This is a genomic window from Bradyrhizobium sp. BR14999, from assembly GCF_056106085.1.
In genome coordinates, this window is the sequence record NZ_CM148536.1 from 3,201,447 (window position 1) to 3,315,404 (window position 113,958).

Here is a 113,958-nt window from a genome sequence, read left to right on the forward strand (position 1 = left end):
CGCCGGCCTCGGCATAGACCTTCGCGCGCTTGGCCGCTTCATTCAGGCATTCATCCGGCGATCCTGATTTCAGCAGGAACGGGTCGGTTCTCGCGTTGATGAAGAGATGAATTCCCAATTCTTGCGCCACATCCCGCACCGCCTTGATCTTCGCTGCATGCCGTTCGGGACTGACGAGTTGCCGCTTTCCGCCCGATAGTCCGTCTTCGATGTTGATGCCGACGGCGCCGGCTTTCACCACCTCGCTCGCCGACTTCGCGGCGGCCTCCGGGCTGTCGCCATATCCTGCCTCCAGATCGATCGAGACCGGGACCGACACGGACGCGGTGATCCGCGACACCAGACCGGTGACCACATCGAGCGGGACATTTTCTCCGTCCGCATACCCGAGCGCAGACGCGACCGCCCCGCTGCTGGTCGCTATGGCCGGAGAGGTCTTTGCGATCGCTTTGGCGGTGGCGGCATCCCAGGCGTTGAACAGGACGAGCGGATCGCCCTTCCTGTGAAGCTCGCGAAACGTCTCGGCGTATTGCTGCTGTGTCTTGGCGTCCATCGTGCTCACTCCAATGAAAATGTGCATTCAGTCGGGTGCGTGCGTCCTGAACCAGTCCATGATCAGGCCGGTGACTTCGGCCTCTCGCTCGAGGTGTGGGAAGTGGCCAACATCGGGCAGGACAATCCGCTGGTGCGGCCCCTTGAAGAGCGGCTCCTCCTTCAGCGAGTACCTCGCTGTCGGATCGTTGCTGCCATAGATCGTCAGCGTCGGCGTATGCATCTCGTTGATCGGCAGCCGGCCGGCACGTCCTGCATCGGTCAGGCCCCCGTAATATTTGAGCGCCGCCGCCATGGTGCCGGGAGAGCTGAGCGTCTGCTTGATCGAACGGAGATGCTCGACATCATTGAATGTCGGTGACCACAGCTTCCAGAGGTAATCGACGAAGGGGAGTCCCTCGATGTTCACCGCCGACTCGGCGCCGGGCATCTGGAAGAAATAGACATGAAAGACGGATCGGACGAGGTCCGGATCCCTCCTGATGCTTGAAAATGTGATCGGGTGTGCGGTGTTCATGACCACGGCGGCTTTGATCGCCGACGGCGCCGTGGCCAGTGCCTGAAAGGTCGAAGTGCCGCCCCAATCCATGCCGACGACCCGTGCTTGTCCGTCGTCGCTCAGCGCCGCGATGAGCGCTTCGAGATCCTGACCGAGCGCGATGGGATCGAACACTCCGTCGGCGGGGATCTCGGTCGGCGCATAGCCCCGCAAGAACGGCGAGACGGCCCGATAGCCCGCATCCGCGAAGACCTGCAATTGCTTCCGATAGGACCAGGCGTTGTCGGGAAAGCCATGCATGAACATGACGAGCGGTCCGCTCCCCTGTTCGAGATAGGCGAACCGCAGGCCATTGGCGTGCACGTGTTTCAGGACGGGGTCACTGCCGGTGTTCGGCTTTGCAGCTTCGGTGGCTCGGGCATTCATCGCCATCCTCCATGTCATCGTCTGCGCTTGACCAAATATGTGCGTAGCGCACATGTTTGGTCAAGTTGTTTTTTGTGCGCAGCGCACATATTGTTCGGTTCATGGAAACCGGAATCGCGAATTTACTGGGAGCGCTTTCGCTCGCCGTCATGGATCGTATCGAGCAGGGCGCGCGCGAGGTCATAGGCCGCGGCGGCGAGACGCCCGCGGCACTCGTCGTCATCGGCTACGGCCAGGGCATGACCAACGACAAGCTCCGGCGGATCCTTGGCCTGTCGCATTCCGGAACCGTACGCTTGGTGGACCGTCTGGTTTCGGATCGGCTGGTCGAACGCAGGCCGGGAAAGGACGGCCGCGAGATCGCCCTGTACCTGACGGCCACGGGCGCGGCGGCCCGGAATGATCTGATGGCGTCCCGGATTTCGGCCGTTGCGTCACTCCTAGATGTGTTGTCGCCGGCTGAAACCAAACGGCTGGGAACGCTGATCCATGACCTGCTGGCAAGGCAGGACACCTCCGAGCTGGACCGCTTTACGATCTGCCGCAGGTGCGACGACAGGGTGTGCACCAATTGCCCGTTGCCGACGAACAAGAGCAAGCGCGACCGCTAGCGCAAGGCGCTGCACCTGGCGGCCGCGAGCTGAAGCCTACTTCGCGGGCACCTCGCTGGTGGCAACGATCGTAAATAGTATGATGTATGCAAGATGCTATTTCGCGGCGAGGAATGCAGTCAGCTCTCCGCAATTATCCGCGCTTGATCTCGCCTGATGGCTCTGTTTGGATGAGTTTGGTCGGGGCAGTCGCATTTCGGATAATCATGGTGGATGAAATCAACGGATACCGTCGGTCATTGAATGCTCGTTCGCGGGAAAGCATCGCGACCGTCCACCGCACTGGCACCGGGAATCGGCTGCTGGCGGCGTTGCCGCCTGCGGATCTCGCTCTGCTGACGCCCTACTTCCAGAAGGTCTCGTTCGAAGCCGATGCCGTCCTGGTGCGGTCGGGCGATGAACTCGACCCGGTTTATTTTCCCCATAGCGGCGCAATCGCCTTCATGCTCGACATGCCGGACGGGCAATCGGTCGCAACCACCTTGATGGGACGGGAAGGGGCTTTGGCCTCGTTTTCCGTGCTCGGCCCGGCGCTTTCATCCGTGACCGCGATTGCTCGCATGGCCGGCACGGCGTCGCTGATCTCCGCCGCCAAATTCAGGGCTGCCTATGCACAAAGCGCGGCCATCAGGAATGTCGTGCAGGTCCACGCCCGCGCGCTGTTATTGCAGCTCCAGCACGTCGCCGCTTGCAACGCGCTGCACCGGGTGGATGGCCGCTTGGCACGGTGGCTCCTGCAACTTCACGACCGCGTTCCCGACGACCCTCTTCCGGTGACCCAGGAGGCGCTCGCGCAATTGCTCGGGGTGCGGCGCACGACCGTGACTCTGACGATGAACAAGCTACGCGAGGCCGGCGCCGTCCCATCCGACCGGCGCGGGCTGATCAAAATCGATCGTGCTCGGCTCGAGAAGGTCGCATGCGATTGTTATGCGCTCATGCAGCACAACATCGATCGAATGTATTGCCAGGAATTGTCGGTGCCGCAGCCTGCCCATCCGCCGTTCCGGCAAAGCGCCTTCGTCGCCTCCGACGGAGCGGGTGGTGAATCCAGAGCCGTTTCGCGGGCGGGAAAATAGAGAGCAGGGCCTGGAATCGCGCTTGGCAGTGCTCGACTGCACGCCAGCGACGAATTGGCATTGCAACTCTCCAGCCGCTTTCAGCCCGCCGCCAACCCCGTTCTCCGTCGCAAATCCGTGATCGCGCGCAGAAAGCTGTCGGCCGGCGTCGTCTCGGGATCGATCAGCCGGTGCAGGCGAAAACCGTCTTCGAGCGCGAGCACGACGGAGGCCATCCAGGGCGGGTTCAGACTGTCATTCCGCCCGTTGCTCTTCAACGTCGCCTCGACGATGTCGGCGATCAGCTTGCGCCGCGCGCGGAGGCGTTTTGCAAGTTCCGGGCGGCGCTTCTCGGCGCGGGCGACGAACAGGATCATCTCCATGTGCAGCAGCGGCGAGCGGCCGAGCGGATCCTGTCTGCTGCGGTCCATCGTCTTCAGTGCCGCGATGAAATCGTCGAGATTGTCGTGCTGCGCGAGGATGTCGAGGTTGCGGCGGATCGACTGCTCGACATGGTCCTCGAGCATGGCGATGATCAATTCGTCCTTGCTCCTGAAGTTGGAATAGAACGCGCCGCGGGTGAAGCCCGCCGCGGCCGCGATCGCCTCGATGCTGGCGCCGCCGATGCCGTCTTCCTCGAACACGCGCGCGGCCGCCTCGAACAGCCTGTCGCGCGTATCGTCCCTGGTCGGCCTGGTTCTCACCCTTGACATCCCGGCAGCTTAGGGCAGAATGCAACTCGATACAACAATGTATCGAGTTGAAAATTCCAAGGGATGGTTACGCCGGGCTGTCGGGCAGCCTTGCGTATTCGTGTCATGCGGCAACCGATTGAGGTCACCATGAACGAGCAAGTGCAAGGCGCGAACGGCGATCCGTTGTTCAACCCGCTGTCGCCGGACTTCATCCGCGATCCCTATCCGCATTACGACCGGCTGCGCACGATGGATCCGATCCATGTGACGCCGTTCGGCCAGTTCGTCACCAGCCGCCACGCCGATGTCAGCCTCGTGCTGCGCGACAGGCGTTTCGGCAAGGATTTCGTCGAGCGCTCCAAGCGCCGCTATAGCGAAAAGATCATGGACGAGCCGGTGTTCCGCAGCATGAGCCACTGGATGCTGCAGGCCGATCCGCCCGACCACACCCGCCTGCGCGGCCTGGTCGTGAAAGCCTTCACCGCCCGCCGCGTCGAGGACATGCGGCCGCGCATCCAGGAGATCGTCGACCAGACCATCGACGCCGTGATCGATCGCGGCCACATGGACCTGATCGAGGATTTCGCCTTCCGCCTGCCCGTCACCATCATCTGCGACATGCTCGGCATCCCCGAGGAGCACCGCGAGACCTTCTACAAGAGCTCGCGCGACGGCGGGCGGCTGCTCGACCCGGTGCCGCTCTCGCCCGAGGAGATCAGCCAGGGCAACGCCGGCAACCTGATGGCGCAGATGTATTTCCAGCAGCTGTTCGAGCTGCGCCGCCGCAGTCCCGGCGACGATCTCATCACCCAGCTCGTGCAGGCCGAGGAGGACGGCAACAAGCTCACCAATGAGGAGCTGACCGCCAACATCATCCTCTTGTTCGGCGCCGGCCACGAGACCACCGTCAATCTGATCGGCAACGGCCTCCTGGCGCTCCACCGCAATCCGGACCAGCTTGCGCTGCTGAAGGCGCGGCCCGAGCTGATGGTGGGCGCGATCGAGGAATTTTTGCGCTACGATTCCTCGGTGCAGATGACCGGGCGCGTCGCGCTGGAGGACATCGACGATCTCGGCGGCTTGAAGATCCCCAAGGGCGAGACCGTGCTCTGCCTGCTCGGCTCGGCCAACCGCGATCCGGCGGTCTATCCTGACCGGCCCGACCGGCTGGATGTCACCCGCCAGAATGTGAAGCCGCTGTCGTTCGGCGGCGGCATCCATTTCTGCCTGGGGGCCCAATTGGCGCGCATCGAGGCCGAGATCGCCATCGCGACGCTGCTCCGCCGGCTGCCGGATTTGCGCATCGACGACGTCGTAAACCCGCAGTGGCGGCCGACCTTCGTGCTGCGCGGCCTGACGCGGCTGCCGGCGAGCTGGTGAGGGCGCTCAGCGTTAACCTCCGTGCGCAACAGTCGCTGTGACTTCGCCACACTTCCCCCTATATAAGGGGCTGTTCCGGCCCGCCTGAAGCCTTCCCAGGGCAAGGTCTGGTCCGGGCGCCGTTTTGGCCGAGGGGAGACCCGTGCAGACGACGCTGCTCGGATTGGCGATTGCCTTCATCATTGCGCTTTTGGCCGCGCTGATCGGGCCTTACTTCATCGACTGGAACCAGTTCAGGCCCCAGTTCGAGGCGGAGGCCAGCCGGATCATCGGCGTGCCGGTGCGGGTGGCGGGCGCGCTCGACGCGCGGCTGTTGCCGGCGCCGACGCTGCGGCTGCGTTCGGTCACCTTCGGTGGCAACAACGATCTCGGCCGGCTGCGCGCCGACAAGCTCGACGTCGAGTTCAGCCTGGGCCCCCTCATGCGCGGTGAATGGCGTGCCACCGAGCTTTCGGTCGGCGGCATGGCGGTCGATCTCGGCCTGGACGCGCGCGGGCGGGTCGATTTGCCGTCCACTGCGAGCGGCGCCTTCAATCTCGCATCGCTCGCCATCGAGCGGCTCAATCTCACCGGCCGCATCGCCCTGCACGATGCCGCCAGCCGCTCGACGCTGGAGCTGAGCGACATCGCCTTTTCCGGCGACGTGCGCTCGCTCGCGGGCTCGGTGCGCGGCGACGGCCGTTTCACCGCAAATGGGGTGCGCTACCCATTCCGCATCTCCTCCGGCCCGACCGCCGACGGCAACGCCACGCGTCTCCACCTCAACGTCGATCCCGGCGAGCGTGCCATCCTCGCGGATCTCGAAGGCGTGCTCGCCTTCGACAACCGCTTGCCGAAATTCGACGGCGCGCTGACGTTCGCGGTGCCCGCGACAAAGAAAGCGGGCGAGGCGGGGCCGATGCCCTGGAAGCTCACGACCAAGCTCAAGGCAGATCCGGCCGGCGCCAAATTCGACCAGATCGAGGCCAGCTACGGCACGGACGACGCCGCGCTGAAGCTCGGCGGCGTCGGCGACCTCAAGTTCGGTGCCTCGCCGCTGCTGCGCGCGGTGCTCTCGGCGCGGCAGGTCGATGCCGACAAGCTGACGGCCAAGGATGCTGCCAAGGATGCTGCCAAGGACGATGCCGATCCGCAGCGCGTCCTGCCGGCGCTGCGCGCAGGGCTGGCCGCGATCCCGCAGGCGCCGATCCCGGCGCAGATCGAATTCAACTCCGACCAGATCATGCTCGGCGGCCGTCCGCTCCAGAACATCAGCGCCGAGCTTCAGACCGACGGACGGTCCTGGACCTTCCAGCGGCTCGAGCTGCGTGCGCCGGGCATGACGCAGCTCTCGCTCAACGGCGCAGCTCCCGGCGCCGACAGCTTTAGCGGCCGCCTCAGTGTCGAGTCGTCCGATCCTGACACGCTGGTGGCCTGGCTTCAGGGCCGCAGCGAGGTCAACCGCCGCAGCACGCGGCCGCTGCGCCTTGCGGGCGACGTGACGATTGCCGCCAACCATCTCGCCATCGACAGGCTGAAGGCCGAGATCGAGGGCGGCGCGGTGGAGGGCCGCATTGCCTTCGTCCAGACCGGCGCCAGCAAGGGCTCGCGGATCGACGCCGAGCTCAAGGCCGACCGTCTCGACCTCGACGCCGCCGCAAGTTTTGTGCGCGCGCTTGCCGGGCCGCAGGGCGAATGGCCGGAGGAGGCGAAGCTCTCGCTCGATATCGGCCGCGCCACCTCCGCCGGCCAGGAGCTGCGGCCGTTCGCGGCAAAGCTCGGCTACGGCCCGGCGTCGCTGTCGCTGGAGCAGTTGCGGTTCGGCCAGGCCAGCGGCGTGACCACGGAGGCGAACGGCAGTTTTGATCGCAAGAATGCCACCGGCAAGCTCGCCCTGAAGTCATCAGCGAATTCGCTGCGCGAGCTGACCGCGCTGATCGAGCCATTTGCGCCCGCGGTGCGTGCGCGCTTCGATGCCATCCCGGCATTGCCCGGCGCGACGCGCCTGAAGCTCGACCTCAGCCTCGACAAGAACGCCGAGCATGCCGATCGCAGCAATGCCCGCGTTGTGTTCGATCTCGATGCGCCGCAGCTCAAGGCGACCGCGACGCTGGCCGCGCAGACGCCGGTGGCCGCCGTCAGCGGCATCGACATCGACCGCCTGCGCAACAGCGACTTCACGCTCGATTCGAAAGTATCGACGCCGCAGGCCGGCGCGCTGTTGGCCCTGCTCGGTCTCGATCGCATCGTGGCCGCAGGTGAGGGCGCTTCGCAGTTCGAAGGCAAGCTGACTGGCACCTGGCAGAAGCCGCTGCAATTGAGTGCAAAGCTCAGCGGCGGCGGGCTGGACGCGGATGCGCAAGGCAATTTTGACTGGTCGGCATCCAAGGGCAGTGCGAACCTGCGCGTGCGCAATGCCAATCTGGCGCCGCTGTTCGGAACCAGCTCCGCCGGCAAATCAGCGCAGAGCGTCAGCCTGTCCGCGCGCGTCGGCCTGTCCGGCAATCGGCTGATCTTCGACGATCTCGACAGCACCGTTTCAGGCTCGCATCTGCGCGGTCATCTTGCGGTGACGCTGGATCAGGAAAGGAGTGTCGATGGCGAGGTGGGCCTCGATTCGCTCGATCTTGCGCCGACGCTCGCGATGGCGATCGGAGCGGCCGGACATGATGCCGGCGAGCCGCTGAATGCGGGGCTCATCGGTGGCTGGCGCGGCCGCATCGCCTTCCAGGCGCTGCGCGGAACGCTGCCTGGCGGCATCGAGCTGCGCCCCTTCGCGGGCACGATCCGCGGCGACGGCCAGTCGCTCGCGCTCGATGCGCTCAAGGGCGGCATCGGCGGCGGCGAGATGTCGGCAAGTCTCGATGCGCGCGATGGCGCCAATGGCCTGGCGTTGAATGCGCGCATCGATCTCAGCAATGTCGATGCGGCGACGCTGCGCTACCGCGACCTCGCGCTGCCCAAGGGACGCGCCTCGGTGCAGATGGCGCTGACCAGCCAGGGCCGCAGCGTCTCGGCGCTGACCGGCGCGCTCGCCGGCAACGGCACCGTGACGCTCGACTCCGCCGAGATTGCCGGTCTCAATCCCCGCGCGTTCGAGATCGCCATCCGCGCCAGCGACGGCGGCCAGGTTAGCGACGACAACAGGCTACGGCAGCTGGTCGAGCCCGCGCTGTCGGCAGGCCCGATCGCGGTGGCCTCGGCGCAGATCCCGTTCACGATCCGCGATGGGCGCCTGCGCGTCGGCGCGACGCCGCTGGAAGCGAAGAACGCCCGCGCCATCGTCTCCGGCGGCTACGACATTCCCGCCGACCAGGCCGACATTCGCGCCAGCCTGACGCCGATCATGAACGGGCTCTCCGGTGCCCCGCCTGAGATCCAGCTGTTCGCGGCAGGCCCGCCCGACAAGCTGAGCCGCACCGTCGATCTCGCGCCGCTGTCCTCGTGGCTCGCGGTGCGCACGATCGACCGCGAGACCCGCCGGCTCGACGCGATCGAGCGTGGAGAGCCGCCGCCCGCCACCGCCGCACTGCCGACGCTGGTCTCTCCCGATGCCGCGCCGGAGCAGGCGCCGGCCAATGTGCCGCTGCCGGGGCCGGATCCGCGCCGCGCGCCGGCAAGGTCAAAGGGACCACCGATGCCGAAAGCCCCGCACGCCGCCCCCGCCGCGCCGAGCCCGCCGCTCGCAAGCCAGCAGCTTGCCCCGTTGCCGCCGCCGATCGACGTGAAGCCCGCCCCGGGCCCGCCGCCCGCCAAGCCCAAGCCGAAACCGCCGCTGGTGCTGACGCCGCAGAATCCGTGAGACGATGCTCGCCGCAGGCTCGGTCTTCACCTCTCCCCAGCGGGGAGAGGTCGGATTGCGCCTGGCGATGCGAAGCATCGTCCAGTGCAATCCGGGTGAGGGGCCGCAGCATTCGGTGAGACTATAACCCCTCACCCGGATCGCATCTTTCGATGCGATCCGACCTCTCCCTCCGGGAGAGGTGAAGCGAGACCTTCCGCGCCGGTAAACCGATTCCCGCGCATTTGAATGAATTTTGGTCGGCAAAACTGATTTGCCGATTTTACTGAATTCTCGCGTTTGATCTCTAGCGTCGGTCCTGAGGAATTCGCCGTCCTGCCAGCACTGACAGGACGGATCCGCCAAGAACTGGGGTTATCGAGATGAACGGGGCGAAGACGCTTCTACAGGATCTGGACGACGCGATCGCGCGCGGCACCGACGAAAGCCGGGCGAAGGCATTGTGGCATGCGACCGACATCCTGATCACCGGCCGCTACAGCGATGACGAGATCAGCACGTTCGGCGAGGTCATCGGGCGGCTCGCCGACGAAATCGAGGTCGCCGCGCGGGTGCAGCTCTCGGAGGTGATGTCGGCGTGCGACCACGCCCCGTTCAACGTCATCGCAAAGCTCGCGCTCGACGACGAGATCGAGGTCGCCGGTCCCATTCTGCGCGATTCCACGCGTATCGACGAGAAGATGCTGGTCGAGAGCGCCATGACCAAGGGCCAGGCGCATCTGCTCGCGATCGCCCAGCGCCAGTCGATCGGCGAGGCCGTGACCGACGTGCTGGTCAAGCGCGGCAACCAGGAGGTCGTGACCTCAGTTGCGAAAAACGAGGGCGCGCGCTTCTCCGGCTCAGGCCTGTTGCACATGGTGCGCCGCGCCGAGGGCGACTCGATCCTCGCCGAGCAGCTCGGCCTGCGCAAGGACGTGCCGCGCCACATCTTCCAGCAGCTGATCGCGAAGGCCTCGGAGGACGTTCGCCGCCGCCTCGAGACCGAGCGGCCCGAGATGATGGCGCAGATCCAGAGCTCGGTGACCGAGGTCACCGGCGACCTTCAGTCCAAGTTCGGTCCGTCCTCGCGCAGCTATTTCGTCGCCAAGCGCGTGGTGACGACGCAGTACCGCCAGGGCAACCTCAACCAGGATTCGATCTCGAACTATGCGCGCCAGCACCGCTTCGACGAGGTGCAGATCGGCCTGTCGCTGCTGTCGGCGCTGCCGGTCGACGTGATCGAGCGCGCGCTAATGGACCGCAACCGCGAGATGATCCTGGTGCTGTGCAAGGCGCTCGATTTCTCCTGGGACACGACCATGTCGCTGCTGTTCCTCGGCGCCAAGGATCATCTGATCACGGCGCGCGAGCTCCAGGACAATGAGCGCGAGTACGGCCGCCTCAAGATCGAGACCTCGCGCAGCATCTTGAAGTTCTACCAGTCGCGCAAGAACAGCGCGGGTGCCGATGCGGGCCGTCAGCCCGAGCTCCAAGTTCACTGACAGGTACACTGAGGACAAGGGAGTATCTGCAATGTTGCCTCAATTCGGCACCGCGGTCCGCAAGAAGATCAACAAGGCGCCGGCCGCCGATCTTGGCGGCGGTGCGCCGGACAAGGCGTCGGTCGACGTCGCCTGGCTCGTGCTGGAAGCCGCCAACGACCTCGGCGACCACGCCGCGATCGAAGCCTGCCGCCGCGTCATCGACGCCGAGCTGAACGGCACGGTGGCCGGCAGCGCGGATGTCGATCTCGTGCTGGGCTATTTCAGGTAAGGCTCGACCGTCGCGTCCGTAGCGGCTGCTTCCACGCCGTCATTGCGAGCGCAGCGAAGCAATCCAGAATCTTCCCGCAGCGGCAGTCTGGATTGCTTCGCGGAGCCCGTCATCGGGCCGCGCTGCGCGCGGACCCGTTGGCTCGCAATGCTTGATCCTGGACATGGTCGATCATAGCGGAGCGTAGCAGCCGCTGGATTGCGCCGGGGCCGTCGACCCAATCAAACGCGGCGTTCTGTCGAGTGAGGTGACGGCATCATGTATGTTTCCCGATAGGGAAACGAGACCGGAGGCCGCTTCGTGCCGCCTCCCTTTGATTGTCCTGGCAATCTCTCGACGATGCCATCATGCCGGTGTTTTGCCCCGACGGGTCAACCGGCTCGCAGCCGGTCGCGCGTTAGTCGCCAGGGGGCGACGACGGCGTCCTACACTCCGTTGCCAGGCTGTTTCCGCGGAGATGGTCTTCATTGCTTCGTTGCAAGGACTCCTCGCAATGATGGGTGGAAGCGGCCGTAGCCTAGACCGGGCCGTGCGAGCCGGGTGGGACCATGTAGAGCGTCATCGCGAAGATCGCGTAGATGCAGAGCAGGAGCGCACCGACGAACCAGGCCGATTGTCCGCCGTTGGTGATGAAGCTCGTCACCACGGCGGCGATCATGACCATGGTCACGGCTCCCGGCCAGAATTGAAGGTCCATGGGCTGCGGGCCGACGAAATAGCTCAGCAGCACGAGAACGGGTGCGACGAACAAGGCGATCTGGGATGCGCTTCCGAGCGCGATGCTCACGCTCATGTCGAGCCGGTTCCGGCGTGCCGCGGAAAACGCCACGGCCATTTCGGCCGCAGCGCCGACCAGGGCAACCACGATGAATCCGACGAATGCGGGGGTCATGCCGAGCGTTTCCGCAGCCTTCTGCACCGACTCGACGAAAATCTCGCTCACGAGCGCAACCAGCACCGTGACAATCCCCAGTGTCGGAACGGCGACCGCAACCGGTAGCGCCGGGCCGCCGCTCTCGCCATGGTCGCTGCTCGCAAACAGCTCCTTGTGCGTCTTCAGCGAGAACAGCAGGCTGAGACCGTAGGCCGCAATCAGCAGGACCGCCAAGGCGACGCTCAAGCGCCGCACCGTCGCCTCGTGTCCGGGAAAGTTGAGGTCGGCGACGGCCGAAGGGGATAGCAGGGCGATCGTGGCCATCAGCAGCAGCGCGGAATGAAGCCTGCCGCCCGCCCGGTTGTACTCCTGCACGCGATGCCTCAGTCCGCCCAGAAACAGCGATGCGCCCAGCATGAAGAGCGAGTTGGTCACGATCGCACCCGCGATCGAGGCTTTGACCAGCATGTATTGCCCGGCCTGCAACGCCGTGACGGCGATGATGAGCTCCGTGAGATTGCCAAGCGTGGCATTCAACAACCCGCCGACTGCATCACCGGTCTTCTCGGCCACGGCCTCCGTTGCGTGGCTGAGCAGGCTCGCGAGCGGCACGATGGCAATCACGGCCAGCACGAACAGCAGCGTATGCGCGTCCGGCATGACGTGCTCGAGCGCGATCACCACCGGCACGACGACCAGCATCCACAGAAGCGGGCTGTGCCGGATTTCCTTGAGCAGCGAATGCATGGTCCGTCCTTCGCGGTCAGGCCTCGACGCTGCCGCCGCAGATGGGTCCGGTATTGATCTGGCTCAACGACCTGCGGGCCCTCGAACCAGCGCGAGGTTCGTCGATCCGACGAGCCTCGCACGCGTCTCAATAGCAGGGCGGATAGGGGTAATATCCACAAGCCCGGCGATAGCCATAGGCACCATAGGCTGCAGCTCCGGCCGCTGCTGCACCATAGTAGGCGCGCCGATGGACCCTGCGATTGACGCCAGCAACGCTTCCGGGCGTGAGCGGGCGTCCGACGCGGGCCTCGGCGGTGTCAACGGACACGGCGAGCGCATCCACCGGCGAGGTGCGGAACGACAGAGGCGCTGCCGTGAACAGCGCGGCGGTGACGAACAGTCCGATCAGCTTGGCATGTCCAGTCATGTGCTCTCTCCCTTTGCAGGACGAGGAGAAAGCGTGACAGGCCGATGAGGTGGACCATTGACCGAGATCAATGCGGTCGTAGTTCCGAGGGGATCGCAAGCATCGCGCCGAGGCCGCATCTTGCCTTTCTTTCCACGATGCCATCATGCCGGTGTTTTGCCCGACGGGTCAATCGGCCCGCGCTCGCAGCTGGGATGGAGCGCAAGCGTAATCCGGGAATCCATCCGCGTTGAAGATCCCGGATTGCGCCATTGGGGGCGGCGCGTCGCACCGACCCGTTGGCGCCATTCGGGCTACAATGTCAGAACATCGTCGCCTGCACGTAAGGCGAGGGAACGTCACGCGCGGCGTTCTGCATGACGAACGAGGTGGTCAACAGGACACGGCCCACCACGGCGGGCACTGCACCGCTCGGCTTTCGGGCTCCGACATAAGCGAGGCCGGCCAGCAGCAGGTGATAGAAGATGCCGGCATAGGCGAGATCGCTGAGTGCGACGCTCACGCGCAGCAGGATCGCAGCCGGAGCCAACACTTTCACGACGATCATGAATGGCACGAGATAGGCCGGATAGCCGAGCTCCCCGAGGACCTGCCGGACCCGGACTCCTTTGGTGAGGTACGTGTAGGCAGAAATCAGATACAGCACGCACAGTAGCGCCGTGCTGATCCAGTAGGTGTAAATTGCAGCCATAAGGTCTCGTTGATCGCCGTTGCCGCGGCAATCTCTCCATCGTCTCGTTGGTTTCGCGTGGATGCGCAACCTTCATCGGCGCGCCTGCATCACGTATCGAAAATGCTGAGCAAGACTGAATTTCGCAAGTAGGATGAATAATCCGCAGCAAGTATGGAAAACCAGACCATGGCCGATGAAGCGCTCAACATGCACGAGGAGATGCGGCGCGCATTCGCATTGCTCTCGGGCAAGTGGAAGCTGGAAATCATGTGGCTGCTCAACCGGCGGATTTATCGCTTTGGGGAGCTGCGCAAGGCGATCCCCGGCATCACGCAGCACATGCTGACGGCGCAGCTCCGCGAGCTCGAAGCGGACGGCCTGGTGTCGCGCACCGTGTTCGCGGAAGTGCCGCTCCGGGTCGAATACGAGATCACCGAAAAGGCGCGCGGGCTCGGTCCGACGATGGAGGCGCTGACGGCGTGGTGGACCAAGTATGGAAAGAGCGTGCCGGCAAAGCCGGGCGGGCGCGGGCGCAAAGCCAGGCGCGGTTGAACTGTGCGCGGAGGCGCCGACGCGGGCCGACGATGCCATCATGCCGGTGTTTTGCCCGACGGGTCAACTGATTTTCCGAATTTCGACCAGTTGCCCCATCTACGGTCGGATGATTTTTGCCCGCGCGTAAGCCATTGATTTCACGACCCCCTCTACTGTGCATGGGGTTGTTTTCGCAGTTTTTGTTTTGGGAGGGGCTTTAGCCCGCCCCTAGCGCGACCGAGACATTGTAGGTCACGAGGCTCGCCGCATAGGCCAGCACCAGCATGTAGGTGAAGGTCACGGCCATCCAGGCCCAGCTTCCGGTCTCGCGCCGGATCACCGCCAGCGTCGAGGCGCATTGCGGGGCGAAGATGTACCAGGCCAGCATCGACAGGGCGGTCGCGAGCGACCATTTCGTCGCCAGCACCTGGCCGATCTGCTCGGCCGCCTCCTTGCCGCCCTCGATCGCATAGACGGTGCCGAGCGCTGCGACCGCGACCTCGCGCGCCGCCATGCCGGGGATCAGCGCGACCGCGATCTGCCAGTTGAAGCCGACGGGCGCGAGCAGCGGCGCGAGCGCCTTGCCGATCATCGCCGCCAGGCTGAAGTCGATCGCGGGCTCGGTGGCGCCCACCGGCGGCTGCGGAAACGAGGCCAGGAACCAGATCAGCACCATCATCGAGAAGATCGTGGTGCCGGCGCGCTGCAAGAACATCTTGGCGCGGGTGTAGATGCCGATCGCGATCGATTTCAGCCGCGGCATCTTGTAGTCCGGCAGCTCCAGCATGAACGGCGCCGGCGCATAGTCGCGCAGCATGAAGAATTTGATCAGGAACGAGACCACAAGCGCGCTGGTGATGCCGGCCGCATAGAGGCCGAACATCACGAGGCCTTGCAGGTTGATGAAGCCCCAGACGTCCCTGGCCGGAATGAAGGCGGAGATGATCAGCGTGTAGACCGGAATACGCGCCGAGCAGGTCATCAGCGGCGCGATCAGGATCGTGGTCAGTCGGTCGCGCTTGTTGTCGATGACGCGCGTTGCCATGATGCCGGGAATGGCGCAGGCAAAGCTCGACAACAGCGGAATGAAGGCGCGGCCGTGCAGGCCGGCGCCGCCCATGATGCGGTCCATCAGGAACGCGGCGCGCGCCATGTAACCGAAATCTTCCAAGAGCAGGATGAACAGGAAGATGATGATGATCTGCGGCAGGAACACGATGACGCTGCCGACGCCCGAGATGACGCCGTTCTGAAGGAAGCTCTGGAGCAGGCCGGCGGGGAGGGTGTTGTGCACGAGCTCGCCCAGCGCGTCGAAGCCGGAGTTGAGCAGCTCCATCAGCGGCTGCGCCCAGGCGAACACCGCCTGGAACATCACGAACAGGATCAGCGCGAGCACGATGAGGCCGCCGACGGGATGCAGCACGATCGCGTCGATCCGGGCGGTCCAGGTGTCGGGGCTAGCAGGCAGGCTGACGCAATCGGTAATGATGCGGTCGGCCTCGCGCTGGGTGGCGCGCAACTCGGAGACGCTGAGCGCGCGCCAGTTGTTCTCCTGCGGTTCGGCGGCGAGTTTTGCCGCAATCTCGTCGGTCAGAGCCAGCAGATCGGCCGTGCCGCCCTTGCGCACCGCGATCGAGGTGACCACGGGCACGCCGAGCTCCTTGGCGAGCCGCTCCACGTCCACATCGATGCCGCGACGCGTCGCGATGTCGAACATGTTGAGCACGAGGATCATCGGCCGTCCCGTGCGCTTGAGTTCGAGCAGCAGGCGGATGGTCAGGCGCAGATTGGTCGAGTCGGCCACGCACAGCACGAGATCGGGCACCGTCTCGCCGGAGGCCTTGCCGAGCACGAAGTCGCGGGTGATCTCCTCGTCCGGGCTGCGGCCGCGCAGCGAATAGGTGCCGGGAAGGTCGACCACGGAGACCTGGCGGCCGAGCGGGGTGACGAAGAAGCCTTCCTTGCGCTCGACGGTGACGCCCGGATAGTTCGCGACCTTCTGCCGGCTGCCGGTCAGGGCATTGAACAGCGAGGTCTTGCCGCTGTTTGGCGTGCCCACCAAGGCGAGATGCAGCAGGGGCAATTCCATGGGAGAAAATATCCGGCCGCTATCTAAGCGACGATGATGGCCATGGCTTCGCGACGACGGACCGCGATGGTGATGTTGTCGACCCGCACGGCGATCGGGTCGCGTCCGACAAGCCCCTCATGCAGGACCTCCACCTGGGCGCCCTCGACGAAGCCGAGCTCGATCAGCCGGCTCTCGAGCTCGATGTCCGAGAGCGCCGAGCCGGCCTCGCGGGCGGACAGATGCTGGATGACGCCGGTATAGCCACGCTGGGCCAGACCCAGCGGCATGTGCGGGCGCATGTCATTGGTGTCGGTCATGCCCTGTATTTTCAATGCAGGGCATTGAGGTCAAGCGCGCTCGCCCGCCGAAGCTGCACCTTAGAGTGATTTTAAAGTGCAGATCGCGGGGCGCTCCGGGAAAGCGCTCCGGCGGCTACTGGGCCGGGACCTTTTCCGGCTGGACGGCCATGGCGCGGCTCTTGAAGTAGTCCAGGACGAACAGGCGGATCGCCGAGGACAAATTGCCCTGCTGGCGGGCGCCGTCGATCTCGCCGACGAGCTCGGACAGCGTCATGTTGCGCAGGCCCGAGATCTCCTTCATGCCGTTCCAGAACGCCTCTTCCAGGCTGACGCTGGTCTTGTGGCCGGCGACGACGATCGATCGTTTCACGACGGGCGACTTCATGGCTGCTCCTCGCGATCGATCCGGTGCTGGTCCAGATGCTCCTTCGCCTGGTCCGCCCGCTTCTCCGCCGCCGACCGCTCCGCCTTCGTGCGACCGAACTTCGCCCGGTTGGCGTCCGCCTGCTTCGCCGAGGCTTCCCGCTCGGCGCGCTTCCTGAAACGATTCAGGTTGATGACGTTCCCCATGCCGTGTCTCCATCACCCGATCCTCTCTGCGCCGGATGAAACATTCAGAAACAGGGCGCCGCATTGCGCCCCAAAAGACTTGATCGCCATTAGCTCGTCCTCGTCAATCGGCCCCTCGGGCCATCAAACGATGAATTAGCCCCATCAAGGGCAGAGGGGCTCCGTAACACGCCGCCCCGCCGCAACATTGACGGTAATCAAATCCCGCCCTCAAAGCCCTATATTTCTGCGGTTCGGGCGTCCGTATCACTACGGATGGCTATCGGAATTCGGAATTTTATCCCGGGCTGGTCATCTTCTCGGGGCGTACCAGGCGGTCGAATTCATCCGCCGAGACGAAGCCGAGTCGCAGCGCCTCTTCCTTCAGCGTGGTTCCGTTGGCATGCGCCGTCTTGGCCACCTTGGCCGCATTGTCGTAGCCGATTTTGGGCGCCAGCGCCGTCACCAGCATCAGCGAGCGCTGCATCAGCTCCTTGATGCGCTTCTCGTCGGCGCGGATGCCGCTGACGCAATGTTCGGTGAAGGAGCGCGCAGCGTCCGCCATCAGGCGGATCGAGTGCAGCATGTTGTAGGCCAGCACGGGCTTGAAGACGTTGAGCTCGAAATGGCCCTGGCTGCCGGCGACGGTGATCGCGGTGTGATTGCCGAACACCTGGCAGCAGACCATGGTCATCGCCTCGCACTGGGTCGGATTGACCTTGCCCGGCATGATCGAGGAGCCCGGCTCGTTCTCCGGCAGGATCAGTTCGCCTAGCCCTGAGCGCGGGCCGGATCCGAGCAGGCGGATGTCGTTGGCGATCTTGAACAGGCCCGTCGCCACCGAATTGATGGCGCCATGCGCCAGCACATAGGCATCGTTAGAGGCCAGCGCCTCGAATTTGTTGGCGGCGCTGGTGAAGGGAAGCTTCGTGATCCCGGCAACGTGCTTAGCGAACAGTTTTGCAAAGCGCGGCTTCGAGTTGAGGCCGGTGCCGACGGCGGTGCCGCCCTGCGCCAGCGGATAAAGCTCCTTCACCGCGCCCTTGAGGCGGGTGATGCCGCTCTCGACCTGCGCGGCATAGCCGGAAAACTCCTGGCCGAGCGTCAGCGGCGTCGCGTCCTGGGTGTGGGTGCGGCCGATCTTCACGATTTTGGCGAACTCCTTCTCTTTCTTGCGCAGCGCGCGGAGCAGCTCACCGAGCGCAGGGACGAGATCGGCAGTGATGCGGCTCGCCGCCGCGATGTGCATCGCCGTGGGAAAAGAGTCGTTCGACGACTGGCTCATGTTGACGTGATCGTTGGGATGCACCGGCTTCTTGGTGCCGAGCTCGCCGCCGAGCAGCTCGTTGGCACGGTTGGCGATGACCTCGTTGAGGTTCATGTTGGTCTGGGTGCCCGAGCCGGTCTGCCACACCACCAGCGGGAAATGATCGTCGAGGTTGCCCTCGATCACCTCGCGCGCGGCACGGATGATGGCGTTGGCGCGGCGCTGGTCGAGCAGGCCGAGCTCGCGGTTGGACTGTGCCGCGGCGAGCTTGACGATGCCGAGGGCATGCACGAGCGAGATCGGCATGCGATCCGTCCCGATGCGGAAATTCTGCCGCGAGCGCTCGGTCTGCGCCCCCCAATAGCGGTCGGCGGCGACCTCGATCGGACCAAAACTGTCGGTCTCGGTGCGGGTGGCGGGGCGAGCAGTCTTCGAGCGGGCAGTTTTGGCCATGAGCACATCCATTCCGCCGCGCGAAATGCCGCGCGGGCCTCTTGATATGCTCTTCTATATAGGGAGTCCGGCCGTGTGCGACGGGGGCGGGCCCAACCTAGATCATTTCTTGCGGAAACGATCGAGCCGCACGACTTCGGCGCCGCCCTGGTTCGGGGCCGCCGGCTCCTCCGCGCTTTCCGCCGGCTCAGCGGCAGACGCGGGGACCGCGACGGCCGACGGTGCGGGTGCCGCCGGCAAACTCTCGGGCGCCACCTCGGCGACGTCGGAGGTGTCGAACTGGAGACCGAATTTCACGGACGGATCGAGGAAGCTCTTGATGGCGCTGAAGGGCACCACCAGCCGCTCCGGAATGCCGCCGAAGGACAGGCCGACCTCGAAACGATCCTCGAGCACGGTCAGGTCCCAGAACTGGTGCTGGAGGATGATCGTCATCTCTTCCGGATATTGCGCGAGCAACCGCGACGATAGCTTCACGCCCTCGGCCTTCGACACGAAGGTGATGAAGAAATGGTGCTCACCCGGCAGGCCATGGGCTGCGGCATCGGTCAGCACCTTGCGCAGCACGCCGCGCAGCGCGTCGCGGGCCAGCACATCGTATCGGATATGATCGGTCGCCATGGTGGTCCTGTTGCATCCCCGAAGCCGGACCCTGCCGGTCCGACTCGCCAAGCCGCAATAGTACCGCGCCTGACAGGTCAGCAGGAGTCCCCGCCGTGGAAGAAATCAAAAAGCAAAGTGGAGGCTTCTGTTGCCAGGTGCCTCCGAACCCCGCCTAGCGGAGCTTAACCCGCTAGGACTTTAGAGTGGTCTTTCAAACTGCGTTACGCAGCCTGAGCAACCGGAGCAAAGTTGTCGTTGGCAACTATTGCAGTAGCCCGATAACGGCGGAACAATACCGGGAAAAAGTACGCCCTTTACGCCCTCGTCGATCCTATTTCGCCCCCGCCAAAGCCCGCTCCTAGGGCCAGCCCGTGGGTGGGCTTTGGTGGAGGCGCCGGGTACCGCCCCCGGGTCCGAATGGTTTATTGCGACGACCGTTTATTTCCATAGCCGGCGAACCGGCATCCCCAATATAGGGCGCAAAGCTTTCGAAAAACAGGGGTTTCGAGCGGATTGACTGCGGTTCCCTTTGGATAGGTTCCGGCCCGTCTTGGCCGTGCCGCGACCCTCGTTCCAAGCGCCTGACATGTCCCCGGATTCAGCACCCGAGCCGCGGCGCCGCGGCGGCGGTGCCTAAGATGCACCGCATGGCGGTCGAGTTGCATCACTGGATGAGCGACAAGCCGTTCACTGACGCCTATGCGATCGCGCAGCTCTCGCCCGCTCCGAACGTGCTTATCGTGACGTTAATCGGCTACGGCGGCGAGTGCCCTGCGACCGATGGCACAATTGCTGCACTGCTCCTGACTGTGATGGTTACGGTGATCGCATCGGTTTCGCGCATAATCCACTCTGGTTCCTGCAGGCTGGGGGTTTGTTGGGTTTTGCTGGCATTGTGTGATGAAAATCGCTAGGCAGTGATCCGGGCGGGGGATCCAGTTCCAGCCGATTTAGAACAACAGTGCTCGTGACTTACGGGTCGCGGAGGAGACAGGCATGGCCGACACGATGGGCCACTCAGCGACAGCCACGCGAAACACAAAGCTGGCGCTCGGTTTTTGTCTGCTGGCGATTGCGCCGCAGATTTTCGAATTGATCTGGTCGATCGGGACGATCTTCGGCTGGGGCACCGGCCGCGGCCCGGCAACGGTCGTCACCAGCCACGCGACGGCGCTGCTCGCCGGAGCGCCCAGCGCGATCTTCGGGTCGCTCGGTGGCGGTGCCAAGAAGGTGTCGTCCGAGGTGCTGCTGGCACTGATCTATTCCTATCCGCTGTTTGTGGTGGCGCTCCTCACGCTGTTCATGACGATCCGGTCGGCGCAGGACTATGTCGGCGGCATCGTCCTGATGGCGGTCGCCCTGTTCGCGCTGTGGGCGTCGAGTGATTTGCAGGGCATGCGGGGCTTCTCCTTCGGCGCGGGGACCGCGCCGCGCATGTTCGGCGGCCTGCTGGTCGCCTTGTCCGCCGGCATCGCCCTGACGGGCCTCCTGACGGAGGGAGCCCCGCTTTCCCATTACTCCTGGCGGGGACCGCTGTTTGTGGTGGCGGCGATCCTCTTCTTTGCGCTGGCGATCCGGCCCCTCGGCCTCGTGGTCACAGCCTTCCTAAGCTTCATGATCGCGGCGACCGGATCGAACGAGACGCGCTGGCTTGAAGCGGCGATCGTCGGCGCCTGCCTGACGGTTGGTTGCGCGATCCTGTTTCCATACGTGCTCGGGCTACCGATGCCGATGTTTCCGCGTTTCCTGATTCAGTGAGGGCGTGATGGATATCTTTGCCAACCTCGCTCACGGCTTCGCCGTCGCGTTCTCTCCGATCAACCTCCTGATGTGCCTGATCGGCGCCCTGGTCGGGACGCTGGTCGGCGTGCTCCCGGGCATCGGCACCATCGCAACGGTCGCGATGCTGCTGCCGATCACCTTTGGATTGCCGCCAGTCGGCGCGCTGATCATGCTCGCCGGCATCTATTACGGCGCCCAGTACGGCGGCTCGACCACGTCGATCCTGGTCAACATCCCCGGTGAGGCGACATCGGTCGTCACCGCCATCGACGGCCACCAGATGGCCAGGCAAGGCCGCGCCGGCCCGGCGCTGGCGATCGCCGCGATCGGCTCGTTCTTCGCCGGCTGCGTCGCGACCGTCTTGATCGCCGTCCTCGGCGCGCCGCTCACGAAACTCGCGCTGGCGTTCGGCCCGGCCGAATATTTCTCGCTGATGGTACTCGGCCTGATCTTCGCGGTGGTGCTGGCCAAGGGCTCGGTGCTGAAGGCGATCGCAATGATCGTATTCGGTCTGTTGCTCTCGATGGTCGGCTCGGACATCGAGACCGGCGCCTCGCGCATGGCCTTCAACATTCCGGAACTCGCCGACGGCCTCGGCTTTGCGACGGTGGCGATGGGCGTATTCGGTTTTGCCGAGATCATCCGCAATCTCGATGCCGGCGCCGAGATGAGCCGCGATCTCGTCCAGCAGAAGATCACCGGTCTGATGCCGACCAGGAAGGATCTGGTCGACTCGACGCCCGCGATCCTGCGCGGCACCGTGCTCGGCTCGATCCTCGGCATCCTGCCCGGCGGTGGTGCGACAATCGCATCATTCGGGGCCTATACGCTCGAGAAGAAGCTCGCCAAGAATCCGTCGCGGTTCGGTCGCGGCGCGATCGAAGGCGTGGCCGGGCCGGAGAGCGCCAACAATGCCGCCGCGCAGACCTCCTTCATCCCGCTGCTCACCCTCGGCATCCCGCCGAACGCGGTGATGGCGCTGATGGTGGGCGCGATGACCATTCACGGCATCGTGCCGGGTCCGCAGGTGATGCAGAAGCAGCCGGATCTCGTCTGGGGCATGATCGCCTCGATGTGGATCGGCAATCTGATGCTGATCATCATCAACCTGCCGCTGGTCGGAATCTGGGTGCGGCTGCTGCGCGTGCCGTACCGGCTGATGTTCCCCTCGATCGTGATCTTCTGCGCGATCGGCATCTATTCGGTGAACAACGCGCCGGTCGACGTCATCCTCGCAGGTGTGTTCGGCCTCGTCGGTTACTGGCTGATCAAGCACGATTTCGAGCCGGCGCCGCTGCTGCTCGGCATGGTGCTGGGACCGCTGATGGAAGAGAACCTGCGCCGTGCGCTGCTGATCTCACGCGGCGACTGGAGCGTGTTCCTGACGCGTCCGTTGTCGGCAGCGCTGCTCGCGGTCGCGGCGACCCTTCTTGTCCTTACGGTGCTGCCGGTCTTGCGCGCCAAGCGCGATGAGGTGTTCACCGAGTCCGAGAACTGAGGCGTTGCGCCCTGCGTCGGCGCCGCGCCTGCGTCGGCGCGCCGCATTCGGAAGTCGAATCGACTTGTGTGACGGCTTCGTGAAATGAAAATGCCGGCCTTGTGGCCGGCATTTTTGTTTGTTTCCCGGAGATCGAGATGACTGTCATTCGCGCGCTTGCGGGCGCATGTGCCGCGGCGTTCGCATCGTTGTGCGTCCTTGCCGCACCGACTGAGGCGCAGACCTATCCGACGCGCAGCATCACCATGATCGTGCCGTTTGCGGCCGGCGGACCGACCGACGTCGTCGCGCGCATCGTCACCGCACACATGGCGCAGACGCTGGGGCAGAGCATCATCATCGAGAACGTGGTCGGCGCCGGCGGCACCACCGCCACAACGCGCGCCGCGCGTGCGGCCAATGACGGCTATACGCTCATCACCGGACATATGGGCACGCATGCCGCCTCCGTGCCGCTCTATCCGAAACTCGCCTATCATCCCGAGAAGGACTTCGAGCCGGTCGCGCTGCTCGCGGGCACGCCGATCCTGATCCTGGCGCGCAAGGATTTTCCGCCGAAGGACCTCAAGGAGTTCGTCACCTATGTGAAGGCGAATGTGGAGAAGGTGAATGCCGCGCATGCCGGCGTCGGCTCGGTCTCGCACGCCTCATGCGAGCTTCTGCACTCCATCCTCGACATCAAGCCGGTCGGTGTGCCCTTCAATGGCACGGGTCCCGCGATGAACGCGCTGGTGGCAGGACAGGTCGACTACATGTGCGACCAGATCGTCAACGCCGTGCCGCAGATCAATGCCGGCACCATCAAGGCCTATGCGATCGCAACGGCGGAGCGCAATCCGTCGCTGCCGAACGTGCCGACGACGGCGGAAGCCGGCCTGCCGGCATTCCAGGCCCAGGCCTGGAATGCGATGTTCGCACCGAAGGGAACCTCGCCGGCGATCGTGGCGAGCCTGAACGCCGCCGCCATCAAGGCGCTCGACGACGAGACCGTGCGCAAGCGCCTGCTCGAGCTCGGCAGCGTCATTCCGGGCCCTAAGGACCGTACGCCGGAGGCGCTGGCGGCCCTCGTCAAGAACGAGATCGCGAAGTGGAGCCCGGTGCTCAAGCCGGCAACTTAGCCAGCAGGATCAAGCTGATAGGTGAGGGGCGGAATGCCGAGTTCCGCCCCTTGTCGTTTGCGCCGGGAACGCTCATTTTTCCGGGTATAATCGGTGCGGGCAGCGAATCGCCGCTGTCGCAGCGCAGAGGCGGCCGTTAAGTTTCCCGCTTCCCCAAAGGCTCACGACACATGCACCAGTATCAGGACCTGCTCGAGCGGATTCTTTCAGACGGCGCCGAGAAGACCGATCGGACCGGCACCGGCACGCTGTCGGTGTTCGGCCACCAGATGCGCTTCAATCTGTCCGCCGGCTTTCCGATGCTGACCACCAAGCGGCTGCCGCTGAAGGCGATCGTGCATGAGCTGCTCTGGTTCCTGAAGGGCGACACCAATATCAAATATCTGCGCGACAACGGCGTCACCATCTGGGACGAATGGGCCGATGCCAGTGGCGATCTCGGCCCGGTCTACGGCCATCAGTGGCGCTCCTGGCCCGCGCCTGATGGCCGCAGCATCGACCAGATCGCGAACGTCGTCGACATGATCAAGCGCAATCCGGACTCGCGCCGCCTGATCGTCTCGGCCTGGAATCCGGCCGAGGTCGACAAGATGGCGCTGCCGCCGTGCCACTGCCTGTTCCAGTTCTACGTCGCCAATGGCAGGCTGTCGTGCCAGCTCTATCAGCGCTCGGCCGACGTGTTCCTCGGCGTGCCCTTCAATATCGCCTCCTATTCACTGCTGACCATGATGGTCGCGCAAGTCACTGGGCTGAAGCCGGGCGACTTCGTGCATTCGTTCGGCGATACCCATCTCTATTCCAACCATCTGGAGCAAGCCAAGCTCCAGCTCACCCGCGCGCCGCGCGCGCTGCCGGTGGTGCGGATCAATCCCGAGGTGAAGGACATCTTCTCCTTCCGCTTCGAGGATTTCGAGCTCGTCGGCTATGATCCGCATCCGCACATCAAGGCGGAAGTTGCGGTCTAGCGTCCTATGTCGCTCAACATCCGCCGCGTGCGACCGGGAGAAGCCGGGCTCGTTCTTTCCTTCATCCGCGAGCTCGCCGAATACGAGAAGCTTTCGCACGAGGTCGAGGCGACCGAGGCTGACATCGCGGACGCGCTGTTCGGCGACAGGCCGCAACTCTATTGCGCGATCGCCGAGTGGAACGGCGAGTCGGTCGGTTTTGCGGTGTGGTTTGCGAACTTCTCCACTTTCAGCGGCCGGCACGGCATCTATCTCGAAGACCTCTATGTGCGACCGTCGCATCGGGGCAGGGGCCTCGGCAAGGCGCTGCTGGTCTATCTCGCGAAGGAATGCGTCGATAACGGCTGGTCGCGCCTGCAATGGGCGGTGCTCGACTGGAACGCGCCGTCGATCGCGTTCTACAAATCGCTCGGTGCCGTCATGATGGACGACTGGACGCTGTGTCGCGTCACCGGGCCGGCGCTGACACGGCTTGCCGGGAGCGCGTCCTGATGGAGATCGTCTTCGTTGTCGCGATCGCCGAGAACGGAATCATCGGCGCAGGCAACGCGATCCCGTGGCGCTTGAAATCTGACATGGCGCGCTTCAAGGCGCTCACGATCGGCAAGCCTGTGATCATGGGTCGCAAGACCTTCGAATCCCTGCGCCGTCCGCTGCCGGGCCGCACCAACATCGTGATCACGCGCGATGCGGGTTATCGCGCTATCGGGGCCATCGTCACGACATCGGCGGCGGATGCAAACGAGGTTGCGCGGGGCGACGCCCTGCGGCGTTCGGTCGCCGAGATCGCGGTGATCGGCGGCGCCGAGATCTATCGGCAGTTGCTCGATCGCGCCGATCGGCTCGAAATCACTGAAGTGCATGCGCGGCCTGAAGGCGACACGCATTTCGACATCGACAAGGCGGAGTGGGATGAGGTGGCACGCATCCGTCATCCTGCCGGCCCCGACGACAGCGCCGACTTCTCCTATGTGACATATCGTCGGCGGGCGGGCCATTAACCGCATTCGCCAATGTTTACATTGACTTTTTCGTGCCCGAGCATAGCTCGGAAGACAGTCAGGGCTGCGTTGTAAGGGACCTGCCTGTCCCCTATAAAGCCGGACCGGACAAGCGGGCGGGGGTCATTTCCACCCTGCCGAGGAGAGCGTCGTATGCCGTGGAAGAATCAGGGCGGTGGCCCGTGGGGCTCGGGTCCAAAGGGACCATGGGGCTCAGGCCCGCAACCGGTCGGGCCGAGGCCGCCGGATCTGGAAGACCTTCTGCGACGCGGCCAGGACCGCCTCCAGCAAATTATGCCCGGCGGCTATTTCTCCGGCCTCGGCATCACGCTGATCATCCTGCTCATCGTCGCGTTCTGGCTGCTATCGGGCTTTTTCCGCGTGCAGTCCGAAGAGCTCGGCGTCGTGCTCCGCTTCGGCAAGCACGTCCGCACGGTGCAGCCGGGCCTGAATTACCATCTGCCCTATCCGATCGAGACAGTACTGCTGCCCAAGGCGCTGCGCGTCAACACCATCTCCATCGGCATGACGCTGATCGACGATCCGGCGCGGCGCGGCCGCTCCATACGTGACGTCCCGGAAGAGAGCCTGATGCTGACCGGCGACGAAAACATCGTCGACGTCGACTTCACCGTGCTCTGGCGCATCAAGCCGGATGGCGTCGGCGACTTCCTCTTCAACATCCAGAATCCCGAAGGCACCGTGAAGGCAGTCGCCGAGAGCGCGATGCGCGAGGTGATCGGCCGCTCGCAGATCCAGCCGATCCTGACCGGGGCGCGCAATGTCACCGAACAGGGCGTGCAGGAGCTGATCCAGAAGACCCTCGACAGCTATGGCGCGGGCATTCTCATCACCCAGGTGCAGATGCAGAAGGTCGATCCGCCGGCGCAGGTGATCGACGCCTTCCGCGACGTGCAGGCTGCGCGCGCCAATCTCGAGCAGCTGCAAAACGAGGCGCAGACCTACGCCAACCAGGTGGTCCCGCAGGCGCGCGGACGGGCGGCCAAGATCCTCCAGGACGCCGAAGGCTACAAGGAGCAGGCGGTCGCCGAGGCCAAGGGCCAGAGCGCGCGCTTCCTGAAAGTGTACGACGAATACAAGAAGGCGCCCGACGTGACGCGAGAACGGATTTATCTGGAGACGATGGAGCGCGTGCTCGGCGGCGCCGATAAGCTCGTCTATGACGGTGGCCCCTCGGGCCAAGGCGTCGTGCCCTATCTGCCGCTTCCCGAACTGGCGCCCAAGCGGGCACCTATGACCGGTCCGCAGTCGAGCGGAGGCAGCCGATGAGGTCTCCGGTTACAGGTTTCGTCTCGCTGCTCGGGCTGCTTCTGATCCTGATCGTGGCCTACATGTCGCTGTTCACGGTGCAGCAGACCGAGCAGACCATCGTGCTCCAGTTCGGCAAGCCTGTCGACGTCGTCACCGTGCCCGGCCTGCATTTCAAGGCGCCGTGGAATTCGGTGATCAACATCGACAAGCGGATCCTCGACCTGGAGAACCCGTCGCAGGAAGCGATCGCCTCCGACCAGAAGCGGCTGGTGGTCGACGCCTTCGCGCGCTACCGCATCAAGGACGCGCTGCGCTTCTATCAGAGTGTCGGCTCGATCCAGGCTGCCAACATTCAGCTGACCACGCTCCTGAACGCGGCGCTGCGCCGCGTGCTCGGCGAGGTTAGCTTCATCAACGTGGTGCGCGACGACCGCGAAAAGCTGATGCTGCGTATCCGCGATCAGCTCGACCGCGAGGCCGATGGCTACGGCATTCAGGTCGTCGATGTCCGGATCCGCCGCGCCGACCTGCCCGAGCAGAACAGCCAGGCGGTCTACCAGCGCATGAAAACCGAGCGTGAGCGCGAGGCCGCCGAGTTCCGTGCACAGGGTGGCCAGAAGGCTCAGGAGATCAAGTCCAAGGCAGACCGCGAGGCGACCGTCATCGTCGCAGAAGCCAATTCGCAGGCTGAGCAGACCCGCGGTGCGGGCGATGCAGAGCGCAACCGCCTGTTTGCGGAAGCCTACAGCAAGGACGCCGACTTCTTCGCCTTCTACCGGTCGATGACGGCCTATGAGAACGGGTTGCGTTCGAACGACACCCGCTTCCTGTTGCGGCCGGACTCGGATTTCTTCCGGTACTTCGGTAGCCCGTCCGGCAAGACGGCGACCGAGACGCCGGCAAAGCCGTAAGCTAGACAAGGGCGGCCGGTCTGGCCGCCCTTTGTCCAGACAAGAACAGCATAACGGGAGGTTCCATTCCGATGAGGTCCATTGCGTTCGCCGACTTCCTCATCGGCCTAGGCATCCTGTTCGTGCTCGAAGGCTTGATGTTCGCGGCAAGTCCCAACTGGATGCGCAAGGCCATGAAGAGCGCCATCGCCACGCCGGACAACATCCTGCGGGCGGTCGGGATCGGTTCGGCCGTGGCCGGCCTGATCCTGATCTGGGTAATGCGGCGCCCGGTTTAGGCGTCATGCCAACGTCAAAGTGAAGGCGAACGACTGGTTTTCGCCGTATTATCGGGGTGTTGAGACCCGTTAAGCTCTGCGCTTGCGCCGTCCCCCCGTTCGAGCGCAGTCTGGCGCCGAACCCCCTATTCTCTGGAGATCACAATGACCGCTGCCACCATTGCCCCGTCCCGCTTGCGCCATTGGGTGCGAACTGGGCTGGCCGCGCTCGCCATCGGTGCCTTCGGCGCATTCGGCACGCCGGCTCATGCGCGTGGACCGGACGGCATCGCCGACGTCGCCGAGAAGGTGATCGACGCGGTCGTCAACATCTCCACGTCGCAGACCGTCGATGCCAAGGGCGGCGGCAGCAACACCATGCCGCAACTGCCGCCCGGCTCGCCATTCGAGGAGTTCTTCGACGACTTCTTCAAGAACCGCAGGGGTCCCGGCGGTGGCAGCAAAGGCGGTGACAACAACCCGCCGCGCAAGACCAATTCGCTCGGCTCCGGTTTCATCATCGACACATCAGGCGTGGTCGTCACCAACAACCACGTCATTGCCGATGCCGACGAGATCCACGTCATTCTCAACGATGGAACCAAGATCAAGGCCGAACTGGTCGGCGTCGACAAGAAGACCGACCTCGCCGTGCTCAAGATCAAGCCGCCGAAGCCGTTGGTCGCGGTGAAGTTCGGCGACTCCGACAAGCTGCGCCTCGGCGACTGGGTGGTCGCGATCGGCAACCCCTTCAGTCTCGGTGGCACGGTGACGGCCGGTATCGTCTCGGCCAAGAACCGCGACATCTCCTCAGGGCCATATGACAGCTACATCCAGACCGACGCCTCCATCAACCGCGGCAATTCCGGCGGCCCGCTGTTCAACCTCGACGGTGACGTCATCGGCGTCAACACGCTGATCATCTCGCCCTCCGGCGGCTCCATCGGCATCGGCTTCGCCGTGCCGTCGAAGACCGTCGTGGGCGTCGTCGACCAGCTCCGGCAGTTCGGCGAGCTGCGCCGCGGCTGGTTAGGGGTGCGCATCCAGAGCGTCACCGACGAGATCGCCGAGAGCCTCAGCATCAAGCCCGCGCGTGGCGCGCTGATCGCCGGCGTCGACGACAAGGGCCCGGCCAAGCCCGCCGGCATCGAGCCCGGCGACGTCGTCGTCAAGTTCGACGGCAAGGACGTCAAGGACCCGAAGGACCTGTCCCGCGTCGTCGCCGACACGGCGGTCGGCAAGGAGGTCGACGTGATCATCATCCGCAAGGGTCAGGAGCAGACCAAGAAGGTCACGCTCGGCCGCCTCCAGGATCCCGAGAAGGTTCAGGCCGCGGTGAAGACCGACGAACCCGCGCCCGAGAAGCCGGTAACGCAGAAGGCGCTCGGTCTCGATCTGGCGACGCTGAGCAAGGATCTGCGCACGCGCTACAAGATCAAGGACACCGTCAAGGGCGTGGTCGTCACCAGTGTCGACGCCAATTCCGACGCCGCCGAGAAGCGGCTGTCCGCCGGTGACGTCATCGTCGAGGTGGCGCAGGAGGCGGTGTCGAGCGGCGCCGAGATCCAGAAGCGGGTCGACCAGCTCAAGAAGGACGGCAAGAAGTCAGTGCTGCTGCTCGTCTCCAATGCCGACGGCGAGCTGCGCTTCGTGGCGCTGAGCGTGCAGTAGGAGATGCTTAGTCCCACGCTCACTGTCATGCCCCGCGAAGGCGGGGCATCCAGTACGCCGCGGCCTCTCCGTATCCTCGCATGGTCTCTGGAATACTGGATCACCCGCTTTCGCGGGTGATGACAGCTGAGAGGAGGCTCTAAGCCTCCACGAACTCCTCGCGCCGATATCCCTGCGCATAGAGCAGCGCGGTGAGATCGCCGTGATCGATCCGCGCCGCCGCAGCAGCAGCCACCGCCGGCTTGGCATGATACGCCACGCCCAGCCCGGCCGCCTGGATCATCCCGAGGTCATTGGCGCCGTCGCCGACCACGACCGACTCGAGGTCGTCGAGATCGAACGATTCCATCAGATCCACCAGCGTCGCGAGTTTCGCGGCGCGGCCCAAGATCGGTTGCTTCACCTCGCCGGTGAACTTGCCGTCGCGCACCACGAGCTCGTTGGCGCGGTTTTCCTGGAAGCCGAGCTTGGCGGCGACCGCGGTCGTGAACAGCGTGAACCCGCCCGAGACGAGGCAGGTGTAGGCGCCGTGCGCGCGCATGGTCGCGACCAGCTCACGGCCGCCGGGGGTCAGCGTGATGCGCTTGGCCAGCACCTCGTCGACCGCGCTGGCGGGCAGATCCTTGAGCAGCGCAACGCGCTCGCGCAGCGCCGGCTCGAACTCGATCTCGCCGCGCATCGCGCGTTCGGTGATGGCGGCCACATGCGCCTTCACCCCGACGAAGTCGGCGAGCTCGTCGATGCATTCCTGGCCGATCATGGTGGAATCCATGTCGGCGAGAAAAAGCTTCTTGCGCCGGAAGCCGACTGGCTGCACGACGATGTCGATGGGCAGGTCGCCGCGAAGCTCGCGGAGCCGCTGCTCGATGGCGTGGCGGTCGCCTTCGAGGTTACTGTCGGCGCCGAAGGGAATGTCGACCGCAACCCCGTCGAACAGCCAGTGCGCGGGAGCTGCCTTTGGCAGCACGGCGCGGGCGCCGTCGACGATGGTAGAGTCGAGCGCAGGATTGTCGGGATTGCAGATCAGCGTGGCGACGAGGGACATTTGAGGTTTTCGTGAGCGAGGGGCAAGTCAGCGGAGGGCATGTTGGCAAGGCCGTGCTTATCGCAGGCCCGACCGCCAGCGGCAAGTCGGCGCTGGCGCTCGAGCTTGCGCTCGCCACCGGCGGTGTCGTCATCAACGCCGATTCCATGCAGGTCTACCGCGACCTGCGCATCATCACGGCACGGCCGACAGGGGCGGATGAGGCGCTCGTGCCGCATCGTCTCTACGGCCACGTCGATGCGGCCGTGAATTTCTCGGCTGGTGCCTGGGTGAGCGACGCGGCGAAGGTGCTGGAAGCGGCGACGGCCGATGGCCGCCTGCCGATCTTCATCGGCGGCACCGGGCTCTATTTCAAGGCACTGACGGCGGGCCTTTCCGTGGTGCCGCCAATTCCCGCTGAGGTGCGCGAGGACGTGCGCGCGCGGCTGGAACGGAACGGCGTCGAGGCGCTGCACGCGGAACTCGCACACCGCGATCCGCGCGCGGCCGAACGATTGAATCTGCGCGACCGCACCCGGATCGCGCGCGCGCTCGAAGTGGTCGAGGCGACCGGCCGTTCGCTGCTCGACTGGCACGGCGAGGGCCAGCCGCCGTTGCTGCCGAAGGATAGTTTTCGCGCGGTGTTTCTCGCCCCCGAGCGCGACGAGCTCTATGCCCGCATCGATGCCCGCTTCGATGCCATGCTAGGCGCCGGCGCGCTGAGGGAGGTCGAGCGGCTCGCCGCCAGACACCTCGATCCGCTGCTGCCGGCCATGAAGGCCCATGGCGTGCCGGCGCTGATCCGGCATCTGCGCGGCGAGCTCAGCCTGGACGAAGCAGCCACAATCGGCCGTGCCGACACCCGCCATTACGCCAAGCGCCAGTTCACCTGGTTCCGGCACCAATTGCCCGAGTTCGAATGGGTCAAGCCGGAGGAGGCGAGGGGATGGCTCGCGGCGGCGACTGCGGACGCCGACTGACGTGCTTTTGTGCCCGGTTCCCGAATTTACCTCTCGCCGAACCCTGGGAACCCCGCTACACTGCCAAAATCGCGCGGGAACGGCCGCATTGCCTTGACATCCAGGCTTTGGCCGCTATGTTTCGCGCAACCTTTGGGAAGCCGGGCGCCTGCCATGCGTAACATTATTACCAACCTCCTTATCGCCGTCGTACCCAGGCACACCGCCGGGGGTGGCTAGCTGCCATCCACAAGACAGGCGGTGTGCGTGGGCCCTCTTCGGGGCCTTTTTTATTTCCCGAACCCGACACGAACGAAGCCGCTGACAACAGCGCATCCGGAGCAAGCCAATGACCGACAAGAGCCACGATCCGAACCAGATGACCGGCGCCGCGATGATCGTCCGCGCGCTCATCGATCACGGCGTGACCGACATTTTCGGCTATCCCGGCGGCGCGGTGCTTCCGATCTATGACGAGATCTTCCAGCAGAGCGAGGTCCAGCACATTCTGGTCCGCCATGAGCAGGGCGCGGGCCACGCCGCCGAGGGTTATGCGCGCTCGACCGGTAAGCCGGGCGTCGCCCTGGTGACTTCCGGCCCCGGCGCCACCAACATGGTGACGCCGCTGACCGACGCATTGATGGACTCGATCCCGCTGGTCTGCATCTCCGGCCAGGTGCCGACGCATCTGATCGGCAACGATGCCTTCCAGGAATGCGACACCGTCGGCATCACGCGCCCCTGCACCAAGCACAATTGGCTGGTGCGCGACGTCAACGATCTCGCCAAGGTGCTGCACGAGGCGTTCTACGTCGCGACCTCCGGCCGGCCGGGCCCGGTGCTGGTCGACGTTCCCAAGGACGTGCAGTTCGCGACCGGCACCTATCATCCGCCGCGCAAGTCCGACGTGCATCGTTCCTATGCGCCGCGCGTGAAGGGCGATGCGACGCAGATCCGCAAGGCGGTGGCGCTGCTCGCGAACGCCAAGCGCCCGGTGATCTACAGCGGCGGCGGCGTCATCAATTCCGGTCCCGAGGCGACCAAGCTCTTGCGCGAGCTGGTCGAGGTCACCGGCTTCCCGATCACCTCCACGCTGATGGGCTTGGGTGCATATCCGGCTTCGGGCAAGAACTGGCTCGGCATGCTCGGCATGCACGGCACTTACGAAGCCAACATGACCATGCATGATTGCGACGTCATGCTGTGCGTCGGCGCGCGCTTCGACGACCGCATCACCGGCCGCGTCGACGCGTTCTCGCCAGGCTCGAAGAAGATCCACATCGATATCGACCCGTCCTCGATCAACAAGAACATCCGCGTCGACGTGCCGATCATCGGCGATTGCGGCAACATCCTCGGCGACATCCTCCAGGTGTTCAAGGCGGAGGCGAAGAAGCCCGACATCAAGTCGTGGTGGCAGCAGATCGCGCAGTGGCGTGCCCGCAACTCGCTCTACTACAAGAAGAGCAACGACGTCATCCTGCCGCAGCACGCGATCCAGAGCCTGTTCGAGCTGACGCGTGGCAAGGATACCTACATCACGACCGAGGTCGGCCAGCATCAGATGTGGGCGGCGCAGTTCTACGGCTTCGAGGAGCCGCATCGCTGGATGACGTCGGGCGGTCTCGGCACCATGGGCTACGGCCTGCCGGCGGCGATCGGCGTGCAGGTGGCCCATCCCGACAGCCTCGTCATCGACATCGCGGGTGATGCCTCGGTGCAGATGACGATGCAGGAGATGTCGACGGCAGTGCAGTACGAGCTGCCGATCAAGATCTTCATCCTGAACAACCAGTATATGGGCATGGTGCGGCAGTGGCAGCAGCTGCTGCATGGCAACCGCCTGTCGCATTCCTATTCGGAGGCGCTGCCGGATTTCGTCAAGCTCGCCGAAGCCTATGGCGGCGTCGGCCTCCAGGTGCACAAGCCCGCCGATCTCGAGGGCGCCATCAAGGAGATGATCTCGGTCAAGCGCCCGGTGCTGTTCGACTGCCGCGTCGCCGCGCTGGAAAACTGCTTCCCGATGATCCCCTCCGGCAAGGCGCATAACGAGATGCTGTTGCCTGAGCAGGCCAACGACGAGGCTACCGCGAAGGCATTCGCCGCCGGCAAGGCGCTGGTGTGAGCGCGATGATCACAAGCTCCGCTGTCATCGCCCGGCTCGACCGGGCGATCCAGTACGCCGCGGCCTGCGTGAAAAATCCCGGCCGGTGAACGCTGAATGCCCGCCTTCGCAGGGCGTGACGAGAGACATTTGAGGGGACGACAATGAACCAGCCGGCATCTGCCTACTTCATCGAGGACCGCCACGATCCCAACGAGACGCACACGCTCGCGGTGCTCGTGCAGAACGAGCCGGGCGTGCTCGCGCGCGTCATCGGCCTGTTCTCGGGCCGCGGCTACAACATCGAAAGTCTCACGGTCTCGGAGACCGAGGCCCAGAAGCATCTGTCGCGCATCACCATCGTCACCACCGGCACGCCGATGGTGATCGAGCAGATCAAGCACCAGCTCGATCGCATGATCCCGGTCTACCGCGTCGTCGACATGACCCAGACCAAGCGCTCGATCGAGCGCGAGCTTGCCATGGTGAAGGTGCGCGGGCAGGGCGAGCACCGCGTCGAGGCGCTCAGGCTGGCGGATGCGTTCCGCGCCCGTGTGATCGATGCAACCACCGAGAGCTTTGTGTTCGAGATCACAGGCAACACTGAAAAGATCAACCAATATATCGACCTTATGCGTCCGCTCGGCCTCGTCGAGGTGTCGCGCACCGGCGTTGCCGCGATTGGTCGCGGGCCTGAAGGGATGTGAACCATGCTGGCGCGCGACTGGTACTATAACGAGCGGAACCGGATGGGGATCGAGCCCGCGGTGGCGTCGATCTATGACAACCATGACGATGCCGATCTGCGGGCGCGCGCCGCGCTGAAAATGCTCGGGGTCCAGCGCGGCTGGCGCATCGCCGACATCGGCTGCGGCAACGGCGTGCTCGCGACCGAAGGGGCGCTGATAGGTGCAGAGGTCGATGCCATCGATATCTCGCCCGCGATGCTGGCGCTCGCCGAAATCTATGCACGTGACCGCAAGGCGCCGGTCCGCACCCAGTCGGCCGGCCTGCTGAGCTTCTCCTACCGGCCGGAATCCTACGATTTGATCGTCAGCGAGTTCACGCTGCATCATCTGCCGGACTTCTGGAAGGCAGTGGCGATATCGCGGATCTATCGCGCGCTGAAGCCGGGCGCGAGCTTCTACCTGCGCGACATCGTCTACGCTTCGATGCCGGATGCGATCGAGCGCGATGTCGAGCAATGGGCGGACTTCCAGATCAAGAACCACGACTTTTCGCGCGAAGGCGTCGTCACGCACATGCGCGACGAATATTCCACCTTCGGCTGGGTGATGGAGCGGATGCTGACCGACGTCGGCTTCACGCTGATCTCGGCCGATTATCACGCCCCCATGCACGGCACTTATCTGCTGAGGAAACCGAAAGCCGGCGAGCAAGGCTAGACAGAAAAAGCAACAGGGCTGCACGATAGTGCAGAACCGGGAACAACAATGAAGCCGGCTGACATCCTCATCGCCATCCTGGTGGCGATCATCTGGGGGCTTGCCTTCGTGGCGAGCCGGATCACGCTCGACGAACTGTCACCGGAGTTGATGACGGCGCTACGCTTCACCATCGCTGCGGTCCCATGCCTGTTCATTCGCAAGCCGAAGATTGCCTGGTCGCTCCTGATCGCGATCAGCTTCACGCTGTTTCTCGGCCAGTTCCTGTCCCAGGCCTATGGTATCGCCCATGGCGTGCCGGTGGGGCTGACCAGTGTCGTCGTGCAGAGCCAGGCGCTCTTCACTATCGGCTTTGCCGCGCTCGCATTCGGCGAGCGGCCGACGCCGATGCAGGCACTCGGCACCGGCATTGCTGCGATCGGTCTTCTGATGATCTGCGGCACTGTCGGCTATGATTTCAGCGCCGCTGCGTTTGCGGTGCTGATGATCTCGCCAGTCAGCTTTGCCGTCGGCAATCTCTTGCTGCGTGGCGCCCGCGGCGTGCCCATGTTCGACCTGTTCGCGTGGTTGTGTCTCGCCTCGGCGATACCGTTGTTCGCGCTGGCGCTTATCGCCAACGGCCCGGCGTCGACCTGGATATCGCTGACCCACATCTCGCTGACGTCAGCGTTCTGCATGCTGGCGCTTGGCGGCGCCTCGACAAGCATCGCCTATTGGCTGTGGGGTCGGCTGCTGCGCGACTATCCAGCCGCCCAGGTGGTGCCGTTCGCGCTGCTGGTGCCGTTCGTGGGATCGGCGGCCTCAAGCGTCGTGTTCGGCGAGCGGTTCGGACCCCTAAGGCTCGCCGGCATGCTGACCGTGATCGGCGGTATCGCGGTGATGGTGCTGGCGAAGCGGCCCAAGGCGTTGCCTGAAGAGCCGCTGCCCAAAGTCGCGTGAGGTGAGCATGTCCCAATCGCTGTTCTATGCCTTTCTCATCTTCATGGTCGTGATGTACTTCACGCCCGGGCCGAACAACATCATGCTGCTGTCCTCGGGCCTGACCTACGGCTTCCGGCGCACCATCCCCCACATCGTCGGGATCGTCATCGGCTTTGCCTTCATGGTGGCCGCGGTCGGCCTCGGGCTCGGCACCGTGTTTCTGGCCTATCCGATCCTCCAGACCATCCTGAAATATGCCGGTGCGGCCTACCTGATCTATCTCGCCGCCGCGATCGCCATGTCCGGCCCGACCAAGCCGGACAAGGGGGGCGGCCGCGGCCCGATGACCTTCTGGGGCGCGGCGATGTTCCAATGGATCAACGCGAAAGGCTGGGTGATTGTGATCGGCACCATTACCGCCTACGCGGCGATCGCCCAATTCCCGCTCAACATCGCAATCCAGACCGTGATCAGCCTGCTCGTCGGCGCGGTTTCGACCGTGGTCTGGGCTCTGTTCGGCTCCGCATTGCGGCCGGTCCTGACCTCAGAGCGGCTGGTCCGCGCCTTCAATATCCTGATGGCGGTGCTGCTGCTCGCTTCCCTCTACCCCGTCTTCATGGATGCATGATGCCGCAGATTTCCATGCAGAAACGGGTTTCCCAGGGGCCCTAAAATGCTCTAGACAGCCCCCGAAATCCGTCAATTCACCTTCGAAAGACCTGACCATCGGCCGATTCCGGCCCCGAACGAGGAAACGAACTATGCGTGTTTATTACGATCGCGACGCCGACCTGAACCTGATCAAGGGCAAGAAGGTCGCCATCGTCGGCTATGGCAGCCAGGGCCACGCCCATGCGCTCAACCTGAAGGACTCCGGCGTCAAGGAGGTGGCGATTGCGCTGCGCAAGGGTTCGGCATCGGCCAAGAAGGCGGAGAACGCCGGCTTCAAGGTGATGGAAGTCGCCGAAGCCGCCAAATGGGCCGACCTCGTCATGATGCTGACCCCGGACGAGCTCCAAGGCGACATCTACCGCGAGCACCTGCACGACAACATGAAGAAGGGCGCCGCCCTCGTGTTCGCGCATGGCCTCAACGTCCACTTCAACCTGCTCGACCCGCGCGCCGACCTCGACGTGCTGATGATCGCGCCGAAGGGCCCCGGCCACACCGTGCGCTCGGAGTATCAGCGCGGCGGCGGTGTGCCCTGCCTGATCGCGATCGCCAAGGATGTCTCGGGCAATGCCCACGACCTCGGCCTGTCCTATGCGTCCGCCATCGGCGGCGGCCGTGCCGGCATCATCGAGACCACTTTCAAGGAAGAATGCGAGACCGACCTGTTCGGCGAGCAGGTGGTGCTCTGCGGCGGCCTGGTCGAGCTGATCAAGGGCGGCTACGAGACCCTGGTCGAAGCCGGCTACGCCCCGGAGATGGCCTATTTCGAGTGCCTGCACGAAGTGAAGCTGATCGTCGACCTGATCTATGAAGGCGGCATCGCCAACATGAACTACTCCATCTCCAACACCGCCGAGTACGGCGAGTATGTCACCGGTCCGCGCATCATCACCGACGAGACCAAGAAGGAGATGCGGAAGGTTCTCGCCGACATCCAGGGCGGCAAGTTCGCCCGCGACTGGATGCTCGAGAACAAGGTCAACCAGACCTCGTTCAAGGCGACCCGCGCCAAGCTCGCCGCGCACCCGATCGAGGAAGTCGGCGCGAAGCTGCGCGACATGATGCCCTGGATCAAGAAGGGCGCACTGGTCGATAAGAGCAAGAACTAAGCCGTTGTGCCCCGGACGCAGCGCAGCACCGCGCTGCTGATCCGGGGTCCAATGCGGCTTCTGGGTGACGGCTCTGCGCTTCGCTTCGCTTATCCGGGACACGAGCGAACACAAGCTTCGGTCGCCAAACCAAATCTTAAGCCCTTTGCAATTATCGTCGAGCGAGATCGCGGACAGCGGTCTCGCTCTTTCCTCCTCGCGCGAAGCATTGCTGCTTCATTCAAATTCTTCGCGAGCTGACGCGCTGCTTGAGCGACAAGAACTGACGCTTAAACCACATTCTTGGTCTCGCGTCGTTTTTCAAGGCTTCTTAGAACTTCCTGATCGTCAAAATCGCTGCATCGTCAGAGCCAAGGATTCGGCTCTTCATCCCTCTTTTTAACGCGCCTTCGACTCATGGCGCACCTGCTGCGCGGACTTCCGAGCTGGGCGGCATTGCGCCCCGGCACCTTCCTCCTACATGATTGCGGGAACTCGAGGGGAGGGGACCATGCGATCTGTCGTCGTCACCGGCGCATCCACCGGCATTGGCTGGGCAGTTGCGAAATTTCTGATCGGGCGTGGCTATCGCGTGTTCGGCAGTGTCCGCAAGCAGGCCGACGCCGACCGGCTCAAGAGTGAGTTCGGCACCAATTTCACGCCATTGCTGTTCGACGTCACCGACGAGGCAGCAGTCCTCGCTGCTGCGCGAAAAGTTCGCGAGGCGCTGGGCGGCGAGACGCTGGCGGGGCTCGTCAACAATGCAGGCATCGCGGTCGCCGGCCCCGTGCTCGAATTGTCGCTCGACGATTTCCGCCGCCAGATGGACGTCAACGTCATCGGTCCGGTCATCGCAACACAGGCGTTCGGGCCGCTGCTGGGCGCAGACCCCGCGCTGAAGGGGCCGAAGGGCCGGATCGTGATGATCAGCTCGGTCGCCGGCAAGAACGGCAATCCGCTGGCGGCACCTTACAGCACCTCCAAGCACGCCATCGAGGGCCTGTCGGAGAGCCTGCGCCGCGAGCTGATGCTGTTCGGCATCGACGTCATCATCGTCGCACCCGGCGCGGTGAAGACGCCGATCTGGAGCAAGGCCGAAGAGATCGACCTCTCCGTCTACCAGAACTCGCCCTATCTGCCGGCACTTAACAAGGCGATGGCGTTCATGATGGACATCGGCGCCAAGGGCCTGCCCGCCGAGCGTATCGCCGAAGTGGTGTTCGAGGCGCTGACGGCGGCAAGCCCAAAGGTGCGCTACCAGATCACGCCGGACCCGCTTCGCCATCTGATCGGCGCCCTGCTGCCGAAACGGACGCTGGACCGCATCATCGCCAAGCGCCTCGGGCTGCTGCCGTAGGGGTGACCGACGTTCAGCTCGCCTCGGCCGTCCATCCTATCGCCAAGCCCTGACGTTGCGAGGAGCGGCCTGCCGGGCCTGCGGCCCACGTCTTCCGCTAACAATAAGCGAAAGTCGGATCGCCGGACGCGTTGCCTGTCATTGACTGTTCCATTACAGTTTTATGACACGGCGCAGGCTTCCGGCTGCGCCGGGCGCCGCTAGCCGTCTCGAGGCCGGCGAGACCGCTTTGGCATCACCGCGCCGGACCAGAAGTTGCGTGTCGTCGATGGCGTCCGCGCCCAATCCAGGTCCTTCTGCCACGACCGCCGTGCTGGCGAGCGTCGCCGCGCTCGGCATCTGGCGGTTGCTCGCGGTCACAGCACCCCATTTCGCAGCGATCGCGCTGATGTACGAGACCGAGACCGATTTCGGCTCGCGCCTCTCCTTCGCGCTGGCCTGGGGCATCCTCAATTTCTTCTGGATCACGCTGCTGCGGCGGCCGGCCCTATCGGGCGCGCTGTCGCTGACCATGGTCGTCGTGCTGGTGCTGCTGTCCCGGCTCAAGCACGACGTCGTGCAGATGACGGTCAACTTCATCGACCTGATGATGATCGACCGCGACACCGTCGCATTCCTGTTCACGATCTTCCCGAATTTGCGCTGGTCGGTGATCCTGGCCGGCCTCGTCACGCTGCCGCTGATGTATGCGCTGTGGTGGCTCGATCCGTTCCGCATCCGCCGTCTGCCGGCGTTCACCTGCAAGCTCGCCTGCCTTGCCGCGCTGGTCGGCTATTCGCTCTATCATCCTGATGAAGCCTGGCGCGGCTATTACGACGACGGCTATCTCTCGAAATTCTTCCGCTCCGGCGTCACCGCGGTCGCCGATTTCGTGCAGTACGGTTTCATGGAATCCGCCGCCGCGACCAACGAGCGGCTCAACGTGCCGCTGGTCGATGAGTGCCACCCTGCGGGTCGCCGGCCCAACATCATCATGATCCACGATGAATCGAGCTTCGACATCCGCGCCGCGCAGGGCATCAAGGTGCCGCCGCGCTACGGTGACCACTTCAAGTCCTGGGACGGCAAGCAGCGCACGTTCCTGGCCGAGAGCAATGGCGGGCCGAGCTGGTTCACCGAATACAACGTGCTTGCGGGGCTCTCCTCGCGTTCGTTCGGCCGCTTCGCCTATTTCGTGACGCGCATCGCCTCGAACCGCGTCGAGCGCGGCCTGCCGTTGGCGCTGCGCCGTTGCGGCTACGACACGATGTCGCTGTATCCCGCCCATGGCGGCTTCATGGGCGCGCGCAGCTTCCAGATCACGACCGGCATCGAACGCTTCCTCGACTCGAAGGATCTCGGCGCCAAGGACGTCGAGCCGGACTCCTTCTTCTACGACAAGGCGCTTCAGCTGATGGGGCAACAGCCGCCGAACAAGCCGCTGTTCACCTTCATCTATCTCGGTGCCAATCATTTCCCCTGGGAGACGCGCTTCCGCCCCGATCTGATGCCGAACTGGCGCGCGCCCGGCAACGTGCCGTCGATTGACGAATATCTGCGCCGCCAGGCGATGAGCGCCGAGCAGTACAGGACTTTCGTCGCCGGCCTGAAGAAGAATTTTCCCGGCGAGCCTTTCCTGATCGTGCGCTACGGAGATCACCAGCCGGAATTTGCGCCGAACCTGCTCGAGCCCGGGCTCGACGAGGGCGCTCTCGGCAAGAAGCTCGACGCTTACGATCCGCGTCTCTACGCAACCTATTACGCGATCGACGCCGTCAATTTCGAGCCGGTGAAGAGCGACGCCGTGATGGACACGATCGACGGCCCGTATCTGCCGCTGGTGATCCAGGAGGCCGCCGGCATCCCGCTCGATCCGTCCTTCGCCGAGCAGAAGGCGATCATGCTCCGCTGCAAGGGCATCTTCTACGGCTGCAAGGACGGCGCCGAGGCGCGGCGGCTGAACCGGCTGCTGATCAACGCGGGGATAATCCGGGGCCTGTAGCGCTGATCGCTGGTGGGCAAAGCGAAGCGTGCCCACCATCTTGTCGCGCGTGTCCAAAGACGGTGGGCACGGCGCTTACGCGCCTTTGCCCACCCTACGAAATCCCGTCCTACCGCCCGCCCACCTTCTCCCACAGCCACTTCGCCACCGCATCGGGCGATGAATTCGCATCGTTGCCGCTGGCGCGCAAATTGGCTTCGCGCATGGTCGCGATGTCGATCCTGCCGAGAAGCGGTTTGAGCGCCGCCTGTAGCCGCTCATCGCTGGCGCGCTTCGGCGCGAGCAACAGGATCGCGTCGTAGGGTGGGATCGCGTGCCTGGGATCATCGAGCGCGACGAGATCGTATTTCGCGATCAGGCCGTCGCTGGTGTAGCCGGCGATCACGTCGACCTCGCCGCTGGCGACCGCGGCATACATGAAGTCCGGCTGCATCTGTCGTTGGGCGCGGAAGGAAAGGCCGTAGACCTTTTGCAGCGCGGCCCATTCGGGGCGCGAGAAGAACTCGTAGTCGCCGGCGATCGACATCGTCGATGTGTGCGCGGCGAGATCGGCGATGCTGCGGATGCCAAGCGCCTCGGCGCGCCTTCTCGGCATCACCAACGCATAGGCATTCTCGAATCCGAGCTCGCCGAGCAAGGTGATGTTCTCTTTTGCGAGGGCTGTCTTCAGCTCTGCGAGCAGCTCCGCGCGCGGCTTGATGTCGGTGCGATGCAACTGGTTGGCCCAGAGCGTACCGGAATAGTCGACATAGAGATCGATGTCCCCGGCCTTCAGTGCCTCGAAGATCACGCTGGAGCCGAGGCCGGATCGCGCGGTGGCGGAAAGTCCGGCCGCCTGGAGGCGGTCCCTGAGCAGCGCCGACAGCACATATTGCTCGGCGAAGGTTTTGGCGCCGACCACATAGCTCTGCGACGAGCGTCCCAGCGTCGGCACCAGCGTGGCAGCGACAAGTGCGGCGATCCCGATCGCCCCGAGCCCGGCGCGCATGCGCCTGCGTTGGCGCAGACCGGTCTCGATCAGGCCGAGCAGCTGATCGACGGCAAGCGCGAGCAGGGCCGAGGCCAGGCAGCCGAACAGCACGAACACCCAGTTCTGGGTCTGAAGCCCGGCGAAGATGTAATTGCCGAGGCTGGTCTGCCCGATCGGCGTCGACAGCGTCGCCGTGCCGATCACCCACACCGCGGCGGTGCGGATGCCCGCCATCATCACCGGCAGCGCCAGCGGCAGTTCGACCATGACCAGCGACTGCCGTGCGGTCATTCCGACACCCTTGGCGGCTTCGAGCAGCGCCGGATCGATGCCGTTGAGACCGGTGATGCCATTGCGCAGCACCGGCAACATCGAATAGAGCGCGAGCGCCAGCATCGCCGGGAGGAAGCCGAAAGCGGAGAAGGAGACGCCGAACCAGGCGAGCGTGACGGAAGCCGCCAGCAGCAGCAGCGGATAGAACAGCGCAAGCAGCGCCAGCCCAGGCACGGTCTGCACGATGCTGGCGAACGCGAGCAGCATGCCGCGCGGCGCCGGGCGATTGCGTGTCAGGATGGCCAGTGGCAGGCTGACGGCGAGACCGAGCGCGAGCGCGGCAAGGCTTACCCGCACATGGTTGCCGAGATAGTCGGGCAAATGCGACAGCGCCTCGCCCCAGCGCGGGTCGGTGAAGAAGCTCATGCCCCACCGCCCTGCGGCAACAGCGCATTCAATCGCTCGACCTGGCGCCGGGGCGTGCGCAACAGCTCCAGCACATAGGCGTCGCCACTCTTTGACAGCTCTGCCGGCGTGCCCTGGGCCAGCAGCGTTCCAGCGCGCATCACCGCAATGCGGTCGGCCAGCAAAATCGCCTCTGTCATGTCATGCGTGATCATCACGGTGGTCAGGCCGAGCTTGCGGTGCAGGTCGCGAAAATCCTCGCCGAGCGCATCGCGGGTGAGGGGATCGAGCGCGCCGAACGGCTCATCCATCAGCATGATGTGGGGCTTTGCCGCGAGCGCCCGCGCCACGCCGACGCGCTGGCGCTGGCCACCCGAGAGCTCTTCCGGCAGCCGGTCGCGATGTCCGGCACGGTCGAGCTGCACGAGCTCCAGCAGTTCGTCGACACGCGCGGCGATGTCCGTAGCCGACGCGCCCAGCAGTCTTGGCGTGATCCCGATATTGTCGGCAACGCTCAAATGCGGAAACAGCCCACCGGCCTGGAACACGTAGCCGATCCGCCGCCGCAGCGCGACCGGATCGACATTTCGCACGTCCTCGCCCTCGATCATGATCGTGCCGCCATCCGCCTCGATCAGCCGGTTGGCGAGCCGCAGCAGGGTGGTCTTGCCGGAGCCCGAGCCACCGACGATCGCCACAAATTCGCCTTCGGCGATGTCGAGCGAGACGTCGTCCACGGCCTTGAGCGGGCCGAAGCTCTTGGTGACATGCGCATAGCTGATCATCGGCCGGGAGGGCATCACGGGTGGGCTCGCTTTTCTCTCACCCTCCCCTGGAGGGGGAGGGTCGATCGCGCGCAGCGCGAGCGGGGTGGGGTGATCTCTCCACTCGGGCACTGTTCTTCGCAGAGAGACCTTCACCCCACCCCGTCTCACATTTCGCTGCGCTTATGTGAGCCGACCCTCCCCCTCCAGGGGAGGGTAAGAGCACGGCAAGACCCCATGCGTAGCACGCTTGGCGCCTTGATTGAACTTGGCCGCGCGAGCGGCTAAGGCATCGGTCCAGGTTTGGAGGAAGCACATGACGACGCCCACGGCGGTGGCGCTGGAAGATGCCAAGGTCGCGTTCCGCCTCGGGGACGGCCGGGTCTATACGGCGGTTGAGAAAGCCCATCTCGCGGTGGCGCAGGGCGAGTTCGTCGCCATTGTCGGCCCGACCGGCTGCGGGAAATCCACGCTGCTCAACGTCGCCGCCGGGCTGCTCAAGCCCGCAGCCGGCAGCGTCAGGATATTCGACCAGCCGCTCGCGGGGCTGAACCGGGATGCCGGCTACCTGTTCCAGGCCGACGCGCTGTTCCCGTGGAAGACCGCGCTCGACAATGTCGCCATCGGGCTCGAGATCAAGGGCACGCCGCGCTCCGAAGCGCTGCCGCGGGCGCAGCAATGGCTGACCTCTGTCGGGCTCGGCGCCTTCGCGAACCGCTATCCGCACATGCTCTCCGGCGGCCAGCGCAAGCGCGTGGCGCTGGCGCAGGTGCTGATCCGCGATCCAAAAATCCTGCTGATGGACGAGCCGTTCGGGCCGCTCGATGCGCAGACGCGCCAAGTCATGGGCAACCTGCTGCTCGACCTCTGGAACGCCGACCGCAAGGCGGTGCTGTTCGTCACCCACGACCTCGAAGAGGCAATCGCGCTCGCCGATCGCGTCGTGATCATGTCGGCGGGGCCGTCCTCGCGCATCATCGGCGACTGGCGCGTGAGCTTGCCGCGGCCGCGCGATATTTTCGAGGTGCGGCTCGACAAGGAGTTTCACTCACTGCATCGCGAGATCTGGAGCGTGCTCAAGGACGAGGTGATGAAGGGTTACGAGCAGTCCACTCACGCGAAGGAGGCGGTCTGATGTCGCGCCCGACGCTGCTTGCGCTGCAAGTCCTGGTCGCGGTCGTCTGCATTGTGCTGTGGCAAGTGCTGTCGACCGTCCCCGTGTTCGGCAAGATCCTGCTGCCGCCGTTCTTCTTCTCCAACCCGTTCGACGTGTTCAACCAGATCGTGAAGTGGTTCGCGTCCGGCGTGATCTGGAAGCATCTCGGCATTACGCTCGCGGAATCGATCCTGGCGTTCTTGATCGGATCGCTCGGCGGCGTGCTGGTCGGCTTCTGGTTTGCGCGCCAGCCGCTGGTTGCGGCCGTGTTCGACCCTTACGTCAAAATGGTCAACGCGCTGCCGCGCGTGGTGCTGGCGCCGATCTTCGCGCTGTGGCTCGGCCTCGGCATCTGGTCCAAGGTCGCGCTCGGCGTGACGCTGGTCTTCTTCATCGTCTTCTTCAACGTCTATCAGGGCGTGAAGGAAGTCAGCCGCACCGTGCTCGACAATGGCCGTATGCTGGGTATGAGCGAGCGGCAATTGATGCAGCACGTCTATTGGCCTTCGGCGCTGTCCTGGATGTTCTCCTCCCTGCACACCTCGGTCGGCTTCGCCGTGGTCGGCGCGGTCGTCGGCGAATATCTGGGATCGGCGGCCGGGCTCGGCTATCTCATTCAGCAGGCCGAGGGCATCTTCGACGTCGCCGGCGTGTTCGCCGGCATGTTCGTGCTGTCGGCCTTCGTCATCCTGATCGACTTCGGCGTGACACTGGTGGAGCGCCGTCTCTTAGTGTGGCGGCCGACAGCGTCGGATGGGCGGGGATAGCAGTAGGAAAATTAGCCACATCCAAGGTGCGCTCCCTCCCCCGCCTGCGGGGAAGGGTTGGGGAGAGAGCGTCTCCACTTGCGAGAGCCCCCAAGAGGAGAGAACCCTCACCCGCGCCTTCGGCGCGACCTCTCCCGCAAGCGGGAGAGGTGAAGACAAGCTCAATCCAGCAGCTTGGTGTCGTCGGGCGCCTGCGGTGGCGTCTTGATCGCGATCGCTTTGACCTGGCCGCTGATCGGCTTGGTGCCGCCATGCGGCGTGCCCTTCGGGATGATTACGAGGTCACCGGGCTTCACCGTCACCTCCTTGTCGCCGAGCCAGATCGTCCCGGTGCCATCCAGGATGTACTGGATCTCGTTGGTGTTGGGATGCAGGTGCTTGGGCACGTTGCCGACCTGGATCGAGATGGTGGCACCGTCCGCGCTCGCGAACATTTTGGAGCGGAAGCCGACGGCGTTGGCGGGACCGAGCGCGTCGCCTTCCATCTCGCCGGTATGGATGATCTGCGCGGTGATGTTTTCAGCGGCGAGCGCAGGCCGGAGCAGGTGGGTGGCGCCGCATCCGGCGGCAAAGGCGGCGGCGATCGACAGCCCGGCAGCAAGGCGATTCATGGATGATCCTCCCCATCGAGAATTGTTCTTGTTTGGGCATGCTATTGCGCCGAAAGGCCGATGGCCAGCCCACATAGGCGGTGCTTCTCAAGCCAGCCCCGCTGCTCTATGGTGCCGCCGGCCGAACGGAGGAAACCAATGAAGAACACGATTGCCAGGCTCGCCGGCGCGCTGCTCGCGCTGACGCTCACCACCTCGCTTGCCGCGGCGCAAAGCAAGGTCACCATCGCGGTCGGCGGCGGCTCTTGCCTGTGCTATCTGCCCACCGTGCTGGCCAAGCAGCTCGGCGAGTACGAGAAGGCCGGCGTCAATGTCGAGCTGGTCGACCTCAAGGGCGGCTCGGACGCGCTGAAGGCCGTGCTCGGCGGCAGCGCCGACGTGGTCTCCGGTTATTTCGACCATTGCGTCAATCTCGCTGCCAAGAAGCAGGAGCTTCAGGCCTTCGTGGTCTATGACCGCTATCCCGGCCTCGTTCTGGTGGTCGCGCCATCGCGCACCAACGACATCAAGTCGGTGAAGGACCTTGCCGGCAAGAAGGTCGGCGTGAGTGCGCCCGGCTCCTCGACCGACTTCTTCCTCAAATACATGCTCAAGAAGAACGGCCTCGATCCCGCCGGCACCGCCGTGATCGGCGTCGGCCTCGGCGCCACCGCGGTCGCCGCCATGGAGCAGGGCCAGATCGACGCGGCCGTGATGCTCGATCCTTCCGTCACCGTGCTGCAGGGCAGCCACAAGGATCTGCGCATCCTTTCGGACACCCGCACCCAGAAGGACACGCTCGAGACGTTCGGCGGCGAATATCCGGGCGGCGCGCTGTACTCGACGGCGGCCTGGGTCAACGGCCACGCGAAGGAGACGCAGGCGCTCACCAACGCGATCCTGGCGACGCTGACCTGGATCCACTCGCACTCGCCCGAGGAGATCATGGCGAAGATGCCGGAGGAGGCGGTCGGCAAGAACAAGGACCTCTATCTCGCCGCGCTGAAGAACACGATCCCGATGTTCTCCGAAACCGGCAAGATGGACCCGAAGGGCGCCGACGCCGTGCTTGCGGTGTTCAGCGTCGGTTCGCCCGAAGTGGCGAACGCCAAGATCGACGTCAGCAAGACCTTTACCAACAAATTCGTCGATCAGGCCAAGAAGACGACGGGGAATGTCAAATAGCTGACGCGAAGGCGAAGTAGTCAGGCGTCATGACGTCACCGGTCATTCATCGCGTTGCGACGCTTGATCTTGCGGTGCGGCCGATCGTGTGGCCGTTCGCGGAGGAGCGCCGCGCCGAGATCGCGGCGCATTTCGCCGAGAAGCAGCGCGAGCGGCCGAAGATCTGGAACGGCCGCGTCCTGCTCGGGCGCGATGCCGTGTTCACGGACGGCCATCTCGCCGCGACTTATTTCGAGACCGATTTCGCCAGCTTCCTCGCCTGGCGCGACTGGGGCTTTCCTGATCCGGCCGTGTTCAACGGCTTTGGCATGGGCGCGCTGCGCACCTCCGACGGCGCCTTCGTGATGGGCGAGATGGCGCACCACACCGCCAATGCCGGCCGCATCTATTTCCCGTCGGGAACGCCCGACCTCGACGACATCAGGGCTGGCGCCCTCGATATACCCGGCAGCGTCGTCCGCGAGATCGCGGAGGAGACCGGCCTCACCGTGGCCGACTATGCCGCGGAGGCAGACTGGCACTGCGTGGTCTCCGGCCGTGCGATTGCGATGATTCAGGTCCTCAACCTGGATATGCCGGGCGAGGTGGCCCGCGCCCGGATCGAAGCCAATCTGGCGCGCGAGGTCGAGCCCGAACTGTCGGCTATCCATCTCGTGCGCGGAATGAGCGATCTCACGCCGACCATGCCGCGATTTGTCACGGCCTTTATTGCGGAGCAGTTCGCCTCTCGCTGACGCGCGAGGCTTGACATCGCTTCGCTCACCCCATGTGATGGGCGAAAAAGCAAGATCAACAAGAATGCGATGCACAATCGTCCAGGGAGGTTTTGATGCGCCTGCGCATGGCTGCCCGTTTGGTACGTGGGCTGTTGGTCGCGATATCAGCGACGGGCTTGGCGGTGTCCGCCCAGGCCCAAGATCAAGCCAAAGAGAAAAAGATCAAGATCGGCGTCGTCTTTGATTTGACCGGACCTCTCGCGGGCGGCGGGTCCGAGCTGAACTATGTCGGCGCAAAGATCATCCTCGATCATTTCGCCAAGACCGGTGTCGAGGGTTACAAGATCGAGGCCGTCTACGCCGACGCGCAAAGCAAGCCTGACATCGCCATCAACGAATCCGTCCGCCTGCTCGAGCAGGAGAAGGTCGACATGGTGCTCGGCTTCTTCTCCTCGGCGCAATGCGTGCCGGTCGCGGCCCGTGTCGAGCAGCTCAAGAAATTCATGTGGATCACGACTTGCATCTCGTCGGCCGTGTTCAACGAGAAGGGCTACAAATATGTGTTCCGCCCGCAAGCGAGCGGCGACCAGTTCGGCATGATGACGATGGATTTCATCGCGCAGAACGCCAAGGAGAAGTTCGGCAAGGAGCCGAAGGACCTGCGCGTCGCCATCATCCACGAGGACGGCGCCTATGGCGTCGACGTCTCCAAGGGCAATGAGGCCGGTGCGAAGAAGGCCGGCTTCAATGTCGTGCTGAAGGAAGGTTACTCGGCGACCGCGCCTGATCTCTCCGCGCTGGTGACCAAGCTGAAGCGCGCCAAGCCCGATGTCATCTTCCACACCGGCTACAACCCCGACATCACGCTGCTGCTGCGCCAGGCCCGCGAGCAGGGATTGAAGTTCGGCGCGCTGATGGGACATGGCGCCGGCTACGGCGTCTACGAGAAGCTGAAGGAAGGCATGGGCGCAGACGCCGCCTACATCTTCAACGCCGATCCGATCTCGATCTGGCTCGCCAACCAGAAGACCATGGATCCGAAGCTGCCGCCCGTCATCAAGACGGTCGGCGAGGAGTTCGACAGGATCAAGCCGGGAGTCGCGATCCGCTCGGCCCATGTCGGCATCGGCGCGTCCAACACGTATTTATTCATGAGCGACGTGCTGCCGCGCGCGATCAAGAAGTATGGCGGTGTCGATCCCGACGCGCTGCGCAAGGCGGCGCTCGACACCGACATTCCCGAGGGCGGCACCATGCTCGGCTTCGGCGTGAAGTTCTACGGTGAGGGCACGCCGATGGCCGGGCAGAACGAACGCTCCTTTCCCGTCGTGATCCAGTACATCGACGACAAGTCCTCTGTGGTATGGCCCAAGAGCCAGGCGCAGCGCGAGGCGGTGCTGCCGCTGCCGAAAGGCACCACCTACAGCAACCAGTAGCGGCGGAGTGCTTCGGTGTTGGAAGTCAGCGGGCTGGTGAAGCGGTTTGGCGGCTTCACGGCCGTCAACAACGTCTCGTTCAGGGTCGACCAGGGCGAGATCCTCGGCCTGATCGGCCCCAACGGTTCGGGCAAGAGCACGATCTTCAACATGCTCTCCGGCACGCTGGTGCCGAGCTCCGGATCGATCCTGTTCGCCGGGCATGAGATCGCAGGTCTTGCGCCGCACCGGATCATCAACCGCGGCATCGGCCGCACCTTCCAGATTCCGCGGCCCTTCCGTCGCCTCACCATCTTCGAGAATGTCGCGCTCGCCGGCTTCTACGGCCAGGGCCGCCACAGTCGCGTCAAGGCCGAGGAAGCGGCCGAGCGGTCGCTGGCGATGGTCGGCCTGCCGACCGATCGCCATGCCAGTGTCGATGGCCTTGGCGCAGCCGGCTTGAAGAAGCTCGAGCTTGCGAAGGCGCTCGCCACCGCGCCGAAGCTGTTGCTGGCGGACGAAAGCCTCGGCGGCCTCGACGAGGCCGAGATGGATCAGGCCGCCGACATGCTGCGCAACATCCGCGACGAGCTCGGTATCACCATCATCTGGGTCGAGCACATCATGGGCGTGCTGATGCGCGTCGTCGATCGCGTCATGGTGCTCGATCACGGCGAGAAGATATCGGAGGGACTGCCCAGCGCGGTTGCCGGAGACCCACGGGTGATCGAGGTCTATCTCGGCACCGATGCCGAGACCACGCAGGCCGCGGCCGCCGAGGCGCGCCGCCGCGCGGGAGGTTAGCCGATGCTGGAGCTCCGCGGCGTCAATGCCGGCTATGGCACGTTCCAGGCGCTGTTCGATGTCAATCTCGACGTCAAGGCCGGCGAGGCCGTCGGCGTCATCGGGCCCAACGGCGCCGGCAAGACCACCTTGATGCGCATCATCTCCGGCCTGATCCGGCCGTCGCGCGGCTCGATCAAAATGGAAAGCATCGACGTCGTGGCGACGCCGGCGCACAAGATCGTCAGCCTCGGCATTGCGCATGTGCCGGAGAACCGCCGGTTGTTTCCGCAGCTTTCGGTCGACGACAATCTCAAGATGGGCGCCTTCATCAAGGAGGCGCGCGCCCACTATGCCGAGCGGCTCGACGTCGTGTTCGACCTGTTTCCGCGCCTGAAGGAGCGACGCCACCAGATGGCCGGCACCATGTCCGGCGGCGAGCAGCAGATGTGCGCGATCGGCCGCGCGATGATGTCCAATCCGAAACTCCTGCTGCTCGACGAGCCGTCGGCAGGCCTCGCGCCGGTCGTGGTGCAGCAGGTGTTCGAGCTGGTGAAGCGGATCCGCGCCAGCGGCCTGACCGTGCTGATCGTCGAGCAGAACGTGCAGCAGGTGCTGAAAGTGGTCGACCGAGCCTATCTGATCGAGGCGGGCACGATCCGCGCCTCCGGCACCTCGGCCGAGATGCTGGCGAGCGACACGGTCAAGGAAGCGTATCTCGGGGTGTGAGGGGGCATGCAGGCATTTCTGGACGTCTTCGATATTTATCTGCTGGAGGCCGTGATCAACGGCATCCTGCTCGGCGGCGTGCTGGCGTTGCTCGCGCTCGGCCTCAACCTGATCTTCGGCGTCATCGACGTGACCTGGATCTGCTATGCCGAGCTCGTGATGATCGGCATGTACGCCATGTATTTCATGGTGCAGTACTACGGGGTCAGCTATTTCATCGCCGCTCCCTTGACCGTCCTGCTGGTCGCGCTCCTCGGGGCGGCGCTGCACTACCTCGTGATCGCGCCGCTGCTCACGGCACCGCCGATCAATCAGTTGCTCGCGACCGGCGGTGTGCTGTTCGTGCTGCAGAGCTTTGCCACCGTCGCCTTCGGCATCGACTTCCGCAACCTCGGCATCCGCCTGCCGGTGCTCGCCTTCGGCGACATGAATTTCAGCTACGCACGGCTGCTGTCGTTCGTGGCGGCACTGGTCGGCATGGTCGCGGTCTATCTGTTCATGACGCGAACCTTCACCGGCACCGCGATCCGCGCCATCTCGCAGGACCGGCAGATCATGGCGCTGATGGGCGTCGACGCCAAGCGGATCTATCTCATCACGTCCGCACTCGGCGGTGCGCTGGCCGGGCTCGCGGCCTGCCTCCTGGTGCTGCAATATGACGTGCATCCCTTCGTCGGCCTCTCCTTCGGGCCGATCACCTTCCTGATCTGCGTGCTCGGCGGCTTAGGCAACTTCATCGGCGGCTTCATCGCCTCGTTCCTGTTCGCCGAGATCATCTCGCTCGGCGGCCTGTTCTCCGACCTGGAATGGGGCTATGTGCTCGCCTTCGCCTTCTTCATCGTCATGATGTTCATCCGGCCCGCGGGCCTCCTGGCGAGGCGCCGATGATGGGGCAGGGGCGGATTGCAGCTTGGGGGATAGGGCTGGCGGCGCTGGTCGCGCTGCCCTTCGTCTATCGCGATCCTTATCATCTGCACATCCTGGTACTGATCCTGATCTGGTCGTTCGCCTACACGTCCTGGTCGATGATGGGGCGGTTCGGCCTGGTCTCGCTCGGGCACGGCGGCTTCATGGGGATCGGCGCCTACGTCACCGCGCTCTTGTGGAATCACCTCGGCCTCTCGCCATGGATCGGCATTCCCGTCAGCATGATCGCGGCCGGGGCGCTGGCGCTGATCGTCGGCTATCCCTGCTTTCGTTTCCGCATCACCGGGCATTATTTCGTGCTCGTGACGCTGGCGCTGTCAGGCATCGTGCTCCAAGTCATCACCGCGACGCGCGACTATACCGGCGGCTCGCTCGGCTACACGCCGAACCGTGCGTCCGGCAACAAGCTGCTGGCGCTGCAATTCGACGACAAGACCACCTGGTATCTGATCGCACTTGCGATTTGGCTTTTCGGCATCGTGGTCTGGCACTGGGTCGACCGCAGCATGGCTCGCCATGCGCTGGAGGCGATCTCGGAGGACGAGGACGCCGCGGCCGCGGCCGGTGTCGACGTCACCGCCGAGAAGCTGAAGATCACGCTGCTCAGCGCGCTGATGACGGCGCTCGCCGGCGCGATCTACTGCCAGTACCAGATGTTCATCACGCCCGACACCGTCAGCGGCATCGCGGTGTCGCTGCAGATGGTGTTCGCGGCCATCGTCGGCGGCCTGTTCGTCTCGCTCGGCCCGACCGTCGGCGCCATCATCACCATCCTGCTCGCGGAGAGCTTGCGCATCGGCTTCGGCACCAAGGCGGTCGGCTGGGACAATCTCGTCTATGGCGTGCTGCTCGTGCTTTTCATCATATTTCTTCCCAAGGGCATTCTTGGTAGCGTGCTCGACAGATTGAAGCCGCAACGCAAGGTGTCCTCGAACTCATGAGCAAGAAGCCGTCCAAGTCGATCGCTGACCAGCTCGACCGTTACATCACGCCGTTCCGTTACGACGGATCCGGCAAGTTTCACCTCAAGGACCACAAGACCGACGAGAAGGGCGATCTCGACAAGGAGACGGCGCAGGAGATCCTCGATGCCAACAAGAAGCGGCTGATCGCGTTTCAGGAGAAGCTCTACGCGCAGGACCGCTGGTCGCTCCTGATCGTACTCCAGGCCATGGACGCCGGCGGCAAGGACAGTGCGATCAAAGCGATCTTCGAGGGCATCAATCCGCAGGGCTGCGAGGTCCGTGCCTTCAAGGCGCCGAACAGCAAGGAGCTCGACCACGACTTCCTCTGGCGCCACGTCGTCGCTCTGCCGGAGCGCGGCCATATCGGCATCTTCAACCGCTCCCATTACGAGGAATGCCTGGTGACGCGGGTGCATCCGGAGATCCTCGCCAAGGAGAAGCTGCCGGCAAAGCTCGTCACGAAGAACATCTGGAAGGAGCGGTTCGAGGACATCTCCGCCTTCGAGCGCTATCTCGGCCGCAACGGCACCGTGGTGCTGAAGTTCTTCCTCAACGTCTCCAGGGAGGAGCAGCGCCTGCGCTTCCTCGACCGGCTGGAAGAGCCGGCCAAGCAGTGGAAGTTCTCGATGGATGACATCAAGGAGCGCGCGCTGTGGCCGCGCTACCAGGCGGTCTATCAGGACATCGTCCGCCACACGTCGACACCTCATGCGCCGTGGTACGTCGTGCCCGCCGACCACAAATGGTTCGCGCGCGTCGTGATCGGCTCCGTGATCAATGCTGCGCTCGAAAAGCTGGACCTGCGCTTTCCGCGTGCCGACAGGGCCTCGCTGCAGGAATTCGAGCAAGTGCGCAAGGCGCTGGAGAAAGAGGGGACGGGAGGCAGGAAGCGGGCAAAGTGACAGCCAACGGGACCGCGAACCGCAAGAACGTCAACTTCGCGCTGCAGGGCGGCGGCGCGCACGGCGCCTTCGTCTGGGGCGTGCTCGATCAGGTGCTCGAGGATGGCAGGCTCGCGATCGAGGCGATCAGCGCCACCAGCGCCGGCGCGATGAATGCGGTGGCGATGGCCTCCGGCATGGCGAACGGAGGCGCGGAGGCGGCGCGGCAGAGCCTGCACGCATTCTGGTACGAAGTGTCGCGCATGGACTTGGCGTACGATTTGCTCTCGCCGCTGAACCAGTGGATCCAGGCCCTGAAGCTGCCGCCGGAATATCATCCGGTCCATGCCTTCATTCACACGCTGACGCACACGCTGCCGCCGAACCTGCTCAATCCCTTCAACTTCAATCCGCTCCGCGCGCTGCTGCAGCGCGTGATCGATTTCGACCGGCTCAATTCCTCGCCCAAGGCGCCGCAGCTGTTTCTCAACGCCACCAACGTCCGCACCGGCAAGATCAAGGTGTTCCAGAGTCCGTTTCTCAGCGCGGAAACCGTGCTCGCCTCGGCGTGCCTGCCGCCCTATTTTCAGGCCGTCGAGATCGACGGCGAGCATTATTGGGATGGCGGCTATCTCGGCAATCCCGCGATCTTTCCGCTGATCTACCGCAAGGGCAGTCACGACGTCATCATCGTGCAGGTCACGGCGATCCGGCGCGACGAGCTGCCGACCAGTGCGGCCGATGTGCTCCACCGCATCAACGAGATCAGCTTCAATTCGTCCTTGATGCGCGAGATGCGCGCGATCGCCTTCGCCACACGGTTGATCGACGACGGCGAACTCGACAGCGACAGGCATAGCCGCATGTACATGCACTGGATCGGCAACGACCAGCTGATGTCGCAGCTCGGTACGGCCACGCAATTCCATCCCGAATGGAGCCTGTTGTGCCGCCTGCGCGACGAGGGCCGCGAGGCGGCGCGAAGCTGGCTGGCGCGAAACTTCGACCGGGTCGGAAAGTCCTCGACGGTCGACCTGACAGACATGTTTCTCTAGGCGGCGCGAGCCGGCCATGGATAATAATTGCGAAAACAACCCCATGCACAGTAGCCGGGGATAGCGGAATCAATGGCTTGCCGGCCACGTCGTGCTTATGCGGATTTTACGAAATTGGTTTGACACGTCGGGCAAAACAGGCGCATAATGTGATCATGCCCCGTCCAGGGAACTCGCGCGTTCAAATGTGATCCTTCAGGTCATCGATCCTGCTTGACAGTTTTGTGTCTCGGGAGGAGCATTGCAAAGGTCGCAAACAAGCGACGCGCAACGTCCACCTCATGAGCAAGGGGAGGTCTATGACACCACCTCCGCAAATCCAGCCGCTAAGTGCGATGGAGCTCGTTCGGACTATCGCATAGCGGCGAAAACCGCGAACGGCACGCCGGGTCAAGGTTTAGCGGGCTGCATCAGTGAGGCAAAGCCCCTACCTTCCCGGCGCTGTAATTTGCATCACGTCGATCATTGGCTGGCCATGCCGAGGCCGCCACGACGAACGCATTAAAGTTCTGCCTTGTCCCTCCTCCCTCCTTGCCGTCATTCCGGGCCGACGCCCGGAATGACGCTGGGCTATCGCTCGTGGCACTTTAGGCGGCCTGCGCGCGCGCCTCGTCCTTCGAGACGCTTGCTCCGCAAGCTCCTCAGGATAAGGCTAAGCGGCAGCGGTGCTCGTTGAAACTGTTGCCGCGCATTCAGTCCACATCCTGAGGAGCCCGCATAAAGCGGGCGTCTCGAAGGATGGCCACAGGGAAACCGCCCTTAAAAGCAACTGCTCTGCGGAACGGCGGGAGCGCGCTCAGCGTTCTCAAGCCGTCTCGCTGCGCTGAGCTGAGCCTATGCCGTCTCCAATCCTGCATGGCCAAATGCCAAGAGAATGTCGCCTCAAAGGCCAACTTCCGACACAGGTCCGAGGCGAATAACGGTCATCCGACATGACGCATGTGCTTCGGTGGTGACGGTCCCGGCACCGCCAGCGCATTCATTTTTTTCAGGGAATCCGCGTGTCGCATAAGCTTGCCCCGGCGCTCCTCGCCGCTCTCTTCCTCGCGATCTCATCTCTCTGCGGCGCCCGCGCCGAGACGCCGGCCGCGAGCAGTGCGGCCGCGCTGTCGCCTGACGAGGCCAAGCGTGCGCTGGAGACGCTTCAGGACGACAGGAAGCGTGCGCAGATGATCGATACGCTGCGCGCGATCGCGAATGCGTCCGGTCAGCAGCAGCCTGCACCCGCCGCGCCCGAGCATAAATCGCCGATCCCGCTCTCGGCCGACGGTCTCGGTGCACAGCTCCTGCTCACGGTGTCGGAGGAGATCGGTGCGATCTCGAGCGAGATCGCCAGCATGGCGCGGACGCTCACGCATTTTCCGGCGTTCTATTACTGGATCATGCGGACCGCGAACGATCCCGCCGCCTACAATCTTCTGATCGAGATCGCCTGGAAGCTGGCGCTGGTGCTCGGTTGCGCCCTTGCGGCTGAATGGGTGATGTTCCGCCTGATCCGGCGTCCAGTCGCGTTCCTGGAAGAACGCGTGCCGCAGACCGCGCGCCTGCCGGCACAGGCGCTGCCGATTGCCGATCCGCCGTCATCGGTGGCCGATGTCACCCCTGCACCCGAACTGAACAAGCGCCACCACAGTCTGGCGCGGGTCTGGCAGGTTCTGCTGCGGCTGCCCTTCGTGCTGGGACGCCTCGTGCTCGAACTGCTGCCGGTGGTCGTCTTGGTGGGCATCGCCACGGCGCTGCTCGGGACCGAGATCGGCGAGCCCACGACAGTTCGCCTCGTGATCCTCGCTGTCATCAACGCCTATGCGTTCTCCCGCGGACTAATCTGCGTGATCCGGGCGCTGGCGGGACCGTTCGGCCTGTTTCCGGTTCGGGCCGAGACCGCAGCCTATATCGAGATCTGGGCGCGCCGCATCGTCGGCGTCGGTGTATCCGGCATCGCCTTTGCCAATGTGGCGCTGCTGCTCGGCCTGCATCGTGCCGGTTACGCTGCGCTGCTGCGCATGGTGATGCTGATCGTGCACCTCTTCATCGTCGTCATCATCTTGCAATGCCGCCGCCAGGTCGCCGAAGCCATCCGCGCGCCGGCCGATCGGCAGGGCATCGCGGCCCGTCTGCGCAACCGCATCGCCGGCGGCTGGCACTATCTTGCCATCGCGCTCGATCTCGCGCTGTGGGCCGTGTGGGCGCTCAACATCCGCAACGGCTATTCGCTGCTCTTGCAGTATTTCGTCGGGACGGTCGTGGTGGCACTGATCACCCGCGTCGCCATCATGCTGACGCTGAGCCTGATCGACCGCGGCTTCCGTATCAAGCCGGAGATCCTCCAGCGCTTTCCCGGTCTCGAGATCCGCGCCAACCGCTATCTGCCGCTGCTGCGCAAGATCGTATCTGGCGTGATCGCCTTCATCGGCTTCGTGGCGGTGCTAGAAGTCTGGGGCGTGGACGCGATCGTCTGGTTCTATGGCGGCCAGATCGGCAGCCGGCTGATCTCGGCCTTGGTGACGATCGGGCTCGCCGTGTTCATCGCGGCCGCGATCTGGGAAGCCAGCAACGCGCTGCTGGACCGCCAGATCAATGCGCTGTCCCGGGACGGCCATTATGCCCGCGCCGCTCGCTTACGCACCTTCCAACCGATGCTGCGGACGGCGCTGCTCTGCCTGATCGCCACCGTCGTCGGCCTCACCGCGCTGAGCGAGATCGGCGTCAATGTCGCCCCGCTGCTCGCGGGCGCCGGCATCGTCGGCATTGCCATCGGCTTCGGTTCGCAGAAGCTGGTGCAGGACCTCATCACGGGTCTGTTCCTGCTCCTGGAGAACACGGTGCAGGTCGGCGACAATGTCAGCGTCTCAGGGTTGTCAGGCGTGGTGGAGAACGTCTCGATCCGCACCATCCGCCTGCGCGCCGGCGATGGCGCCGTGCACATCGTGCCGTTCAGCGCGGTCACGACCATCACCAATGCCAGCCGCGGCGCCGGCAACGCCTCCGTCAGCGTCAACGTCGCCTACAAGGAAGACACCGATCGCGCCGGGCAGATCCTCAAGGACATCGTGGAGGAGATGCGCCGCGAGCCGGAATTCCGTGCATTGATCCGCGGTGACCTCGAGCTCTGGGGCATCGACAAGGTCGATGGCGCAATGGTGTCGATCGTCGGCCAGATCCGCTGCACCGAGGCCGGCCGCTGGCCGGTCCAGCGCGAATTCAACCGCCGCATGAAGCTGCGCTTCCAGCAGAGCGGCATCGAGGTCGCCTCCGCCACCCAGACCATCTTGATGCAGATCGCGCCACCAGCCGACGGCGCCGCGAATCCGACGCCAAGGCGGGCGGCCGGATAGCGGCTCGATCATCTTCCGACTTGCCTCCGCGCGCCCGACAGCGTTCACTCCGGCATCAGCCCGCTGACAATATGCGGGCGACAAAAGGGTGGGGGAGACCGATGCGGGGGCTGTGGGCCGGATTGCGCGGCGGCGCGATCATCGTATGCGCGTTGATTGGATGTGCGGCCTGGCCCGCGCCAGGTAGCGCCCAGCCGTTTCCGTCGCGTCCCATCACCCTCGTAGTGCCATTCGCGGCGGGCGGTCCGACCGATACGCTGGCGCGGATCCTGTCGGAGCGCATCGCCGCTGAACTGCACACGACGATCGTGATCGAGAACGTTGCCGGCGCCTCCGGCAGCATTGCCGGTACCCGCGTTGCCCGCGCGGCACCCGACGGCACCACGATCACCATCGGCCATTGGGGCACGCATGTGCTGAACGGCGAGATCCTCAAGCTGCCCTACGACGTGGTTGGCGACTTCGAGCCGGTCGCGATGATCGCGATGGGAACGCAACTCATTGTCGGCAGGAAGTCGCTCGAGGCGAACAATCTCAAGGAGCTGATCGCGTGGCTGAAGGCCAATCCCGGCAAGGCCGCCGCGGGGACCGCCGGTGCGGGCACGGGCGCCCATGTCGCCGGCGTCTTCTTCAAGGGCAAGACCGGCACCGACTTCCAGTTCGTGCCCTATCGTGGCGCCGGGCCTGCCATGATCGATCTCGTCGCCGGGCAGATCGACATCATGTTCGACCAGGCGTCGAATTCGCTGGCGCATGTCAAGAGCGGTGCGATCAAGGCGTTCGCTGTGACCTCACCGACAAGGCTCGCCTCAGCCCCTGACATCCCGACTGTCGACGAGGCGGGCCTGCCCGGGCTCTATATTTCCTACTGGCACGGCATCTGGGCACCGAAGGCCACGCCGAAGGAAATCGTCACCAAGCTCAATGCGGCCATCGTCACCGTGCTTGCCGACCCCTCCGTCAAGCAGCGCTTTGCCGAACTGGGGCAGGAGATTCCGCCACTGGCGCAGCAGACGCCCGCAGCGCTCGCGGCCTTCCAGAAGGCCGAGACCGAGAAATGGTGGCCGGTCGTGAAGGCCGCGGACATCAAGGTTGAGTAGATTTGAAGCGTTAACTTCTGCTGTTTTTGCGACAATCTCGCTGCGGTGCGAGATCACAATCGATGCCTCAGTCCCAACGTCCTTGATCTCCGGGGAGCGCTGGCCGACAATGACCGCGGTTCAATAAGAAACTCCTTGGGGGAATTCGTGAATAGACCTGCCCGTGTCGCTGCCCAAGCGACATCATCCGATCAATCGCAAGGCATGACGCTGCTGCGCGATCCTCTGCTCAATAAGGGCACCGCCTTCACGGAATCCGAGCGCGAGGCGCTGGGCCTGCGCGGCCTGCTGCCGCCATGCGTGCTGACGATGGAGACGCAAGCTCAGCGCGTGCTGACCAATCTGCGCACGCTGCCGACGGATCTGGAAAAATACGTCGCGCTGAATGCGCTGCATGACCGCAACGAAGCCCTGTTCTTCCGTGTCGTCGTCGACAATATCGACGAGATCCAGCCGATCATCTACACCCCGACTGTCGGGCTCGCCTGCCAGAAATACGGCCTGATCTTCCAGCGGCCGCGCGGCATGTTCATCTCCTCGCGCGATCGCGGCCAGATCGCCGAGATCCTGAAGAACTGGCCGTATCCGGCCAGGCTGATCGTCGTCACCGACGGCGAACGCATCCTCGGCCTTGGCGATCTCGGCGCCAACGGCATGGGGATTCCGGTCGGCAAGCTCTCGCTCTATTCGGCCTGCGCCGGCGTGCATCCCGAACTGTGCCTGCCGATCGTGCTCGACGTTGGCACCAACAACGAAGAGCTCTTGAACGACCCCTATTATCTCGGCCTGCGCGAGCGACGGCTGACCGGCGAGGCCTATGACAGCTTCGTCGACGAATTCATGCAGGCCGCGCGCAAGACCTTTCCGGGCGTCCTGATCCAATTCGAGGATTTCGCCAACCATTCGGCGTTCAAGCTGCTGCACAAATATCGGGATGAGGCCTGCGTCTTCAACGACGACATCCAGGGCACCGCGGCGGTGGCGCTCGCCGGCCTGTTCTCGGCTCTGCGCGTCTCCGGCGGCAAGCTCAGGGATCAGCGCATCCTGTTCCTCGGCGCGGGCGAGGCGGCGACCGGCATCGCCGATCTCGTGGTCTCCGCCATGATGGCGGAGGGGCTGGCGGAGGCCGAAGCGCTGCGGCGCAACTGGCTGGTGGATTCCCGCGGCCTCGTCGTCGGCGGCCGCGATGGCCTGTCCGGCCACAAGCTGCGCTATGCCCATGCCGACCAGGCGCCGATCGCCGATTTCCTCACCGCGATCAAGACGCTGAAACCGACGGCGATCATCGGCGTTGCCGCGGTCGGCGGCGCCTTCACGCCCGAGGTGCTCAAGGCGATGGCCGAGCTCAACGAGCAGCCGATCGTATTCGCGCTCTCCAATCCGACCTCGAAGGCCGAGTGCTCGGCGGAGGATGCCTACCGCTACACCGAGGGCCGCGCGCTGTTCGCCTGCGGCAGTCCGTATGATCCGGTGACGCTCAGCGGCCGCACCTTCGTGCCGCGCCAGGGCAACAATTCCTACATCTTCCCCGGCGTCGGCCTCGGCGTCATTGCCAGCGGCTCGCGGCTGGTGACCGACGAGATGTTCATGGCGGCGGCCCACACGCTCGCCGATTGCGTCGGCAAGGAGGACCTCGCGCAGGGTAGCCTCTATCCGGCGCTGCCACGCATCCGCGAGGTCTCGGTCCGCATCGCCGCCGCCGTCGCAGACGTCGCCTTTCAGCGCGGCCTCGCCGACGGACCGGCGCCCAACGATGTGAGGGCCCTGGTCCAGTCGCAGATGTACGAGCCGCATTACTGAGGTCGCTGCGCGCCTAGAGCGGCGCGGTTGTTGCGCTGACGTCTCAACATCGTCATGGCCGGGCTTGTCCCGGCCATCCACGTGTTGCCCCGCAGAACGAAGAACGTGGATGCCCGGGACAAGCCCGGGCATGACGGTCCAGCGATACCATTTCAGGTGGAATCGCCGTTGCGCGGCGCGGCCGCATATGCGACGATCTGTAGCGTTACAAGAAAACTCTATCCGCAAGGTAGGTGCCATGGACGATCGTTTGCCCGAACTGGGCGACCTCGAGCGCGAGGTCATGCAATTGGTTTGGGCCCATGGTCCCGTCACGGCCGAAATCGTGCGTGAGCGTCTGTCGCGGCGTCTGAAGGAATCCACGGTTCGCACGGTGCTGCGCCGGCTGGAAGAAAAGGGCTATGCCAACCACACCGTGGACGGCCGCACCTACGTCTACCACGCCGCCGAACCACGCGCGCGTGTGGCGGCCAAGGCGGTGCAGCGCATCGTCGACTGGTTCTGCAACGGTTCAATTGAAGAAGTTCTCGTCGGCATGGTGGACAACAAGATGCTCGACCAGCAGCAGCTGCGCACGCTGGCCGACCAGGTGGCCAAGGCGAAGAAGGCGAGGGGAGTGAAGAAAGAATGATCGCAACTCTGGCTGAGGCGGCGCTGCGCTCCTTCGTGCTGGGAGGCGTCGTCTGGTTCGGTCTCAACCTGTTTCGCGTGCGCAATCCGCACGTCCACATGACGGCGTGGGTCGTCGTGCTGCTGGCGTCGCTGGCGATGCCCTTCGTGATGCATTGGCCGACGCTCACGATCACCCGGCCGCCTGTGCCGATGCCGGCGCCGGACGATTTTCTGCCGGCTGACCTTTCGATGCTGGAGCTGCCGCAGCCGTCGCTGCCGGTCGCATCAGGCGCGGCGATCGTTCCGCCGGCCGGAAGCGGGCTCTCGATCAATTGGTGGCTGGTGGCCACCATCATCTATGCCGGCGTCACCGCTTGCCTGCTGTTGCGGCTGATGATCGGCCTCTGCCTGACCTGGCGCATGGCACGGGCGGCGGCGCCGATGAAGGGTACGGAGCTGATCGCTGCCGACGTCCGCATCAGCCGTGACGTCGGCGGTCCCGTCACCTTCGGCTCGACCATTCTGGTGCCGCCGCAATTCGCCGGCTGGGATGCGAAGAAGCGCCTCGCCGTGCTCGCGCATGAAGGCGCGCATGTCGCCAATCGCGATTTCTACGTCCTGTTGCTGGCCTCGCTCAATCGCGCGGTGTTCTGGTTCAGCCCGTTCTCATGGTGGCAGCTTGCGCGTCTCGCCGAGCTCGCCGAGATCATCAGCGACGCCCGGGCGATCGAGGTGATCGACGACCGGCTATCCTATGCGGAGATCCTGCTCGATTTTGCCAGCACCGTAAGACCGCGCTCGGTCGAGCTCGCGATGGCGCGGGCCTCGACGGTGCGCGCCCGCGTCGAGCGCATCATCGCGGCCGCCGCGATGCCGGTGGCTGTCGGCTGGCGCAAGCGATTGTGGATCGCGGCCGCGATCGTCCCCGCCGTGATCGTGTCCGCCGGCATGATCGCCTATCGCACGCCGGACGTCGCGCCGGTCAGCGCCGATCTCGGCGATGTCCCGGCCCAGCATTACCGCCCCTTCGTCAATTTCTACGCCATGGGCCCAGCCTCGGTCTTCGCCATCTTCCGCGAGGGCGACGAGCTCTACGGCCAGCTCACCGGGCAGCGCAGATTGCGTCTGACGATCGGCGGTGATGGCACGGCGTCGTACCCGGCTTCATCCGGCGAGATCACGTTCCCGATCGACGCGGAGCGTCGTTCCTCAGAACTGATGCTGCGCATGAACGGTCGCGACGTGCGCGCGCTTCGCGTCGCGGAGATGCCGGCGGCGGCAACTGGACCCGCGCCGCTCGATCAATATGTCGGCTGGTACAGGGTTGCACCGAACCGCGTTCTCACCGTGCGCCGCGACGGCGATCGGCTTCAGGTGCAGGAAACCGTGCAGGGCCGGGCGGCACTTCTCGCGGAAGGCGCCGATGTCTTCTCGATCCATGGCGACAACCTGCTGATCTTCCTACGCGACGAACAAGCCAGGGTCTCGCGCGTGCTGGTCCAGAATGCGGTGTTTGGTGCCCGTCTCGCGCCGCGGATCGATGCGGCCGTGGCGCAAGCGATCGAGGCCGACTTCGCGCGCCGTGTTGCGGAGGTGCCGGACCGTTTCCGCGAGCAGGTCCCCGTTGCAGGCGGCAAGGAGATGATCCTGCGCGGGATCGAGGACTTACGCCGCGGCACGCCGAACTATGATCGCATGAGCGCGCCGCTGGCTGCGAAGATCCACCGTCAGCTCAATGAGACGCAGGCGACGTTCGTGGCGCTCGGCGCCCTCGAGTCGATCTTCTTCCGCGGCGTCGGCCCCGGCGGCTACGACATCTATGGCGCGAAATTCGAGAACGGCTCGGCGGAATTCCGCCTGCTGCTCGAGCCCGACGGCAGGGTCGGCGACGTGCTGTTCCGGGCCGACGGCAATGACGAGCTCGGCGGTATCGTCTCCTGCGCGGAAGAGGCGAGCGTGCGCGGACGCGCCGGCACCTCGCCGATCAGGATCATGGTCTATAACGAGATGGGCGAGGATATCCAGATCTCCAATCTCGACGCCGACGGCAATCGCAGGACGCAGAGCGTGGTCAGGCCCAATATGTCCTGGGCTTCCACGACCACTGTGAACAATCCCTGGGTGATTGCCGACAAGTCCGGACGATGCCTCGAGATCCTGGTGCCGGGCCGGCAGACGCGCTTCCACAATGTCGAAGCGATGAGCCTCGGTGCGCGTCCGGGGCGCGCTGCGCGCCGCGCCGTTCCGATTGCCAATGGCGAGGAGATGCTGCGCCGCTACATCGAGGGCGTCGGCAAGGGGCAGCCAGACTACGACCGCATGACGTCGGAGGTGGCCGACATCACGCGTCAACAGCTTCCGTTCGATCAGGCGATCCTGGCGCGGCTCGGCGCGCTGCGTGCGGTCTCCTTCCGCGGCGTCACAGCGCTCGACAGCGACATCTATGTCGCCCAGTTCGCCAATGGGTCGGCGGAATGGCGCATCGGCGTCAGGAACGGCACGATCACCAAGATCGCGTTGGGGCCGAATTTCTAGAGACGACAGGAGCTGCCGGTCTGGCAGACCGGCAGCTCCCGATCAAATGACGGCGAGCGTTCAATCTCGGCTTGCGGCCCTCTGCCGTGAATGCTACGATTTGTAGCATTACAAGCCGTAGCCTCGCGCCATGCGCTATAGCGCAGGCTCGAAAGAATTGGGCGTCCGCCATGAGCAATTCTGTAAAGGCAGAGGTCGTTCTGGCGCTCCATCGCTTCGGGATGGGGCCGCGGCCGGGATCGATCGCCGCCGTCGGCACCGACCCGCGCGGTGCGCTGATCGCCGAGCTCGAGCGGCCGCTGGTGCTGAGCGCGGCGGCCAGCCTTCCCACAAGCGCAAAGGCCTATCGCACCGTCGCCGATGCCAATGCGCGGCGAACCGCGCGTGCCAAGCAGGCGCAGCAGCAGGCCAAGAAGCAGCAGATGGCTGCGACGCCTGTCATGTCCGAAGATCAAGCACAGGGACAGCGCCAGGAGAAAGACGCCGCCGAGATGGCGGCGAAGCAGGCGGCCGACGCCATTCCCGATCCGGGCCGTCCGATCTATTTGCAGGAAGCCAAGCTGCGCACGGAAGCTGCGCTTGCCGCCGACATCGGCTTTGCCGAGCGGCTGGTGTGGTTCTGGTCCAACCACTTCTGCGTCTCGGCCAACCGGATCCAGAGCATGTCCGGGGCCTATGAACGCGAAGCCGTTCGCGCGCACGCGCTCGGCCGTTTCGTCGACCTGCTTCAGGCCGTCGAAGGTCATCCGGCAATGTTGTTCTATCTCGACAATCTGGAATCGATGGGCGCCAACTCGACGGCCGGCATCAACCGCAGCCGTGGCCTCAATGAGAATTTTGCGCGCGAGATCATGGAGCTGCATACGCTCGGCGTGCGCACCGGCTATACGCAAGAGGACGTCATCAGCTTCGCCAACGTGCTGACCGGCTGGACGCTGGTGCCGCCGGGCGCCGACCCCCAGCATGGCGGCGAGTTCACCTTCAATCCACGCCTGCACGAGCCCGGCGGCCAGACCGTGCTCGGCAAGCGCTATGAGCAGGACGACGCCGAGCAGGGCCGCGCCGTGCTGCGCGATCTCGCTGCGCATCCGGCAACCGCAACCCATGTCGCGACCAAGTTCGCACGGCATTTCGTCGCCGACGAGCCGCCGCCGGCACTCGTCGAGCTGATGGCGAAAACCTTCCGCGACTCCGAGGGCGACCTCAAGCAGGTCGCGATCGCGATGGTGTCGTCGGACGAGGCGTGGCGCGGGCCGCCGTCAAAACTGAAACGTCCCGGCGAATGGGTGATCGGCATGGTGCGCGCGACCGGCATCACGGTCGTCGATCCGGTGCGCTTCACCGGTGGCCAGGAGCTGATCGGCGAGGCGTTGTGGCGTCCGCCGGCGCCAAAAGGCTATCCGGACGACGAGGCAAGCTGGATCGACGGCGTCGGCCGGCGGCTCGACGTCGCCAACAATTTCGCCGAGCGCATCACCGGCATGGCCGATCCGCAAGCCATCATCGAGGACGTCTTCGCATCGCAGATCGCGCCCGAGGTGAAGCAGGCGGTTGGGCGCGCCGAGAGCCGGCAGCAGGCGCTGGCGCTCTTGTTCATGTCGGCGGACTTTCAGAGGAGGTGAGCATGGGCTTTGTCGATCATTTGCCCACGCGGCGCGAGCTTCTGGTCGGCTCCGGTGCGCTGTTCGCATGGAGCCAGATGCCGCTGATTGCGCGCGCCGAAGGACGCGATCCGCGCCTGCTCGTCATCGTCCTGCGCGGCGCGCTTGATGGCCTCGGTGCCGTCGCGCCGGTCGGCGATCCCGATTGGACCTCCTTGCGCGGCGATCGCGCACTGGTGCTGGACGGCAAGCCGCCGGCGCTGCCGCTCGATTCGTTCTTCGCGCTCAATCCGGCGATGCCGAACCTGCACCGGCTCTATCGAAGCGGCAAGGCCGCGATCGTCCATGCCGCTGCGACGCCCTATCGCGAGCGTTCGCATTTCGACGGCCAGGACGTGCTGGAGAGCGGGCTCGTCAAGCCCGGCATGACCAGCTCGGGATGGCTCAACCGCGCGCTGCTCGCACTGGAGTCAGGCGGCCGCGTCGATCCGCGCGGCAGCCGCGCGCTCGGCATTGGCTCCGTCACCCCGCTCGTCGTGCGCGGCTCAGCGCCCGTCATGACATGGGTGCCACAGAAGCTGCTGCCGGCGAGCGAGGATACGCAGAACCGCCTGCTCGATCTCTATCAGCACACCGATCCGAAGCTCGCGACCGTGCTCCAGGCGCGGATGAAGCTCGCTTCACTCGGCGGCGCGCCTGGCGCGGGCGATCCGATGTCGGATGATCCGACGCTGGCGCCTCCGGGCATCGCGCGGGTGCGCGCCTACTTCGCCGAAGCCGCCGGCACCGCCGCGCGCTATCTCGCCAAGCCCGACGGCCCGCGTGTCGGCGCCATGGGCTTCGTCGGCTGGGACACGCATATTGCCGAAGGCGCGGCCTCGGGTCAGCTCTACAATCTGCTCGGCGCACTCGACGGCGCGTTCGCGGCGATTGAGAGCAACATGGGTGAGGCGTGGCGAGAGACGGTCGTCGCCGTCGTCACCGAGTTCGGGCGCACAGCCCAGATCAACGGCACGCAGGGGACGGACCACGGCACCGGCACGGTCGCCTTCCTGATCGGCGGCGCGCTCGCCGGTGGCCGCGTGATCGCGGACTGGCCGGGGCTGAAGCCGGCGCAGCTGTTCGAGGATCGCGACCTCAAGCCGACAACGGATCTGCGCGCCGTGCTGAAGGGCCTGCTGAGGGATCACCTGCGCCTCGAGGAGAAGGTTCTCGCCGAGACGGTCTTCCCCGGCAGTGCCGACGTCAAGCCGATGGGAGGCCTTGTGGCCTGAAGCGCGATGTGCACGCTGACGCAATTGGAACTCGACTTTATCGCCGGCCTGAAAACTGGCTGGCGGCGGCTCTATCGGCGTGAGCTGATGCGACTCCTGCAAGGCGACGCCGAGCATGGCGAGGTTCAGCTGGAGGCGCGCCCAATCGGCTGGCGCGTCGTATCGGGCTGAACCGCGAGCCTGTCCCGATTCAGGACAGGCACTGTGGTGGAATCGTCACAGCTGGCGTGAAACGGCCGCGGCCCCAGGCCCGCTTTTGTTCCGACAAGGTTCTGCCCTCATTCCCCACCGAAAATCCGGCCGTTCGGAGGGGCGTACCATGTCTCGCATCACACGTGCCGAAACTGCCCGGATTTCCCTCGCAATCTCGTGCCGCCGGCCGGCCCGGCTGCTGCTTACCATTGCCGGCGCCGCCTCGCTCGCCGCTTGTGCGCAATCGCCGGTCGGCCGCCAGAAGGCCGATCTCGCCGGCACCGGCCGGCAGGCCGCGGTGGAGCGCCCGCACCGGGTGGCGGCGCTGCATCCACGGCCGATCAGCAGGTCGCGCGCCTCTAGCGGTGACGCAAAACAGACAGCTTCGCGCGGCGTTGCCAGCTTCTACTCGGACACGGAGACCGCGAGCGGCGAGAAGTTCGACAAGAACGAATTGACCGCGGCCCATCCCACCCTGCCGTTCGGCACCAAGCTGCGCGTCACCGATACCTCGTCCGGGCGCTTTGTGACCGTCAGGATCAATGATCGCGGGCCCTATGTTCGCGGGCGCGTGGTCGATATCTCGCCTTCCGCGGCCGAGGCGCTCGGCATGGTCGACAAGGGCATCACCAATGTCCGGCTCGACGTCGTGCGATGAGTCTCAAGCCCATCGCAGCGCTTAACCGGCTGTTAGCTGCTCTGTCGCACCATGGTCGTCCAGCAATTCGGGGCTTTGGGGGAGGCGGCGCTTGAACACGATCCAGTATCTCGAAGATCAGGCCGCGCGCGCCGAGCGGCTGGCCAAACGGATCACAGATACGCTGACGATCGAAAAGCTGCTGAGCTTCGCCGGCGAGCGCCGCCGCGAGATCGAGGTCATCGCCGGCAAGCACCGGCGCGCCTAACTCTGGCGAACCACGCGCTAAGCGCATCCGCCCTTGCTTCCCTATCTGCGCAATTGAGACAACGCCCGCTCAGCGGTGGCTCTCGACGAAGTCGCTGAGATAATCGGGCAGCTCTATGCCGTAGATCTCGCAGCGCGCACGAATCTCGCCGGCGACGTCGGTCGAGATGTCCTTCATCCAATGCTCAAGCGTATTGAACGAAATCACCTTGATCGGGTCGTTGAAGCATCCGGCGACAAGCTCGCCGATGGTGGCTTCGAGATCGCTGCGCTCGATGCGGATTTCGGTCGCCTCGTCGCGGCGATCGATCACCACGAAGAGGGTCTCGTCTGCGCCGTAGGGTACGATCGGTGATGATACGTCGGCGTCAAACATCTTGAGGCGCTCACGTCTTTGCTTCCGATCCCTGACAACGAGAAAAACGGGAAGAAGGTTCCTGCTCGCGTGCTTGTGAAGGCCGTCAGAGAAATTCTCTTAAGCGCGATAGCTCGATGACGTGCTCGGGCGAGAGGATTTCGGTGACGAGCGGTGGCTGCGCCACGGTGCGGATCTCGTAGAGGTGCCGGGTTGCCGCCGGCTTCTGCATGAAGGCCGAGATGCACTCGTCGAGCGTACCTTCACTCACTTGATAGGAGTCTCTGTCCGGCCTTCGCTGGTTTGCCAGCGATGGCCATTTATGCAGCACCGCAAGCGCGCCGAAATCGACTTTTGAATCTCCGGCCACGTCCCCCATCATCCTGCCTCACACAAAAAACGACCCCAGCACACGGGTTCGCGTGCCGGGGTCTACACACCTGTCGCTGCATCTCAATGCCACGAACGCTCAACGCGGCAGCCGGGAAAAGGTTCCCGGCGGCGTTGTGCCGCTTCAGCTCGCGGCGGCCGCGATTTTGTGCCCCGGGCTGTCTTGGCCCAGGCTGCTCTCGCTGCGGCTGACCTCAGGAAGCCCGGCGAAGCGCCGCAAGGCCCCGGCCATCTGCGCCCGGCCGGGCACGCCGGTGATCACCACGTCCACCATCGCGAAGGACGAGTGGAAATGGCCGCTCGCCCTGAGCTGCTCGACCGGGACGCCGGCGGCGGCCATCGCCTCGGCATAGGCGACGCCCTCGTCGCGTAACGGATCGAACTCGCAGGTGACGACGAAGGCTGGCGGCAGGCCGGCGACCTTGCCCCGGAGCGGCGAGACGCGCGGGTCGGTGCGGTCCGCCGGCGAGCAATAGAGGTCCCAGAACCAGTACATCAGCGAGCGCGTCAGGAAGTAGCCGGTCGCATTGTCGTTGTAGGACGGACGATCGAAGGTGCAGTCGGCGACCGGGCAGACCAGGAGCTGGCCGGCGATGTCAGGCCCGCCGCGGTCGCGCGCGAGCTGGCAGGTGACGGCGGCGATGTTGCCGCCGGCGCTCCAGCCTGCGACCAGTACCGGGCCCGGCGTGCCGCCGAGCTCGGCGGCGTGCTCGGCGATCCAGCGCGTCGCCGCATAGCCGTCCTCGGCCGCGGTGGGGAAGCGGTGCTCCGGCGCATGGCGATAGCCGACGCTGACGAAGATCATGCCGGTCCGCCGCACCATATCGCGGCAGAGCGGCTCGTCCGACTGTTCGTCGCCGAGCACCCAGCCGCCGCCGTGGAAATAGACCACGATCGGATGCGGTCCTGCTGTTGCGGGCTTGTAGACGCGGTAAGGCAGCGCGCCGTCGGCAACTGGCAGGGTGCCGTCGACGATGTCGCCGATCGGCCGCCCCGCAGGCCGGCCCTTGTTGAACTCGTTGACGAAGGCACGTGCGCCGAGCGCGCCCATCGACTCGATCGGCGGCAAGTTCAGCGACACGAGCAGGTTCAGCACCAGCCGCACGTCCGGCTGCAGGCGCACCACTTCGCCGTCATTGCATTGCGCGGCGGCGTTGGGGCCGGTGAGCCTGAAGCCGAGCATGCCGCGGCTGACCACCTCGTCGCAGATGCTGCGATAGGGGCCGACGCCGCCCGTATAGGGCATCAAGCCTTGGACCTTGCCGGGCACGTTGGCGCCCGTGTACCAGGTGTTGGCGAGCCGATGCAGCGTCAGCATCGAGCAATCGGCCATGTGCCGGCCCCATGCGGCCTGCGCCGTTTCGGTCGGCTCGATCGTGTTGAAACCGGCATCGCGCAGCGCAGCAAGGCGATCGACGACCCAGTCGACATGCTGCTCGATCGATACCGCCATGTTCGACAGCACCGACGGGCTGCCGGGGCCGGTGATCATGAAGAAGTTCGGGAAGCCCTCGACCGTGAGGCCGAGATAGGTCTGCGGTCCCTGCGCCCAGACGTCGGAGAGCGACCGGCCGCCCCGCCCGGTGATCGGATGCACGGCACGGATCGCGCCGGTCATGGCGTCGAAGCCGGTCGCGAACACGATGACGTCGAGATCGAAGCTGCGGCCGTTCGTGGAGATGCCGCTCGCGGTGATCGCCTTGATCGGCTCCTGGCGCAGATTGACCAGCGTGACGTTCGGCCGGTTGTAGGTGGCGTAGTAATTGGTGTCGAGGCAGGGGCGCTTGGCGCCGAACGGATGATCGTGCGGCGTCAGCGCCGCAGCGGTTTCGGGGTCGTTGACGGCGGCGCGGATCTTCTCGCGGATCAGGTCCTGGACGATCTTGTTGCCGTCGACATCGACGGCCTGGTCGGCCCAGAGCTGCGTCAGGATGTGGACGAGGTCGCCGGCTGCCCAGGCGCGTTCGAACCGCTCGCGACGCTCGGCATCGCTCAATTGCCAGCTCACGACGGTCTGCTGCGGGTAGGGGACGCCGGCCATCGACTGGCGCGCCTGCTCGCGATAGGCCGCGCGATCGCCTTGCAGCAGGCTCATGCGGTCTGCTGGCGCCGGACCATTGTGTGCAGGCAGCGCGAAATTCGGCGTGCGCTGGAACACGGTCAGATGCGCGGCCTGCTCGGCGATCAGCGGGATCGACTGGATGGCCGAGGAGCCCGTGCCGATCACGGCGACGCGTTTTCCCGCGAGATTGACGCCGTCATGCGGCCAGCGTCCGGTGAAATAGACCTCCCCTTTGAAGTCCTTGACGCCGTCGATCTCCGGCGGCTTGGGCGTCGAAAGGCAGCCGGTCGCCATGATGTAATGGCGGCAGAAGACCGGTGCGCCGTTGTCGGTGGTGAGCTGCCAGCGCTCGGTCGCCTCGTCCCATTTGGCTTCGGTCACCTTGGTGTTGAAGCGGATGTCGCGCCTGAGGTCATAGCGATCGGCGACGAAGCCGAGATAGCGCAGGATCTCGGGCTGGGTCGCGTATTTCTCCGACCAGGTCCAGGCGGTCTCGAGATCCGGATCGAAGGTGTAGCTGTAATCGATGGTCTGGATGTCGCAGCGCGCGCCGGGATAGCGGTTCCAGTACCAGGTGCCGCCGACGTCGCCGGCCTCATCGAGGGCGACCGCCTTGAAGCCGGCCTTGCGCAGGCGATGCAGGAGATAGAGCCCGGCAAATCCGGCGCCCACCACGGCGACGTCGACCTGCTGGGCTGTTCCGCTCGCCGCTTGGGATTCACGTGCGGCGACCATTGCGTCAGGCATGGCATTCCTCCCGTGTATTTGTTTTGCCGGCAGGCTATCGCTGCAGGTTCGGCTTGTCATCAGGACAAGTGCAATCTTCGGTAGTCGTTTGCGGCGGCATCGTGGCCGCGCGAAGGTTATGGCGATACACGCACCGCGATGCACAATCGCCGGGATTGTCCGGGCTAATCAGACCACATCCTTCTGTGTATGCTTGCGCTTACAAGCCACGCGTACCGACCGGGCGTCATGACAGAGTTGAGTGAGAGAACCAAAGCGAACATGGACGTCGTCCTGGAGGAGACGTGTCGTCAATTGCCACATGGCGGTGATCACGACAGCCGCAGATTCATCGCCGAGCGCCTGATCGAGGCGGCACAGTCGGGGCACTCCACGCTCGGTGAGCTCGGCATCGTCGCGCGCCGCGCGCTGGCGGAGCTCCTCGCCAAGGGTGGTTAGGTCGCAGGCGCGATTCAGCCAAGCGTCCGGCCGCGTCGAGGGCGCGCTCCCTCGCCCCGCGCTTGCCGACAGGGAAGATCCCATAACGGTTTGGCACGGCCGGAGCACGCGCCTCGTCCTTCAAGACGACCGCTCGTTGATACTGCTGCCATGCATTCCGTCCTCATCCTGAGGAGCCCGCCTACAGCGGGCGTCTCGAAGGATGCGCCGCAAGGGAATCGCTCTCAATGAAATTGTCCCCAATAGGCACGACTGCCGCGAGGCTTGCCTCACTGGCGGCCGCGGACGTAACCTGCCGCAACCGTTCCGCGCATCGAGATGCTTCGAAGATGCGATCCGTGCTCGCGCTTGTTGCGGCTTCCATTGTCCTGTGTGGCGCCGGCTTGGCCGCGGCCCAGCCGGTCGGACAGTTTCCATTTGCGCTGACGCGTGAAGGTCAGATGCTTGGCGCCGTCGAAGGCGAGGTGGCCTCCTTCAAGGGGCTGGCTTACGCGGCGGCGCCGGTCGGCGCACTGCGCTGGCGCCCGCCGCAGCCGACGGCCGAGAGTTCGGAGATGCACACCGCCTTCGACTACGGCGCGCCGTGCCTTCAACCGTCGCTGCCTGCCGCGCGCGAGGATTGCCTCACGCTGAACGTGTTTCGTCCCTTCGGGGTCGACGGTCCGCTGCCGGTGATGATGTTCATCCATGGCGGCGCCTTCGTCGCGGGCACCGCGAACGATGCGGTGTTCGACGGCGCCAGGCTTGCACAGGCCGGCCTCATCGTCGTCACCGTGAATTATCGCCTAGGTGTGCTCGGCTGGCTCACTCACCCGGCGCTGTCGGAGGGCGGCTCCGGCAATTACGGCCTGATGGACCAGATCGCGGCGCTGCATTGGGTGCACGACAATATCGCGGCGTTCGGCGGTGATCCAAACAACGTCACCCTGTTCGGCAACGGCGCGGGCGCGACATCGATCGCACTGCTGATGCTGTGCCGGCAGGCGCGCGGTCTATTCCAGAGAGCCATTCTGCAATCAGTGCCCGGCCGCGCAGCTCTACACTCGCCGCAGGAGGCTGAGGTCGTGAGCGCGTATTTCGCCGCGGGACTCGCTTCCGAGCCGGATTTGCGGGCGGTCCCGCCGGCACGATTGCTGGCTGCCGAAGATCGCCTGCTGGCGAAATTCACGCGCGCCTTTGTGCCGGTCATGGATGGGAGCCTGGTGACGGAGGACATCGCTGCGGGATTCACGGCGGGGCACGAGAGCCGCATTCCCCTCATCATCGGCTCGAATGACGACGAGACGCGTTTCGGCGATGAACTCGACGACCAAGACGACCTTGCATCGTCAGGCCGCACGATCGATGGGCTGCGCGAGCTCTATCCCAATCTTTCGAAACCCTCGGAGCTGAAGGCTCGGTTCTATACCGACAAGGTCTTCTCCGAGCCGGTCAGACTGCTGGCCCGTCTTCACGCGGCCACCGGCGCGCCGACCTTTCGCTATCGCTTTGGCTATGTCCCCGAGGCGCGGCGCGCAAATCCCGATCGTGGGCACGGACGCGAGTTGCAGTTCATCTTCGGTGCGGAAGGCGTGCCCGGTGCAGGAATCTTCTCGCGAGGCGATCGCGAGGTCGCAAGCCGCATTCGCGGCTACTGGATCAACTTTGCAAGAAGCGGCGATCCCAATGGCCCCGGTCTGCCCCAGTGGGATACGGCCGCAGAGCGTGATCGCCTGCTGCTGATCACCGACGACCGCACCGCGAGCGGAGACGACCCCTTCGCGGAGCGTCTCGATCGGATGGCAGGTGAGGGCAGGAAATGAGTTGGATTATGCCGCGAGCTCGACGCGCGGCGCCGGGCTCAGCCGGTCTTCTTCCAGATAGTCGATCGCACCGTCCTTCTCGACGGCGTAGAACTGCTGGCCTTCCCGCGACTTGAAGGCGGCGCGAACGACGCCGCGGCGGCCCTTGTCACTGTTGACGACGTCCCCCAGCGCAAACTTCCTCATCTTCCGTCCTCGTCTTCTGGCCGACTGCTTCGGCCACGCCGGGGATTTTGGAAGGCAAATCGTTAACGGCTTGCTAACCATGCCGGTTTGCCTATGCTCGCCGCTGATCGCGCGGGCAGCTCGCACGCGCCTGTTGCCAACGAGACACGAGCCCATGACGCGATTTCCGACCTTGTTCCTGTCGCATGGTGGCGGCCCCTGGCCGTTCATGGAGGACAGGCGGGTGCAGTACGCGAAGACCGCCGCGGAGTTCGGCCGGTTGCCGCAGCTGTTGCCGGAAAGGCCGAAGGCCGTGCTCGTCATCACCGGACATTGGGAGGCCGACGCCTTCACCGTGTCGACCTCGGCGCATCCGCCGATGGTGTACGACTATTACGGTTTCCCCGAGCATACCTATCACCTCAAATATCCGGCGCCGGGCCAGCCCGCGCTTGCCGCAGAGGTGAAGGCGCTGCTCGCGCGCGCCGGCCTCGATTGCCGGGAGGATCCCAATCAAGGCTTTGACCACGGCACCTTCGTGCCGCTCGGCCTGATGTATCCGAATGCGGACATGCCGATCGTGCTGCTATCGCTGAAGTCGAGCTATGACGCGGCCGAGCACATCAGGGTCGGGCAGGCGATCGCACCGCTGCGCGACGAAGGCGTTCTGATCGTCGGCAGCGGGCTCACCTATCACAACATGCGCGGCTTCAATCGACCGGAGTCCAAGCCGGTCTCGTACGACTTCGAGGCCTATCTGAACGAGGCCATCAGCAATCCGGATGCGGCCCGCCGCAACGCGATGCTGGTCGACTGGGAGAACGCACCCAGCGCGCGTCTTGCGCATCCGCGCGAGGACCATCTGCTGCCGCTGATGGTCGCAGCCGGCGCCGCCGGCAGCGATTTCGGCCGTCGCGTCTTCGTCGACGAGGTCGCGGGCGTGGCGATGGCATCGTATGTGTTTGGCGGTTGACTTTATCCCTCTCCCCGCTTGCGGGGAGAGGGTCGGGGTGAGGGAGAATCTCCGCGAGCGAGGTGAGAGTTGGATTCGTGGAGAGTCCCCCTCACCCGGAATCCGCGCTGCGCGCGAATTCCGACCTCTCCCCGCAAGCGGGGAGAGGTGAAGGGCAGCTTACCCGTATTTCAGCTTCATGAACAGGATGCCGCCGGCGAGCAGCATGGTGATGGCGTTGGCGGCGACCAGCGGGGCGTCGCCAGAGAGCAGGCCGTAGAGGAGCCACAGCGCCAAGCCCAGCACCATGACCAGGAACATGCCGAGCGAGATGTCGCGCGCCGAGCGCGTTTTCCAGACCTTGATGAATTGCGGCGCGTAGGCGACGGTGGTGCAGGTGGCGGCGGCAAAGCCGAGCAGCTTGATCACGAAGGGGTCCATGCCCGGCTCTATAGCATGGATTCGATGCCGGTCATGCCTGGAGCCTTTTCCGTTCCGACGAAATCGGAACGGGGCTCTACATTCCAGTTCTGACGCGTTTTCTTCACGCGAACCGGTATCTACTTCGCTCGCTCTATGCCCGGCGGGCCGCCATGAGGTCGCGGTAGAGTGCGGCATAGTCGCCGGCGCGGTTGCGCCAGGAGACGTCGGTCGCAAGGCCGCTTCGTTGCAGCCGCCGCCAGGTCAGCTTGTCGTGGAAGGTGGTGTTGGCCTTGCGCAGCGTGCCGGCGAGGGCGTCTGCTGTCACGGGGCCGAACTTGAAGCCGGTGGCATCGTGGCCGGACGCATCTGCCTCGCCGATGTCGACGATGGTATCCTCGAGGCCGCCGACACGTGACACGATCGGGACGGCGCCATAGCGCAGCGCGCAGAGCTGGGTCAGGCCGCATGGCTCGAAGCGCGACGGCACGATCAGCGCGTCCGAGCCGGCCTGGATCAGATGCGCCAAGATCTCGTCGTAGCCGATCACGACTCCGATCCGGCCGCGATTGGCGCGTGCGGCGGCCTGGTAACCGTCCTGGAGATCGCGATCGCCGCTGCCGAGCAGCGCGAGCTGCATGCCTTGGTCCAAAATGGTCGGAATGGCCTCGAGCAGGAGATCGAGGCCCTTCTGCCAGGACAGGCGGCTGATGACGCCGAGCAATGGCGCCTCGTCCGAGGAATCCAGATTGAACTGCTGCTGAAGTGCCGCCTTGTTCGCGGCCCGGAACGTGAGATCTTCCGCGCCGAAGCGGTAGGCGATGTGCGGATCGGTTTGCGGATTCCACACGGAGATGTCGATGCCGTTGAGGATGCCGCTGAGCACGCCCGCGCGTGCGCGCAGCAAGCCGCCGAGCCCCATGCCGCCTTCGTCGCTTTGAATCTCTTGCGCGTAGGTCGGCGACACCGTGGTGATGCGATCGGCGAATTGCAAGCCGGCTTTCAGGAAGCTGATGCCGCCGAAATATTCGATTTCGTTGACGTTGAGGGAGTGCCAGGGCAGGCCGATCGCACCGATCAGCTCAGGGGCAAACTTGCCCTGATAGGCCATGTTGTGAATGGTCATCACGGTGCCGGGCCGCGGCCGGTTGTCATAGTGCAGATAGGCCGGCGCGAGCCCCGCCTGCCAGTCGTGGGCGTGCACGATGTCGGGCACGAAGGCAGGCACGAGGCCGTGACCGATATCGGCGGCGACGCGCGAGAGCGCGGCGAAGCGCACGCCATTGTCCGGCCAGTCGACGCCATCGCTGGTGACGTAGGGGTTACCGGGCCGCGCGTAGAGATGCGGCACGTCGAGCACGAACAGATCGAGGCCGTCGTGCGAGCCGGCGAGCAGCCGGCCCGGCCCGCCGAAATAGTTTGGCCAGCGCCGGATTTCCTCGGCGCCGGCGAGCATCCGCGTCACGTCGGGATAGCCGGGCATCAGGGTGCGCATCTCGACGCCATGCGCCTTCAGTGCAACCGGCAGCGCGCCGGCGACATCCGCGAGGCCGCCGGTCTTGACGATGGGATAGACTTCAGAAGCGACCGCGAGGACGCGAACAGGCGTCATGTATTGAGCCTGTCGATCATCGGCTGGGTGATCAGCGAGATGCCCTGTTCGGTGGTGCGGAAGCGCTTGGCGTCGAACTCGGGATCTTCGCCGACGACGAGGCCCTCGGGGATGTCGACGCCGCGGTCGATCACGACGTTCTTCAGGCGAGCGCCGCGGCCGACATTGACATAGGGCATGATCACGGCGTTCTCGACATTGGCGTAGGAGTTGACCCGCACGCCGGTGAACAGCAGCGAGCGGCGCAGCGCGGCGCCGGAGATGATGCAGCCGCCCGAGACCAGCGAGCTCACGGCCTGGCCGCGCCGGCTCTCCTCGTCGTGGACGAATTTGGCGGGCGGCGTGATCTCCGCATAGGACCAGATCGGCCACGCGCGGTCAAACAGATCGAGTTCCGGCACGACATCGGTGAGATCGACATTGGCGGACCAATAGGCGTCGACGGTGCCGACGTCGCGCCAATAGGCGCCGTTGTGGCTGCTGGAGCGCACGCAGGAGGTCGAGAACTGGTGTGCGAACGCGCGGCCGTTCTTGACGAGGTACGGAATGATATCCCTGCCGAAATCATGGTTCGAGTTCGGGTCCTCGGCGTCGCGCTTGAGCTGGTCGAACAGGAATTTCGCGTTGAAGACGTAGATGCCCATGCTGGCGAGCGAGACGTCCGGCTTGCCGGGCATCGGCGGCGGATCTTTCGGCTTCTCCAGGAACGAATGGATCCAGCCTTTCTCGTCGATATGCATGATGCCGAAGCCCGACGATTCCGCGCGCGGCATCTCAAGGCAACCCACCGTGACGTCGGCGCCGCTCTCGACGTGCTCGCGCAGCATCACCTCGTAGTCCATCTTATAGATGTGGTCGCCGGCCAGCACCACGATGAAGCGGCAGGCGTGGGATTCGATGATGTCGATGTTCTGGTAGACGGCGTCCGCCGTGCCGACATACCACATGTTCTCGGAGACGCGCTGGCTGGCCGGGAGGATGTCAAAACTCTCGTTTCGTTCCGGGCGGAAGAAGTTCCAGCCCATCTGAAGGTGCCGGATCAGGCTGTGCGCCTTGTATTGGGTCGCGACCGCGATACGGCGGATGCCCGAGTTCACCGCGTTCGACAGCGCGAAGTCGATGATGCGGGACTTGCCGCCAAAATAGACCGCCGGCTTGGCGCGCCGGTCGGTCAGCTCCAAAAGCCGGCTGCCGCGTCCACCAGCGAGGACGAACGCCAGCGCTTGGCGGGCAAGCGGTTCATTACCGACGGCACTCATGTCATCCTCCCACACTCTGGCATGCCGGGGCTTTTTGTCGCGAGAAGCCCCGCGGTCCCGCGCCCATTGGAACCGATAGTAACGGTACGAATAGTAAATCGGGAAGTGGGTTGTTGGTTGCGCGCAACGGGAAGCTTAATGCTTTGCCTTGATGTCTTTGCCGTGGCCGAAGGGCTACAGCGTCGCGCCGCTGTCACATCGGGCGGAGCAGATCGTTGGGCCTTGCGTGCCGGTGGCCATTTCGCAACGAGGCGTGAACGGGACTTGTGCGCCGCACGCAAAGTCCGGGCTTTGACTTGGCGCTTTGACTTGGCGCAAGGATGTCCGATCATGGTGTTGCGATCCTTTTCCAAGCGAAACGTCAGACAGGGAGTAAGACGATGAGGATCTGGACAACGGCAATTGCCTGTTCGCTGGCCGGCGTGGTCATGGCCGGCCAAATCGAACAGGCTGCGGCGGGTCCGATGCCGACCAACGTCGCGACCATGAAGGCCGCGGCCGGTGATGATGTCACGCAGGTGCATTGGCGCGGCGGCGGCTGGGGATGGGGCCTCGGTGGCCTCGCGGCCGGCGCGATCATCGGCGGCGCCATCGCCAGCGGCGCGCCTTACGGCTATGGCTATTATGGCGGCCCGTATTACGGCGGCTATGGATATCCGGGATACGGCTATGGTTATGCGCCGGCCTATTACGGCTACGGGCCGGCCTACGCCTATCCGCGGTACTATGGCTATCGCCGGTACTATCGGCCTTATTATGGCTATCGGCCGTATCCGCGTCCGTACTACCGCGCCTATTGGTGATTTCACGCGGCTAGAGCGAAAGCCACACGATCAGGCTCATGCAGGCCAAATGCGCGAGCACGATCGCGGCGAGATGCAGCGGGCCGGGCTTGAGGCGAAAGCCGCGCATCTCGCCGTTTTCGTTTAGTTCGATCCTGCGGCCGCGGCGGTGAAGCTGCGGTCGACGGCTTTGCCGACGTCGAGCTTCTTCGGCAGGATGCCGTAGCGCGTCGAACGGTCGGAGGCTTCCTGCACCTCCTTCACGACGTTCTCGTCGATCACGATCGGGCTGGTGCGCTGCGCGGTGTAGGCCGACAGCAGCACGTCTTCCGGCAGCTTGGTCAGCTCGGCCGTGTTCTTGGCATATTCGGCCAGGTGATCAAGCGACCATAGCCGTGCCTTGTTCAGCCGCTGCACCAGATCCTGTACCGCCGCGCGCTTGGTAGCGATGGCGTTGTCGGAGGCGACGATCAAGGTGATGGTTGGCGTCAGGCCCTCGCCGTCGGCGATCACGCGGGCCTTGTCCTTCAGCGTCGCGAACGAGACGTAGGGCTCCCACACCGCCCATGCATCGATCGAGCCGGCGAGCAGCGCGATCTTGGCGTCGACCGGCCCGAGCGGCGCGAAGGTCGCATCGTCCAGCTTGATCTCTGCCTTCTCCAGCGTGGCGTCGATCAGGAACTGTCCCCAGCCGCCGCGCGTGCCGGCCAGGCGTTTGCCCTTGAGGTCGGCGGCCGACTTGATCGGCGAATCCTGGCGCACCAGGATGGCCTGCGTCCTCGCGTCCGACCTCGTGCCGCCGATGGCCTTGATCGGCGCATCCGCCGCGTAGACCGACAGGAACGAGAGATCACCGGTATAGCCGACATCCAGCGCACCGGCGTTGAGCGCCTCCAGGATCGGCGCGGCCGCGGGGAATTCCGACCACTCGATCTTGTAGGGCAGGTCTTTCGCGTAACCGGAGATTTCGAGCAGCGAGCGGTTGCCGCCCTTCTGGTCGCCGACGCGCAGCACGACTGGGTCCGCGGCAAAGGCCGCGGCAGTCGTCGACAAGGTGATGGCGGCAGCGAACAGCGATACCGCGAGTCGGCGGGTGATGGAATGGTCGTGGGAGTTAATGCTCATATGGCCTGTCTTGTTGCTTGGCTCACGACGCGTGAGCGAACGATGCAGCGAGACGATCAAGTCTATGACCGCGCGATGCGCCGTCAATGAAATGGCTATCCGTATTGCAGATGCGTCAGGCAATGACGTTTTAGTAGAGCGCTGCTTTCGAGAACGTGCGGTGTGCGCGGCCGAAACTGCGCAGGAATGAAGCAGGAGCGGGACGCGCGGCGCGCTCTGCCAACTGATGCATTCGCGAAAATCCTTTCATCGTTCGCGCGCATGCCGATGGAGAGAATGACTTCGCCTCGCACAACATTCGAAATTCCATTTCATTGACGATGCGGCGCGTGCGCCGCATGATTTGCGCATCGCATCAACGCGGCGCGTGACGCGCCGACGGAAAGATTTTCTCTCAACGCAGCTCCATACGGAACATGCGCAACGTAAGCCGTTGCGCACGTAGCGGAGCCGTGCCAGCGCAGGAGTGGGGTGACTGATGAGCAACGACGACAAGCGCGATGGATCGAGTCTCGATCGGCGCCATCTGCTCCGGGCGGGGTTGGCTGCGGCCTTCGCCGCGCCGCTCGGCGCGCTGGGCGCGCAGGCATTTGCGCCGCGCGGGATTGCGCCCGGCGTCGACTTCTCGGAGTTTCCGTTGTGCCGGACGGCTTCCGATGCGCCTGCGCTCACCGGCGCGCCGCGCAAGCTGAAACTGTCATGGAATGCCGGCGCGGTCTGCCTCGCACCGGTGCCGGTCGCGATCGAGCACGGCTTCTTCCAGAAGCACAATCTCGACGTCGAGCTCGTCAACTATTCCGGCTCGACCGACCAGCTGCTCGAGGCGATCGCGACAGGAAAGAGCGACGCCGGTCTCGGCATGGCGCTGCGCTGGCTGAAGCCGCTGGAGCAGGGGTTTGACGTCAAGATCGCCGCAGGCACCCATGGCGGCTGCATGCGGGTGCTGTCGCGCGGCGATTCCGGCGTTGCCAGGCTCGCCGATCTCAAGGGCAAGATCGTCGCGGTCGGCGATCTCGCCGGCCCTGACAAGAATTTCTTCTCGATCCAGCTCGCCAAGCTCGGCATCGATCCGGTCAAGGACGTCGACTGGCGCGCCTATCCCGGCAATTTGCTCAACGTCGCGGTGGAGAAGGCTGAGGTGCAGGCCTTCCTGTCCTCCGATCCGCTCGCCTATCTCTGGCTCAAGGATACTCAATACAAGGAAGTCGCTTCCAATCTCGACGGCGAGTATCGCGAAAAGAGCTGCTGCATCCTCGGCCTGCGTGGCAGCCTGGTGCGCGAGGAGCCGCAGGTCGCCCGCGCCATCACGCAGGCGCTGCTCGATGCCGCGATGTTCACCGCGCAGAATGCGACGGTTGCGGCAAAATCGTTCCAGCCCTACGCGCCGAAGGCGGCCGCGCTCGCCGACATCGAGGGCATGGTGCGCTACCACACCCACCATCATCATCCGGTCGGCGACGTGCTCAAGCGCGAGCTCAAGGCCTATGCCGACGATCTGAAGAGCGTGCAGGTTTTCAAGCCGACCACCGACACGGCCAAATTCGCGGAGCGCATCTATGTCGACGTATTCGCTGTCTGACGGCCTCGCCTCCGGCGCGCCGCGGCTCTCGCGCGCGCCACTGCTTGCGACCTGGATCAGAGAGTCGGGCGTCGGCGTGCTCGCAAGCATTGCCTGGATCGCCTTCGGCCTGTCCTGCCTGTGGTGGGAGGATGTCGGCGACTGGTCGCGCACGCATTCGCTCGGCATTGCGGCCTTCATCGTCGCCGCGGTCGCCTTGTTCGGAACGGTCGGTGCCGATTATCTCGGCTCCGCAGGGCGGGGTTTGCGCAAGCGCGCGCCCTGGCTCGTGGCGCTCGGCGCCTTCCTGACGATTTGGGAAGTCGCCACTGCAAAGTTCGCCTGGGTGCCGCTGCCGTTCTTTCCGCCGCCGCAGGCGATCATCGAGGTCTATACCGATGATCTGCCAAAACTGCTCGACAGCGTCTTTGCCTCGGTTAAGCTTCAGCTCGGCGGCTATTTGATCGGTGCCACGGTCGGTTTCCTGACCGGTGTCTCGATCGGCTGGTCGCGCGCCGTCGGTTATTGGGTGCATCCGGTGCTGCGCTTCATCGGTCCGTTGCCCGCGACCGCGTGGCTGCCGATCGCCTTCTTCACGTTCCCGTCGAGCTGGAGCGCCTCGACCTTCCTGATCGCGCTGGCGACCGGCTTTCCAGTCACCGTGCTGACCTGGTCGGGCGTCGCGAGCGTCAGCAATGCCTATTACGACGTCGCGCGGACCCTGGGCGCAAAGCCGTCCTTCCTGGTGCTGAAGGTCGCGATCCCGGCGGCACTGCCGCACGTGTTCGTCGGCCTGTTCATGGGGCTCGGCTCGTCCTTCGCGGTGCTGGTCGTCGCCGAGATGATCGGCGTCAAGGCGGGCCTCGGCTGGTACCTGCAATGGGCGCAGGGCTGGGCCGCCTATTCCAACATGTATGCGGCGCTGATCGTGATGTCGCTGCTCTGCTCCGGCGCGATCACGCTGCTGTTTTCGATCCGCGACCGCCTGCTGGTCTGGCAGAAGGGGACCGTGAAATGGTAGCTCTGGCTGAAGCGATCGCGCATCCGGCCGCCGGCGCCGCGCTCGATATCGAGCAGGTCAGCCACGCCTTCGATATCGATGGCGCCGAGCTGCCTGTGCTCAGCGACGTTAGCATCTCTGTCGAGCCCGGCGAATTCGTCGCGCTGCTCGGCCCATCCGGTTGCGGCAAGTCGACCTTGCTGCGGCTGGTCGCCGGTCTCGACAAGCCGAAGGCGGGCAGGTTGCGGGAGGACGAGGATCGCATCAGAAGTCCGCATCCCTCGCGCGTCGTCGTGTTCCAGGATCCGACCCTGTTTCCCTGGCGGTCGGTCTGGGACAACGTCGCCCTGGGCCTCGAGGCCCAGGGCATTTTGAAGAGCCAGCGTCACCGCGTCGACGCCGCGCTCGATCTCGTTGGCCTCTCGTCGTTCCGCAACGCCTATCCGCACCAGCTCTCCGGCGGCATGGCGCAGCGCGTCGCGCTGGCGCGCGCGCTGGTCAACGATCCCAAGATCCTGATCCTCGACGAGCCGCTGGGCAAACTCGACTCGCTGACCCGCATCACCATGCAGGCCGAGCTCGTCTCGCTCTGGCAGCGCAAGGGATTCACCACGCTACTGGTGACGCACGATGCGGAGGAAGCCCTGGTGCTCGCCAACCGCGTCATCGTGTTCAGCGATCGCCCGGCACGGGTCAAGGCCGACATCCGCGTCGACCGACCCTATCCACGCCATCGCGGCGATCCCTATCTGGCTGATCTGCGTCGCCAGATTCTTGGCCTGCTGGGGCTGGATGCCACATGGTGACCTCTATAGCGAAAGGGCGCACGGCCCCTAGCGAGCCCGACTACATCGCGCGCGCCGAGGCGCTGGCGACGAGCTTTGCCACGCGCGCGGCCGAGCATGACCGCAATGGCAGCTTCCCCTTCGAGAATTTCCGCGAGCTCTCCGAGGCGGGCCTGTTGTCGCTGGCGGTGCCGGCAGTACATGGCGGTGCTGGAGCGGGTGCACGATACGCCGCGCGCGTGATCGGCATCATCGGCAAGGCCGATCCGTCGACGGCGCTGGTGCTGTCGATGCACTATATCAATCATCTCGTCATGGCGCGCAGCCCGACCTGGCCGGCGCGGCTGTCGCGCAAGCTCGCGCGCGAGAGCGTCGAAGGCCTTGCGCTCGTCAACGCGCTGCGGGTCGAGCCGGAGCTCGGCTCGCCCGCGCGCGGCGGCCTGCCGGCGACGATCGCGCGGCGCACCGAGACCGGTTGGCACCTCTCCGGCCACAAGATCTATTCGACGGGATCGCCGATCCTGAAATGGTACCTGGTCTGGGCCCGGACGGACGAAGCCGAGCCGCGCGTCGGACAGTTCCTGGTGCCGGCAGGCCTGCCGGGCACGCGCATCGTCGAGACCTGGGACCATCACGGCCTGCGCGCCAGTGGCAGCCACGATGTCGTCTTCGAGGATGTCGTGATCCCGCTCGATGCCGAGGTCGATGTCCGCAAGCCGGCGAACTGGCGTACGCTCGACGTCACGCAGGCGACTGTCCACACGGTCTTCGTTGCTGCGATCTATGACGGCGTTGCCCGCGCCGCGCGCGACTGGCTGATCACGTTCCTGAAACAGCGCGCTCCCGCCAGTCTCGGTGCGCCGCTCGCGACCTTGCCGCGGGCGCAGGAGATCCTCGGGGCCATCGAGACGCGGCTCGCAGTCAATGCGCGGCTGATCGAGTCTTTCGCGCGCGATTTCGATGACGGCGTCGAGCTCTCCGCGAGCGAATCCAATGTCATCAAGCTCACCGTGACCAACAACGCCGTCGCCGTGGTCGAGGACGCGCTGTCGCTGACCGGCAATCACGGCCTATCCCGCACCAATCCGCTGGAGCGGCACTATCGCGATGTCCTGTGCGGGCGCGTGCACACGCCACAAGACGATTCCACGCGCATTGGCCTCGGCCGCGCCGCATTGGGCCTCTAGCCTTTCCGAAAAACAACCAGGGAGACGGTCATGTCGATCGAGTTCATCGGCTTCATCAGCAACAGCAATTCGTCCGAAACCGTCGTCCGCGAGGGGCCGGTGCTCAACCCCACCCACATCGAGACGGTGGCAAAGGCGCATGAGAATGCCGGCTTCGATCGCGCGCTGCTGGCGTTTCATTCGACGACGCCGGATGCGCTCCAGGTCGCGCAGCACGTCCTGAACCACACTGACCGCCTCAACGTCCTGATCGCGCAGCGGCCCGGCTTCACCGCGCCGACGCTGCTGGCGCGGCAGTTCGCGGCGCTCGACCAGTTCTCCCGCGGACGTGTCGCGCTCCACGTCATCACCGGCGGCAACGCCACCGAGCTTCGGCAGGACGGCAACACGCTCGACGACAAGGATGAGCGCTATGCCCGCACCTCCGAATTCCTCGATGTGCTCAAGCTGGAATGGACCAGTGACAAGCCGTTCGCCTACAAGGGCAGGTACTACCAGGTCGAGAACGCCTTCTCGCAGGTGAAGCTGTATCGTCCCGAAGGGATCCGCATCTATTTCGGCGGTGCTTCCGATGCGGCGATCGACGTCGCCGGCAAGCACGCCGACACCTTCGCGCTGTGGGGTGAATCCTATGCGCAGGTGCGCGACGTCACCTCCCGCGTCCACAACGCGGCGGTCCGGCAGGGGCGGCCGACCCCGCGCTTCAGCCTGTCGGTGCGGCCGATCATTGCGCCGACCGAGAAGCAGGCCTGGGAGAAGGCGGAGGACATTCTGGAGCGCGCGACCGCGCTTCAGGACAAGACCGGCTATCGCAAGCCCGCCGACGGCCACGCCACGGCCGGCGCGCGGCGCCTGCTCACGCTCGCCGACCAGGGCAGCCGCATCGACAAGCGGCTCTGGACCGAGATCGCAAAGCTCACCGGCGCCAACAGCAACACCACCGCGCTGGTCGGTACGCCCGAGCAGGTCGCCGAAGTCTTTGGCGACTATTACGACCTCGGCATCACCCATTTCCTGATCCGCGGCTTTGATCCGCTGATCGACACCATTGAATATGGCCGCGAGCTGATCCCGCTGACACGCAAGCTGATCGCCGAGCGTCGGGCGGTTCGCGGCGAGGCCGCGGAATGATCCGTCTGATGTTGGCCGGCGCGCTGCTGTTCGCCTCGTTCGAACTGGCGGCGGCGCAAACCACCTTGCGTGTCGGCGATCAGAAGGGCAATGCGCAGGCCGTGATGGAAGCGGCCGGCGTGCTCAAGGATGTCCCCTACAAGATCGAGTGGAAGGAGTTTCCGGCGGCAGCTCCACTGCTGGAAGCGCTCAGCGCCGGTGCGATCGAGACCGGTCTCGTCGGGGACGCGCCCTTCACCTTCGCCGCGGCCTCCGGCGCGCCGGTGAAGGCGATTGCCGCCATCAGGCAGACGCGCGAGGGGCTCGCGATCCTCGTGCCCGAGAACTCCCCGATCAAGAGCTTTGCCGATCTGCGGGCTAAGAAGATCGCAACCGGTCGCGGCTCGATCGGCCATCAATTGATCCTCGCCGCGCTCGAGAAGAACGGCTGGAGTGCGAGCGACGTGCAGATCGCGTTCCTTGCGCCTTCAGATGCCAAGATCGCCTACATGCAAGGCTCCGTCGACGCTTGGTCGACCTGGGAGCCCTATGTCAGCCAGGAGGAGGTGCTGTTTAGGTCGCGACGCATCATCACCTCGGAAGGTCTGACACCGGGGCTGAGCTTCCAGGTGGCGCGGCCCGATGCCATCCGCGACAAGCGCGCGGAGCTGACCGACTTCATCCGACGCCTCACCGCGGCGCGGGCGTGGTCGCTGAACAACATCGATAGCTATGCCGCGACCTGGGGCAGGTTGATGAACATCCCGACCGCCGTGCCACAGAACTGGCTCTCGCGCGCAAAGATCCGCATCGCGCCGATCGACGATGGCGTGGTCGCGGACGAGCAGAGCACGATCGACCTCTACTTCCGCTGGGGCCTGATCAAGCAGAAGCTGGACGCCGCGGAGATCGTGGACCGTTCGTTCGCCGATGCAATCGCGAAGGCGGGATTGTAGGCGGCTCTACTTGCACGGCCAGTTTACCCTCCCCTGGAGGGGGAGAGTCGGCTCACGTTGAGCGCAGCGAAATGTGAGACGGGGTGGGGTGAAGGTCTCTCCACGTCTAACAGTGTTTCTCGTGGAGGGATCACCCCACCCCGCTCGCGCTGCGCGCGATCGACCCTCCCCCTCCAGGGGAGGGTAAGAGGAAGAAGCTTTCACGAGCGCTTCAAGGACTCGTGAGGAAAGGAGGAGGTTTCCAGCGCAATCGCCTTGCTCGACACATTCCTTCTGCATTTCGCGCCGACGACAACACCCCCATTGCTATTTGCTCCACCTCCCTTGCGCCACTCCGCGTCCCGCCAAAATCAATCCAACGACCACATCGGGAGACCGGCCATGGGCCTGCAAGAAACAAAAATCGAATCGCTTCCCTTCGTCACTGCCGAACTCAACTATCTCGCACCGACATCAGCCAAGCCGCGCACCTACGCCTTCGATCCGCCCCCAGGCGAGCCGAAGAGCACGGCGCTTGCCGAGCCGCATCAGGTCCCGATCTTTGACGCGCGGCTGATTGCGCAGAATTTCTCGCTCGATCGCGAAGGCTTTGCGCTGGTGCGCCATCCGACGCAGGTGAAGGATTTTTACAACGACGAGGAAATTCGCGCCGTCTACTATCCCGCCGTCGAGGCGTTCCTGCGGGCGACGCTGAAGGCCGATCGTGTCGTCATCTTCGATCATACCGTGCGCAAGCGCGTCGAAGGCGCCGCCGACATTCGTGGTGGCGGCCCGCGCCAGCCGGCGACGCGCGTGCATGTCGACCAGACCGCCGTCTCCGGCGCCAATCGCGTGCGCGAGCACCTGCCTGACGAAGCCGAAGAGTTGCTGAAGGGGCGCGTGCAGGTGATCAATCTGTGGCGGCCGATCCGCGGCCCCTTGCGCGATTCACCGCTGGCGATGGCCGACGGCACGACGGTTGCGCCCGACGATCTCGTCGCCTCCGATTTGATTTATCCCAACCGTCGCGGCGAGACCTATTCGGTGAAGTACAATCCGAACCACCGCTGGTTCTATTTCCCCGAGATGACGCCGGACGAGGCGCTGCTGCTCAAGTGTTATGACTCCGCAACCGACGGCCGCACGCGGTTCGGGCCGCACACGGCCTTCGTCGATCCGACCACACCGCGAGATGCCGCCCCGCGCGAGAGCATCGAGGTGCGCACGTTGGTGTTTCACAATCGGTAACAAAGTGTGATGGCACTGACGGGCACCGCCCGGCAGTCTTTTGGGAACCTCAGGGAACAAAGCGACGTTTGCAGCGCCGGGCAGGGTAACCGGGAGGGTGCCGTGCAAGCGCAGACGACGCTATTGATATCTCTTGCCAGCTTTTTGCTTTTTGCCTTTTCCGTTGCCCACGCCGAAAGCGGGCTTGCTTCGTACTACGGATATGGAAAGGCCGGTAAAGGTGGCGATCTGACATGCGCGCACCGGACGCGTCCTTTCGGCACCGTGCTGAGGGTGTCCTACAGCGGACGAACGATTCAGTGCCGCGTCAACGATCGCGGCCCGTTCGTCCGCGGCCGCATCGTCGATCTCTCCGTGCCCGCCGCCCGCGCACTGGGCATGATGAGCGCCGGCGTGGTGCGGGTCTCGGTGGATTAGGCCGGCAAGCGGGCTATAGTGCCACCCAAAGCAAGGGGTGAGGGCGCTATGGCCAGGATCAGAGTGGGACTCGTCGGCTGCGGCTTCGTGTCGGAGCTGCACATGTATGCGTTCCGGCGCGTCTATGGCGTGGACGTCGAGGTTGCGGCGGTGGCTGCGCGCGGCGATGACGTGATCGAGTTCGCGACCCGCCACAACATCCCGCGCGTCTATCGCAGCTTCGCGGAAGTGATCGCGGACCGCGAGCTCGATGTCATCGACATCTGCACCCCACCCAACCTTCATGCCGAGATGATCGTCGCCGGCATGCAGGCGGGCAAGCACGTCATCTGCGAAAAGCCGTTTGCGGGCTATTTCGGCCGCGAGGGCGATGCGCGGCCGATCGGTAAGCATGTGCCGAAGGCGCTGATGTACGAGCGCGTGCTGGAGGAGATGGACGCGACGCGGGCCGCGATCGAGCGTAGCGGAAAATTGTTCATGTATGCCGAGGACTGGATCTACGCGCCCGCGGTGACCAAGACCGCGGAGATCATCAAGGCGACGAAAGACAAGATCCTGTTCATGAAGGGCGAGGAGAGCCATTCCGGCTCGCACGCCGCGCATGCCGCGCAATGGGCGATGACGGGCGGCGGCTCGCTGATCCGCATGGGCTGTCACCCGCTATCCGCCGCGCTTTATCTGAAGCAGGTGGAGGCCAAGACGCGTGGCGAGACCATCCGCGTCGCCAGCGTCACTTGCGATGTCGGCAACGTTACCGCGGGCCTCAAGAGCGAAGAACGCACCTACATCAAGGCCAATCCGGTCGATGTCGAGGATTGGGGCACGCTGACGGCGACCTTCTCCGACGGCACCAAGGCGACCGTGTTCTCCGGCGACATGATCATGGGCGGTGTGCGCAATCTGATCGAGACCTACACGACCGGCGGCTCGCTGTTCGCCAACATCACCCCGAACACGCATCTGATGAGCTATCAGACCAGCGAGGAGAAGCTCGCCAGCGTCTACATCACCGAAAAGGTCGATCGGAAAACCGGCTGGCAATATGTCTGCCTCGAGGAGGAATGGGCGCGCGGATATTTGCAGGAGATCCAGGACTTCATGGAATGCGCCGCGACGGGACGGAAGCCGCTCTCGGACCTCGCGCTGGCGTACGAGACGATCAAGGTGAACTACGCGGGCTACTGGGCGGCGGAAGAGGGGCGCCGCGTGGTGTTGTAGCGATGAGCCCGCTGAACTGGCCGCGCGCATGGCTGAGCAGTGACGCGCAAAAAGAAAGCCCCGAGAGGAAATCCACTTGGGAATCCTTTGGGGGCTATTTTTCGGCGAAGCTCGTATTGATAAAGTGCGAGGTTTCTAGCTGCACACCCGCCCCGATTCTTCTTCTCCGGCTGCTCGATCTGTTGTTATCGCACTCTCAGTCGTCACAGCACCAGCTTCGTCAATTGCCCTGATAGTTACAGGACACGCACATATGGCCAGCGCTATCAAAGTTCTTCTTAGCATCGTAGCCTGAGTCGCGCAGATTTTGCCTATAGAGTGTCGAGGCAGCTCGTTGGTCAATACCACCGCCTGCTGGAACACCAACAGCCATCACAGCTGATCCAGTATGGTGTCTCTTATGGAGTGATGAACGATGACGCTGATCACTACCAGCATTAGCTGATACAACACCAACAGCTAATATAGCTGCAATAAGAAGTGCGGTCTTCATGATACACCTCTCAAATATCAGGCAACGTGGTTGCTGCCAAAGCAAGGCGACTGCTTCTATCACCGGTCTGCGTGTCTGCCGTGTCAACGCTACTCTGACCAGCAGGATCGCAGTCCGCTTGCAAGAGTTCAGGACGTTTGCTCGTGAGCAGAGGCTGTTTCCGCATTTCAGTAAGGCGGGCGCGGCAATATTCGCGATAGAGCAGCTCGAATATGGCGGGCATGGTCACCCCCATCGTTGACTATCACTGTTATCAGTATTCCCAGGCCCCGCTGGATGCGCGCCCGTTCGCCAACTGCGCCAGCCGTGCGAAAAAAGGAGCAGGGCCAATTACCTAAAGGCTACTATAGCAGGCTCGTGTTTCAGCAAAACTTCGTCCGACAACTTGAGAGCGCGGCCGTGCGATCGAAAATCCAACTACAGCGCGAAAAGAATTACCACTGGATGCAAGCACCATCGGCTGCAACGTCGCCAGCGGGGCAGGGGGTTCGTTGCAGCACTGATTGGTTAGCCGCGTGCACGCTGCAGATCCTTCTCCTCTTGTGGGAGAAGGTGGCATAGGCGGCCTTCGGCCGCCGTTCTTAAGAACGCCGAAGCGAAGCTTCGGCGCCGGATGAGGGGCCTCTCTTCGCGACTTCCTATCGAGAGAAGTGTTTGCGGAGACAACCCCTCACCCGGCGCGCCGCTGCGCGGCGAGCCACCCTCTCCCGCAAGGGGAGAGGGTGCACCGCTCGCGCGGCGTCAGCGCGGCGGCTACGCCCCGTAGGTCGAGCCCTTCGGCAGCGGGAAGACCGGCTCCCGCGTCCGGATGTTCGTCGGCCATACCACCGAGATGTGCTCGCCGGCGTTCTGCATCACGACCGGCGTCGAACGCTCGTTCTGGCCGGAGAGCGGCGTGCCCGGCGGGAAGAATTTCACGCCATAGCCCTGGATGGTGCCACCGGCGGGGATGTCGACGTCGAGCGCTGCTTTGCGAACGGCCTCGGGCTCGAAGCTGCCGTACTTCTCCTTGGCGACCGGCAGCACGTTGTTGAGCAGCACCCAGGTCTGGTTAAAACCCATCGAGCAGTGCGGCGGCACGTCGGTGGCGCCGGTCTTGGACTGGTAGCGCGAGACCATGGTCTTGATCAGATCGCCCATACCCGGCGCGAGCTTGGCGGGGTCGAGCAGCTGCGCCGGCACCGGATCGATGTTGCAGAAATTGTCGATGTCGGAGCCGAAAGTCGCACGCAGCTTGTCGAGCTGGCTGTAGCCGGCACCGGCCCCGAACAGCATCTTGAAACGCAAGCCGCTCTCGCGGGCCTGGCGCAGGAACAGCGTGATATCGGGGTTGTAGCCGGCGTGCGAGATCACGTCGGCCTTGGCGCGCTTGATTTTTGTGACCAGCACCGAGAGATCGGGCGCCGAGGCCGAATACCCTTCGCGCAGCACCACCTGGATGCCGGCCTGCTTGGCATAGGCCTCGTCGGCGGAGGCAACGCCGACGCCATAGGGGCCGTCCTCGTGGATCAATGCGACCTTGACCTCCTTCGGGTCGATGCCGAGCTTGGCTTTCGCATGCTCGTTGATAAAGCTTGCAAAGGCTTGTCCGTACTGGTCGGAATGAATCTGCGCGCGGAAGACGTATTGCAGATTCTTGTCTTTGAACACGGCGGTCGAGACCGCGGTCGTGATCCAGAGGATCTTCTTCTGCTGCTCGACCCTGGCGGCGAGCGGCACGGCATGCGAGCTCGCATAGACGCCGTTGAGGATATCGACCTTCTCCTGGTTGATCAGGCGTTCGGCCTCGTTGATCGCGACGTCCGGCTTGCTCTGGGAGTCGGCGGCAACAGGCACGATCTTGGTCTTGCCTCCGATCCCGCCCTTCTCGTTGACGAGATCGATGGCAATCTGCGCACCGATCGAAGAGGCGACCGAACCGCCTGCGGCGAACGGGCCGGTCAGATCGTAGATGACGCCAATTCGCAAATTCTCGGCTTGTGCCTGGGCCCGTGTCCAATCGAGGCTGAGTGCGGCGGCGGCAGCCGCCGATGTCTTCAGCAGCTGCCTGCGTGAAGTCGGCATCCTATCCTCCCTCAAAACCGTCTTATGTTTGGCTGTTATTTTTTTGCGAAGTATTGGGAGCAGGATGGCGAAAGTCAACATCGCCCAAGGTCGATAGGGCAGGCGGCGGCGTAGAACGCATCTGCGAAAGGCAGCAAAAAGCACATCACTCCGCGCGGAGCGATGGGCCTCCTGTCGATGCGACTGGTTACTGCGACAGCTTGACGAAGTTCGGAAACTTCATCTTGCCCTCCGCGATCTTCTCGGGCCAGACCACGACCTGCTTGGAGTCCTGCCACTGGAAGACGAGGCCGGTGACAGCGCCGGGGCCTGACTTGATGCCGTGGGTGAACTCGTCGTTCTTGCCGTGGAACTGGATGCGACCGATCGTGCCCTCGTAATCGGTCTTCTCGAGCTCGGCGACCATCTTGTCGGGATCGGTCGAGCCGGCGCGCTTGATGGCTTCCGTGATGAAGTAGACCTCGTCATAAGAGGTGTAGCCGGTATAGGCCGGCGGCGTGCCGAACTTGGCCTTGAAGGCGGCCGCGAACGGCTTCGTCTTGGGAGTGACGGCGACGTCGGGCGTCGCCACCGCCAGCGACGGTATGCCGTCGGCGGCGCCATTGGTGTCCTTCCAGAAGGTCGGGCTCAGCGCCTGCGCGCTGATGCCGAACATCGGGATCGGCACCTGCTGGTTCTTCCACTGTACCGTCGGCTGCACGCCGACATGGGAGATGCCGGTAACGATCACGTCGGGCTTCTTGCCTTCGATGTTGTTGAAGATCGGCGTGAAGTCGGTGGTATCAGGCGAGAAGCGGACGTGCTCGACGACCTTGAGGCCGGCCTTCGGCAGGCATGCCTCGTAGCCGACATCGAGCGGCTTGGTCCAGGCGGCGTCCTCGCTCATGATCGCGACGGTCTTGAACTTGAGCTTGTCGACGAGGAGGTCCTTGGCGGCGTCGCAGACGAGCTGGGCTTGGGCCGCCGAGGTCAAGTAGCCATGGAAGGTGTACTTGTTCTTCTCGTAGTCGTTGTGGATCGCCTTGGTGATCTCGTTCGAGGCGGCCCCTGGCGTGATCAGCGGCATCTTCAGCCGCGCCGCCCAGGGCTCCAGCGCCAGCACGACCTCACTGATATAGCTCGCAATCACGGCGGAGACCTTGTCCTCGCTGACCGCACGCTGGAAGGCGCGCACGGAATCCGCCGACGAGCTCTTGTTGTCGTAGGTGACGATCTCGATCTTGCGGCCGAGCACGCCGCCCTTGGCGTTGATCTCGTCGGCAGCGATCTGCGCGCCGCCGGGCGTCGCCGCACCGGCGATCGACTGCACCTCGGCGATGACGCCGATCTTGATCGGATCGGTCGACTGCGCGTAGGCGGGTGCCGCGAGGCACAGCGCCAGCGCGGAGGCGAGCAGGCTGCTGTTGAGAACTGATGGTCGCATGGTCGTTTCCTTTTCCATGTTTTTGTTGATGTTGACGGACCTAAAGAAAATCGGCGCCGGCCTCGCTCGCGAAGCGGCCGGGATCGCCCTCCCAGACGATCCTTGCATGCTCCAGCACATAGACGCGGTCGGCATGCGGCAGCGCAAAGGTCACGTTCTGCTCGCCGAGCAATACCGTGATCGACGTAGTCTGCCGCAGCTTGGTCAGCGCCTTGGACAATTGCTCGAGGATGACGGGGGCAAGGCCCAGCGTCGGCTCGTCCAGGATCAGGATCTGCGGTTGCATCATCAGCGCGCGGCCGATGGCGAGCATCTGCTGCTCGCCGCCGGAGAGCGTCTGTGCCAATTGCCCCTGGCGCTCCTTCAGGATCGGGAACAGCTCGAACAGCCAGGCGAGCTGTGCCGCGCGCTTGTCATCGGAAAGGTGCTGGCCACCGAGATCGAGGTTTTCCCGCACGCTCATCTCGCCGAACAGCTCGCGCGATTCCGGGCACTGCACGAGACCGCTGCGCGCGATCCTGGCCGGGCTGGTGCCGCGCAGCTTGTCGCCGCCGCGGACGATCTCACCGCTGTAAGGCAGGAAGCCCGAGATGGTGTTGAATAGCGTGGTCTTGCCGGCGCCGTTGAGGCCGACGACCGAGACGAACTCGCCCTCATGGACGTGGATCGAGACGTTCTCCAGCGCCTGGGCCTTGCCGTAGAACACGCTGACATTCTCGACCTGGAGCAGCGGTACCTTGTCCTTGAAGCTGGTCTCGGGCCGCGCATGGGTCTCGATGGCGCCGCCGAGATAGACCCGGCGCACGGTCTCGTTCTTCATCACGTCGTCGGCCCTGCCGGTGACGATCTCCTCGCCGAGATACATCGCGAGCACGCGGTCGACGAGGGCGGCGACGCTCTTGACGTTGTGGTCGACCAGCATCACCGCGCGGCCCTCGTCGCGAAAGCTGCGGATCAGGTCGGAGAACATTTCGACTTCGGCCCGCGTCAGGCCAGCGAAGGGCTCGTCGACCAGCACGACCTTGGGGTCACGCGCGATCGCCTTGGCAAGCTCGAGCCGGCGCAGATCGGCAAACGGCAGCGTCGGCGGACGGCGGTTCATCACATTGCCGAGCCCGACGCGCTCGGCGATCCATTTGGCGCGCTCGACCAGCGCCTTGTCAGGGAACAGCATGAACAGGCTGTCGGGCAACAGCGCCACCATGATGTTTTCCAGCACCGTTTGCCGGTTCAGCGGCCGCGAGTGCTGGAACACCATGCCAAAGCCTTTGCGCGCGATCTTGTGCGCGGGCAGGCCGGCGACGTCCTCGCCTTCGAAGACGACCTCGCCTGATGTCGGGCGCTCGATGCCCATCACGCTCTTCATCGCGGTCGACTTGCCGGAGCCGTTCGGCCCGATCAGGCCAAAGATCTCACCGGCGTTGACCTCGAAGCCGAGGTTTTTCACCGCAGTCAATCCGCCGAAGCGTTTTGTCAGGCCGCGAACTTCGAGCACGGCCCGGTTTGAAAGCCTCATGTCCATCACGTGCGCGCCTCGCGCGAGAGGGCCGCTCCGAGGAAGCCGCCGGGAAAGAACAGCACGACGAGGAGCGCGACCGCCGAGACGATGAAGGTCGCGAGCTCACCGGTCGGCCGCAAGAACTCGCCGGCGACGATCAGGAAGATCGCGCCCAACGCCGCGCCAAGCACGGTGCGGCGGCCGCCGAGCACGGCGGAGACGATGACGTTGACGCCGACCGCGACGTCGACGACCGTGCCGACCGAGGCGGTGCCGAAGTAGAACACGAGAAGCGCGCCCGACAGTCCCGAGAAGAACGCGCTGACGATGAAGGCGGCGAGCTTGTGCTTGACGATGTTGAAGCCGAGCGCGCCGGCCTGCACCGGATCCTGACCGCTGGCCTGGAGCACGAGTCCAACAGGCGATTGCGACAGGCCGTAGAGGATCGCCGCCGAGATCGTCATGAAGCCGAGCGCGATCCAGTAATTCGTGCCGGCATTGATGCTGATGACGTCGGGGATGGTGAGCCCGATCTCACCGCCGGTGAGGTCGGCGAACACGACGATGAAGTTCTGCAGCATCAAGACCGCGACCAGCGTGGTCAGGCCGAAATAGGGCCCGCGCACCCGCAAGGCCGGCAGCGCCAGCACGAGGCCGGCGACGACGGAGGCGAGGGCGCCGAGGACGATGCAGAGATAAACTGACCAGCCGAACTGGGCATTGAGGATGCCGGCGGCATAGGCACCGACGCCGATCAGGAACGTGGGGCCAAAGTTCACTTCGCCGGCAAAGCCGAACAAGAGGTCCCAGGCCATCGCGAACACACCGAAATAGAACGCGACGGTGAGCAGCCCGAGCACATAGCCGGAGACGTAGAGCGGCAGCGTTGCCGCGATGATGACGAGCGCGAGCGAGATGAAGAACAGGCGCGAGGTGAAGAAGGTGGACATCTCAGCGCCTCCCCAGAAGGCCCTGGGGCCGGATGTACATCACGAACACGAGCAGCAGCAGCGCCGGGATGGTGCGGTAGGCCGGCGAGAGCAGGTAGGCCGTCAGGGTCTCGAGATAGCCGACCACGAAGGCCGCGATCAGCGAGCCGGAGACGCTGCCGAGGCCGCCGAGCACGACGATCGAGAACGCGCTCGCGGTCAGCGGTCCGACGCTGTAGGAGCTGACCCCTAAGAACATGCCGAGCAGCACGCCGGCAATGCCGGCCAAAATGCCATAGATTGCCCACACCACGATGTAGATGTTGGTGAGCTCGAGCCCGAGCAGCGTGACACCGCGCGGGTTCATCGAGGCCGCCAGCACGGCCTTGCCGGTGCGGGTGCGGTTCACCAGGAGCCACAGCAGCGCGATGACCAGGCAGCAGACGATCGCCGTGAAAATCTCGTTGCGCGGCGTGCGGACGCCGAGGATCTCGACCACGCCGTCGACGATCGGCAGCACGGTCTTGGCGTTGTTGGTGAAGAAATAGGCTATCAGCTCCTGGATCATGATGCCCCACAGCAGGGTGCCGGTGAGGACGAAGATCTCCTTTTCCTCGTTCGGGATGCGCCGCGAATCCTGGATCGGTTTCACCACCGCGAAATAGGTGGCGAAGGCGGTGAGAAGCGCGACGCCGACGCCGATCAGCGCGCCGGCATAGGTGCCGACATTGAGGATGCTGGCAGCAGCCCAGGCCGCCACCGCGGCGGCCACCATGATGGCACCGTGAGAGAGGTTGAGCACGCCGGAGACGCCGAAGATCAGCGTGAAGCCGGTTGCACCGAGAGCGTAGAGAGCGCTGATGGCAAAGCCATCGATCAATATCTGGAATGCTTGCATCTATGGTTGGCCAGGCAGTCTTGGCTGCCTCTTGAGAAAAGGTGCTGCGGAAGCCGCATGTTGAAGCTCCCGGGGAAAGAGCCCGGGAGCTGTTCCGATCAGTTCGTGGTGAGCTTGATGAAGCTCGGGAACTTGACGTCGGTCTTGGCGACGTCCTTCGGCCAGACCGCGGTCTGCTTGCCGTTCTGCCATTGCAGCATCAGTCCGGTGATCAGGCCCTTGCCGTACTTGATCGAGTGCGTGAACGGATCGTCCTTGCCGTAGAACTGGACGCGACCGATCGTGCCTTCCCAGTCGGTCTTCTCGAGCGCCGCGACCAGCTTGTCGGCGTCGGTCGAGCCTGCGCGCTTGGCGGCATCGGCGATGTAGTAGACCTCGTCATAGGCGGTGTAGCCGGCATAGGACGGATAGTTGCCGTACTTCTTCTTGAAGTTCTCCGCGAACGGCACCGACTTCGGCGTCACCGCGACGCCAGGGCCGGAGACGCCCTGGTAGAGCACGCCTTCGGCCGCTTGATTGGTGTCCTTGCCAAAGGTCTCGTTTGTCGCCTGCGAGGCGATGCCGAACATCGGGATCGGCACCTGCTGGTTCTTCCACTGCACCGTCGGCTGCACGCCGACATGCGAGATGCCGGTGATGATCACGTCGGGCTTGGAGCCCTCGATCTTGTTGAAGATCGGCGTGAAGTCGGTGGTATCGGGCGAGAAGCGGATGTGATCGAGCACCTTCAGCCCGACCTTGGGCAGGCATTCCTCGTAGCCGACGTCGAGCGGCTTGGTCCAGGCGGCGTCTTCGCTCATGATCACCGCCGACTTCATATGCATCTTGTCGACGAGCAGATCCTTGGCGGCGTCGCAGACCGAAAGCGCCAGCGCGGCCGAGGTCAGATAGCCATGGAAGGTGTACTTGTTCTTCTCGTAGTCGGCGTGGACGCTCTTGCTGATCTCGTTGGAGGCCGCGCCGGGCGTCACGAACGGCGTCTTCAGACGCGAGGCCCAGGGCTCCAGCGCCAGCACCACCTCGCTGATGTAGCTGGCGATGACCGCGTTGACCTTGTCCTCGTTCACCGCGCGCTGGAACGCGCGCACCGAATCTGCGGAGGAGGAGTGATTGTCGTAGGAGATGATCTCGATCTTGCGGCCGTCGACGCCGCCGCTCGCATTGATCTCGTCGGCTGCGAGCTGCGCCGCCTGCGGGATCGATGCGCCGGCGATCGCCTGCGCCTCCGCGATCACGCCGATCCTGATCGGGTCTACCGCAAGTGCCGCGCTCGACGCGGTCATCAGCGCGCCGAGTGAGGCTGCGCCGAGGACCATCCGCAATGCACCAGAGAGTATGGTTTTCATGTTGTTCTTTCTCCCTTTTAATAAGCCTCTTACGAGCTATTGGGGCGGGACTATAACGGCGATGACATTCTCGGCAAGTGAAACTGCATTCGGGATTGTGAGAGCCGGCTAAAGTCTAGCGCTGCGCAAACAGCTGGTATTGCAGTTGCAAGCGCTGCTTCGGGATCAGGCATGCAGATTTCGTCGATCGCCATGCTGTATGCGCTCGGCCTTGCGATCGTCAGTGTCGACCCGAAACGCCCGCACTGCGAGCAGCCATTGATCATCGCCCGCCACGGGCGTCGATGCGACCGCGAGCGAGCTGCGTTGTCAGTGGTAATGCCGCGCCGCGCGGGAAGGTCTTAAAGCATGGTCCAGCTGGTTGAATGCCGCCTCGTCAACGAGCCGTTCGCCGATCCCGGCCTGCTCGTCGACTTCAGGTTCGGACGCCGTGCGATGCTGTTCGACATCGGCGATCTCTCTGGCTTGTCCAATCGCGAGTTGCTCCGCATCAGCGACGTCTTCGTCAGCCATCTCGAAACGCCGGGACCGGTTGCGCAGCGAAGCGGAGGCCGCGTTCTCCGGCGCGGCTTAGCGCGCCCTTAGCAGCGACGGATCGAGCGGGCGCAGCCGGGCGGGATCGAACGGCGACAGGTCGACATCGCCTGCTGCGCCATGCGCGATCAGCTGCGCCAGCGCTTCGCCGGTCGCGGGCGCATTGAGGATGCCCCAGACATTATGTCCAGTCGCAACGTAGAGGCCCTCACTTCCCGGCACCTTGCCGATCAGCGGCAAGCCGTCCTGCGTGACCGGACGGAAGCAGGCCTGCCGCGCGATGATCCTGTCGGCGCGAAACGCGGGCGACAGCCGTTCGGAGATCGCCTGCAGGCGAGCGATCGCGTCCTCGTCGGGCGTCACCACGGCCGGATCCAGCGGCAGTGGCGCGACGTCGGAGAAGGCAGTGACGTGCGTGCTGCCGTCGGCACGCGGGAAAACCTCGATCGAGACCGCGCTGCCATTCTCATCATATTCCAGGAACAGCGCATCCGCCGGCACATCCGTGCCGGTGTCGTAAACGATGCTCGGGCTGCGCTGGCCGTAGACGGCGGGCAGGCTCATCCATTCTGCGGCGAGCAGCGACCAAGGTCCCATGGCGATCACTACCGCATCCGCCTCAAGGGTGCGGCCGTCAATTTCGACCCCGCGCGCGGTGCCGTTCGCATCGCGAACGATGCCGGTGACGCGTCCGGTTCGAAGCTCGGCGCCTTGCGCGAGGGACGCGTTCATCATGGCGGAGGTGAACTTGCGCGGATGAACGATCGCGGTCGTCTCAGTCGTGCCGAGGCGGTGCGCGATGACGACGCCATTGGAGAGCCAGCCGAGCGCGGCCGGCGCATCACGGTGCGCATCAGCATCGGACACGACGAAGCCGCTATAGGCGCTCATGCGGCGATAGCCCCAATCACCAGCGGTCTCGTCCGGCAACCGCGCATGAAGCGCAAAGCTGCGCCGCGCCAGCGCATCGAGCGGCGTGTCGGCGCACCAGTCGAGCGCCAGGAATCCGCCGGCCTTGCCGGATGCGGCGGCCGCGACCTCGGTCCGTTCGACGACGATGACGTCGATGCCGCGGCGGCCGAGGAAATAAGCGGTGCAGGCGCCGATCACGCCGCCGCCGCAGATGACAACGCGCATGGCTCCTTCCCTGATAGTCCCTCTCGCATCGAGAAGAGTATCAAAACAATTCGGCGCCGGCAGGGCGCGCCGGCGCCGTCTCGTGGACTGCGTCGCGCCGCTTCAGCCCGGCCCAGCGCCTTGTGTCGCCGTGTAGACCGCGTAGAGCGACTGGCTCGCGGCCATGAACAGGCGGTTGCGCTTCGGGCCGCCGAAGCAGACGTTGCCGCACACTTCCGGCAGGCGGATGCGGCCGAGCAGCTTGCCTTCCGGTGACCACACCGTCACGCCGTTGTAGCCGACGGCGCGGCCGGCATTGCTGGAGGCCCAGACATTGCCGTTGACGTCGCAGCGCAGGCCATCGGGCCCGCACTTCACGCCGTCGATCACGCAATCGCTGAACTTCTTGAGGTTAGAGAGCTTGTTGTCGCTGCCGACGTCGAACACGAAGATCTCGCCCTTGCCGCCCGCTCCGGTGTCGCCCGGTCCCTTGCCGGTCGAGGCGATGTAGAGCTTCTTGTAGTCGGGTGAGAAGCAGAGGCCGTTCGGATCTGGCACCTGGTCTTCGGTGACGACGAGGTCGATGCGGCCCGAAGGGTCGATCCGATAGCAGTTGGTCGGCAACTCGCGCTTGCCCGCCACGAAGCCGGCGGGTTGTCCGATCCGCGGATTGAGCTTGCCGCCTGCATTGCTCGGGCCGCCTGCGACGTCGGGCTCGCCTTCGTAGAGCTGGCCACCATAGGGCGGATCGGTGAACCAGTAGCTGCCGTCGGGATGCGCGGCGATGTCGTTCGGCGAGTTCAGCTTCTTGCCCTGATAGGAGTCCGCGAGCACGGTGGCGGTGCCGTCATGCTCATAACGCGTCACCCGACGCGTCAGGTGTTCGCAGGAAAGCTGGCGGCCCTGGAAGTCGAACGAGTTGCCGTTGGAATTGTTGGACGGCGCACGAAACACGCTGACGCGACCGTCGTCCTCGCTCCAGCGCATCTGACGGTTGTTGGGAATGTCGCTCCACAGCAGATAACGTCCTTGCGCGCTCCAGGCCGGGCCCTCGGCCCAGAGCACACCGGTGTAGAGCCGCTTGATCGCGGTGTTGGGCTGCGCGAGATCGTTGAAGGACGGATCGACGGCGATGATGTCGGGGTCCCAGAAATAGGTGGTCGGCGCGCCACTGGGGCCGAAGTCGCGCGGCGGGGTGGTGATCGTCGTCGGCGGTGCGGCGGGGCCGGCCTGCGCCAGCGCGGAGCCGGCTCCAGCCATTGTGGCGGCGGCGCCGAGCGCAAGCCCTTGTACAACTCCTTGGACAAGTGTTCGTCGTGAAAGCGCACCATCGTGGTCACGCTGCTCTCCGTCACGAGCCTCTTGGCGTGTCATCGCGTCCTCCCGATCATGTTCGCTGGCCGGTTGATCCGGCCGAGCGGGGCGGAGGTTAATGCGGTCCGCAGCCGGTTGCGAGGGGTGGAATCGAAACCGCTGCGCGAGGCGGGTCGCAATTTCGTCACCTTCGAATGCGTTTGGGTTGGAGGCTGACGGGGATAAAGCCGGAGCTCATTGTGCAATTTGTCGTCCTGGTCATTCTGCTCGCGATCGCATTTGCGGCCGGCTACTTCACGCGCGACTACGTCTCTCGCAAAAGGCGGGCGGAGGCACGCCGCTGGCGCGAATACACCGAGCCGGATTGGCTCTCCGCCCACGCGCCGGCAAACACCAACGAGATCACGAATGCCGGCGCCGCCGTGGTCACCATCGGCGAGCTTGGCCAGATGCTGAACCGCTGGGAAAGCAGGGCCCGCGCCCGTCGGACCGGAACCGGATAGCCGGCGGTCGCGCGCTAGCCGACAAATTCCCCTCTACTAGGTCAGTTCCCCTGACCATCTTTTGGCGTTGCAGTTGCGGCCGTTTCTCGTCTAGAAACGGGCGTATCGAGCCCCCGGCAACCAACCGTCAACGGTTTTGACCGAGGATTGTGGGCTCAAAAGGGTCTGGCAATGCTGATTCGCGGCCAAATCGATGGGATTTCGGGCGAGGTGGCTGTGGCCGCCGCCGCGATCCCGGCCGCGCTGCCCACCCTCCTTCTTGGCGGGCTTCTTCTTAGCTGCCCCTGAGGGCCGGCTGGGCGCCACGCGCCTGGGCGCTCAGGGGTTGGTCGAGATCACCGGACACCTCAAGCGCCCAGCAGACTGAACGGCGCAAAAGCTCAAAAGGAAATTTGGAATGGCCACCGTGAACAAGTCCGACAAGGACCGCGTCATCATTTTCGACACCACGCTGCGCGACGGCGAGCAGTGCCCCGGCGCCACCATGACCTTCGAGGAGAAGCTCGAGGTCGCCGAGCTCCTGGACGATATGGGCGTCGACGTCATCGAGGCCGGCTTCCCGATCACCTCCGAAGGCGACTTCCAGGCGGTCAGCGAGATCGCCCGCCGCTCCAAGAATTCGGTGATCGCCGGCCTGTCCCGCGCGCATCCGGCCGACATCGACCGCTGCGCCGAGGCGGTGAAGTTCGCCAAGCGCGGCCGCGTTCATACCGTGATCGCGACCTCGCCGCTGCACATGCGGGTGAAACTCAACAAGACCCCGGAGCAGGTGATCGAGACCTCGGTCGCCATGGTCGCGCGCGCTCGCAACCAGATCGACGACGTCGAATGGTCGGCCGAGGACGGCACCCGCAGCGAGATGGACTTTCTGTGCCGTATCGTCGAGGCCGTGATCAAAGCCGGCGCCACCACGGTGAACATCCCCGACACCGTCGGCTATACGGTGCCGGAGGAATACACCCACTTCATGAAGACGCTGATCGAGCGCGTGCCGAACTCGGACAAGGCTGTGTTCTCCGTGCACTGTCATAACGACCTCGGCATGGCGGTGGCGAACTCGCTGGCCGGCGTGGTCGGCGGCGCGCGCCAGGTCGAGTGCACCATCAACGGCATCGGCGAGCGCGCCGGTAACGCGGCGCTCGAAGAGATCGTGATGGCGATCAATGTGCGCAACGACAAATTCCCGTACTGGAACAAGATCGACACCACGCAGCTGACCCGCGCCTCGAAGATGGTATCGGCGGCGACCTCGTTCCCGGTGCAGTACAACAAGGCCATCGTCGGCCGGAACGCGTTCGCGCATGAGAGCGGCATCCACCAGGACGGCGTGCTGAAGGACGCCTCGACCTACGAGATCATGCGCCCGGAGATGGTCGGCCTGAAGCAGTCCTCGCTGGTGCTGGGCAAGCATTCCGGCCGTCATGCCTTCGTGCACAAGCTGGAGGAGATGGGCTACAAGCTCGGCCCGAACCAGCTGGAAGATGCGTTCACGCGGATGAAGGCGCTGGCCGACCGCAAGAAGGACATCTACGACGAGGACATCGAGGCGCTGGTCGACGAGGAGATGGCGGCCTCGCACGACCGCATCAAGCTGACCTCGCTGACCGTGATCGCCGGCACCCATGGCCCGCAGCGCGCGACCATGAAGCTCGACGTCGACGGTCAGATCAAGATCGAAGAGGCCGAGGGCAACGGTCCGGTCGACGCGGTGTTCAACTGCATCAAGCGCCTGGTGCCGCACGAGGCCAAACTCGAGCTGTACCAGGTTCACGCGGTGACCGAAGGCACCGACGCGCAGGCCGAGGTCTCGGTGCGGCTGTCGCAGGACGGCCGTTCGATGACGGCGCGTGCGGCGGACCCGGATACGCTGGTGGCCTCCGCAAAGGCCTATCTCGGCGCGCTCAACAAGATCGTCATGAAGCGCCAGCGCGATACGGTGACGGCGGCAGCGGCGAGTTGACGCAGCTGACTTCGCCTCTCCCGCTGGCGGGAGAGGCCGACGCGCTCGGCAGCGCACTTGCGCGCCGGAGCGAGGCAGGTGAAGGCTCCGTTCTCACAGGGAGCTCTCCCCAACCCTATCCCGCAAGCGGGAGAGGGCGCAGCGATGCTCGCGGCATTCACCATGAATACCTGCCCTGCTAACGGCCAATAGCCGTGCAGGCTGCCGGCCTGTATTGATGCTGTCGGCATGAGGATAGGCCGCTCGGCATGCCGGGCGGCCCAATAACACCAGGGAGAGATTATGCGCACCTTTGCGATCGCGGCCTCCGTCGCGGCTTTGGCCTTGGGCCTTGTCGGCCCCGCCAGCGCTGACCCGATCATCATCAAATTCAGCCACGTCGTCGCCACCGACACGCCGAAGGGCAAGGGGGCGGAGAAATTCAAGGAGCTCGCCGAGAAGTACACCGGCGGCAAGGTCAAGGTCGAAGTCTATCCGAACTCGACGCTCTACAAGGACAAGGAAGAGCTCGAGGCGCTCCAGCTCGGCAGCGTGCAGATGCTGGCGCCGTCCAACTCGAAATTCGGTCCGCTCGGCATCCGCGAGTTCGAGGTGTTCGATCTGCCCTACATCCTTCCCGACCTGAAGACGCTGCGGAAGGTGACGGAAGGCCCGCTCGGCGCAAAGCTGCTCAAGCTCCTGGACGCCAAGGGCATCACGGGACTTGCCTATTGGGATAACGGCTTCAAGCAGATGAGCGCCAACAAGAAGCTGATCTCGCCTGCCGACTATCAGGGCGTCAAATTCCGCATCCAGTCCTCGCGCGTGCTCCAGGCCCAGTTCAAGGCGCTCGGCTCGCTGCCGCAGGTGATGGCGTTCTCGGAAGTCTACCAGGCACTCCAGACCGGCGTCGTCGACGGACAGGAGAACACCTGGTCGAACATCTATACCCAGAAGATGCACGAGGTGCAGAAGTACATCACCGAGACCAATCACGGTTACATCGGCTACGTCGTGATCGTGAACAAGAAGTTCTGGGACGATCTGCCGGCCGACATCCGCGACCAGCTTTCGAAGGCGATGAAGGAGGCAACCGCCTTCAGCAACGCGCAGTCGCAGAAGGAGAACGACGACGCGCTCGCCGAGATCAAGAAGAGCGGCAAGAGCGAGATCATCAAGCTCACGGGCGAGCAGGACGAGGCGATGCGCAAGGCGATGGAGCCGGTCTACAAGGACGCCGCAAGCCGCGTCGGCCAGCCGCTGATCGACGAATTCCTGAAGGAAGCCAAGAGCACGACCAACTGATCTGGAAAGACGATGAAGGGGCTTCCGTGCGAGCTGCACGGAAGCCTTTTGTTGCAAATGATTTCTGATTGTGGCTGGCGGTAAAATCAGGCGTTGCGTCGTCGTAAGAACGCTGCTTCCTGTCCAAGTTGTAAGTTGCGCGTCAGCCGCACCGCGCTCATCCTCAGGGCATCCTTCCAGAGGAGGTCCGTATGAGGAAGTTCACCATCGCTGCCATTGCCGTGCTCAGCATCGCCGGCTCGGGCGTGGTCTATGCTCAATATCATCGCCCGTGGATGGAGCGCTTCCATCACATCCGCATGAACCCCGAGGACCGCGCCGCCTTCGTCGACGCGCGGATCGCCGCCGTCCATGCCGGCCTGAAGCTCAATGCCGATCAGGAGAAGCTGTGGCCGCCGGTCGAGGCCGCCGTGCGCGATTTCGCCAAGCTGCGCATCGACCGCGCCAATGCGCGGATGAATGCCGGCCCGGGCGATACCGACAAGCCGGAGGATCCGATCGCTCGCCTGCGCCGGCGCGCCGAAGACATGGGCGCCAGTTCCGCCGCCCTGAAGAAGATCGCTGATGTCGCCGATCCGCTCTACAAGACGCTGGACGAGGGCCAGAAGCGGCGCCTCGCGGTGCTGACCCGCCACCGCGGCCCATTCGGCGGCGGCGAAGACGGGCCGCCCCGCCACTTCATGGAACGCGGCATGGACCGCATGATGGAGCGCGGCATGGAGCACTTCCATCGTGACCGTTTCGACCGCGACGGCGGTTCGGACCGGGACGGCGAAGGCCGGCTCTGAGGGGGGCCGGACTGTCCCGGGATTAACCCTGGCGAAGCCGCTGGAATCCGGCGGCTTTTCGCTTTTTTGGACGTGTGGACGAAGCCTTGGAAAACTTGCGTCCCATCGCTTGCCATACCCGGATCGCTTTGCTAAACGACCGGCCTCGCAAGGCCTTAACCGCCTTTCGGGCGCATAGCTCAGTTGGTAGAGCAGCTGACTCTTAATCAGCGGGTCCCAGGTTCGAGCCCTGGTGCGCCCACCAAGCCTTTCAATGGCTTGGGTACCCCTCGCGATAGCCATTCCGACAAGCGGTCAGCGGCTGGACGTGGTCCAGTCCGCATTCGGTAGCCGCCAAAATCCTTTCTTTGAGCCTGTTGGCGGACGCTGGGTTGCATGCATTCCCGACGAGCGGAGCCGATCGCTCTGCGTCATCCGAGCCAGCGCTTGCGACGCTTGTAGTGCTTCACGTCGCGGAATGATTTTCGCCTGTCACCGGCAACGCCAAGGTAGAATTCCTTGACGTCCTCATTTGCTGCGAGCGCCCGTGCCTCGCCGTCCATCACCACGCGGCCATTTTCGAGGATATAGCCGTGGCTCGCGTATTTGAGCGCCATATTGGTGTTCTGCTCGGCGAGAAGAAAGGAAACGCCTTCCTTGACGTTGAGATCCTTTACGATCTCGAAGATCTCCTGCACGATCTGCGGCGCAAGGCCCATCGAAGGTTCATCGAGCAGGATCATCTTCGGGCACGACATCAGCGCGCGCCCGATCACGCACATCTGCTGTTCACCGCCTGACGTATAACCGGCGGTGGAACCACGTCGCTCTCTGAGGCGGGGGAAATAGGCATAGACCCGCTCAAGGTCCTGCGTGATCGCCGACTTGCCGTCCTTGCGCGTGAAAGCGCCAGTCAGAAGATTCTCTTCTATCGTGAGGTGAGGGAAGGCACGTCGTCCCTCCATCACCTGAATGCAGCCGCGCCGCACCAGGTCGTTTGGCGACATGGACTGCACCTCGATGCCATCGAATAGAATCGAGCCCTTGGTAACTTCGCCACGCTCTGCATGCAGCAGATTGGAGATCGCTTTCAGCGTCGTGGTCTTGCCGGCACCATTGGCGCCGAGAAGCGCGACTATGCCGCCCCGCGGAACCTCCAGCGATACGCCCTTCAACACGAGGATGACGTGATCGTAGACAACCTCGATATTGTTGACCGACAGAACCGGAGCTGCCGTTTCCGTCGCCGGAGCGACCTTGGGGGTTGACACGGCAGACCTCCAGACAGTTGCACCTTCGGGGATCCGGGAGCAGGCAAACCTGCCTCCCGGATCAGTCAGACTGGTTCAAGTTTCTTTCGCGCAGTCGCGCGGCTGGATCTTCTTCTCCGCGGCATACTTCGCGGACACATCGGCGACGAGCGGTTCAATGAGCGATTCGTCTGCCGTGTACCAGTCGGAGATTACTTTCCAGGCCTTGCCATCCCACTGCTGAACGCGCCCGTAGCGCGCACCCTCGTGATCGGAGCAGGAAATGCTGACCGGCTTCAACATCCCCTCAAATCCGAGTTCCTTGATGCGTGCATCGGTGAGGATGAGGTTCTCCAGCCCCCAACGGACCTGCTCGCCCGTCAGCGGTTTCTTGCCGAACTTTTCCTGCGCCTTCCGGATCGCCTCCACGCCGAGCATGGCGTTGACCATGCCACGGTTGTAGAGAACTTCGCCGACCTTGCCAGTTTCCGTTGAACCTTTGCCTTTCGCGTAGACGTATTTCTCTATGTCAGCATGGACAGGAAACCTGCCAGCACCATGCTGAAGCATCAGTGATTTGTAACCTGTGGCCTGATCGCCTGCCGGCGTCACGTCGGGCTCTGCGCCCGACCACCAAACACCGATCATCTTCTCGCGCGGATAGGCAACGGCTGCCGCTTCCTTGATTGCCGTGCTGTTCATGACGCCCCAGCCCCAGACCAGGACATAGTCCGGTCGATTCTGGCGGATCGCCAGCCATTGCGACTTCTGCTCGACACCGGGGTGCGTGACCGGGATCGAGGTGAACGCAAAGCCGTACTTCTGCGCCAGCACCTGCAGCATCGGAATCGGCTCCTTGCCATAGGGGCTGTCGTGATACAGCAGCGAAATCTTCCTGCCTTTCAGCTTGTCGAAGCCACCGAGTTCCTTGGCGACATGCTGGATCGCGATATCCGCCGCCGACCAGTAAGTGCCGAGCAATGGGAAGTTGTAGGCGAACACCGCGCCGTTCTTGGAATCGGCACGGCCGTACCCCATCGTGATGATCGGGATTTTGTCGGTCGCGGTCTTCTCGGTGAGCGCAAAGGTGATCCCGGTCGATAGCGGGTTGATGAAGGCCGCGCCGGTCGGCCCCTTGCCCTTGAGGCGCTCGTAGCACTCAACGCCCTTGTCGGTCGCGTAACTCGTCTCGCATTCTTCGGTCAGAATCTTGACGCCGTTGATACCGCCGTCACGCTCATTGATCAGGTTGTAATAGTCCACAACGCCGTTTGCGTAGGGCGCTCCGTTCACAGCGTACGGGCCGGTCCGGTAGGACAGAACTGGGATGAACTGCTCGTTTTGCGCTGCGGCCGGTGCACTAAACGCCGCGCCCGACAACGCGGCCGCCAGTATCAGTACATTGCGTGCAATACTTGCCATGTTGATATTCTCCTCCGTTGAGCCCCTCTTTTTCCGTTCGGGGGATTGTTTCCTTCCTCCTTTGTCAACAGCCGCCATCCGCTCGAGGCGCGATCGCAACTTCAATAGGGAAACGGCCAAAGTCTGAGCTTCTCCTTGCCGATTGATATCAGCCGGGCGAACCCATGGGGTTCTTTGATGAGAAGATAGCAGATCAACGACCCAAAGATAATGAACTGCAGGTGAGTGATCGTTTCCGTCGACAGCGGCACGCCGAGCTGGGTTGGAAGGACGTTCAGCATGATCGGCACAATGAGGATAAACGCCGCCCCGACGAACGGGCCCATGATGGATCCCAGCCCACCGATTATCACCATGAACAAGAGCTCGAGCGAACGGTCGATCGAGAACGCGAGCGGCTCCCATGAGCCAAGGTAGACGAACGCCCAGAGTGCGCCCGCCACGCCGATGATAAATGAAGAGACCGCGAAGGCGGTGAGCTTTGCATAGAGTGGCCGGATGCCGATCAGCTCGGCAGCGATATCCATATCGCGAATTGCCATCCATTGTCGGCCAAGGTTGCCGCGGACAAGATTCTTCGCCAAGACCGCGATCACCGTGACGAAGATCAGGCACAGCAGATAGCGTTCGATCGGCGTGCGAACGACCACACCGAAGAAATTCAGTTCCGGCGCATTGACCGACCCTGACGGGGCGTAGTTGGTGAACCACGGCACCCGCAGGAATACCCAGTCGAAGAAGAACTGCGCCGCGAGCGTTGCAACCGCAAGATAGAGGCCCTTGATCCGCAGACTGGGAATCCCGAACAGGATTCCGACACCCGCCGCCATGAACCCGCCAAGCAGAATGGATACCAATACGGGCAAAGGCGGGATCGAAATCGCGAAGCCATGCGAGGTGAGCGGGACATGAACGCCTGTCGCCAGCTTGTAGGCGGAATAGGCGCCAATGGCCATGAACGCACCGCTGCCGAGCGAGATTTGGCCGCAATAGCCGACGAGAATGTTTGTGCCGATGGCAGCGAGTGCGAGGATCAGGAAGGGCAGCAGAATCGCCCACAGCAGATACTCGCTACCAAACGGCCAGATGTGGAAGCTGGCCAGCACCGGCACCCCAATGAAAGCGATGCCGAGCAAGATCGCGAGCGCAATGCGGTCCTGACGGATCGGGAAGATCGCCATATCCTCTGCGTAGGTTGTCTTGAATTGGCCGACCTCACGATAAAGCAAAGCTAGCTCCTGTCTCAGATACGCTCGATGATCCGCTCGCCGAACAGACCCTGCGGCCGCACAAGCAACACTGTTAACGCCAGCACATAGCCAAACCAATATTCGATACCGCCGCCGATAGATGGCCCGAGGTACACCTCTGCAAGCTTCTCACCCGCCCCGACAATGAGCCCGCCGGCGATGGCTCCCGGAATGGAGGTGAGGCCCCCGATGATCAGGACCGGCAGAGCCTTCAGCGCGAGAAAGGTGATGGAAAATTGCACACCAAGCTTGGTGCCCCACACGGTCGCCGCAACCAGCGCGACGAGACCGGCAACGAGCCAGACCACGAACCAGATCCAACTGATTGGAATCCCAACCGAGTGCGCGGCCAAATGGTCATCGGCCACAGCCCTGAGTGCGCGACCGGTCTTGGTACGCTGAAAGAAGATCGCGAGGCCGGCGACCAGGATGCCTGCGATCAATGCACCCCAGACGTCCAGCTTGTTGATCAGAATTCCACCCGGGAAGAGGCCCTCAAACACGAACCAGGCGTCCGTCGGGAATAGCCGCAACGGATAAACATCCGATCCGAAGATCATTTCCGCCGCGCCCTCGAGAACGAATGTCACGCCGATGGTGGACATGAACAGCGTGAGGGCGTCCTGGTTGATGAGGGGTCCGATCACGAACCGCTCGATCAGCCAAGCCGTTGTCGCCATGATCACGGCGGCAAAGCCGATGCCGAGAACGATCGCAACCCAAAGCGGAAAGCCGTTGGCTACGAGGAGATCGAGCGAGCGAACCAGCGCCAATCCCGCGAGCAATACCATTGCACCCTGGGCAAAATTAAAAACGCCGGATGCCTTGAAGATCAGCACGAAGCCGAGGGCGACCAGCGAATAGAGCACGCCGGACATCAATCCGCCGATCAGGACCTCGAGAAACTGACCCAATGCGATCACGAACGCACCTCAGTGTGCGACGCCAAGATAGGCGTCGATGACGGCCTGGTTCTCCCTCATCTCGTCCGGCGTGCCGTCGGCGATCTTTACGCCATGATCGAGCACCGCCACTCTATCCGATAGATCCATGACCACAGCCATGTCGTGCTCGATCAGCACGATCGTTGTGCCGTAATGGCTGTTCACATCGATAATGAACCGCGACATGTCCTCCTTCTCCTCGAGATTCATCCCTGCCATGGGCTCGTCGAGGAGAAGAAGGTCGGGCTCCATGGCGAGAGCGCGACCAAGCTCGACGCGCTTCTGCAAGCCGTATGGCAAGCGCCCGACAGGCACCTTGCGGATCGATTCGATCTCCAGGAAGTCGATAATCTCCTCGACCCGGTGCCGATGCTCGACTTCCTCTGCCAGAGCAGGGCCGTAACGCAGCATCTGCCATAAGAGGCCCCGGCGCACCTTCAACGTGCGGCCAGCCATGATGTTGTCGAGCGCGCTCATTCCCTTGAACAGGGCGACGTTCTGGAAGGTGCGCGCGACGCCGCCGCGGGCGGCCTCGAAAGGCTGCATCCTGGCCCGGGTGCGCCCCTTGAAGGTGATGGTGCCACGATCAGGGTGATAGAAACCGTTGATGACGTTGAGCATCGAGGTCTTGCCGGCGCCGTTGGGGCCGATGATGGCTCGAATTTCGCCTTTTCTCACGTTGAACGAAACGTCCCTCAGCGCCCTGACGCCGCCGAAGGCCAGTGCTACGCCCTCGACTTGAAGCAGGATCTCGTTTGTGTCCGGCGCTCTCATGCTGCCTTCCCCAAAGATTCCGCCGAACCAGTGACCTGCATGTCGCGGATCTTGACACGAGCCGCGATAGTGCCCTTGCGGCCATCCTCAAAAGTGACTTCAGTGGAAATGTCGGCCTCATGCGAGCCGTCGTAGAGTGCGGTGACCAGTGGCGCATAGCGCTCGGCAATGAACCGGCGACGCACCTTCTGCGTGCGGGTCAATTCGCCGTCATCTGCGTCGAGTTCCTTGTGCAAAATGAGAAAGCGACGAATTTGAGCGCCCGCCAGCACCCTTTCCTTGACGAGAGAGTGGTTCACCGCGGCAACGTCTTTCGCTACCATGTCATAGACCAGCGGATGCCCGGCAAGCTCCTGATAGGAGCCATAGGCGATATTGTTGCGCTCCGCCCAATTCGCGATAGCGACCGGGTCGATGTTGATCATGGCGCAAACAAACTCTCTTGAGTCGCCGAAAGTGATCGCTTCCTTGATATTGGGAAAAAACTTCAGTTTGTTCTCAAGGTACTTCGGCGCAACCATCGTGCCGTCAGCCAGCCAGCCGACGTCCTTCGCCCGATCGATGATCTTTAGATGTCCGGTCTTCTCGTCGAAAAAGCCCGCATCGCCGGTCTTGACGTAACCGTCGAATGTCATGGTTTCCGCGGTCTTCGCCTGATCCTTGAAATATCCGACGAACATGCCGGGCGAGCGAAATTGCACTTCGCCCGATTGCGCAATGCGGATGTCGACGTTCGGGGCCGCCGGACCAACCGTATCGGGGTAGATCTCGCCATCAGGCTGGCACGTCACGTACAGGAAGGCTTCGGTCTGGCCGTAGAGCTGCTTCAGATTTAGTCCGATCGAGCGGTAGAATGCGAACAAGTCCGGACCGATGGCTTCGCCTGCAGTGTACGCGACACGCACCCGGGACAGGCCGAGAACATTCTTGAGAGGTTCGTAGACCAGCAAGCGCCCGAGCGCATAGAGCAACCGGCCCCGCAGCGGCACCTGTTTTCCGGTCAACACCTGCTCGCCATACCGGCGCGCCACGTCGAGAAAGTAGTTGAACATTCGACGCTTGACAGGCGCAGCGTCCTCCATGCGGATCATCAGGCGCGTCCGCATGGCCTCGAAACCACGCGGCGGCGCGAAATAGAAGGTCGGTCCGATCTCGCGCCGATCCTGCTCGATCGTTTCACTACTCTCGGGACAGGCCATGCAGAAGCCAGCGACAAGGCCTTGCACATAGTTGAGGTAATGATCGCCCACCCAGGCCAGCGGCAGATATGCGAACACCACGTCGTGGTCGGCCAGTCCGTCGAACCTGGTGGTGTCCGACGCGGCGTCAATGCAGCCTCGCGTCGACAGCACGACGCCCTTCGACGCGCCGGTCGTTCCCGAGGTGTAGAGGATGACCGCGATGTCAGAACCATCACCCTGCCGGACGAATTCATCGATCTGTCCACAGAGCGCCGGATCCGCCGTAAGCGCTGCGCGAGCGTCCTCGATGACATCGTGGATTGCGATCAGCCGGCTGTCCGCGTAGCCATCAAGGCCGCGCGACTCGTCATAGAGAATCTTTTGAAGATGCGGCACTCGCTCGCATACGGACAAGACCTTGTCCACTTGCTCCTGATCCTGTGCTGCAACAAAGCTCACCTCAGCGTGCGCGAGAACAAAAGCAAGCTCTTCAGCCACTGCGTCCGAGTAAACCGGAACCGGAATCGCTTGCAGCGCCTGCGCTGCCATCATGGTCCAGTAGAGCTTCGGTCGGTTGGAACCCACTACCGCGATCTTGTCTCCTGGCTGCAGTCCAAGTCGATGCAAGCCCGCGGCGTAAGCCCGGACGATCGCAGCAACCTGGGCCCACGTCCACGTCTGCCAAATGCCAAGATCCTTGTGTCGAAACGCCGGACGCGTGCCGAACTGCGTCGCATTTCGCAGAATCAACTTGGGGAACGTATCAAACGATCCGCCATCGGCCATGTCGCTCTCGATCCCAAAAACCGACGCGTTGGTTCGCGCCTGCTTATGGTGACGCCGCGCCCTTTATGGGAAGCAGCCATGCGAACGCCGCACGTTCCAACATTACAACGGTTCGAAAGTCCTACAAGTCCCGGTTTGCCCGGCCGAGATTGTCGTGGCCGTCCGCGCGGTGGGTCGTTGAGGGGGGCCGCCTGCCAATAACCGATTGCGGTATTGACGGCTAAGCTCGAGCGTCCAGATTTATGTTGCGTTGCGATATTGAAGCTGCGCTCCATTCCGACAGGGGAAAATCCTATTCTGCGTGGCGCATTGGTCGGCTGCAAAGGCGGTGGAGGGCTGCCTTGCCGCCCTGACCAACCGAGGCTTCGAGGGCCGGATACATGACATCGGCAGCCTTTTTGCGCAAACCGAACGTTTAGCTTCCGCCCTCAATAAACGGTCGACTACGACGGCAAATCGCGTGGCCGTCGTTTCTTTGGCCGGCCGGAACGATGTAGACCC

At 64.2% G+C, this 113,958-nt stretch carries 104 protein-coding genes, 1 tRNA gene, 1 other RNA gene and 2 pseudogenes (2 of these 108 running past the window's edge); 66 read left to right on the forward strand and 42 right to left on the reverse strand.

Features of this window, described 5'->3' with window-relative positions; translation table 11 throughout:
* Window positions 1–553: the 5' portion of an isocitrate lyase/PEP mutase family protein gene (locus ACR9YP_RS14705; protein WP_438106061.1), read on the reverse strand. Its footprint begins 251 nt before the window's first position; 553 of the gene's 804 nt are visible here — the first part of the coding sequence; it begins with the start codon at window positions 551–553; its stop codon lies off the left edge, out of view.
* A 27-nt stretch (window positions 554–580) separates the two neighbouring features.
* Window positions 581–1,477, reverse strand: coding sequence for an alpha/beta fold hydrolase (locus tag ACR9YP_RS14710; protein ID WP_438106063.1), 897 nt, complete (start codon window positions 1,475–1,477; stop codon window positions 581–583).
* Window positions 1,478–1,533: 56 nt separating this feature from the next.
* Between ACR9YP_RS14710 and ACR9YP_RS14715 the strand changes: the two genes are divergently transcribed.
* Together ACR9YP_RS14715 and ACR9YP_RS14720 are read left to right on the forward strand one after the other, a co-directional pair.
* On the forward strand, window positions 1,534–2,088 hold the full coding sequence (locus ACR9YP_RS14715) for a MarR family winged helix-turn-helix transcriptional regulator (protein WP_474220227.1): 555 nt from the start codon (window positions 1,534–1,536) through the stop codon (window positions 2,086–2,088).
* Window positions 2,089–2,327: 239 nt separating this feature from the next.
* Complete coding sequence (locus tag ACR9YP_RS14720; RefSeq protein ID WP_438110601.1) at window positions 2,328–3,167, forward strand: Crp/Fnr family transcriptional regulator; 840 nt, start codon at window positions 2,328–2,330, stop codon at window positions 3,165–3,167.
* Between the two features lie 80 nt (window positions 3,168–3,247).
* Here ACR9YP_RS14720 and ACR9YP_RS14725 read toward each other — a convergent pair whose 3' ends face one another.
* Window positions 3,248–3,859: a TetR/AcrR family transcriptional regulator gene (locus ACR9YP_RS14725; protein WP_474220230.1), complete on the reverse strand. Its 612-nt coding sequence runs from the start codon at window positions 3,857–3,859 to the stop codon at window positions 3,248–3,250.
* Between the two features lie 129 nt (window positions 3,860–3,988).
* On the opposite strand from ACR9YP_RS14725, the gene ACR9YP_RS14730 reads away from it, so the two are divergent.
* The 4 genes from ACR9YP_RS14730 to ACR9YP_RS14745 all read left to right on the forward strand — a co-directional run bounded on the left by ACR9YP_RS14730 (window position 3,989) and on the right by ACR9YP_RS14745 (window position 10,754).
* Entirely contained in the window at window positions 3,989–5,221 is a 1,233-nt protein-coding gene (locus ACR9YP_RS14730) for a cytochrome P450 (protein ID WP_438106065.1), read from the forward strand.
* A 142-nt stretch (window positions 5,222–5,363) separates the two neighbouring features.
* Window positions 5,364–9,002: an AsmA family protein gene (locus tag ACR9YP_RS14735; protein ID WP_474220235.1), complete on the forward strand. Its 3,639-nt coding sequence runs from the start codon at window positions 5,364–5,366 to the stop codon at window positions 9,000–9,002.
* Window positions 9,003–9,364: 362 nt separating this feature from the next.
* Window positions 9,365–10,483, forward strand: coding sequence for a DUF2336 domain-containing protein (locus tag ACR9YP_RS14740; protein ID WP_176945292.1), 1,119 nt, complete (start codon window positions 9,365–9,367; stop codon window positions 10,481–10,483).
* 31 nt (window positions 10,484–10,514) lie between these two features.
* A complete protein-coding gene (locus tag ACR9YP_RS14745) occupies window positions 10,515–10,754 on the forward strand; it encodes a hypothetical protein (protein ID WP_130220842.1) in 240 nt (79 codons plus the stop codon).
* Window positions 10,755–11,271: 517 nt separating this feature from the next.
* Here ACR9YP_RS14745 and cax read toward each other — a convergent pair.
* From cax to ACR9YP_RS14760, 3 genes are all read right to left on the reverse strand, one after another.
* Entirely contained in the window at window positions 11,272–12,375 is a 1,104-nt protein-coding gene (gene cax / locus ACR9YP_RS14750) for a calcium/proton exchanger (RefSeq protein WP_438106068.1), read from the reverse strand.
* Between the two features lie 127 nt (window positions 12,376–12,502).
* Window positions 12,503–12,784 (reverse strand): hypothetical protein, encoded by a 282-nt coding sequence (locus ACR9YP_RS14755; protein WP_128937720.1) that lies wholly within the window; start codon window positions 12,782–12,784, stop codon window positions 12,503–12,505.
* A gap of 301 nt (window positions 12,785–13,085) precedes the next feature.
* Window positions 13,086–13,475: a DoxX family protein gene (locus tag ACR9YP_RS14760; RefSeq protein ID WP_438106070.1), complete on the reverse strand. Its 390-nt coding sequence runs from the start codon at window positions 13,473–13,475 to the stop codon at window positions 13,086–13,088.
* A 153-nt stretch (window positions 13,476–13,628) separates the two neighbouring features.
* On the opposite strand from ACR9YP_RS14760, the gene ACR9YP_RS14765 reads away from it, so the two are divergent.
* The gene (locus ACR9YP_RS14765) at window positions 13,629–14,009 is read left to right on the forward strand and encodes a winged helix-turn-helix transcriptional regulator (protein ID WP_438106071.1); all 381 of its coding nucleotides are present in this window, start codon (window positions 13,629–13,631) and stop codon (window positions 14,007–14,009) included.
* 199 nt (window positions 14,010–14,208) lie between these two features.
* On the opposite strand, the gene feoB is transcribed toward ACR9YP_RS14765, so the two are convergent.
* The 7 genes from feoB to ssrA form a co-directional block, all read right to left on the reverse strand.
* On the reverse strand, window positions 14,209–16,080 hold the full coding sequence (gene feoB / locus ACR9YP_RS14770) for a ferrous iron transporter B (RefSeq protein ID WP_474220237.1): 1,872 nt from the start codon (window positions 16,078–16,080) through the stop codon (window positions 14,209–14,211).
* A gap of 23 nt (window positions 16,081–16,103) precedes the next feature.
* Window positions 16,104–16,379, reverse strand: a complete 276-nt coding sequence (locus tag ACR9YP_RS14775; RefSeq protein WP_091879050.1) for a FeoA family protein — start codon at window positions 16,377–16,379, stop codon at window positions 16,104–16,106.
* A gap of 115 nt (window positions 16,380–16,494) precedes the next feature.
* Window positions 16,495–16,746, reverse strand: a complete 252-nt coding sequence (locus ACR9YP_RS14780) for a ribbon-helix-helix domain-containing protein (protein ID WP_084805126.1) — start codon at window positions 16,744–16,746, stop codon at window positions 16,495–16,497.
* Entirely contained in the window at window positions 16,743–16,931 is a 189-nt protein-coding gene (locus ACR9YP_RS14785) for a DUF4169 family protein (protein ID WP_091879047.1), read from the reverse strand. Before ACR9YP_RS14785 ends, ACR9YP_RS14780 begins: the two co-directional genes overlap by 4 nt.
* 277 nt (window positions 16,932–17,208) lie before the next feature.
* Window positions 17,209–18,642, reverse strand: coding sequence for a class II fumarate hydratase (fumC, locus tag ACR9YP_RS14790; protein WP_474220239.1), 1,434 nt, complete (start codon window positions 18,640–18,642; stop codon window positions 17,209–17,211).
* A gap of 90 nt (window positions 18,643–18,732) precedes the next feature.
* Entirely contained in the window at window positions 18,733–19,251 is a 519-nt protein-coding gene (locus tag ACR9YP_RS14795) for an SspB family protein (RefSeq protein ID WP_091879040.1), read from the reverse strand.
* A 116-nt stretch (window positions 19,252–19,367) separates the two neighbouring features.
* Window positions 19,368–19,735, reverse strand: a transfer-messenger RNA (tmRNA) gene (ssrA, locus tag ACR9YP_RS14800).
* Window positions 19,736–19,847: 112 nt separating this feature from the next.
* On the opposite strand from ssrA, the pseudogene ACR9YP_RS14805 reads away from it, so the two are divergent.
* The 11 genes and pseudogenes from ACR9YP_RS14805 to ACR9YP_RS14855 all read left to right on the forward strand — a co-directional run.
* Window positions 19,848–20,134: pseudogene (locus ACR9YP_RS14805) on the forward strand (chromate transporter); the annotation flags it as partial.
* 95 nt (window positions 20,135–20,229) lie between these two features.
* The gene (locus tag ACR9YP_RS14810) at window positions 20,230–20,991 is read left to right on the forward strand and encodes a tripartite tricarboxylate transporter TctB family protein (protein WP_474220242.1); all 762 of its coding nucleotides are present in this window, start codon (window positions 20,230–20,232) and stop codon (window positions 20,989–20,991) included.
* Window positions 20,992–20,998: 7 nt separating this feature from the next.
* On the forward strand, window positions 20,999–22,513 hold the full coding sequence (locus tag ACR9YP_RS14815; RefSeq protein ID WP_474220243.1) for a tripartite tricarboxylate transporter permease: 1,515 nt from the start codon (window positions 20,999–21,001) through the stop codon (window positions 22,511–22,513).
* A gap of 137 nt (window positions 22,514–22,650) precedes the next feature.
* The gene (locus ACR9YP_RS14820) at window positions 22,651–23,631 is read left to right on the forward strand and encodes a tripartite tricarboxylate transporter substrate binding protein BugD (protein ID WP_474220246.1); all 981 of its coding nucleotides are present in this window, start codon (window positions 22,651–22,653) and stop codon (window positions 23,629–23,631) included.
* Window positions 23,632–23,801: 170 nt separating this feature from the next.
* Window positions 23,802–24,596, forward strand: a complete 795-nt coding sequence (locus tag ACR9YP_RS14825) for a thymidylate synthase (protein WP_474220247.1) — start codon at window positions 23,802–23,804, stop codon at window positions 24,594–24,596.
* 6 nt (window positions 24,597–24,602) lie between these two features.
* Window positions 24,603–25,088, forward strand: a complete 486-nt coding sequence (locus ACR9YP_RS14830; RefSeq protein ID WP_438106083.1) for a GNAT family N-acetyltransferase — start codon at window positions 24,603–24,605, stop codon at window positions 25,086–25,088.
* The gene (locus tag ACR9YP_RS14835; protein ID WP_370990877.1) at window positions 25,088–25,597 is read left to right on the forward strand and encodes a dihydrofolate reductase; all 510 of its coding nucleotides are present in this window, start codon (window positions 25,088–25,090) and stop codon (window positions 25,595–25,597) included. Before ACR9YP_RS14830 ends, ACR9YP_RS14835 begins: the two co-directional genes overlap by 1 nt.
* Before the next feature lie 153 nt (window positions 25,598–25,750).
* A complete protein-coding gene (hflK, locus tag ACR9YP_RS14840; protein WP_438106085.1) occupies window positions 25,751–26,887 on the forward strand; it encodes an FtsH protease activity modulator HflK in 1,137 nt (378 codons plus the stop codon).
* Window positions 26,884–27,780, forward strand: a complete 897-nt coding sequence (gene hflC / locus ACR9YP_RS14845; RefSeq protein ID WP_438106086.1) for a protease modulator HflC — start codon at window positions 26,884–26,886, stop codon at window positions 27,778–27,780. Before hflK ends, hflC begins: the two co-directional genes overlap by 4 nt.
* A 71-nt stretch (window positions 27,781–27,851) precedes the next feature.
* Window positions 27,852–28,058, forward strand: a complete 207-nt coding sequence (locus tag ACR9YP_RS14850) for a DUF2065 domain-containing protein (RefSeq protein ID WP_027560516.1) — start codon at window positions 27,852–27,854, stop codon at window positions 28,056–28,058.
* Between the two features lie 144 nt (window positions 28,059–28,202).
* On the forward strand, window positions 28,203–29,708 hold the full coding sequence (locus tag ACR9YP_RS14855; RefSeq protein ID WP_128935963.1) for a Do family serine endopeptidase: 1,506 nt from the start codon (window positions 28,203–28,205) through the stop codon (window positions 29,706–29,708).
* Between the two features lie 139 nt (window positions 29,709–29,847).
* On the opposite strand, the gene serB is transcribed toward ACR9YP_RS14855, so the two are convergent.
* A complete protein-coding gene (gene serB, locus ACR9YP_RS14860; protein ID WP_091879008.1) occupies window positions 29,848–30,753 on the reverse strand; it encodes a phosphoserine phosphatase SerB in 906 nt (301 codons plus the stop codon).
* An 11-nt stretch (window positions 30,754–30,764) separates the two neighbouring features.
* On the opposite strand from serB, the gene miaA reads away from it, so the two are divergent.
* The 9 genes from miaA (at window position 30,765) to ACR9YP_RS14905 (ending at window position 41,220) form a co-directional block, all read left to right on the forward strand.
* Window positions 30,765–31,712, forward strand: a complete 948-nt coding sequence (gene miaA, locus ACR9YP_RS14865; protein ID WP_474220249.1) for a tRNA (adenosine(37)-N6)-dimethylallyltransferase MiaA — start codon at window positions 30,765–30,767, stop codon at window positions 31,710–31,712.
* Window positions 31,713–32,040: 328 nt separating this feature from the next.
* Window positions 32,041–33,816 (forward strand): acetolactate synthase 3 large subunit, encoded by a 1,776-nt coding sequence (locus tag ACR9YP_RS14870; protein ID WP_474220251.1) that lies wholly within the window; start codon window positions 32,041–32,043, stop codon window positions 33,814–33,816.
* A gap of 143 nt (window positions 33,817–33,959) precedes the next feature.
* Window positions 33,960–34,502 carry an acetolactate synthase small subunit gene (ilvN, locus tag ACR9YP_RS14875; protein WP_091878999.1) on the forward strand — a complete coding sequence of 181 codons (543 nt, stop codon included), beginning with the start codon at window positions 33,960–33,962 and terminating at the stop codon, window positions 34,500–34,502.
* 3 nt (window positions 34,503–34,505) lie between these two features.
* Window positions 34,506–35,201, forward strand: a complete 696-nt coding sequence (locus tag ACR9YP_RS14880) for a class I SAM-dependent methyltransferase (RefSeq protein WP_370990882.1) — start codon at window positions 34,506–34,508, stop codon at window positions 35,199–35,201.
* Between the two features lie 48 nt (window positions 35,202–35,249).
* Complete coding sequence (locus ACR9YP_RS14885; RefSeq protein ID WP_474220255.1) at window positions 35,250–36,140, forward strand: EamA family transporter; 891 nt, start codon at window positions 35,250–35,252, stop codon at window positions 36,138–36,140.
* A 7-nt stretch (window positions 36,141–36,147) separates the two neighbouring features.
* Window positions 36,148–36,750, forward strand: coding sequence for a LysE family translocator (locus ACR9YP_RS14890; protein WP_474220257.1), 603 nt, complete (start codon window positions 36,148–36,150; stop codon window positions 36,748–36,750).
* A gap of 133 nt (window positions 36,751–36,883) precedes the next feature.
* Window positions 36,884–37,903: a ketol-acid reductoisomerase gene (ilvC, locus tag ACR9YP_RS14895; RefSeq protein WP_035700280.1), complete on the forward strand. Its 1,020-nt coding sequence runs from the start codon at window positions 36,884–36,886 to the stop codon at window positions 37,901–37,903.
* 490 nt (window positions 37,904–38,393) lie between these two features.
* Window positions 38,394–39,239, forward strand: a complete 846-nt coding sequence (locus tag ACR9YP_RS14900) for an SDR family oxidoreductase (RefSeq protein ID WP_474220258.1) — start codon at window positions 38,394–38,396, stop codon at window positions 39,237–39,239.
* Between the two features lie 268 nt (window positions 39,240–39,507).
* Window positions 39,508–41,220 (forward strand): sulfatase-like hydrolase/transferase, encoded by a 1,713-nt coding sequence (locus ACR9YP_RS14905; protein WP_474220261.1) that lies wholly within the window; start codon window positions 39,508–39,510, stop codon window positions 41,218–41,220.
* A gap of 109 nt (window positions 41,221–41,329) precedes the next feature.
* Here ACR9YP_RS14905 and ACR9YP_RS14910 read toward each other — a convergent pair whose 3' ends face one another.
* Both ACR9YP_RS14910 and ACR9YP_RS14915 read right to left on the reverse strand, forming a co-directional pair.
* A complete protein-coding gene (locus ACR9YP_RS14910; protein ID WP_474220262.1) occupies window positions 41,330–42,889 on the reverse strand; it encodes a glycine betaine ABC transporter substrate-binding protein in 1,560 nt (519 codons plus the stop codon).
* On the reverse strand, window positions 42,886–43,668 hold the full coding sequence (locus tag ACR9YP_RS14915; RefSeq protein WP_370990890.1) for an ATP-binding cassette domain-containing protein: 783 nt from the start codon (window positions 43,666–43,668) through the stop codon (window positions 42,886–42,888). Before ACR9YP_RS14915 ends, ACR9YP_RS14910 begins: the two co-directional genes overlap by 4 nt.
* Window positions 43,669–43,948: 280 nt before the next feature.
* Between ACR9YP_RS14915 and ACR9YP_RS14920 the strand changes: the two genes are divergently transcribed.
* Both ACR9YP_RS14920 and ACR9YP_RS14925 read left to right on the forward strand, forming a co-directional pair.
* Window positions 43,949–44,767, forward strand: a complete 819-nt coding sequence (locus ACR9YP_RS14920; RefSeq protein ID WP_091878976.1) for an ABC transporter ATP-binding protein — start codon at window positions 43,949–43,951, stop codon at window positions 44,765–44,767.
* Window positions 44,767–45,555 carry an ABC transporter permease gene (locus ACR9YP_RS14925; protein WP_370987518.1) on the forward strand — a complete coding sequence of 263 codons (789 nt, stop codon included), beginning with the start codon at window positions 44,767–44,769 and terminating at the stop codon, window positions 45,553–45,555. The genes ACR9YP_RS14920 and ACR9YP_RS14925 overlap by 1 nt, the downstream gene beginning before the upstream one ends.
* A 161-nt stretch (window positions 45,556–45,716) precedes the next feature.
* Here ACR9YP_RS14925 and ACR9YP_RS14930 read toward each other — a convergent pair whose 3' ends face one another.
* Complete coding sequence (locus ACR9YP_RS14930; protein ID WP_438106102.1) at window positions 45,717–46,166, reverse strand: cupin domain-containing protein; 450 nt, start codon at window positions 46,164–46,166, stop codon at window positions 45,717–45,719.
* Between the two features lie 138 nt (window positions 46,167–46,304).
* On the opposite strand from ACR9YP_RS14930, the gene ACR9YP_RS14935 reads away from it, so the two are divergent.
* The 19 genes and pseudogenes from ACR9YP_RS14935 (at window position 46,305) to ACR9YP_RS15025 (ending at window position 68,155) form a co-directional block, all read left to right on the forward strand.
* Window positions 46,305–47,330 carry an ABC transporter substrate-binding protein gene (locus tag ACR9YP_RS14935; RefSeq protein ID WP_474220265.1) on the forward strand — a complete coding sequence of 342 codons (1,026 nt, stop codon included), beginning with the start codon at window positions 46,305–46,307 and terminating at the stop codon, window positions 47,328–47,330.
* A gap of 29 nt (window positions 47,331–47,359) precedes the next feature.
* A complete protein-coding gene (locus ACR9YP_RS14940; protein WP_438106106.1) occupies window positions 47,360–48,064 on the forward strand; it encodes an NUDIX hydrolase in 705 nt (234 codons plus the stop codon).
* A gap of 95 nt (window positions 48,065–48,159) precedes the next feature.
* The gene (locus ACR9YP_RS14945; RefSeq protein ID WP_474220267.1) at window positions 48,160–49,482 is read left to right on the forward strand and encodes an ABC transporter substrate-binding protein; all 1,323 of its coding nucleotides are present in this window, start codon (window positions 48,160–48,162) and stop codon (window positions 49,480–49,482) included.
* 15 nt (window positions 49,483–49,497) lie between these two features.
* Window positions 49,498–50,265 (forward strand): ABC transporter ATP-binding protein, encoded by a 768-nt coding sequence (locus ACR9YP_RS14950; RefSeq protein WP_128935945.1) that lies wholly within the window; start codon window positions 49,498–49,500, stop codon window positions 50,263–50,265.
* A gap of 3 nt (window positions 50,266–50,268) precedes the next feature.
* A complete protein-coding gene (locus ACR9YP_RS14955) occupies window positions 50,269–50,973 on the forward strand; it encodes an ABC transporter ATP-binding protein (protein WP_438106109.1) in 705 nt (234 codons plus the stop codon).
* Between the two features lie 6 nt (window positions 50,974–50,979).
* Window positions 50,980–51,861 (forward strand): branched-chain amino acid ABC transporter permease, encoded by an 882-nt coding sequence (locus ACR9YP_RS14960; RefSeq protein WP_370987522.1) that lies wholly within the window; start codon window positions 50,980–50,982, stop codon window positions 51,859–51,861.
* A pseudogene (locus ACR9YP_RS14965) lies at window positions 51,858–52,869 on the forward strand (branched-chain amino acid ABC transporter permease). Before ACR9YP_RS14960 ends, ACR9YP_RS14965 begins: the two are co-directional and overlap by 4 nt.
* Complete coding sequence (locus ACR9YP_RS14970) at window positions 52,838–53,767, forward strand: polyphosphate kinase 2 family protein (protein WP_474220270.1); 930 nt, start codon at window positions 52,838–52,840, stop codon at window positions 53,765–53,767. Before ACR9YP_RS14965 ends, ACR9YP_RS14970 begins: the two are co-directional and overlap by 32 nt.
* Window positions 53,764–54,801, forward strand: a complete 1,038-nt coding sequence (locus ACR9YP_RS14975; RefSeq protein ID WP_474220272.1) for a patatin-like phospholipase family protein — start codon at window positions 53,764–53,766, stop codon at window positions 54,799–54,801. The genes ACR9YP_RS14970 and ACR9YP_RS14975 overlap by 4 nt, the downstream gene beginning before the upstream one ends.
* Window positions 54,802–55,802: 1,001 nt before the next feature.
* The gene (locus ACR9YP_RS14980) at window positions 55,803–58,136 is read left to right on the forward strand and encodes a mechanosensitive ion channel domain-containing protein (RefSeq protein ID WP_474220273.1); all 2,334 of its coding nucleotides are present in this window, start codon (window positions 55,803–55,805) and stop codon (window positions 58,134–58,136) included.
* 101 nt (window positions 58,137–58,237) lie between these two features.
* Window positions 58,238–59,236 carry a Bug family tripartite tricarboxylate transporter substrate binding protein gene (locus ACR9YP_RS14985; protein WP_474220274.1) on the forward strand — a complete coding sequence of 333 codons (999 nt, stop codon included), beginning with the start codon at window positions 58,238–58,240 and terminating at the stop codon, window positions 59,234–59,236.
* Between the two features lie 147 nt (window positions 59,237–59,383).
* Window positions 59,384–61,036 (forward strand): NAD-dependent malic enzyme, encoded by a 1,653-nt coding sequence (locus ACR9YP_RS14990; RefSeq protein WP_474220275.1) that lies wholly within the window; start codon window positions 59,384–59,386, stop codon window positions 61,034–61,036.
* 238 nt (window positions 61,037–61,274) lie between these two features.
* Window positions 61,275–61,667: a BlaI/MecI/CopY family transcriptional regulator gene (locus ACR9YP_RS14995; protein WP_091878929.1), complete on the forward strand. Its 393-nt coding sequence runs from the start codon at window positions 61,275–61,277 to the stop codon at window positions 61,665–61,667.
* A complete protein-coding gene (locus ACR9YP_RS15000) occupies window positions 61,664–64,183 on the forward strand; it encodes a M56 family metallopeptidase (RefSeq protein WP_474220276.1) in 2,520 nt (839 codons plus the stop codon). The genes ACR9YP_RS14995 and ACR9YP_RS15000 overlap by 4 nt, the downstream gene beginning before the upstream one ends.
* A gap of 170 nt (window positions 64,184–64,353) precedes the next feature.
* Complete coding sequence (locus tag ACR9YP_RS15005; protein WP_474220277.1) at window positions 64,354–65,805, forward strand: DUF1800 domain-containing protein; 1,452 nt, start codon at window positions 64,354–64,356, stop codon at window positions 65,803–65,805.
* Window positions 65,806–65,807: 2 nt separating this feature from the next.
* On the forward strand, window positions 65,808–67,058 hold the full coding sequence (locus ACR9YP_RS15010) for a DUF1501 domain-containing protein (RefSeq protein WP_474220279.1): 1,251 nt from the start codon (window positions 65,808–65,810) through the stop codon (window positions 67,056–67,058).
* Window positions 67,059–67,064: 6 nt separating this feature from the next.
* Window positions 67,065–67,229 carry a hypothetical protein gene (locus ACR9YP_RS15015; RefSeq protein ID WP_474220280.1) on the forward strand — a complete coding sequence of 55 codons (165 nt, stop codon included), beginning with the start codon at window positions 67,065–67,067 and terminating at the stop codon, window positions 67,227–67,229.
* Window positions 67,230–67,377: 148 nt separating this feature from the next.
* Entirely contained in the window at window positions 67,378–67,908 is a 531-nt protein-coding gene (locus tag ACR9YP_RS15020) for a septal ring lytic transglycosylase RlpA family protein (protein ID WP_474220282.1), read from the forward strand.
* 91 nt (window positions 67,909–67,999) lie between these two features.
* A complete protein-coding gene (locus ACR9YP_RS15025; protein WP_474220283.1) occupies window positions 68,000–68,155 on the forward strand; it encodes a hypothetical protein in 156 nt (51 codons plus the stop codon).
* A 69-nt stretch (window positions 68,156–68,224) separates the two neighbouring features.
* Here the strand turns inward: ACR9YP_RS15025 and ACR9YP_RS15030 are convergent, their stop codons facing one another.
* From ACR9YP_RS15030 to ACR9YP_RS15040, 3 genes are all read right to left on the reverse strand, one after another.
* On the reverse strand, window positions 68,225–68,530 hold the full coding sequence (locus ACR9YP_RS15030) for a hypothetical protein (protein ID WP_091878914.1): 306 nt from the start codon (window positions 68,528–68,530) through the stop codon (window positions 68,225–68,227).
* Between the two features lie 85 nt (window positions 68,531–68,615).
* Entirely contained in the window at window positions 68,616–68,888 is a 273-nt protein-coding gene (locus ACR9YP_RS15035) for a hypothetical protein (protein WP_128937565.1), read from the reverse strand.
* A 135-nt stretch (window positions 68,889–69,023) separates the two neighbouring features.
* Window positions 69,024–71,708, reverse strand: a complete 2,685-nt coding sequence (locus ACR9YP_RS15040; RefSeq protein ID WP_474220284.1) for a flavin-containing monooxygenase — start codon at window positions 71,706–71,708, stop codon at window positions 69,024–69,026.
* Window positions 71,709–71,897: 189 nt separating this feature from the next.
* Between ACR9YP_RS15040 and ACR9YP_RS15045 the strand changes: the two genes are divergently transcribed.
* Together ACR9YP_RS15045 and ACR9YP_RS15050 are read left to right on the forward strand one after the other, a co-directional pair.
* On the forward strand, window positions 71,898–72,146 hold the full coding sequence (locus tag ACR9YP_RS15045; RefSeq protein ID WP_370987533.1) for a hypothetical protein: 249 nt from the start codon (window positions 71,898–71,900) through the stop codon (window positions 72,144–72,146).
* A gap of 329 nt (window positions 72,147–72,475) precedes the next feature.
* Window positions 72,476–73,948 carry a carboxylesterase/lipase family protein gene (locus ACR9YP_RS15050; protein ID WP_474220286.1) on the forward strand — a complete coding sequence of 491 codons (1,473 nt, stop codon included), beginning with the start codon at window positions 72,476–72,478 and terminating at the stop codon, window positions 73,946–73,948.
* Between the two features lie 6 nt (window positions 73,949–73,954).
* Here ACR9YP_RS15050 and ACR9YP_RS15055 read toward each other — a convergent pair whose 3' ends face one another.
* Window positions 73,955–74,134 carry a hypothetical protein gene (locus ACR9YP_RS15055; protein WP_027572935.1) on the reverse strand — a complete coding sequence of 60 codons (180 nt, stop codon included), beginning with the start codon at window positions 74,132–74,134 and terminating at the stop codon, window positions 73,955–73,957.
* Window positions 74,135–74,288: 154 nt separating this feature from the next.
* On the opposite strand from ACR9YP_RS15055, the gene ACR9YP_RS15060 reads away from it, so the two are divergent.
* Window positions 74,289–75,086 (forward strand): DODA-type extradiol aromatic ring-opening family dioxygenase, encoded by a 798-nt coding sequence (locus ACR9YP_RS15060; RefSeq protein WP_370987535.1) that lies wholly within the window; start codon window positions 74,289–74,291, stop codon window positions 75,084–75,086.
* A 159-nt stretch (window positions 75,087–75,245) separates the two neighbouring features.
* On the opposite strand, the gene ACR9YP_RS15065 is transcribed toward ACR9YP_RS15060, so the two are convergent.
* The 3 genes from ACR9YP_RS15065 to glgC all read right to left on the reverse strand — a co-directional run bounded on the left by ACR9YP_RS15065 (window position 75,246) and on the right by glgC (window position 78,356).
* Complete coding sequence (locus ACR9YP_RS15065) at window positions 75,246–75,506, reverse strand: SemiSWEET transporter (protein ID WP_091878893.1); 261 nt, start codon at window positions 75,504–75,506, stop codon at window positions 75,246–75,248.
* A 133-nt stretch (window positions 75,507–75,639) separates the two neighbouring features.
* Window positions 75,640–77,097, reverse strand: coding sequence for a glycogen synthase GlgA (gene glgA / locus ACR9YP_RS15070; RefSeq protein WP_474220288.1), 1,458 nt, complete (start codon window positions 77,095–77,097; stop codon window positions 75,640–75,642).
* On the reverse strand, window positions 77,094–78,356 hold the full coding sequence (gene glgC / locus ACR9YP_RS15075; RefSeq protein WP_370987537.1) for a glucose-1-phosphate adenylyltransferase: 1,263 nt from the start codon (window positions 78,354–78,356) through the stop codon (window positions 77,094–77,096). The genes glgA and glgC overlap by 4 nt, the downstream gene beginning before the upstream one ends.
* 380 nt (window positions 78,357–78,736) lie before the next feature.
* On the opposite strand from glgC, the gene ACR9YP_RS15080 reads away from it, so the two are divergent.
* A complete protein-coding gene (locus ACR9YP_RS15080) occupies window positions 78,737–79,159 on the forward strand; it encodes a hypothetical protein (protein ID WP_091878885.1) in 423 nt (140 codons plus the stop codon).
* Window positions 79,160–79,282: 123 nt separating this feature from the next.
* Here ACR9YP_RS15080 and ACR9YP_RS15085 read toward each other — a convergent pair whose 3' ends face one another.
* Complete coding sequence (locus ACR9YP_RS15085; protein ID WP_474220290.1) at window positions 79,283–80,263, reverse strand: ABC transporter substrate-binding protein; 981 nt, start codon at window positions 80,261–80,263, stop codon at window positions 79,283–79,285.
* A gap of 478 nt (window positions 80,264–80,741) precedes the next feature.
* Here ACR9YP_RS15085 and ACR9YP_RS15090 point away from each other — a divergent pair, with 478 nt between their 5' ends.
* The 9 genes from ACR9YP_RS15090 (at window position 80,742) to ACR9YP_RS15130 (ending at window position 89,721) form a co-directional block, all read left to right on the forward strand.
* The gene (locus tag ACR9YP_RS15090) at window positions 80,742–81,842 is read left to right on the forward strand and encodes an ABC transporter substrate-binding protein (RefSeq protein WP_474220292.1); all 1,101 of its coding nucleotides are present in this window, start codon (window positions 80,742–80,744) and stop codon (window positions 81,840–81,842) included.
* Window positions 81,820–82,842 (forward strand): ABC transporter permease, encoded by a 1,023-nt coding sequence (locus ACR9YP_RS15095; protein WP_474220295.1) that lies wholly within the window; start codon window positions 81,820–81,822, stop codon window positions 82,840–82,842. Before ACR9YP_RS15090 ends, ACR9YP_RS15095 begins: the two co-directional genes overlap by 23 nt.
* Window positions 82,836–83,627: an ABC transporter ATP-binding protein gene (locus ACR9YP_RS15100; protein ID WP_474220297.1), complete on the forward strand. Its 792-nt coding sequence runs from the start codon at window positions 82,836–82,838 to the stop codon at window positions 83,625–83,627. Before ACR9YP_RS15095 ends, ACR9YP_RS15100 begins: the two co-directional genes overlap by 7 nt.
* Window positions 83,621–84,793, forward strand: coding sequence for an acyl-CoA dehydrogenase family protein (locus tag ACR9YP_RS15105; protein WP_474220299.1), 1,173 nt, complete (start codon window positions 83,621–83,623; stop codon window positions 84,791–84,793). The genes ACR9YP_RS15100 and ACR9YP_RS15105 overlap by 7 nt, the downstream gene beginning before the upstream one ends.
* A 30-nt stretch (window positions 84,794–84,823) precedes the next feature.
* Entirely contained in the window at window positions 84,824–85,924 is a 1,101-nt protein-coding gene (locus ACR9YP_RS15110) for an LLM class flavin-dependent oxidoreductase (RefSeq protein WP_474220300.1), read from the forward strand.
* A complete protein-coding gene (locus ACR9YP_RS15115) occupies window positions 85,921–86,859 on the forward strand; it encodes an ABC transporter substrate-binding protein (protein ID WP_474220301.1) in 939 nt (312 codons plus the stop codon). Before ACR9YP_RS15110 ends, ACR9YP_RS15115 begins: the two co-directional genes overlap by 4 nt.
* Before the next feature lie 381 nt (window positions 86,860–87,240).
* Window positions 87,241–88,086 carry a CmcJ/NvfI family oxidoreductase gene (locus ACR9YP_RS15120; RefSeq protein WP_474220303.1) on the forward strand — a complete coding sequence of 282 codons (846 nt, stop codon included), beginning with the start codon at window positions 87,241–87,243 and terminating at the stop codon, window positions 88,084–88,086.
* Between the two features lie 102 nt (window positions 88,087–88,188).
* Window positions 88,189–88,503, forward strand: coding sequence for a septal ring lytic transglycosylase RlpA family protein (locus tag ACR9YP_RS15125; protein WP_474220305.1), 315 nt, complete (start codon window positions 88,189–88,191; stop codon window positions 88,501–88,503).
* A 48-nt stretch (window positions 88,504–88,551) separates the two neighbouring features.
* Window positions 88,552–89,721, forward strand: a complete 1,170-nt coding sequence (locus ACR9YP_RS15130; RefSeq protein WP_474220307.1) for a Gfo/Idh/MocA family protein — start codon at window positions 88,552–88,554, stop codon at window positions 89,719–89,721.
* A 220-nt stretch (window positions 89,722–89,941) separates the two neighbouring features.
* Here ACR9YP_RS15130 and ACR9YP_RS15135 read toward each other — a convergent pair whose 3' ends face one another.
* From ACR9YP_RS15135 to ACR9YP_RS15180, 10 genes are all read right to left on the reverse strand, one after another.
* Window positions 89,942–90,214 carry a hypothetical protein gene (locus tag ACR9YP_RS15135; protein ID WP_474220309.1) on the reverse strand — a complete coding sequence of 91 codons (273 nt, stop codon included), beginning with the start codon at window positions 90,212–90,214 and terminating at the stop codon, window positions 89,942–89,944.
* A gap of 753 nt (window positions 90,215–90,967) precedes the next feature.
* Entirely contained in the window at window positions 90,968–92,278 is a 1,311-nt protein-coding gene (locus ACR9YP_RS15140; RefSeq protein ID WP_091878877.1) for an ABC transporter substrate-binding protein, read from the reverse strand.
* A gap of 187 nt (window positions 92,279–92,465) precedes the next feature.
* Window positions 92,466–93,701: an ABC transporter substrate-binding protein gene (locus ACR9YP_RS15145; RefSeq protein ID WP_474220310.1), complete on the reverse strand. Its 1,236-nt coding sequence runs from the start codon at window positions 93,699–93,701 to the stop codon at window positions 92,466–92,468.
* Window positions 93,702–93,741: 40 nt separating this feature from the next.
* Entirely contained in the window at window positions 93,742–95,223 is a 1,482-nt protein-coding gene (locus ACR9YP_RS15150) for an ATP-binding cassette domain-containing protein (protein ID WP_474220312.1), read from the reverse strand.
* The gene (locus tag ACR9YP_RS15155) at window positions 95,223–96,149 is read right to left on the reverse strand and encodes a branched-chain amino acid ABC transporter permease (protein ID WP_370987552.1); all 927 of its coding nucleotides are present in this window, start codon (window positions 96,147–96,149) and stop codon (window positions 95,223–95,225) included. The genes ACR9YP_RS15150 and ACR9YP_RS15155 overlap by 1 nt, the downstream gene beginning before the upstream one ends.
* Window position 96,150: 1 nt before the next feature.
* Complete coding sequence (locus tag ACR9YP_RS15160; RefSeq protein ID WP_370987553.1) at window positions 96,151–97,026, reverse strand: branched-chain amino acid ABC transporter permease; 876 nt, start codon at window positions 97,024–97,026, stop codon at window positions 96,151–96,153.
* Window positions 97,027–97,124: 98 nt separating this feature from the next.
* Window positions 97,125–98,372, reverse strand: coding sequence for an ABC transporter substrate-binding protein (locus tag ACR9YP_RS15165; RefSeq protein WP_438106152.1), 1,248 nt, complete (start codon window positions 98,370–98,372; stop codon window positions 97,125–97,127).
* 309 nt (window positions 98,373–98,681) lie between these two features.
* A complete protein-coding gene (locus tag ACR9YP_RS15170; protein WP_176945287.1) occupies window positions 98,682–98,885 on the reverse strand; it encodes a hypothetical protein in 204 nt (67 codons plus the stop codon).
* Window positions 98,886–98,942: 57 nt separating this feature from the next.
* A complete protein-coding gene (locus ACR9YP_RS15175) occupies window positions 98,943–100,043 on the reverse strand; it encodes an NAD(P)/FAD-dependent oxidoreductase (protein WP_474220314.1) in 1,101 nt (366 codons plus the stop codon).
* Between the two features lie 102 nt (window positions 100,044–100,145).
* On the reverse strand, window positions 100,146–101,396 hold the full coding sequence (locus tag ACR9YP_RS15180) for an SMP-30/gluconolactonase/LRE family protein (RefSeq protein ID WP_474220315.1): 1,251 nt from the start codon (window positions 101,394–101,396) through the stop codon (window positions 100,146–100,148).
* Window positions 101,397–101,572: 176 nt separating this feature from the next.
* Here ACR9YP_RS15180 and ACR9YP_RS15185 point away from each other — a divergent pair, with 176 nt between their 5' ends.
* From ACR9YP_RS15185 to ACR9YP_RS15205, 5 genes are all read left to right on the forward strand, one after another.
* Window positions 101,573–101,839: a hypothetical protein gene (locus ACR9YP_RS15185; protein ID WP_474221061.1), complete on the forward strand. Its 267-nt coding sequence runs from the start codon at window positions 101,573–101,575 to the stop codon at window positions 101,837–101,839.
* 397 nt (window positions 101,840–102,236) lie between these two features.
* The gene (locus ACR9YP_RS15190) at window positions 102,237–103,799 is read left to right on the forward strand and encodes a 2-isopropylmalate synthase (RefSeq protein WP_091878849.1); all 1,563 of its coding nucleotides are present in this window, start codon (window positions 102,237–102,239) and stop codon (window positions 103,797–103,799) included.
* 282 nt (window positions 103,800–104,081) lie between these two features.
* On the forward strand, window positions 104,082–105,083 hold the full coding sequence (locus tag ACR9YP_RS15195; RefSeq protein WP_091878846.1) for a TRAP transporter substrate-binding protein: 1,002 nt from the start codon (window positions 104,082–104,084) through the stop codon (window positions 105,081–105,083).
* Between the two features lie 191 nt (window positions 105,084–105,274).
* Window positions 105,275–105,871, forward strand: coding sequence for a Spy/CpxP family protein refolding chaperone (locus ACR9YP_RS15200; protein WP_474220316.1), 597 nt, complete (start codon window positions 105,275–105,277; stop codon window positions 105,869–105,871).
* 168 nt (window positions 105,872–106,039) lie between these two features.
* Window positions 106,040–106,115 (forward strand) — tRNA-Lys (locus ACR9YP_RS15205).
* Window positions 106,116–106,281: 166 nt separating this feature from the next.
* On the opposite strand, the gene ACR9YP_RS15210 is transcribed toward ACR9YP_RS15205, so the two are convergent.
* The 7 genes from ACR9YP_RS15210 to ACR9YP_RS15240 form a co-directional block, all read right to left on the reverse strand.
* On the reverse strand, window positions 106,282–107,121 hold the full coding sequence (locus tag ACR9YP_RS15210) for an ABC transporter ATP-binding protein (RefSeq protein ID WP_474220317.1): 840 nt from the start codon (window positions 107,119–107,121) through the stop codon (window positions 106,282–106,284).
* Window positions 107,122–107,196: 75 nt separating this feature from the next.
* Complete coding sequence (locus tag ACR9YP_RS15215) at window positions 107,197–108,522, reverse strand: ABC transporter substrate-binding protein (RefSeq protein ID WP_474220319.1); 1,326 nt, start codon at window positions 108,520–108,522, stop codon at window positions 107,197–107,199.
* Between the two features lie 101 nt (window positions 108,523–108,623).
* Window positions 108,624–109,751 (reverse strand): branched-chain amino acid ABC transporter permease, encoded by a 1,128-nt coding sequence (locus ACR9YP_RS15220; protein ID WP_128932296.1) that lies wholly within the window; start codon window positions 109,749–109,751, stop codon window positions 108,624–108,626.
* Between the two features lie 14 nt (window positions 109,752–109,765).
* Window positions 109,766–110,695, reverse strand: coding sequence for a branched-chain amino acid ABC transporter permease (locus ACR9YP_RS15225; protein ID WP_091878473.1), 930 nt, complete (start codon window positions 110,693–110,695; stop codon window positions 109,766–109,768).
* A 9-nt stretch (window positions 110,696–110,704) separates the two neighbouring features.
* Entirely contained in the window at window positions 110,705–111,490 is a 786-nt protein-coding gene (locus ACR9YP_RS15230; protein ID WP_438110609.1) for an ABC transporter ATP-binding protein, read from the reverse strand.
* The gene (locus ACR9YP_RS15235) at window positions 111,487–113,457 is read right to left on the reverse strand and encodes an AMP-binding protein (protein WP_474220321.1); all 1,971 of its coding nucleotides are present in this window, start codon (window positions 113,455–113,457) and stop codon (window positions 111,487–111,489) included. The genes ACR9YP_RS15230 and ACR9YP_RS15235 overlap by 4 nt, the downstream gene beginning before the upstream one ends.
* Before the next feature lie 443 nt (window positions 113,458–113,900).
* Window positions 113,901–113,958, reverse strand: partial view of a LysR family transcriptional regulator gene (locus ACR9YP_RS15240; RefSeq protein ID WP_474220323.1) — the final stretch only. Its footprint extends 923 nt past the window's final position; only the last 58 of its 981 coding nucleotides appear in the window; the start codon falls outside the window, past its right edge — the gene reads right to left on this strand; the stop codon is at window positions 113,901–113,903.

Bases quoted from the DNA above. Each gene is read 5' to 3' on its own strand.
- ACR9YP_RS15020 (WP_474220282.1), top strand. From the start codon at position 67,378: ATGTCTCGCATCACACGTGCCGAAACTGCCCGGATTTCCCTCGCAATC.
- ACR9YP_RS14850 (WP_027560516.1), top strand. From the start codon at position 27,852: ATGAGGTCCATTGCGTTCGCCGACTTCCTCATCGGCCTAGGCATCCTG.
- ACR9YP_RS15200 (WP_474220316.1), top strand. From the start codon at position 105,275: ATGAGGAAGTTCACCATCGCTGCCATTGCCGTGCTCAGCATCGCCGGC.
- ACR9YP_RS15040 (WP_474220284.1), bottom strand. From the start codon at position 71,708: ATGCCTGACGCAATGGTCGCCGCACGTGAATCCCAAGCGGCGAGCGGA.
- glgC (WP_370987537.1), bottom strand. From the start codon at position 78,356: ATGAGTGCCGTCGGTAATGAACCGCTTGCCCGCCAAGCGCTGGCGTTC.
- ACR9YP_RS15110 (WP_474220300.1), top strand. From the start codon at position 84,824: ATGTCGATCGAGTTCATCGGCTTCATCAGCAACAGCAATTCGTCCGAA.
- ACR9YP_RS15180 (WP_474220315.1), bottom strand. From the start codon at position 101,396: ATGACACGCCAAGAGGCTCGTGACGGAGAGCAGCGTGACCACGATGGT.
- hflC (WP_438106086.1), top strand. From the start codon at position 26,884: ATGAGGTCTCCGGTTACAGGTTTCGTCTCGCTGCTCGGGCTGCTTCTG.
- ACR9YP_RS14900 (WP_474220258.1), top strand. From the start codon at position 38,394: ATGCGATCTGTCGTCGTCACCGGCGCATCCACCGGCATTGGCTGGGCA.
- ACR9YP_RS14775 (WP_091879050.1), bottom strand. From the start codon at position 16,379: ATGACCGACACCAATGACATGCGCCCGCACATGCCGCTGGGTCTGGCC.
- ACR9YP_RS14870 (WP_474220251.1), top strand. From the start codon at position 32,041: ATGACCGACAAGAGCCACGATCCGAACCAGATGACCGGCGCCGCGATG.
- ACR9YP_RS15190 (WP_091878849.1), top strand. From the start codon at position 102,237: ATGGCCACCGTGAACAAGTCCGACAAGGACCGCGTCATCATTTTCGAC.
- ACR9YP_RS14820 (WP_474220246.1), top strand. From the start codon at position 22,651: ATGACTGTCATTCGCGCGCTTGCGGGCGCATGTGCCGCGGCGTTCGCA.
- ACR9YP_RS14985 (WP_474220274.1), top strand. From the start codon at position 58,238: ATGCGGGGGCTGTGGGCCGGATTGCGCGGCGGCGCGATCATCGTATGC.
- ACR9YP_RS14955 (WP_438106109.1), top strand. From the start codon at position 50,269: ATGCTGGAGCTCCGCGGCGTCAATGCCGGCTATGGCACGTTCCAGGCG.
- ACR9YP_RS15150 (WP_474220312.1), bottom strand. From the start codon at position 95,223: ATGGACATGAGGCTTTCAAACCGGGCCGTGCTCGAAGTTCGCGGCCTG.
- ACR9YP_RS14810 (WP_474220242.1), top strand. From the start codon at position 20,230: ATGGCCGACACGATGGGCCACTCAGCGACAGCCACGCGAAACACAAAG.
- ACR9YP_RS14920 (WP_091878976.1), top strand. From the start codon at position 43,949: ATGACGACGCCCACGGCGGTGGCGCTGGAAGATGCCAAGGTCGCGTTC.
- ilvC (WP_035700280.1), top strand. From the start codon at position 36,884: ATGCGTGTTTATTACGATCGCGACGCCGACCTGAACCTGATCAAGGGC.
- ACR9YP_RS15000 (WP_474220276.1), top strand. From the start codon at position 61,664: ATGATCGCAACTCTGGCTGAGGCGGCGCTGCGCTCCTTCGTGCTGGGA.
- ACR9YP_RS15215 (WP_474220319.1), bottom strand. From the start codon at position 108,522: ATGGCAAGTATTGCACGCAATGTACTGATACTGGCGGCCGCGTTGTCG.
- ACR9YP_RS14710 (WP_438106063.1), bottom strand. From the start codon at position 1,477: ATGAATGCCCGAGCCACCGAAGCTGCAAAGCCGAACACCGGCAGTGAC.
- ACR9YP_RS14890 (WP_474220257.1), top strand. From the start codon at position 36,148: ATGTCCCAATCGCTGTTCTATGCCTTTCTCATCTTCATGGTCGTGATG.
- ACR9YP_RS14745 (WP_130220842.1), top strand. From the start codon at position 10,515: ATGTTGCCTCAATTCGGCACCGCGGTCCGCAAGAAGATCAACAAGGCG.
- ACR9YP_RS14905 (WP_474220261.1), top strand. From the start codon at position 39,508: ATGGCGTCCGCGCCCAATCCAGGTCCTTCTGCCACGACCGCCGTGCTG.
- ACR9YP_RS15080 (WP_091878885.1), top strand. From the start codon at position 78,737: ATGAGGATCTGGACAACGGCAATTGCCTGTTCGCTGGCCGGCGTGGTC.
- ACR9YP_RS14815 (WP_474220243.1), top strand. From the start codon at position 20,999: ATGGATATCTTTGCCAACCTCGCTCACGGCTTCGCCGTCGCGTTCTCT.
- ACR9YP_RS14785 (WP_091879047.1), bottom strand. From the start codon at position 16,931: ATGGGGAACGTCATCAACCTGAATCGTTTCAGGAAGCGCGCCGAGCGG.
- ACR9YP_RS15005 (WP_474220277.1), top strand. From the start codon at position 64,354: ATGAGCAATTCTGTAAAGGCAGAGGTCGTTCTGGCGCTCCATCGCTTC.
- ACR9YP_RS15095 (WP_474220295.1), top strand. From the start codon at position 81,820: ATGTCGACGTATTCGCTGTCTGACGGCCTCGCCTCCGGCGCGCCGCGG.
- ACR9YP_RS14835 (WP_370990877.1), top strand. From the start codon at position 25,088: ATGGAGATCGTCTTCGTTGTCGCGATCGCCGAGAACGGAATCATCGGC.
- ACR9YP_RS14930 (WP_438106102.1), bottom strand. From the start codon at position 46,166: ATGAATCGCCTTGCTGCCGGGCTGTCGATCGCCGCCGCCTTTGCCGCC.
- ACR9YP_RS14960 (WP_370987522.1), top strand. From the start codon at position 50,980: ATGCAGGCATTTCTGGACGTCTTCGATATTTATCTGCTGGAGGCCGTG.
- ACR9YP_RS14935 (WP_474220265.1), top strand. From the start codon at position 46,305: ATGAAGAACACGATTGCCAGGCTCGCCGGCGCGCTGCTCGCGCTGACG.
- ACR9YP_RS14760 (WP_438106070.1), bottom strand. From the start codon at position 13,475: ATGGCTGCAATTTACACCTACTGGATCAGCACGGCGCTACTGTGCGTG.
- ACR9YP_RS15015 (WP_474220280.1), top strand. From the start codon at position 67,065: ATGTGCACGCTGACGCAATTGGAACTCGACTTTATCGCCGGCCTGAAA.
- ACR9YP_RS15060 (WP_370987535.1), top strand. From the start codon at position 74,289: ATGACGCGATTTCCGACCTTGTTCCTGTCGCATGGTGGCGGCCCCTGG.
- ACR9YP_RS15050 (WP_474220286.1), top strand. From the start codon at position 72,476: ATGCGATCCGTGCTCGCGCTTGTTGCGGCTTCCATTGTCCTGTGTGGC.
- ACR9YP_RS14765 (WP_438106071.1), top strand. From the start codon at position 13,629: ATGGAAAACCAGACCATGGCCGATGAAGCGCTCAACATGCACGAGGAG.
- ACR9YP_RS14940 (WP_438106106.1), top strand. From the start codon at position 47,360: ATGACGTCACCGGTCATTCATCGCGTTGCGACGCTTGATCTTGCGGTG.
- ACR9YP_RS15130 (WP_474220307.1), top strand. From the start codon at position 88,552: ATGGCCAGGATCAGAGTGGGACTCGTCGGCTGCGGCTTCGTGTCGGAG.
- ACR9YP_RS14825 (WP_474220247.1), top strand. From the start codon at position 23,802: ATGCACCAGTATCAGGACCTGCTCGAGCGGATTCTTTCAGACGGCGCC.
- ACR9YP_RS14915 (WP_370990890.1), bottom strand. From the start codon at position 43,668: ATGCCCTCCCGGCCGATGATCAGCTATGCGCATGTCACCAAGAGCTTC.
- ACR9YP_RS15230 (WP_438110609.1), bottom strand. From the start codon at position 111,490: ATGAGAGCGCCGGACACAAACGAGATCCTGCTTCAAGTCGAGGGCGTA.
- ACR9YP_RS14995 (WP_091878929.1), top strand. From the start codon at position 61,275: ATGGACGATCGTTTGCCCGAACTGGGCGACCTCGAGCGCGAGGTCATG.
- ACR9YP_RS14945 (WP_474220267.1), top strand. From the start codon at position 48,160: ATGCGCCTGCGCATGGCTGCCCGTTTGGTACGTGGGCTGTTGGTCGCG.
- serB (WP_091879008.1), bottom strand. From the start codon at position 30,753: ATGTCCCTCGTCGCCACGCTGATCTGCAATCCCGACAATCCTGCGCTC.
- ACR9YP_RS15090 (WP_474220292.1), top strand. From the start codon at position 80,742: ATGAGCAACGACGACAAGCGCGATGGATCGAGTCTCGATCGGCGCCAT.
- ACR9YP_RS15195 (WP_091878846.1), top strand. From the start codon at position 104,082: ATGCGCACCTTTGCGATCGCGGCCTCCGTCGCGGCTTTGGCCTTGGGC.
- ACR9YP_RS15165 (WP_438106152.1), bottom strand. From the start codon at position 98,372: ATGAAAACCATACTCTCTGGTGCATTGCGGATGGTCCTCGGCGCAGCC.
- ACR9YP_RS15155 (WP_370987552.1), bottom strand. From the start codon at position 96,149: ATGTCCACCTTCTTCACCTCGCGCCTGTTCTTCATCTCGCTCGCGCTC.
- ACR9YP_RS14910 (WP_474220262.1), bottom strand. From the start codon at position 42,889: ATGAGCTTCTTCACCGACCCGCGCTGGGGCGAGGCGCTGTCGCATTTG.
- ACR9YP_RS15045 (WP_370987533.1), top strand. From the start codon at position 71,898: ATGCTTGCGCTTACAAGCCACGCGTACCGACCGGGCGTCATGACAGAG.
- ACR9YP_RS15085 (WP_474220290.1), bottom strand. From the start codon at position 80,263: ATGAGCATTAACTCCCACGACCATTCCATCACCCGCCGACTCGCGGTA.
- ACR9YP_RS15160 (WP_370987553.1), bottom strand. From the start codon at position 97,026: ATGCAAGCATTCCAGATATTGATCGATGGCTTTGCCATCAGCGCTCTC.
- ACR9YP_RS14730 (WP_438106065.1), top strand. From the start codon at position 3,989: ATGAACGAGCAAGTGCAAGGCGCGAACGGCGATCCGTTGTTCAACCCG.
- ACR9YP_RS15100 (WP_474220297.1), top strand. From the start codon at position 82,836: ATGGTAGCTCTGGCTGAAGCGATCGCGCATCCGGCCGCCGGCGCCGCG.
- ilvN (WP_091878999.1), top strand. From the start codon at position 33,960: ATGAACCAGCCGGCATCTGCCTACTTCATCGAGGACCGCCACGATCCC.
- ACR9YP_RS15175 (WP_474220314.1), bottom strand. From the start codon at position 100,043: ATGCGCGTTGTCATCTGCGGCGGCGGCGTGATCGGCGCCTGCACCGCT.
- ACR9YP_RS15115 (WP_474220301.1), top strand. From the start codon at position 85,921: ATGATCCGTCTGATGTTGGCCGGCGCGCTGCTGTTCGCCTCGTTCGAA.
- feoB (WP_474220237.1), bottom strand. From the start codon at position 16,080: ATGGAATTGCCCCTGCTGCATCTCGCCTTGGTGGGCACGCCAAACAGC.
- ACR9YP_RS14885 (WP_474220255.1), top strand. From the start codon at position 35,250: ATGAAGCCGGCTGACATCCTCATCGCCATCCTGGTGGCGATCATCTGG.
- ACR9YP_RS15120 (WP_474220303.1), top strand. From the start codon at position 87,241: ATGGGCCTGCAAGAAACAAAAATCGAATCGCTTCCCTTCGTCACTGCC.
- ACR9YP_RS14725 (WP_474220230.1), bottom strand. From the start codon at position 3,859: ATGTCAAGGGTGAGAACCAGGCCGACCAGGGACGATACGCGCGACAGG.
- ACR9YP_RS15235 (WP_474220321.1), bottom strand. From the start codon at position 113,457: ATGGCCGATGGCGGATCGTTTGATACGTTCCCCAAGTTGATTCTGCGA.
- ACR9YP_RS15135 (WP_474220309.1), bottom strand. From the start codon at position 90,214: ATGAAGACCGCACTTCTTATTGCAGCTATATTAGCTGTTGGTGTTGTA.
- ACR9YP_RS15010 (WP_474220279.1), top strand. From the start codon at position 65,808: ATGGGCTTTGTCGATCATTTGCCCACGCGGCGCGAGCTTCTGGTCGGC.
- ACR9YP_RS15170 (WP_176945287.1), bottom strand. From the start codon at position 98,885: ATGGCTGACGAAGACGTCGCTGATGCGGAGCAACTCGCGATTGGACAA.
- ACR9YP_RS15145 (WP_474220310.1), bottom strand. From the start codon at position 93,701: ATGCGACCATCAGTTCTCAACAGCAGCCTGCTCGCCTCCGCGCTGGCG.
- ACR9YP_RS14780 (WP_084805126.1), bottom strand. From the start codon at position 16,746: ATGAAGTCGCCCGTCGTGAAACGATCGATCGTCGTCGCCGGCCACAAG.
- ACR9YP_RS15140 (WP_091878877.1), bottom strand. From the start codon at position 92,278: ATGCCGACTTCACGCAGGCAGCTGCTGAAGACATCGGCGGCTGCCGCC.
- glgA (WP_474220288.1), bottom strand. From the start codon at position 77,097: ATGACGCCTGTTCGCGTCCTCGCGGTCGCTTCTGAAGTCTATCCCATC.
- ACR9YP_RS14795 (WP_091879040.1), bottom strand. From the start codon at position 19,251: ATGGCGACCGATCATATCCGATACGATGTGCTGGCCCGCGACGCGCTG.
- ACR9YP_RS15030 (WP_091878914.1), bottom strand. From the start codon at position 68,530: ATGTTTGACGCCGACGTATCATCACCGATCGTACCCTACGGCGCAGAC.
- ACR9YP_RS14880 (WP_370990882.1), top strand. From the start codon at position 34,506: ATGCTGGCGCGCGACTGGTACTATAACGAGCGGAACCGGATGGGGATC.
- ACR9YP_RS15035 (WP_128937565.1), bottom strand. From the start codon at position 68,888: ATGGGGGACGTGGCCGGAGATTCAAAAGTCGATTTCGGCGCGCTTGCG.
- ACR9YP_RS15105 (WP_474220299.1), top strand. From the start codon at position 83,621: ATGGTGACCTCTATAGCGAAAGGGCGCACGGCCCCTAGCGAGCCCGAC.
- ACR9YP_RS14855 (WP_128935963.1), top strand. From the start codon at position 28,203: ATGACCGCTGCCACCATTGCCCCGTCCCGCTTGCGCCATTGGGTGCGA.
- ACR9YP_RS15065 (WP_091878893.1), bottom strand. From the start codon at position 75,506: ATGGACCCCTTCGTGATCAAGCTGCTCGGCTTTGCCGCCGCCACCTGC.
- ACR9YP_RS14755 (WP_128937720.1), bottom strand. From the start codon at position 12,784: ATGACTGGACATGCCAAGCTGATCGGACTGTTCGTCACCGCCGCGCTG.
- ACR9YP_RS15055 (WP_027572935.1), bottom strand. From the start codon at position 74,134: ATGAGGAAGTTTGCGCTGGGGGACGTCGTCAACAGTGACAAGGGCCGC.
- ACR9YP_RS14830 (WP_438106083.1), top strand. From the start codon at position 24,603: ATGTCGCTCAACATCCGCCGCGTGCGACCGGGAGAAGCCGGGCTCGTT.
- fumC (WP_474220239.1), bottom strand. From the start codon at position 18,642: ATGGATGTGCTCATGGCCAAAACTGCCCGCTCGAAGACTGCTCGCCCC.
- ACR9YP_RS14925 (WP_370987518.1), top strand. From the start codon at position 44,767: ATGTCGCGCCCGACGCTGCTTGCGCTGCAAGTCCTGGTCGCGGTCGTC.
- hflK (WP_438106085.1), top strand. From the start codon at position 25,751: ATGCCGTGGAAGAATCAGGGCGGTGGCCCGTGGGGCTCGGGTCCAAAG.
- cax (WP_438106068.1), bottom strand. From the start codon at position 12,375: ATGCATTCGCTGCTCAAGGAAATCCGGCACAGCCCGCTTCTGTGGATG.
- ACR9YP_RS14740 (WP_176945292.1), top strand. From the start codon at position 9,365: ATGAACGGGGCGAAGACGCTTCTACAGGATCTGGACGACGCGATCGCG.
- ACR9YP_RS14970 (WP_474220270.1), top strand. From the start codon at position 52,838: ATGAGCAAGAAGCCGTCCAAGTCGATCGCTGACCAGCTCGACCGTTAC.